The sequence below is a fragment of the Streptomyces sp. NPDC088910 genome (assembly GCF_044749865.1).
Taxonomy (GTDB): Bacteria; Actinomycetota; Actinomycetes; order Streptomycetales; family Streptomycetaceae; genus Actinacidiphila.
In genome coordinates this window covers 374,394-480,624 of record NZ_JBIVIV010000006.1, presented here as the reverse complement: position 1 = coordinate 480,624, position 106,231 = coordinate 374,394, and the positions used below count along the sequence as shown (strand labels likewise).

96 protein-coding genes, 1 tRNA gene and 7 pseudogenes (1 of these 104 running past the window's edge) are annotated in these 106,231 nt (G+C 69.7%); 56 read left to right on the top strand and 48 right to left on the bottom strand.

Annotated features, from left to right (window positions below; genetic code table 11):
* A partial coding sequence (locus tag ACIP4Z_RS17275; protein ID WP_401308890.1) for an integrase core domain-containing protein occupies positions 1–396 on the top strand: 396 nt, incomplete at its 5' end.
* On the opposite strand, the gene ACIP4Z_RS17270 is transcribed toward ACIP4Z_RS17275, so the two are convergent.
* The gene (locus tag ACIP4Z_RS17270; RefSeq protein WP_188280171.1) at positions 393–683 is read right to left on the bottom strand and encodes a YiaA/YiaB family inner membrane protein; all 291 of its coding nucleotides are present in this window, start codon (positions 681–683) and stop codon (positions 393–395) included. The two genes, ACIP4Z_RS17275 and ACIP4Z_RS17270, sit on opposite strands and share 4 nt — an antisense overlap.
* Before the next feature lie 159 nt (positions 684–842).
* Here ACIP4Z_RS17270 and ACIP4Z_RS17265 point away from each other — a divergent pair.
* Positions 843–916: transfer RNA gene (locus ACIP4Z_RS17265), tRNA-Pro, on the top strand.
* Positions 917–1,326: 410 nt separating this feature from the next.
* Here the strand turns inward: ACIP4Z_RS17265 and ACIP4Z_RS17260 are convergent.
* Positions 1,327–2,565 carry an IS701 family transposase gene (locus ACIP4Z_RS17260; protein ID WP_401308923.1) on the bottom strand — a complete coding sequence of 413 codons (1,239 nt, stop codon included), beginning with the start codon at positions 2,563–2,565 and terminating at the stop codon, positions 1,327–1,329.
* A gap of 181 nt (positions 2,566–2,746) precedes the next feature.
* Between ACIP4Z_RS17260 and ACIP4Z_RS17255 the strand changes: the two genes are divergently transcribed.
* From ACIP4Z_RS17255 to ACIP4Z_RS17240, 4 genes are all read left to right on the top strand, one after another.
* The gene (locus tag ACIP4Z_RS17255; protein WP_355342741.1) at positions 2,747–2,971 is read left to right on the top strand and encodes a hypothetical protein; all 225 of its coding nucleotides are present in this window, start codon (positions 2,747–2,749) and stop codon (positions 2,969–2,971) included.
* Positions 2,972–3,177: 206 nt separating this feature from the next.
* Entirely contained in the window at positions 3,178–3,585 is a 408-nt protein-coding gene (locus ACIP4Z_RS17250) for a hypothetical protein (protein ID WP_401308885.1), read from the top strand.
* A gap of 247 nt (positions 3,586–3,832) precedes the next feature.
* Complete coding sequence (locus ACIP4Z_RS17245) at positions 3,833–4,009, top strand: hypothetical protein (RefSeq protein ID WP_401308883.1); 177 nt, start codon at positions 3,833–3,835, stop codon at positions 4,007–4,009.
* Between the two features lie 1,374 nt (positions 4,010–5,383).
* The gene (locus tag ACIP4Z_RS17240; RefSeq protein WP_401308880.1) at positions 5,384–6,151 is read left to right on the top strand and encodes an IS5 family transposase; all 768 of its coding nucleotides are present in this window, start codon (positions 5,384–5,386) and stop codon (positions 6,149–6,151) included.
* An 806-nt stretch (positions 6,152–6,957) separates the two neighbouring features.
* Here ACIP4Z_RS17240 and ACIP4Z_RS17235 read toward each other — a convergent pair.
* Positions 6,958–7,503, bottom strand: a complete 546-nt coding sequence (locus ACIP4Z_RS17235) for an RHS repeat-associated core domain-containing protein (protein ID WP_401308877.1) — start codon at positions 7,501–7,503, stop codon at positions 6,958–6,960.
* 536 nt (positions 7,504–8,039) lie between these two features.
* Between ACIP4Z_RS17235 and ACIP4Z_RS17230 the strand changes: the two genes are divergently transcribed.
* The gene (locus ACIP4Z_RS17230; RefSeq protein ID WP_401308874.1) at positions 8,040–8,264 is read left to right on the top strand and encodes a hypothetical protein; all 225 of its coding nucleotides are present in this window, start codon (positions 8,040–8,042) and stop codon (positions 8,262–8,264) included.
* Between the two features lie 389 nt (positions 8,265–8,653).
* On the opposite strand, the gene ACIP4Z_RS17225 is transcribed toward ACIP4Z_RS17230, so the two are convergent.
* The 5 genes from ACIP4Z_RS17225 to ACIP4Z_RS17205 form a co-directional block, all read right to left on the bottom strand.
* A complete protein-coding gene (locus ACIP4Z_RS17225) occupies positions 8,654–9,643 on the bottom strand; it encodes a VOC family protein (protein WP_401308871.1) in 990 nt (329 codons plus the stop codon).
* Between the two features lie 709 nt (positions 9,644–10,352).
* Positions 10,353–11,720, bottom strand: a complete 1,368-nt coding sequence (locus ACIP4Z_RS17220) for a PLP-dependent aminotransferase family protein (protein WP_355342785.1) — start codon at positions 11,718–11,720, stop codon at positions 10,353–10,355.
* A 195-nt stretch (positions 11,721–11,915) separates the two neighbouring features.
* Entirely contained in the window at positions 11,916–13,154 is a 1,239-nt protein-coding gene (locus ACIP4Z_RS17215; protein WP_401308867.1) for an MFS transporter, read from the bottom strand.
* A 66-nt stretch (positions 13,155–13,220) separates the two neighbouring features.
* Positions 13,221–14,081: an aspartate/glutamate racemase family protein gene (locus ACIP4Z_RS17210; protein ID WP_355342780.1), complete on the bottom strand. Its 861-nt coding sequence runs from the start codon at positions 14,079–14,081 to the stop codon at positions 13,221–13,223.
* Between the two features lie 160 nt (positions 14,082–14,241).
* On the bottom strand, positions 14,242–14,412 hold the full coding sequence (locus tag ACIP4Z_RS17205) for a hypothetical protein (RefSeq protein WP_401308864.1): 171 nt from the start codon (positions 14,410–14,412) through the stop codon (positions 14,242–14,244).
* Positions 14,413–14,538: 126 nt separating this feature from the next.
* Between ACIP4Z_RS17205 and ACIP4Z_RS17200 the strand changes: the two are divergent.
* The 3 genes and pseudogenes from ACIP4Z_RS17200 to ACIP4Z_RS17190 all read left to right on the top strand — a co-directional run bounded on the left by ACIP4Z_RS17200 (position 14,539) and on the right by ACIP4Z_RS17190 (position 17,089).
* A pseudogene (locus tag ACIP4Z_RS17200) lies at positions 14,539–15,787 on the top strand (IS256 family transposase).
* A complete protein-coding gene (locus ACIP4Z_RS17195) occupies positions 15,784–16,233 on the top strand; it encodes a HEAT repeat domain-containing protein (RefSeq protein WP_391052713.1) in 450 nt (149 codons plus the stop codon). The pseudogene ACIP4Z_RS17200 and the gene ACIP4Z_RS17195 overlap by 4 nt, the downstream one beginning before the upstream one ends.
* A gap of 54 nt (positions 16,234–16,287) precedes the next feature.
* Positions 16,288–17,089 (top strand): annotated as a pseudogene (locus ACIP4Z_RS17190) (IS5 family transposase).
* A gap of 706 nt (positions 17,090–17,795) precedes the next feature.
* Here ACIP4Z_RS17190 and ACIP4Z_RS17185 read toward each other — a convergent pair.
* On the bottom strand, positions 17,796–18,383 hold the full coding sequence (locus ACIP4Z_RS17185) for a TetR family transcriptional regulator (protein WP_391051476.1): 588 nt from the start codon (positions 18,381–18,383) through the stop codon (positions 17,796–17,798).
* Positions 18,384–18,456: 73 nt separating this feature from the next.
* Between ACIP4Z_RS17185 and ACIP4Z_RS17180 the strand changes: the two genes are divergently transcribed.
* Positions 18,457–19,287: a class I SAM-dependent methyltransferase gene (locus ACIP4Z_RS17180; protein WP_401308861.1), complete on the top strand. Its 831-nt coding sequence runs from the start codon at positions 18,457–18,459 to the stop codon at positions 19,285–19,287.
* Positions 19,288–19,517: 230 nt separating this feature from the next.
* Here ACIP4Z_RS17180 and ACIP4Z_RS17175 read toward each other — a convergent pair.
* Positions 19,518–19,889, bottom strand: a pseudogene (locus ACIP4Z_RS17175) (transposase); the annotation flags it as partial.
* On the opposite strand from ACIP4Z_RS17175, the gene ACIP4Z_RS17170 reads away from it, so the two are divergent.
* Positions 19,808–22,012: an RHS repeat-associated core domain-containing protein gene (locus ACIP4Z_RS17170; protein ID WP_401308858.1), complete on the top strand. Its 2,205-nt coding sequence runs from the start codon at positions 19,808–19,810 to the stop codon at positions 22,010–22,012. The pseudogene ACIP4Z_RS17175 and the gene ACIP4Z_RS17170 sit on opposite strands and share 82 nt — an antisense overlap.
* Positions 22,013–22,052: 40 nt before the next feature.
* The gene (locus ACIP4Z_RS17165; protein WP_401308855.1) at positions 22,053–22,268 is read left to right on the top strand and encodes a hypothetical protein; all 216 of its coding nucleotides are present in this window, start codon (positions 22,053–22,055) and stop codon (positions 22,266–22,268) included.
* Positions 22,269–22,997: 729 nt separating this feature from the next.
* On the opposite strand, the gene ACIP4Z_RS17160 is transcribed toward ACIP4Z_RS17165, so the two are convergent.
* The 5 genes and pseudogenes from ACIP4Z_RS17160 to ACIP4Z_RS17140 all read right to left on the bottom strand — a co-directional run bounded on the left by ACIP4Z_RS17160 (position 22,998) and on the right by ACIP4Z_RS17140 (position 26,546).
* A complete protein-coding gene (locus ACIP4Z_RS17160; RefSeq protein ID WP_401308853.1) occupies positions 22,998–23,210 on the bottom strand; it encodes a hypothetical protein in 213 nt (70 codons plus the stop codon).
* Between the two features lie 88 nt (positions 23,211–23,298).
* Positions 23,299–24,366, bottom strand: a complete 1,068-nt coding sequence (locus ACIP4Z_RS17155; protein ID WP_401308850.1) for an RHS repeat-associated core domain-containing protein — start codon at positions 24,364–24,366, stop codon at positions 23,299–23,301.
* 158 nt (positions 24,367–24,524) lie between these two features.
* Positions 24,525–25,238 carry an RHS repeat-associated core domain-containing protein gene (locus ACIP4Z_RS17150; protein WP_401308847.1) on the bottom strand — a complete coding sequence of 238 codons (714 nt, stop codon included), beginning with the start codon at positions 25,236–25,238 and terminating at the stop codon, positions 24,525–24,527.
* Between the two features lie 248 nt (positions 25,239–25,486).
* Positions 25,487–25,600, bottom strand: a pseudogene (locus ACIP4Z_RS17145) (IS5/IS1182 family transposase); the annotation flags it as partial.
* A gap of 334 nt (positions 25,601–25,934) precedes the next feature.
* A complete protein-coding gene (locus tag ACIP4Z_RS17140) occupies positions 25,935–26,546 on the bottom strand; it encodes a hypothetical protein (RefSeq protein ID WP_401308844.1) in 612 nt (203 codons plus the stop codon).
* A gap of 607 nt (positions 26,547–27,153) precedes the next feature.
* Between ACIP4Z_RS17140 and ACIP4Z_RS17135 the strand changes: the two genes are divergently transcribed.
* Positions 27,154–27,342 carry a hypothetical protein gene (locus tag ACIP4Z_RS17135; protein ID WP_401308841.1) on the top strand — a complete coding sequence of 63 codons (189 nt, stop codon included), beginning with the start codon at positions 27,154–27,156 and terminating at the stop codon, positions 27,340–27,342.
* Between the two features lie 62 nt (positions 27,343–27,404).
* Here ACIP4Z_RS17135 and ACIP4Z_RS17130 read toward each other — a convergent pair.
* Positions 27,405–28,537: pseudogene (locus tag ACIP4Z_RS17130) on the bottom strand (IS110 family transposase); the annotation flags it as partial.
* Positions 28,538–29,014: 477 nt separating this feature from the next.
* Here ACIP4Z_RS17130 and ACIP4Z_RS17125 point away from each other — a divergent pair.
* Positions 29,015–29,542, top strand: coding sequence for a hypothetical protein (locus ACIP4Z_RS17125; RefSeq protein WP_401308838.1), 528 nt, complete (start codon positions 29,015–29,017; stop codon positions 29,540–29,542).
* A gap of 2,439 nt (positions 29,543–31,981) precedes the next feature.
* Here ACIP4Z_RS17125 and ACIP4Z_RS17120 read toward each other — a convergent pair.
* Positions 31,982–32,209, bottom strand: a complete 228-nt coding sequence (locus ACIP4Z_RS17120; protein ID WP_401308835.1) for a hypothetical protein — start codon at positions 32,207–32,209, stop codon at positions 31,982–31,984.
* A 1,500-nt stretch (positions 32,210–33,709) separates the two neighbouring features.
* On the opposite strand from ACIP4Z_RS17120, the gene ACIP4Z_RS17115 reads away from it, so the two are divergent.
* Positions 33,710–34,042 (top strand): MerR family transcriptional regulator, encoded by a 333-nt coding sequence (locus ACIP4Z_RS17115; protein WP_401308833.1) that lies wholly within the window; start codon positions 33,710–33,712, stop codon positions 34,040–34,042.
* Between the two features lie 575 nt (positions 34,043–34,617).
* On the opposite strand, the gene ACIP4Z_RS17110 is transcribed toward ACIP4Z_RS17115, so the two are convergent.
* The 5 genes from ACIP4Z_RS17110 to ACIP4Z_RS17090 form a co-directional block, all read right to left on the bottom strand.
* Positions 34,618–34,821: a cold-shock protein gene (locus ACIP4Z_RS17110; RefSeq protein ID WP_401308830.1), complete on the bottom strand. Its 204-nt coding sequence runs from the start codon at positions 34,819–34,821 to the stop codon at positions 34,618–34,620.
* Positions 34,822–35,290: 469 nt separating this feature from the next.
* Positions 35,291–35,599, bottom strand: coding sequence for an SCO5918 family protein (locus ACIP4Z_RS17105; protein ID WP_401308827.1), 309 nt, complete (start codon positions 35,597–35,599; stop codon positions 35,291–35,293).
* Positions 35,600–35,670: 71 nt separating this feature from the next.
* Entirely contained in the window at positions 35,671–37,218 is a 1,548-nt protein-coding gene (locus ACIP4Z_RS17100) for a DEAD/DEAH box helicase (protein ID WP_401308824.1), read from the bottom strand.
* A 327-nt stretch (positions 37,219–37,545) separates the two neighbouring features.
* Positions 37,546–37,749: a cold-shock protein gene (locus tag ACIP4Z_RS17095; RefSeq protein WP_311297653.1), complete on the bottom strand. Its 204-nt coding sequence runs from the start codon at positions 37,747–37,749 to the stop codon at positions 37,546–37,548.
* 381 nt (positions 37,750–38,130) lie between these two features.
* Complete coding sequence (locus tag ACIP4Z_RS17090; RefSeq protein ID WP_401308821.1) at positions 38,131–38,571, bottom strand: hypothetical protein; 441 nt, start codon at positions 38,569–38,571, stop codon at positions 38,131–38,133.
* An 852-nt stretch (positions 38,572–39,423) separates the two neighbouring features.
* Here ACIP4Z_RS17090 and ACIP4Z_RS17085 point away from each other — a divergent pair.
* From ACIP4Z_RS17085 to ACIP4Z_RS17075, 3 genes are all read left to right on the top strand, one after another.
* A complete protein-coding gene (locus ACIP4Z_RS17085) occupies positions 39,424–39,864 on the top strand; it encodes a hypothetical protein (RefSeq protein WP_401308818.1) in 441 nt (146 codons plus the stop codon).
* Positions 39,865–40,178: 314 nt separating this feature from the next.
* Positions 40,179–40,994 carry a hypothetical protein gene (locus ACIP4Z_RS17080; RefSeq protein ID WP_401308815.1) on the top strand — a complete coding sequence of 272 codons (816 nt, stop codon included), beginning with the start codon at positions 40,179–40,181 and terminating at the stop codon, positions 40,992–40,994.
* Between the two features lie 47 nt (positions 40,995–41,041).
* Positions 41,042–41,341, top strand: coding sequence for a hypothetical protein (locus tag ACIP4Z_RS17075; protein ID WP_401308813.1), 300 nt, complete (start codon positions 41,042–41,044; stop codon positions 41,339–41,341).
* Positions 41,342–41,356: 15 nt separating this feature from the next.
* Here ACIP4Z_RS17075 and ACIP4Z_RS17070 read toward each other — a convergent pair.
* Positions 41,357–42,085: pseudogene (locus ACIP4Z_RS17070) on the bottom strand (IS5 family transposase); the annotation flags it as partial.
* Between the two features lie 34 nt (positions 42,086–42,119).
* Positions 42,120–42,275: a hypothetical protein gene (locus ACIP4Z_RS17065; protein WP_401308810.1), complete on the bottom strand. Its 156-nt coding sequence runs from the start codon at positions 42,273–42,275 to the stop codon at positions 42,120–42,122.
* Positions 42,276–43,145: 870 nt separating this feature from the next.
* Between ACIP4Z_RS17065 and ACIP4Z_RS17060 the strand changes: the two genes are divergently transcribed.
* Positions 43,146–43,757, top strand: coding sequence for a hypothetical protein (locus ACIP4Z_RS17060; protein ID WP_401308807.1), 612 nt, complete (start codon positions 43,146–43,148; stop codon positions 43,755–43,757).
* A gap of 195 nt (positions 43,758–43,952) precedes the next feature.
* Here ACIP4Z_RS17060 and ACIP4Z_RS17055 read toward each other — a convergent pair whose 3' ends face one another.
* Positions 43,953–44,780, bottom strand: coding sequence for a class I SAM-dependent methyltransferase (locus ACIP4Z_RS17055; RefSeq protein ID WP_401308804.1), 828 nt, complete (start codon positions 44,778–44,780; stop codon positions 43,953–43,955).
* Between the two features lie 309 nt (positions 44,781–45,089).
* Here ACIP4Z_RS17055 and ACIP4Z_RS17050 point away from each other — a divergent pair, with 309 nt between their 5' ends.
* The 3 genes and pseudogenes from ACIP4Z_RS17050 (at position 45,090) to ACIP4Z_RS17040 (ending at position 48,186) form a co-directional block, all read left to right on the top strand.
* Positions 45,090–46,616 carry a multicopper oxidase domain-containing protein gene (locus ACIP4Z_RS17050; RefSeq protein ID WP_391046185.1) on the top strand — a complete coding sequence of 509 codons (1,527 nt, stop codon included), beginning with the start codon at positions 45,090–45,092 and terminating at the stop codon, positions 46,614–46,616.
* A gap of 186 nt (positions 46,617–46,802) precedes the next feature.
* A pseudogene (locus ACIP4Z_RS17045) lies at positions 46,803–46,970 on the top strand (MarR family transcriptional regulator); the annotation flags it as partial.
* A 232-nt stretch (positions 46,971–47,202) separates the two neighbouring features.
* Complete coding sequence (locus ACIP4Z_RS17040; RefSeq protein WP_401308801.1) at positions 47,203–48,186, top strand: phosphotransferase family protein; 984 nt, start codon at positions 47,203–47,205, stop codon at positions 48,184–48,186.
* 45 nt (positions 48,187–48,231) lie between these two features.
* Here the strand turns inward: ACIP4Z_RS17040 and ACIP4Z_RS17035 are convergent, their stop codons facing one another.
* Complete coding sequence (locus ACIP4Z_RS17035; RefSeq protein WP_401308798.1) at positions 48,232–48,762, bottom strand: hypothetical protein; 531 nt, start codon at positions 48,760–48,762, stop codon at positions 48,232–48,234.
* A gap of 349 nt (positions 48,763–49,111) precedes the next feature.
* On the opposite strand from ACIP4Z_RS17035, the gene ACIP4Z_RS17030 reads away from it, so the two are divergent.
* From ACIP4Z_RS17030 to ACIP4Z_RS17005, 6 genes are all read left to right on the top strand, one after another.
* Positions 49,112–49,966 (top strand): STAS domain-containing protein, encoded by an 855-nt coding sequence (locus tag ACIP4Z_RS17030; RefSeq protein WP_401308796.1) that lies wholly within the window; start codon positions 49,112–49,114, stop codon positions 49,964–49,966.
* Positions 49,963–50,367, top strand: a complete 405-nt coding sequence (locus ACIP4Z_RS17025) for an STAS domain-containing protein (protein ID WP_355342692.1) — start codon at positions 49,963–49,965, stop codon at positions 50,365–50,367. Before ACIP4Z_RS17030 ends, ACIP4Z_RS17025 begins: the two co-directional genes overlap by 4 nt.
* Positions 50,364–50,777 (top strand): anti-sigma regulatory factor, encoded by a 414-nt coding sequence (locus ACIP4Z_RS17020; protein WP_355342689.1) that lies wholly within the window; start codon positions 50,364–50,366, stop codon positions 50,775–50,777. The genes ACIP4Z_RS17025 and ACIP4Z_RS17020 overlap by 4 nt, the downstream gene beginning before the upstream one ends.
* On the top strand, positions 50,774–52,114 hold the full coding sequence (locus ACIP4Z_RS17015; protein ID WP_401308791.1) for a SpoIIE family protein phosphatase: 1,341 nt from the start codon (positions 50,774–50,776) through the stop codon (positions 52,112–52,114). Before ACIP4Z_RS17020 ends, ACIP4Z_RS17015 begins: the two co-directional genes overlap by 4 nt.
* Positions 52,115–52,122: 8 nt before the next feature.
* Positions 52,123–53,502, top strand: a complete 1,380-nt coding sequence (locus ACIP4Z_RS17010; protein ID WP_401308788.1) for a PP2C family protein-serine/threonine phosphatase — start codon at positions 52,123–52,125, stop codon at positions 53,500–53,502.
* A 324-nt stretch (positions 53,503–53,826) separates the two neighbouring features.
* Positions 53,827–55,788 carry a hypothetical protein gene (locus tag ACIP4Z_RS17005; RefSeq protein WP_401308785.1) on the top strand — a complete coding sequence of 654 codons (1,962 nt, stop codon included), beginning with the start codon at positions 53,827–53,829 and terminating at the stop codon, positions 55,786–55,788.
* A gap of 254 nt (positions 55,789–56,042) precedes the next feature.
* Here ACIP4Z_RS17005 and ACIP4Z_RS17000 read toward each other — a convergent pair whose 3' ends face one another.
* The 8 genes from ACIP4Z_RS17000 to ACIP4Z_RS16965 are packed head-to-tail and all read right to left on the bottom strand — an operon-like array spanning position 56,043 to position 65,403.
* A complete protein-coding gene (locus ACIP4Z_RS17000) occupies positions 56,043–57,107 on the bottom strand; it encodes a hypothetical protein (protein WP_401308783.1) in 1,065 nt (354 codons plus the stop codon).
* A complete protein-coding gene (locus ACIP4Z_RS16995) occupies positions 57,104–58,321 on the bottom strand; it encodes a ring-opening amidohydrolase (RefSeq protein ID WP_401308780.1) in 1,218 nt (405 codons plus the stop codon). The genes ACIP4Z_RS17000 and ACIP4Z_RS16995 overlap by 4 nt, the downstream gene beginning before the upstream one ends.
* Positions 58,318–59,757, bottom strand: a complete 1,440-nt coding sequence (locus ACIP4Z_RS16990) for an amidase (RefSeq protein WP_401308777.1) — start codon at positions 59,755–59,757, stop codon at positions 58,318–58,320. Before ACIP4Z_RS16990 ends, ACIP4Z_RS16995 begins: the two co-directional genes overlap by 4 nt.
* Positions 59,754–61,406: an ABC transporter substrate-binding protein gene (locus tag ACIP4Z_RS16985; RefSeq protein ID WP_401308774.1), complete on the bottom strand. Its 1,653-nt coding sequence runs from the start codon at positions 61,404–61,406 to the stop codon at positions 59,754–59,756. The genes ACIP4Z_RS16990 and ACIP4Z_RS16985 overlap by 4 nt, the downstream gene beginning before the upstream one ends.
* Positions 61,396–62,484 (bottom strand): oligopeptide/dipeptide ABC transporter ATP-binding protein, encoded by a 1,089-nt coding sequence (locus tag ACIP4Z_RS16980; RefSeq protein WP_391046167.1) that lies wholly within the window; start codon positions 62,482–62,484, stop codon positions 61,396–61,398. Before ACIP4Z_RS16980 ends, ACIP4Z_RS16985 begins: the two co-directional genes overlap by 11 nt.
* Positions 62,481–63,377, bottom strand: coding sequence for an ABC transporter ATP-binding protein (locus ACIP4Z_RS16975; protein WP_401308771.1), 897 nt, complete (start codon positions 63,375–63,377; stop codon positions 62,481–62,483). The genes ACIP4Z_RS16980 and ACIP4Z_RS16975 overlap by 4 nt, the downstream gene beginning before the upstream one ends.
* Positions 63,374–64,309 (bottom strand): ABC transporter permease, encoded by a 936-nt coding sequence (locus ACIP4Z_RS16970; RefSeq protein ID WP_355342659.1) that lies wholly within the window; start codon positions 64,307–64,309, stop codon positions 63,374–63,376. The genes ACIP4Z_RS16975 and ACIP4Z_RS16970 overlap by 4 nt, the downstream gene beginning before the upstream one ends.
* The gene (locus ACIP4Z_RS16965) at positions 64,306–65,403 is read right to left on the bottom strand and encodes an ABC transporter permease (protein WP_355342656.1); all 1,098 of its coding nucleotides are present in this window, start codon (positions 65,401–65,403) and stop codon (positions 64,306–64,308) included. The genes ACIP4Z_RS16970 and ACIP4Z_RS16965 overlap by 4 nt, the downstream gene beginning before the upstream one ends.
* Before the next feature lie 364 nt (positions 65,404–65,767).
* Between ACIP4Z_RS16965 and ACIP4Z_RS16960 the strand changes: the two genes are divergently transcribed.
* From ACIP4Z_RS16960 to ACIP4Z_RS16940, 5 genes are all read left to right on the top strand, one after another.
* A complete protein-coding gene (locus ACIP4Z_RS16960; protein ID WP_391046162.1) occupies positions 65,768–66,733 on the top strand; it encodes an IclR family transcriptional regulator C-terminal domain-containing protein in 966 nt (321 codons plus the stop codon).
* Positions 66,730–68,085: a hypothetical protein gene (locus tag ACIP4Z_RS16955; protein ID WP_401308766.1), complete on the top strand. Its 1,356-nt coding sequence runs from the start codon at positions 66,730–66,732 to the stop codon at positions 68,083–68,085. The genes ACIP4Z_RS16960 and ACIP4Z_RS16955 overlap by 4 nt, the downstream gene beginning before the upstream one ends.
* Positions 68,082–69,377 (top strand): Zn-dependent hydrolase, encoded by a 1,296-nt coding sequence (locus ACIP4Z_RS16950; protein ID WP_401308763.1) that lies wholly within the window; start codon positions 68,082–68,084, stop codon positions 69,375–69,377. The genes ACIP4Z_RS16955 and ACIP4Z_RS16950 overlap by 4 nt, the downstream gene beginning before the upstream one ends.
* A gap of 29 nt (positions 69,378–69,406) precedes the next feature.
* Entirely contained in the window at positions 69,407–70,720 is a 1,314-nt protein-coding gene (locus tag ACIP4Z_RS16945; protein WP_401308920.1) for a dihydroorotase, read from the top strand.
* 214 nt (positions 70,721–70,934) lie between these two features.
* Complete coding sequence (locus ACIP4Z_RS16940; RefSeq protein WP_401308760.1) at positions 70,935–71,306, top strand: hypothetical protein; 372 nt, start codon at positions 70,935–70,937, stop codon at positions 71,304–71,306.
* 195 nt (positions 71,307–71,501) lie between these two features.
* On the opposite strand, the gene ACIP4Z_RS16935 is transcribed toward ACIP4Z_RS16940, so the two are convergent.
* Entirely contained in the window at positions 71,502–72,581 is a 1,080-nt protein-coding gene (locus ACIP4Z_RS16935) for a glycoside hydrolase family 25 protein (protein WP_355342638.1), read from the bottom strand.
* Positions 72,582–73,086: 505 nt separating this feature from the next.
* Positions 73,087–73,827, bottom strand: a complete 741-nt coding sequence (locus tag ACIP4Z_RS16930) for a class I SAM-dependent methyltransferase (protein WP_401308757.1) — start codon at positions 73,825–73,827, stop codon at positions 73,087–73,089.
* Between the two features lie 131 nt (positions 73,828–73,958).
* On the opposite strand from ACIP4Z_RS16930, the gene ACIP4Z_RS16925 reads away from it, so the two are divergent.
* The 5 genes from ACIP4Z_RS16925 (at position 73,959) to ACIP4Z_RS16905 (ending at position 77,501) form a co-directional block, all read left to right on the top strand.
* Positions 73,959–75,089 (top strand): histidine kinase, encoded by a 1,131-nt coding sequence (locus ACIP4Z_RS16925; protein ID WP_391046149.1) that lies wholly within the window; start codon positions 73,959–73,961, stop codon positions 75,087–75,089.
* Positions 75,086–75,736 carry a response regulator gene (locus tag ACIP4Z_RS16920; RefSeq protein WP_401308753.1) on the top strand — a complete coding sequence of 217 codons (651 nt, stop codon included), beginning with the start codon at positions 75,086–75,088 and terminating at the stop codon, positions 75,734–75,736. Before ACIP4Z_RS16925 ends, ACIP4Z_RS16920 begins: the two co-directional genes overlap by 4 nt.
* Before the next feature lie 191 nt (positions 75,737–75,927).
* Positions 75,928–76,494, top strand: coding sequence for a type 1 glutamine amidotransferase domain-containing protein (locus ACIP4Z_RS16915; RefSeq protein WP_355342626.1), 567 nt, complete (start codon positions 75,928–75,930; stop codon positions 76,492–76,494).
* Between the two features lie 126 nt (positions 76,495–76,620).
* Entirely contained in the window at positions 76,621–77,178 is a 558-nt protein-coding gene (gene dps / locus ACIP4Z_RS16910; RefSeq protein ID WP_355342623.1) for a DNA starvation/stationary phase protection protein Dps, read from the top strand.
* A 44-nt stretch (positions 77,179–77,222) separates the two neighbouring features.
* On the top strand, positions 77,223–77,501 hold the full coding sequence (locus ACIP4Z_RS16905; RefSeq protein WP_355342620.1) for a DUF6479 family protein: 279 nt from the start codon (positions 77,223–77,225) through the stop codon (positions 77,499–77,501).
* 124 nt (positions 77,502–77,625) lie between these two features.
* On the opposite strand, the gene tal is transcribed toward ACIP4Z_RS16905, so the two are convergent.
* Positions 77,626–79,248: a transaldolase gene (gene tal / locus ACIP4Z_RS16900; protein WP_401308748.1), complete on the bottom strand. Its 1,623-nt coding sequence runs from the start codon at positions 79,246–79,248 to the stop codon at positions 77,626–77,628.
* 371 nt (positions 79,249–79,619) lie between these two features.
* Positions 79,620–80,294, bottom strand: coding sequence for an HSP18 transcriptional regulator (locus tag ACIP4Z_RS16895; protein WP_401308745.1), 675 nt, complete (start codon positions 80,292–80,294; stop codon positions 79,620–79,622).
* A gap of 141 nt (positions 80,295–80,435) precedes the next feature.
* Between ACIP4Z_RS16895 and ACIP4Z_RS16890 the strand changes: the two genes are divergently transcribed.
* Complete coding sequence (locus ACIP4Z_RS16890) at positions 80,436–80,867, top strand: Hsp20/alpha crystallin family protein (protein ID WP_355342611.1); 432 nt, start codon at positions 80,436–80,438, stop codon at positions 80,865–80,867.
* 173 nt (positions 80,868–81,040) lie between these two features.
* Positions 81,041–81,475, top strand: a complete 435-nt coding sequence (locus ACIP4Z_RS16885; protein WP_401308741.1) for a DUF2267 domain-containing protein — start codon at positions 81,041–81,043, stop codon at positions 81,473–81,475.
* Here ACIP4Z_RS16885 and ACIP4Z_RS16880 read toward each other — a convergent pair.
* Together ACIP4Z_RS16880 and ACIP4Z_RS16875 are read right to left on the bottom strand one after the other, a co-directional pair.
* Positions 81,430–82,674 (bottom strand): PP2C family protein-serine/threonine phosphatase, encoded by a 1,245-nt coding sequence (locus ACIP4Z_RS16880; protein WP_401308738.1) that lies wholly within the window; start codon positions 82,672–82,674, stop codon positions 81,430–81,432. The genes ACIP4Z_RS16885 and ACIP4Z_RS16880 overlap by 46 nt on opposite strands.
* A 367-nt stretch (positions 82,675–83,041) precedes the next feature.
* On the bottom strand, positions 83,042–83,374 hold the full coding sequence (locus tag ACIP4Z_RS16875) for a MerR family transcriptional regulator (protein WP_391046130.1): 333 nt from the start codon (positions 83,372–83,374) through the stop codon (positions 83,042–83,044).
* A 717-nt stretch (positions 83,375–84,091) separates the two neighbouring features.
* Here ACIP4Z_RS16875 and ACIP4Z_RS16870 point away from each other — a divergent pair.
* Both ACIP4Z_RS16870 and ACIP4Z_RS16865 read left to right on the top strand, forming a co-directional pair.
* Positions 84,092–85,105, top strand: coding sequence for a dihydroxyacetone kinase subunit DhaK (locus tag ACIP4Z_RS16870; protein ID WP_401308735.1), 1,014 nt, complete (start codon positions 84,092–84,094; stop codon positions 85,103–85,105).
* 35 nt (positions 85,106–85,140) lie between these two features.
* A complete protein-coding gene (locus ACIP4Z_RS16865) occupies positions 85,141–85,887 on the top strand; it encodes a DAK2 domain-containing protein (RefSeq protein WP_391046127.1) in 747 nt (248 codons plus the stop codon).
* A 130-nt stretch (positions 85,888–86,017) separates the two neighbouring features.
* On the opposite strand, the gene ACIP4Z_RS16860 is transcribed toward ACIP4Z_RS16865, so the two are convergent.
* Positions 86,018–86,710, bottom strand: a complete 693-nt coding sequence (locus ACIP4Z_RS16860) for an HAD family phosphatase (RefSeq protein ID WP_355342593.1) — start codon at positions 86,708–86,710, stop codon at positions 86,018–86,020.
* A gap of 161 nt (positions 86,711–86,871) precedes the next feature.
* The gene (locus ACIP4Z_RS16855; RefSeq protein WP_401308730.1) at positions 86,872–87,837 is read right to left on the bottom strand and encodes a ScbA/BarX family gamma-butyrolactone biosynthesis protein; all 966 of its coding nucleotides are present in this window, start codon (positions 87,835–87,837) and stop codon (positions 86,872–86,874) included.
* 111 nt (positions 87,838–87,948) lie between these two features.
* On the opposite strand from ACIP4Z_RS16855, the gene ACIP4Z_RS16850 reads away from it, so the two are divergent.
* Together ACIP4Z_RS16850 and ACIP4Z_RS16845 are read left to right on the top strand one after the other, a co-directional pair.
* Positions 87,949–88,608: a ScbR family autoregulator-binding transcription factor gene (locus tag ACIP4Z_RS16850; RefSeq protein WP_355342587.1), complete on the top strand. Its 660-nt coding sequence runs from the start codon at positions 87,949–87,951 to the stop codon at positions 88,606–88,608.
* 248 nt (positions 88,609–88,856) lie between these two features.
* Positions 88,857–89,171, top strand: a complete 315-nt coding sequence (locus ACIP4Z_RS16845) for a hypothetical protein (protein ID WP_401308727.1) — start codon at positions 88,857–88,859, stop codon at positions 89,169–89,171.
* A gap of 74 nt (positions 89,172–89,245) precedes the next feature.
* Here ACIP4Z_RS16845 and ACIP4Z_RS16840 read toward each other — a convergent pair whose 3' ends face one another.
* Entirely contained in the window at positions 89,246–90,502 is a 1,257-nt protein-coding gene (locus ACIP4Z_RS16840) for a chloride channel protein (RefSeq protein ID WP_401308724.1), read from the bottom strand.
* A 221-nt stretch (positions 90,503–90,723) separates the two neighbouring features.
* Positions 90,724–93,666: a BTAD domain-containing putative transcriptional regulator gene (locus tag ACIP4Z_RS16835; RefSeq protein ID WP_401308721.1), complete on the bottom strand. Its 2,943-nt coding sequence runs from the start codon at positions 93,664–93,666 to the stop codon at positions 90,724–90,726.
* Positions 93,667–93,814: 148 nt separating this feature from the next.
* Here ACIP4Z_RS16835 and ACIP4Z_RS16830 point away from each other — a divergent pair, with 148 nt between their 5' ends.
* Entirely contained in the window at positions 93,815–93,937 is a 123-nt protein-coding gene (locus tag ACIP4Z_RS16830; RefSeq protein ID WP_401308718.1) for a hypothetical protein, read from the top strand.
* A gap of 304 nt (positions 93,938–94,241) precedes the next feature.
* On the opposite strand, the gene ACIP4Z_RS16825 is transcribed toward ACIP4Z_RS16830, so the two are convergent.
* The 3 genes from ACIP4Z_RS16825 to ACIP4Z_RS16815 form a co-directional block, all read right to left on the bottom strand.
* Complete coding sequence (locus ACIP4Z_RS16825; protein ID WP_401308715.1) at positions 94,242–94,820, bottom strand: hypothetical protein; 579 nt, start codon at positions 94,818–94,820, stop codon at positions 94,242–94,244.
* A gap of 273 nt (positions 94,821–95,093) precedes the next feature.
* Positions 95,094–95,726, bottom strand: a complete 633-nt coding sequence (locus ACIP4Z_RS16820) for a response regulator transcription factor (RefSeq protein WP_188280250.1) — start codon at positions 95,724–95,726, stop codon at positions 95,094–95,096.
* 26 nt (positions 95,727–95,752) lie between these two features.
* On the bottom strand, positions 95,753–96,721 hold the full coding sequence (locus ACIP4Z_RS16815) for a histidine kinase (RefSeq protein ID WP_401308917.1): 969 nt from the start codon (positions 96,719–96,721) through the stop codon (positions 95,753–95,755).
* Between the two features lie 356 nt (positions 96,722–97,077).
* Between ACIP4Z_RS16815 and ACIP4Z_RS16810 the strand changes: the two genes are divergently transcribed.
* From ACIP4Z_RS16810 to ACIP4Z_RS16785, 6 genes are all read left to right on the top strand, one after another.
* Positions 97,078–97,350 carry a hypothetical protein gene (locus ACIP4Z_RS16810; RefSeq protein ID WP_188280217.1) on the top strand — a complete coding sequence of 91 codons (273 nt, stop codon included), beginning with the start codon at positions 97,078–97,080 and terminating at the stop codon, positions 97,348–97,350.
* Positions 97,351–97,395: 45 nt separating this feature from the next.
* Positions 97,396–97,854 (top strand): CBS domain-containing protein, encoded by a 459-nt coding sequence (locus ACIP4Z_RS16805; protein ID WP_355342569.1) that lies wholly within the window; start codon positions 97,396–97,398, stop codon positions 97,852–97,854.
* A 148-nt stretch (positions 97,855–98,002) separates the two neighbouring features.
* Positions 98,003–99,289 carry an ArsB/NhaD family transporter gene (locus tag ACIP4Z_RS16800; RefSeq protein WP_355342566.1) on the top strand — a complete coding sequence of 429 codons (1,287 nt, stop codon included), beginning with the start codon at positions 98,003–98,005 and terminating at the stop codon, positions 99,287–99,289.
* A 397-nt stretch (positions 99,290–99,686) separates the two neighbouring features.
* A complete protein-coding gene (locus ACIP4Z_RS16795) occupies positions 99,687–100,049 on the top strand; it encodes a hypothetical protein (protein WP_401308710.1) in 363 nt (120 codons plus the stop codon).
* 227 nt (positions 100,050–100,276) lie between these two features.
* On the top strand, positions 100,277–101,521 hold the full coding sequence (locus ACIP4Z_RS16790; RefSeq protein WP_355342560.1) for an NAD(P)/FAD-dependent oxidoreductase: 1,245 nt from the start codon (positions 100,277–100,279) through the stop codon (positions 101,519–101,521).
* Positions 101,522–101,703: 182 nt separating this feature from the next.
* Positions 101,704–102,057, top strand: coding sequence for a PRC-barrel domain-containing protein (locus tag ACIP4Z_RS16785; RefSeq protein ID WP_355342557.1), 354 nt, complete (start codon positions 101,704–101,706; stop codon positions 102,055–102,057).
* Here ACIP4Z_RS16785 and ACIP4Z_RS16780 read toward each other — a convergent pair.
* A complete protein-coding gene (locus tag ACIP4Z_RS16780) occupies positions 102,045–102,686 on the bottom strand; it encodes a TetR/AcrR family transcriptional regulator (protein WP_401308706.1) in 642 nt (213 codons plus the stop codon). The genes ACIP4Z_RS16785 and ACIP4Z_RS16780 overlap by 13 nt on opposite strands.
* 141 nt (positions 102,687–102,827) lie before the next feature.
* Between ACIP4Z_RS16780 and ACIP4Z_RS16775 the strand changes: the two genes are divergently transcribed.
* From ACIP4Z_RS16775 to ACIP4Z_RS16760, 4 genes are all read left to right on the top strand, one after another.
* Positions 102,828–103,979, top strand: a complete 1,152-nt coding sequence (locus tag ACIP4Z_RS16775) for an FAD-dependent oxidoreductase (protein WP_401308703.1) — start codon at positions 102,828–102,830, stop codon at positions 103,977–103,979.
* A 325-nt stretch (positions 103,980–104,304) separates the two neighbouring features.
* Positions 104,305–104,958, top strand: coding sequence for an RNA polymerase sigma factor (locus tag ACIP4Z_RS16770; protein WP_401308700.1), 654 nt, complete (start codon positions 104,305–104,307; stop codon positions 104,956–104,958).
* Positions 104,955–106,049 (top strand): CU044_5270 family protein, encoded by a 1,095-nt coding sequence (locus ACIP4Z_RS16765; RefSeq protein ID WP_401308697.1) that lies wholly within the window; start codon positions 104,955–104,957, stop codon positions 106,047–106,049. The genes ACIP4Z_RS16770 and ACIP4Z_RS16765 overlap by 4 nt, the downstream gene beginning before the upstream one ends.
* A gap of 154 nt (positions 106,050–106,203) precedes the next feature.
* On the top strand, positions 106,204–106,231 hold the 5' portion of the coding sequence (locus tag ACIP4Z_RS16760; protein WP_401308694.1) for an aldo/keto reductase. The gene runs 992 nt beyond the window's last position; only the first 28 of its 1,020 coding nucleotides appear in the window; the start codon lies at positions 106,204–106,206; the stop codon falls past the right edge of the window.

Sequence of the window (106,231 nt, the reverse complement as noted above, 5' to 3'; positions counted from 1 at the left end):
AGCGAGGCCCTGCCCGACGAACGCCAGCACACCGCGATCGCCTTCTGGACCAGAGCCCACGCGTTCTTCACCGCCCACGGCATCACCGTCGAACGCGTCCTGACCGACAACGGCTCCTGCTACAAATCCAAGCTCTTCACCCAGGCTCTGACAGCGGCCGGCATCACCCACAAGCACATCCGCCCCTACCGCCCGCAGACCAACGGCAAGGTCGAACGCTTCAACCGCACCCTGCTCGACGAATGGGCCTACCAACAGCCCTACACCACCAACGACCAGCGGACCGCAGCCCTGGCAGACTTCCTCCACACCTACAACCACCACCGCGCCCACACCGCACTCGGCGGCCAGCCACCCATCACCCGCGTCAACAACCCTCCAGGTCAATACACCTAGATGCCCTCCATCTTGAAGGGGTCGTGCTCCGCGAGCAGCTTGTCGAGCCGCGCCTGGTCCACCCGGCTCACGACCTGCCCGACCTCCTGCCGGTCGCGCACCACCTTCGCCAGCGTGAACGCCGCCGTCACCACATACAGCAGTCCCAGCCCCAGAAACGCCCGCTCCCATCCCCCCACCGGCAGATACGCCACCCCGACCACCATGGCCCCCAGCGCCACCGCGAACGAGATCGCCGCCTGCGCCGCATACGCCGCCGTCGTCTCCTGCTGAATCGGTTTCGTCATGCCCCGACCTTCCCCCCGCCCCGCCCCACCCCACATGAGTACCCCTACTCAACTCCCCCCGCCCCGGCCCCCACCCCCTCTGCGCACAAACACCCCCCGAGGTGCGGTATCGTTCTCGTGCACGGTCACCCGGGGCCACCACCCCGACCGACCAAGCACCGGGACGTGGCGCAGCTTGGTAGCGCACTTGACTGGGGGTCAAGGGGTCGCAGGTTCAAATCCTGTCGTCCCGACGGTGTTTTTGCAGGTCAAAGCCTGTTTCCACGATGTGGAGGCAGGCTTTTGGCGCGTAGATTGTCCGTTTCGAATGTGAGAGGTTGTGAGAGCCGATTGCGGATGCCCGTATCTCCGCAGGTCAGGGGGTCGGGTGTGCGCGAATCACGTGACACGTGTCATCGAGCGCCGATCGTTGTCCAGTCGCCTCGGCGTCAAGACAACGGCCGGGGCCACGCTCGTCGCCGAAAGACGCGGGACCGCGTGCAGCACCCCTGTCTGGCGCAGACCCCCAGGTCCTGCCGCACCTGCGGGGCGCTGCCGCTGCTACTCCACCGCTCGCGGGCGGTACGCAACTGCTCGTGCTCGTCGAGCCTGAGCTGGTCGTCGACAGCGACGCCAGACCTAGTACGGCAGCTGTAGATCGTGATCATGGTTGAGCTGCTGCTTGTCTCAGGTAGTGGCTGTCGCGGGCGCGAGCTTGGTGGCGTCGTCGCCAGTGGGACCAGCGGAGGCGGTGCGCTGCAGCGTGGGCGGGCCGTGCGATCAGTCTGTTGAACAGATGCGCGATCTCGTTGCTGCTCAATGGGATCAGCCCATCTGGTGCGGGCCGGTGAGTGCGTTCGTCTGCGGTGACGACGGCGAGGAAGGCGTGCGCGAGCATCGCGAGGGTGACCCAGCGGTGCCAGGACGTCCACCGGCGGACCTGGTGTTCGTCCAATTCGGTCAGTTCCTTTCCCGTCTGGAAGGTCTCCTCGACCGTCCACCTGCGCCCGGCTACCCGTACGAGTGTGGACAGTGGCACGGCGATGGGCGAATAGCAGCGGTGGAAGGCGAGTTCGCGAGTGCGCCGGTTTCGGCGGACCAGGAGTTGGTGGTGTCCGGGGCGGTGATCGGCGATGTGGACCACGGCCCAGTCGTAGAAGCGGTGGCCCTTCGCGCCGGTCCCGGCGGAGAGCTTCTGCCAGGCCCGCTTGGGCATCTTCTTGACCAGCGCGGACGCCCGCAGTCTTCCTCCCCTCGTGGCGATCTGGTGGTCGCAGGCGACCGTGAGGACGTAGCCGACCTCGCGGCGTTCCAGTGCGGTGCGAAGGGTCGGATTGCCGCCGTAGACCTCGTCACCTGCCACCCATCGCGCCGCGACGCCGGAGTCCAGGGCGCGGGCGATCATCTGTGCGGCCAGAGCGGGCTTGGTGGCGAAGCCCACAGCGGCGGGTATGCCGGCCGCCCGGCACCGCTGGCGGTCCTCGGTCCAGGAACGCGGGACATACAGCTCCCGGTCGATGGCGGCGTGTCCGGCCCGCGCGGAGTAAACGAGGTAGACCGCTACCTGCGCGTTCTCTATTCTGCCCGCGGTGCCGGTGTATTGGCGCTGGACGCCCACCGTCGCGATGCCCTTCTTCAAGTCGCCGGTCTCGTCGACGACGAGGACCGCCTCTTCGTCGCGCAGGTGGTCCACCACGTAGGTGCGGATGTCGTCGCGGACCGCATCGGCGTCCCACTTGGCACGGCCCAGTAGGTGCTGCATCCCGTGGGGGGTGGTGTCTCCGGCATGCTCCGCGATCGTCCAGCAATTCTTGCGCGGCAGATCCGACAGCAGCCCCAGCACCAGCGAGCGGGCGCGGCGGCGGGGTTCCACCCGGGCGAACCGACCTGCGACGCGGGCCATCAGGCCCTCGAACATCACCTGCCATCGTTCAACGTCTACGCTGTGACCTGCGGCCACTGCTTGATCCTTCGTTGTCTTCACAAACCACGATGATCTTCGGTGGCCGCGCTGTTGCCCAGGCAGGCAGATCACGACCCTCGGCCCTGGACTACCGGGCTCCGCCCGAGGTTGGAAAGCCCTGATGAGTCGCTACGAGTTGAACGAGCGCGAGGCCTTCGTCGCCATGTCGCGGTTCGTGTGGCAGTTCGCGAACCGCGCCGGGGACGACCTTCTCACGCTCCTGGGCGACATCGGCATCGAGGCGGACGGCGGAACGACAGACCCCGCTGCCTGGGAGGACTGGATGAGGTGCGTTCGTTCGGTCGTCGACGGCGCAGAGGACTCAGCAGGCGGGTCGGCAGGATAGAGGGCCACTCGAAGGACAAGATCACGATCTACAGCTGCCGTACTAGGTCCCAGATCATGGGAGTTCCGGGCACGGAGAACAGCATCCAAGGAGGTAAAATCAGCACCTTCTACCAGAACACTCCAGTTCGGCACGGTCAACGTTATCTCGTAAAAGTCATCAATGTGAAGTTGCCGCACGGGCTTCACTGATTATGGAGTTTAGATGTGAGCAGAGTCCTCAAAAGAATCACGATGACGCCAGAGTACAGGCAGATCATGGTCCGCGATTTCGGCACTTCAGATGCGCCCGAATGGGAGACGGGTGATGAGCCGTTAGTGTGGCTTCCCGGGAGTTTCATGATTGGCACAGTCGACGATACGGATGGGGATGTGACCGTTGAAGTCAGACTCGGTGCTGCCGATACGCCAGGTGCGAGAACAATTTTCGACGGAATTTTCTCGTGCACTTCTGGAATTGTGAGTATTATGACCCCAACGGAGTATGACAACGAAACCCTGCGGCTGCCCAGGGCTGGTGACTGGAAGATGCGTATCGCCGTCAAGGGAGCCGAGCGGCCTGACTATGTAGCGATCATCTTTGATGATAAGGAATGGTCGACTGCATTGAAATGACGCTGGCAACTTGTCACTGCTCTTTCGCGCTCCTGGTGCCAGCCTTTGACGAATCTTCACGTCGTCCGACCCAGACGTTTCTCTGCCACATGGAAGTTAGGCGGAGGAAAAAAGAAGAGGCGATGGACATGAGCACCCCTGATCGCCGCGACGACTGTCACCCCGGCCTGGGGCCAGATAGCAGTCGAGGACTTCGGGAATTCAGAAACACCCTGGAGGAGTCGACAAGGGCCGCTACGCCCGGCGCATGATCGAACTGTGGGGAGGCTTCTCAGCTCTGGCCGCCGATCTCAAGGAGGGGCCCGCCGCGAACCTGCTGTCCGAGTGGATCTCCGCCGGGAAAGAGCCCGGGCGCATCTACCAGGACCGCAAGTACCTCACGCTCGCCGACGCCCGCCCCGTAAGAAGGGTGCTAAAAACGTGACGGGCTGTCGGGAGCCGCAGCCGTACCTGGACCAGCAGTTGGGCCAGGGAGGCCCCGTCGACGGTGAAAATTCGGCCGTGGGAGTCGATGCTGATCCCGGATGTGCTGGAGCGGGCCCCCCACGAGGTGCCGTCGGTGGTGATTACGTCGTTCAGGGCCCACCGGGCAGGAAGGACGGCTTTGGGGTCCAGGATGTCCACCTGCTACCGGCAGGAGTTCGGCTGGACCCCGGCCGCCTCGCTGGGCAGCGGTATCGGCTCCTTCCTTTCCGTTTCCTTGGAAAATTAGAAATACGGAAGCGATCGTTGCGGCAATGATGAAGATCACCATCCGACACGCCATGTTTCGTTCGGATTTCACCATTTCGCACCCTGCGGATAGGGTTGGTCCAGGGTCAGAAAGTAGACGGCAGTCTAGTTGGCCGTGTGCCACAGAGTATCCCTGTGGCGCACGGCCAGTATCCCTAGCTATCCGACTATGAAGAAGGAAAGCCAATCGATTTCAGGAGAAGTCTCCTTTCTCATCCGTATGAGATAATGTCGGCGTTGTACTCGGCGGTTGCGACACCAACGCCGCAACTACCCACCAATGCTGCACCAGTCCCTACCGGGCCGTAGAGGCGGGCGTATTCAACGATGCCACTCTCTGATGCGGCGCCGATTCCTGCGAGGCAACCCTCTGCATATCCAGCGATCTCGCCCACCTTATCTACGGCATCACCGAAGGAGCTCAGCGAAAGGGATTAATCTTTATGCCCCCGCCCGCCCATGAACAAATAGAGAGCCAGGAACACCAGGATTGCGGTCCCGGCTCCGAGTACGCCGGGCCAGCCGCCTACAGCGCTCACCGCCCTCCTCGCCTGCGTCGCATGTAGTCACGCATGCCGGTCCCTTGTGCCCACATTCCGAAGCCCGCCACTGCCGCGACCGCGATGATGACGATGACCAGTACCACACCGTGCATCGCATACTCCTTGCTGTGAGTGGCGCCGGGGCAATCTCGCCCCGGCGCCGACCATTATTTACAGGAAGCTCTTAGCCACGTCGACCACGTCTTTGACGTTTCCTAGGAAATCGATTGCTCCTGCAGCGCCGCTTCCTTGCTCCCCGCCATATTCCTCAAGGATGTCGAGGCCGACGTTGGTGGCGCATCCGCCGGCGAAAGCACCTACTGCTCTATATCCTGTTTCGGACGCTCCGGTGTACAGGCCGACTACAGCGCTCTGCGCACCGCCCTTGAGGCATGACAGTCCGTACTCGGACAGTGAGCCTTTTCCAACCTGCCGGTGGGCGCGTGCAGTTGGGGTGACAACGTGGCGAAGCCCCTGGTAGATGGGTTTTCGACCAAGAAATCCGTCTCCACCAGAGGCTTCGTGTGCTTGTCTACCCGTCGGGCGTCGACGTGTCCAGTTCTGCCCTGCGCTTCCTGTCCGCCAAGCTCCGTCAGCGCCGCCGGGAACGCGGCACCCGCTGGCGGCGCCTGAGTGCCGGCCGCCAGGCCCTGCTCACTCTCGTCCATCTCCGCAACGGCCATCCGTATGCCCAGCTCGCGGCCGGGTTCGAAATCGGGACCACGACGGCATACCGCTACGTCACCGAGGCCGTGGACCTCCTGGCCGCCCTCGCACCCACCCTGGCCGATGCCGTGCGCGCCGCGTCGACGAAGGCGTTCGTCCTCCTGGACGGCACGCTCCTGCCCATCGACCGCATCGCCGCGGACCGGCCCTTCTACTCCGGGAAGCACAACAAACACGGCATGAACGTGCAGGTCCTCACCGATCCGTCCGGCCGACTGCTGTGGGCCTCACCGGCCCTGCCCGGCGCCGTCCACGACATCCGAGCAGCCCGCGAACACGGCATCATCGACGCCCTCGCCCAGGCCGACATCCCCTGCTGGGCCGACAAGGGCTACCGCGGCGCCGGCGGAACCGTCCGCATCCCGTACCGGGGACGATGGGAGACCCTCTCTGCCGGTCAGCAGGCGGTGAACCGGTCCCACGCGAAAATCCGCGCCCTCGTCGAGCAGGCCATGGCGACCCTCAAGAACTGGCGACTCCTGCGCAAACTCCGGTGCTCCACCACCCGGATCACCAGCCTCATCCAAGCCGTCCTCACCCTGCATCTGACCAGCTCAAACCCATGATGGAAAAGGCTCACTGACAGCGGCGAGTCCCAGGGCGGCGGCTGAAGAGTCGGCCGCCGGGCGAGGTCGGCATATTGGCCTTCTCGCCACCTCTGATGAAAACAGAAGGGTTCGATCTGCTATTTTCTTTAATATGAGGGAAGCGGGAAATGAAATTTCCCGCTTCCCTCATAGATCAATGCTCCCGGTCATTTCTTGTTGCGTTGTCCTCGGCTGACCCAGATCAGCGATGCCAGGATTGCAACAAGGAGGACGATTGCGATAGTGACGCGGAGTGGCTTGCTGAGCTCGTCCTGGGCCCAGGGGACGAACAGGAACATAGCCACTATGGCCACAGCCACAGATGCGAACCACGCAACGACTCTGGTCCTGTAGGTGCTCACTGCTCCTCCTGGTGGCTGACTGACTACGAGCTGCGCAGCGCGTTTTTCGCGCATTTGACGGTGGTTCCGGCCCCTCCCGATACGGCTTGGTTCTCCTAGCGCTTTCGAGTGAGTAGAACGATAAGAAAATAGAAGAAAGCCACTAGGGCAACTACGAGCACGGTTATTCCCAGAACGGCCCCGCTGAAAGCCAAATAATACGCCTGGGGTTCGGTCCCCTGCCCGGAGCTGATTGCCGTGCTATCGGTCACCACTTTTTGCCCCTCCGTTTCCTGTATTTTTGCATACCTCCGGTTCGCATGAAAAGTTGGAATGCTATGAGGGCGGCGACAACCACCACGATGACGAGCCAGACGAAGATATTCACCGGGTTCCTTTCGGTTCAGGGGCCGGGCAAGGGTACCCGGCCCCAGGCGTACCAGGTCAGAACAGGCTTGCCCCTAGTTTGAAGGCGTCCTTTGCGTCGTTGAGGAAGCTCACGGCTTCGGAGGCGTCGCCGGAACCGCTGGGCCCGTAGTCGCCCACGATGTCCAGCCCTGTATCGATGGCGCAGCCGGTCGCGGCCTCAGTGGCGAGGCCGATTCCCGTGGTGGCGGTTCCTGTGAGTCCTGCGACGAGCGCTCCTTGAGCTCCACCCTTGAAGCAGGACGTCGCGTATTTCGACCAGGGCACCTCGCCGGTCGGATCGACGTTGTTGATGGGGTCGTCCCCGGCGTAGGCGTAGCGGTTTCCCTGGACCGGGTCGGCGAGGAAGGAGTGTGCATCCTGGCTGGTGAAGCGGCCGGTGGTGGGGTTGTACCAGCGCTGGCCGTATTTGATCCAGCCGGTGGTGCGGTCGTAGGTCCCGCCGACGAAGCGGTAGGGGTTCTGGGCCGCTGCGGAGCCGGTGGCGGTGGTGGTCTGATAGGCGCCGTAGGGGTCGTACTGATAGACGGTGGAAGTGACCGTGGACTGGTTGATGAATTCCACGGGGGATCCGAAGCCGTCGATGACGTAGTACGCCTCGGTGCCGGTGGTGGTGCGCAGGACCAGGGGCTGGCCGGTGGTGGGGTCGTGAGTTTTTCGAGCACAAGACTGCTGGGCTCATCCGCGGAAGGAGCCCCGCCTTCAGATGGCGGCATCGGATCCGGCTGCGCAGGGGTGGGCGGTTGTCTCTCCGGGACAGGCACTTCGCCAGCTCGGACGCGGCGGCGCACGTCGCTTGCTGTCGTAGGAGAAATGCCGGCAATCCGTGCCAGCTCACGTACCGGGGCGTCGGGCTTTTCCTTGAGTACCTGAGCGGCGCGCAGCCGTCCTTGAGTGCTGTTCACGGGGCGCATCCGGCCGTCGCGCCCGACGCGTGCGTTCAGCGGCTGTCCAGGGGCAGGTAAGCGCCGGCGGATCGCGGCAACCGACTTCGCGCCGAGCCCGGAGGCCGCCGCGACAGCACGGTCCGACATCTGGGGGTGGGAGGCGATGATCCGAGCTGCGGCCGCCCGCCGGTCCGCGAGTGAGAGGGGGAGGCCGTGCGCGACGTTGTTCTCGACCGCACGCAGGAAGGCGTCTTCTGGTGCCCCGTCGAAGAACTCCACCTCGATGACGTCAAGGCCCTTCGCAACGGCCGCCAGGAGACGGTGCATGCCGTCAATCACTTGCATGCCCACCCGATGCACCACGATAGGAGGGAAAGGTTCCTCCACTTCCACCAGCCTGTTGAGGTGCTCCTGGTCGATCCCCCGCAAGCGTGGTGACTCCCCGGGCAGAACTGACGTGACCGGTACGAAAGCTGTCGGTGCTCTGCCAGTCGGCAATGTGGATTTGCTGGCCGGTCTTCTTCGCGCTGCTGGTCCGAACTGTGGTGCTGGAACGTCTGTCTCAACATCAGGTTGAGACATCCTTCCCCCTCGGGGTCATTTTTCACAAATAGGACATGTTTTGCTGCTCACGACAGGAACACAACAAGTGTCAGTCGGCTCCGACGGCATTGCACCGAGCGGTCCGGCTGTCCCGGCGGCCCACGTGCGTTCTCGGCGGTTGTATCCGGCTTACTGTGAATACGTCTAGGGCATACGTCAGTCGATGTGTGCAGCATTCATGGTCGTGCCATCGTTGCCATCTGTCTAGAGCTGCTAACAGCCAGTCATGCGGCGATGGTTGCCAGCCGGGCTAAGACCGGCCCGGAATCCCGCACAGGCCGGTCCGGACTGGCTGAGAAGGACCGTTGCACAGGCTTGGATGCGGGGACCCGCACGGGAGGGAAGGGGGCCGCGGCAGGCCAGAACTCATTCCCCGTTACAAGGGTGATGACGGAAAAACTGAGCCCAACGTGGCTGGCCTTGCACCGGAAGCGTGTGCGCCTGGCGCATCTCAGCGTGAAGTCCCTGTCCACTGCCCAGCCTCGCCACGTTGCCCGGCATGGCCGAAATTCTGGCGGCCCCTGCCTGCTGTCTTCCTGGATTCCCGGAGATGTTCCTCCGGAGAGGAAATATATCCCCGTCACGCCGGAACTGGATCCCGCTGCCGATGAACGGCGGTCTGTGACAGTGAACTCGATCTGGTCCGCTCCGCTGGTGTAAAAGCGGAGCCTTCGGTAACCATTGATAGGCGAGTCAATTTTTGTCATGGTGAAGGCTTTCTCGCACAGGGCGGAGTAAATATCGAACTCATCCCCGCCGAGATCCAGTTCTATACCGCCTATGTGGGCCTGGGCCGCCTGCTCCACGGTGTGGGGATGCGGTATCCAGTTGCGCTGACCCAGGGAGAGGGCTGCCTCAGGGCCTTCCAGCGTGAGTGTGTGATGTATCCCGCCCGTCCGCACGATGACCTGACCACGTGAACCCGATTCGACCATGGCACCGCAAGCGGCAGCTGCGCTGGCAGTTTCGTGTACGTCTTCACACTGCAGGGCGATGCCCGCCACCACCGGACCGGGCTGACGCGCCGGTTGAGTTGCCGCCCAGCCTGAAGTCACGATCACATGGGCCTGGCCGCGTCTGAGAAGAACGGAGCTCCCGTCGACCTCAACCACGTCAGCGACCCGTGTGAACCCGAGGCGGGACATCAAAAAGGCGATATTGGTAGAAGCCCTTTGTGTGTGCAGCTCTATGTGCGATATGCCAAGAATTGTCATTTCGGGGATGCCTCATAAAAATTCGTCTAGTGTTCGATTCGGTTCTCTTCGATGTGCGATTCCAGAAGAGACTGGAAGAACAGCATGACCGGTGCCCGATCCACGATCAACCATGGCTGGTGCCTGACAGCGGTTTGTTCAACTGCGTATCGCGGCAGTTGAACAAACATCGGCAGATCATGTCGGTCCCCGCGCCCGTGCGGCCGACCGCCACCGCGCTAGATCTGGTTAGCGGCCCAGCAACTCGCTCCCGGCGTAGCCGCCGGCCCGCAAGAATCACGAACTGCCCCACTCGTACTCGTCGGCCGCGGCACGCTGACCAGACAGCGGTCAGTGGAAGCAGCCGATCCAGGATCCCAGGCACTTCGAAGGCGACCTCACCACCGGCTACGCCGAGCCTTGTGCTTCTGCGACGGCTGCCGGCCGGACATGTCCGCAACGCGTACGACCGCCCCACCTGCCCCCAAGGCGCGGCTCCTGTCGGTCTGCAGCACGGAAACCCTTGCCTCACTTCGTCACCGAACCCAGTTACCGCTCCGCAGGACCCGGACCGGCGGTCACCAGCGGGCTCACCGCGACAACCGTCTGATCACGTGCCGCGATAGTCGCTGGGAACCTATCCGCTTCATTACGCCGAGCGCGGCCACGCCTACCTGCGCACCTCACCCCAGCAGCCGGGTCAGCGGACTGCTGGGGACCATTCATGCCTTCAGGCAATCCATTGCGGTCGGCGGCGCGGCGGCGGGTTGGTACCGCCCTCTGCGACTGCTGCACCAAGGCGTTCGGCCGCATCGTTCAATACAGCAGGGGACAGGGTGTAGGGAATACGCAGACGGGTTTCGCAAACACCAGGGTCGATGGAGAAACAGGAGCCGCTCTCGATGCGGATGCCGCGGTCGCGGGCTTGTCCGGCGATGGTGCTGGCAATCGGATGACCGAGGTCTACCCATAGGGACAGGCCGCCTGGGGGAAGATGCCAGGACCACTCGGGCAGGTGCGTGGCGAGTGCGGCGTTCAGGGCGTCTCGTTGGAGGCGGAGTTGCTCCAAGCGGGGCGGCAGCAGTGTTCTTGCCTGTTTGAGTAGATGCAGGGCCATGAGCTGGTCGAGGACAGAACCGCCGAGATCATTGGCGATCCTTTCCGAGGCGAGTTCGTCGACCAGGTCGGAGGGGGCACGCAGCCAGCCGATGCGCAGCCCGCCCCAATAGGTCTTGCTCATCGACCCGAGAGTGATGACGCGTGAAGCATCGCGAGGGGGAGCGTGCGACGCGAACGGTACGGGCGGCGGAACATCGAGGGCGACTTCGGCCAGGGTTTCGTCGATGACGAGCCAGGTGCCGGTGTGCTGCGCAACGTGCAGGAGATGGGCGCGTGTCGCGTCGGGCATCAACAGGCCCGTGGGGTTGTGGAAATCGGGGATCAGGTAAGCCAGATGGGGGACGCTTTGTCGCAGCGTGGCGTCCAGGACACCGGTATCCCAACCATGGTCGCCGACCGGCACCGACACCGGGCGCAACCGGTGCCGGCGCAGGGCCTCAAGTGCGTTGGGGTAGGAAGGAGTTTCGATGAGAACGCGGTCGCCTGGACCGCAGAGGAGCGAGAGGACAAGGGTGAGTGCATGCTGAGCGCCGCTGGTGACAAGGATCTGCTCGGGGGTGGTGGCAAGACCTCGCACGGTGTAGTGCGCGGCGATGGCTTCGCGGAGTTCGAGCAGGCCGTGCGGGTGATAGCCCGGGGTGCGGGCGTGGGCGGCCAGATCCGGTGTCACCGCGATCAGAGCCTGGGCGATGACATCGTCCGATAGACCTGGCGCGGCGCGAGCGAGATCGATCGTGGCACCGTCGATTGCGACGGTGCGGGCGATATTTGCCAGCGTCCGGCCGCTGGGCAGGGCTGTCCACGTACCCGAGCCGCGCTGACTGTGCGCGAACCCGGCCTCCCGCAGGCGGTTGTAGGCAGCTGTGACAGTGGTGCGGCTTATACCGAGGACAACCGCGAGACCGCGTTCTGACGGCAGTCGGACCCGCAGGGCGATCTGTCCGTCCAGGATGAGCCGGCCGATGGCATCGGCCAGCATCCGATAGGAGAGTTCGCGCTCAGAGGACTGCGGGAGCAGGGCAGAAAGTTGCTTGCTCCCCAGGCTCCGTTTGGTACCTGCGGTGGACGGCGGGCGGTTTCGGTCAGTCAACTTCCCTCCAGAGGGCCCTGGATGGCAACGGCAGGCGCACAGGCGTACGGGTTCCTCGGCGATGTGTGAGACCGCTGAAGCCGATCAGGCGGGTCTGCGGGTTCGGCTCTTCCAGCCGATCGCGCCCAGGGCAGTAAGAGCGAGCAGGGACAGGGCGGTCCAGTCGGGAGTGAAACTCCCGGTTGTGTCTCTCACCAACCCAAGGGCCGGCGCCACCAGGATCACGGCAATCTGGTTGACCGCCATCGCCCACCCCAGCGCGAAGCCGGACTTGCCCGGGGGTGCGCAGTCCGCCACGTAGGCCACCCAAGGCCCGTACCAGCCGAACCCGAAGAACCCGAGCCAGGCCATCAGGCAACCGATCACGAGCCCGGAATGCAACGGCACCCATGCCAGGGCCACCAGACCAGCGATCGTGCAACTCATACACGTCAGGACGGGTACGGACCGGCTGGAGGAGCGATCGCTCCAGGCTGCCAGCGTGATCCGCCCGACGACACCGAAGCTGAGGGCCACTAACAGATAGGAAGCAGCACCGCCTGCGGTCACCGATGCCGTTGCATGCAGGTAAAGCTCCGTCAGCAGCAGCAGCCCGTACTGCACCGACGTCATGGCCACTCCGGACAGCATGATGGTGACCATCTCCGGTGTGCGGGCCACGTCCAGACGCGCCGCGACCTGCTCACGAACCGAGCGACCGTCCCTTGAGGGCGTCGAGGAAACAGCGGGTGAGCGGTAGAACCCCATGAAGACTGCACCGCCGACCAGTGCCAGCGCTCCTGAGCCCACCAGCGGGGCCCGCCAGCCGTAAGAGTTCGCCAGCCATGGGAGAGTCGCCGCCGCCAGCGCACCGCCCAAAGGCAAGCCGGCCTGACGGATGCCCATCGCGAACCCGCGCTGCGAGGGAGCGAACCACGACGCCACCGACTTGCTCCCCCCGGGTTGAGCAGTGCTGTAACCCGCTCCCACTATCAGCAAGAACACCAGCAGCCACCCATACCCGGGCGCCAAGCCCGCAGCCAAAAGTCCAAGGGCCACGATGACACTGCCTCCGCCCACTACCCACCGTTCGGGATAGCGGTCCAGCAGCTCGCCTGCCACCAGCAGTCCCGCCAGTGGAATCAGCTGTGCGGAAGTCACCAGCAGCCCGATCTGCGTCGTGTTCAGATGCAGATCACGCTGCAGGACGACGGTGATCGATCCGATGCCCTGGACGAAGAAGCAAGCACAAGCCTGGGTGAACGTAGCAATCGCGAGAACCACCCAGCGATAGCTGTCAGAACGTACGCCCTCGTGTTCGCTCACCTGCTCTGCAAGCTTCACACCAACTCCAGCAGGATCAACTGACCAGTTGTGGAAAAGGGGCTCCGGCGCAGCAGCTACGGCTCGTCAGGCCACGCCTGTGTCCACAGCGGGGAATGACTGCAAAACGCGGCCCTCCAGGTATGCGCCTGCAGCCTGGGGAAGAGACTCCGTCCGGCCACTGCGCAAGACCGTCAGACTCCCGGTCGTTGGCACACCTGGGTCCGGCTGAAGTCCCAACAGAACAAGGGCCTGGTTAGCCAACTGGGCCGCCGAACCATGGAGAACGGGCGCGCTTCTGCCTGCGGCCTGCAAAGCTGCGTGGATCTGGGGAGCGACCAGTTCGTAGTGCGTGCATGCGAGCGCAACCGCCTGAACATCGACCGGAGTACGTTCCACAGCGGTGGCGATGGCATCTGCCAAGGCTGCGCTGTCTGCGCGTTCGATCGCATCTGACAGACCATGGCATGCGACCTGCGTCACCGATAAGCCTGCCGCGAACTGTTCTATGAGGTCTCGCAGTTGCGGGCTGCCGATCCCCGTTGCGGTGCCCCACACCGCCAGCGGACCACCCGCTGCGGCTGCGGCCTCGACTGGGGGCAACGTCCCCACCACGCGCGTTCTCGGCTCGAGGTATTCCTTGATAGCAGGCAGAGCATGCAGAGTCGCCGTGTTGCAGGCAACGATCAACAAGTCCGGTTCATAGGCAAAGGCCGACTCAGCCACCATCAGCGCCCGCCCTCGCAGATCCTCCGGGGAGCGCACCCCCCAGGGCATGCCATCCGGATCGGTAGCCAGCACCAGATCGGCATCAGGACGCAATCGTCGAACCGCTGCGGCTGTGGCCAACATGCCCAACCCCACATCCATGATGGCGACACGAGGCTGCCTGTTACCGGACCCGTGCGGATGCCCGCCGAACTGGTGGCTCAGGGAACTCCCTGTCATGCCTGCACTCTCCCGCGTAGCTTCTTCGACATCACCAGCGGCAGTCTGCGGCGCGGGCTGGTACGAAGGACAGATCCAATTGGCCCGAAGTGGCTTTGAGCTCGATCAGCCGGGTCAGGACCGGGGTCGGCGACGGGTGTTGTGGAGGGCACTGGCTCCGTTAGAGCGCCTTGAACTCCGCCTCCCAGGCGGGCTCGTAGACTCCGTCGCGGTCGTCGGTGACCAGCAGGATTCCGGAGGGGCCGCCGCCGGGGCCGGGAAGGATCCCGTGCTGGGCGTACCCCTGGCGCTTGGCGTCCCAGCGGGCGGCGTAGTGCGGATTGTTGAACATGCCGGAGCAATGCTCAGGACTTGTGGATCAGCTCCTGGGGGCACGTGAAGGGCGTACCTTCCAGGGTGATGATCGAGAAGTCACCGAGTAGACCCGCGTTGCAGCGCAGGTCGGGAAGGTACGCCCTTGCTCAGCGTAGTGAATGCCGATGGTTCCACCGAGACCGGCTCCCTGATCGACGAGATCGTCCGCGAGGGTGCCCGGCGGATGTTGGCCGCCGCGCTGGAGGCGGAAGTCAACCAGTACATAGCCGAGTTGACTGCCGAGACCGACGAGCGCGGGCACCGTCTGGTGGTCCGCAACGGCCACCACCGGCCCCGCACCGTGGTGACCGCTGCCGGCCCGGTTGAGGTCAGGGCCCCGCGGGTCAATGACCGACGCGTCGACGATGCCACGGGCGAGCGCAAGCGGTTCTCCTCGAAGATCCTCGCGCCGTGGTGCCGCAAGTCCCCGAAGATCTCCGAGGTGCTGCCGCTGCTACCTGCACGGACTGTCCTCCGGGGACTTCGTCCCCGCCCTGGAGCAGTTTCTCGGCGGCGCCGCAGGCCTGTCGCCGGCCACCATCACCCGGCTGACCAGGCAGTGGAGCGACGACCACGCTGTCTTCCAGACCCGGGACCTGTCCGACCGGGACTTCGTCTACGTGTGGGCCGACGGCGTGCACCCGAAGGTCCGGCTCGGGCAGGCGCACTCGTGTGTCCTGGTCCTGCTCGGCGTCCGGTTGGACGGCACCAAGGAGCTCATCGCCCTGGCCGAGGGCCTGCGGGAGTCCACTGAGTCGTGGGCCGACCTGCTGCGGGACTGCCGCCGACGCGGCATGCGCGACCCCGAGCTGGTGATCGGCGACGGCGCGATGGGCCTTTGGCGGGCGCTCGCCGAGGTGTTCCCAGCCGCCAGGCCGAAGAGGTGCTGGGTTCACAAATCCCGCAACGTCACCAACTGCCTGCCCAAATCCGCGCAACCCGGCGCGGTGAAGGCGATGCAGGAGATCTACAACGCGGAGGACCGCGGCCACGCCGAGAAGGCGATCGAGGCGTTCACGAAGACCTACGGCGCGAAGTTCCCCAAGGCCGTCGCGAAGATCACCGAAGACCGGGACGAACTCCTCGCGTTCTACGAATTCCCGGCCGAACACTGGATCCACTTGCGGACCACGAACCCCATCGAGTCGACATTCTCCACCGTCAAGCTCCGAACCAAGGTCACACGCGGTGCCGGCAGCCCGGCGGCCGCGCTCGCGATGGTGTTCAAGCTCGTCGAGTCCGCCCAGGCGCGATGGCGCGCGATCACCGGCGCCCACCTCGTGCCCCTGGTCCGCGCCGGCGCACGCTTCGAGAACGGCGTCCTGGTCGAGCGGTCCGAGGTGGCGGCATGAACGACATGTTCGCGGCACTCGAAGGGCTGACCGACCACGATCCGAGCCGCCGGGATGTCGCCGCTGGCGGTCTCGGGGACCTCCTGCGCGGCACCGCACTCGACACGGACACCGCCCGCCTGGTCGTCGCCCGCCTGGTCAGCCTGGCCGTCAACGAACCGGTGGCCAGGGTCCGCGAGTCCGCTCTGAACTCGATCAGCGAGGCGTTCAACCATCACCACCTGCCCCTGGACCTCGTCGAACCGCTGGCGGCCGCTCTGTCGACGATGGAACCTGAACCCCTCGCCCACACGATCTACATCCTGGGAGCCACCCACAACCCGCGGGCCCGGCCGCTGATCGAGCCGTTCCTCGACCACCCCGACCCGGAGCTGCGCGAAGAAGCCCGGCTCGCGACCGACGAGATCACCGCATCCGAGTCGGAGAGCCCCACCCACAAGTCTTGACTATTGCTCCGGACACCTCGGTGGCTCCGGCACCGATGGAGGGGGCTGTACTCGATGGCCTTCGTTGAGAGGCTGGTGCCAGAGGGACTATGGGATTTGTTCCGGGCTGTGAGACCGCAGGTCCCCACGCGGCCGCAAGGCGGCGGTCGTCGACGGGTCGACGATCGCGCGGTGCTCGCCGCGATCATCTTTGTCGCCACGTCAGGGTGCACCTGGCGGCAGCTGCCGCCTGTCTTCGGTGCCTCATGGCAGACGGTCCACCGGCGGTTCTCCGAGTGGACCGCGGCGCGGGTGTGGGCGAAGCTCCACCGCCTGGTGCTGGACGAGCTCGGCGCCCGCGGGGAGCTGGACTGGTCGAGGTGCGCGATCGACTCCGTGAACATGCGAGCCCTCAAAGGGGGGAGCTGACAGGCCCGAATCCTGTTGATCGCGGCAAGAAAGGCTCGAAGATCCACTTGATCACAGAACGGACAGGTCTGCCCCTCTCCATCGGCATCTCCGCTGCCAACACCCACGACAGCCAGGGTCTCGAACCCCTCGTCCGAGGCATAGCGCCCATCCGCTCCCGCCGTGGACCGCGTCGCCGCCGTCCGGCCAAATTGCACGGAGACAAGGGCTACGACTACGACACCTGCGGAAATGGCTCCGTTCTCGGAACATCACGCCGCGCATCGCGCGCAGGGGCATCGAATCTTCCCAGCGTCTCGGCCGTTACCGCTGGACCGTGGAGCGGACGGTGGCCTGGCTGTCCGGGTGCCGTCGTCTTCACCGCCGCTACGAACGCAAGGCCGAGCACTTCCTCGCCTTCGCCGGCATCGCCGCGACCCTCATCTGCTACCGGAGGTTGACCAACTGAGACGATCTCTAAAAGGCCGTTGTCTTTCCCCATCGGATCGCTGACTTTCCGCTGGTCAGGCGTGGCGTCGTGAGTTCCGTGGCCGACAGGACAAGACATGTCGTCTCGGTCGTGGAGGTTCGGTGATGTCGTCGGCAGTGGGTTCGCCGGAGGATCGTGAGGGGGACGTGGGTCCGGCAGCGGGTTGAGGCGCTCTCACCGTCGTTGAGGGGTGGGGCGGTGCCGGGGACGGTGATGCCGGCCAGGGAGTGAAGGCATGGGGGTGGCGGCGCTGACGCCGGACCATCAGCGCGTCGTCGGGGTTCTGGCCGCCCTCGATGAGGCAGATCGAGTGCGGCAGGACAGGGAACCAACGAGGCACCTGCGCTGATGAGTTGAGACGTCGAACACCTCCCTCAACGGCACGGGTGCCTCGCGCGTCGCACCCTCGCCGCCATCACCCCATCGGCGGCCACTCTGAAAACGCTCACTGAAGTGCCGCTTTTCTCCGGCACGGCAGGCTCTCCGATGGGGCGGGATTCTCTGCATCTCTGCGTGAAGAGGGACTCGGGCGGAAAGGTGCGGGCGCTCACACCGGGGCGTGCGGGGGGAAGAGAGCGCCCCCTTATTCCGCTCTTTGCTTCTGACTGCGCCTCATGCTGCTCCCGGTACGATTCATCTGGGAGCTGTCTGCCGCTGGCGGCGACGTGCGGTCTGTGCGCTCAGGTCACGATGGGAGTGGTCGCAAGGCGCTGGCGATGACGGTGGTCACCATCTTGTGGACGGCGGCGGTCTGCGGTGGGGCGCTTGTCCGGTCGGCGAATAGCAGGTGCCCGGCCCCGACGAGGGTGGGGGCGAGTGTGTCGATGTCGGCGTCACCGGCCAGACGCCCCGACTCCCGCTCGGCGGTGAGGTATGCGGCGATCATGGCGGTGCCCTGCATGGCGAGTGGGATGCCGGTCAGACCGGCCTCGCGCAGCCGGGCGCGGAGGCCGTCACGGAAAGTGATGAGCGCGACGATCGCCACCGTGACCGGCCCGAACAGATCCTGCAGCGCGTCGGCGAGGTTGTCCACCACGCTCCCGGTGCCGGCGGCCGCGCGCAGAGTCGTGGTCCGGTCCTCGATGTCGCGGACGCGGTCGAGGACCAGTTCTGCCAGGAAAGCGTCGAAATCGGTGAAGTGCCGGTGCAGCACACCCTTGGCGCAGTTCGCCTCCTCCGTGACCGCCCGGCTGGTCAACGCGTAAGGCCCGTCCCGAAGCAGGACACGCTCGGCGGCTTCGAACAGCTGACCGCGCACGTTGTGGATGTGCACCCCTGACGGCATTGTCTCCCTCTCCGTGCCGCTCTGTCTTAACAAGTGGGCATGCGCCCACTAGTGTGGGCGCATGCCCACTTTATCGCAGGGACAGTCGGCCGAGTCCGGCCCCGAGCCCCACCGCCACCGGCAGACAGCCGAGTCGTTCGGAGTGGACGCCGAACGCTACGACCGCGCCCGACCGCCGTATCCCCAGGCCCTGGTGGACAGGATCGTCGCGGCAAGCCCCGGCCGGCACGTCCTCGACGTCGGAGCCGGGACCGGCATCGAGGCCCGGCAGTTCCAGGCGGCCGGCTGCACGGTGCTCGGTGTCGAGCCCGACGCGCGGATGGCCGCCTTCGCACGACGCAGCCGTATCGAGGTCGAGGTCGCCAGGTTCGAGGACTGGCAGCCGGCCGGGCGGCAGTTCGACGCGGTCATCGCCGGCACCGCCTGGCACTGGGTGGGCCCCGTCGCCGGCGCGGCCAAGGCGGCCCAGGTGCTTAAGCCCGGCGGCCGACTCGCCCCCTTCCACCACGTCCCCCAGCTCCCGGCCGAGGTGATCGACGCCCTCGCAGAAGCACTCCAACGTGTCGCCCCCGATTCCCCGTTCAACCCCGGCCTGCTCAAGGGCTCGGCCGTGGACGCCTACCAGCCGCTGTTCGCGAAAATCGCCGACGGGATCCGGCAGACTGGCAGCTTCAGCGAGCCCGAACAGTGGCGCTTCGCCTGGGAGCGCACCTACTCCCGAGAGGAGTGGCTCGACCAGCTCCCCACCTTCGGCGGCCTCACCCAACTCCCCGCAGACAAAATGGCGGAGGTCCTGGACAGCGCCGGGACCGCGATCGACAAGCTCGGCGGCCACGCCACCATGCCCTACACATCCATCGTGATCACCTCAACCCGCTCCCAAACGGCGTGACCGCCGCAACACCGGGCGCGAGTACACCGATGAGCACAGCAACGTTCCCGGGGGAAGCGGGAAGAAGACTCGCAAGAGGGGAAGTTTCTCCGGCCCCTTGCCCCGGGCCGTGGCCATCATCAGCGGCAGCGCCCCTATCGCGCGCATCGAGGCGGAACGCCGACACTCAGGGAGTAAGGGCTGTCCCGCAATTGATCTTGTGCGCTCCTGGTTGCCGGTCGGCCGTCCGATCAGCGGGCCTGACCAAGATTGTGCAGGTGGGCGATACCCAAGATCGCGTAGTGGACACCGTCACCCTTGAGTCGGCAGTCGCGAAGGATCTTCCAGGTCTTCATGCGCGCGAAGACGTGCTCTACACGAGCCCTGCCCTGTTTGTGGGAGCGGTTGTGCTCATGCTTCCATCCGCACAGTTCGCCGCCCGCGGGCCGACGATGCGGGACCGCCAGGCCAGTGCCCTGGTAGCCGCCGTCGGCGATGGTCGTGGTCCTGCCGACGGCTGCCTTCGCACCCGATTCTGCCCATGCCTTGCAGTCGTTGCGGTTGCCCGGCACTGGTCGTCCGACCGCAACGACCAGCCGTGTGTCAGCGTCGACGACCACTTGTCGGGTCCGGCAGCGGAGCATCGACCTCGTCGAACGAGTACGACGCCAACGGCGGCGAGTCGCTGACCAAGACGACTTCCCCCACGGGTTCGTCGCAGTCCGCGCTCTACGGCAACACCGCTGCCGGGACGAAGTACCTGCCCTCGGCGTCCACCGACGCGCAGTCGAACAGCAGCTCCTACCACTACTCCGGTGCCGGGCAGCGCGACCATACCACTGACGCCAACGCCGCGGTCGCCAAGGTGACCTACAACAGCGACGGCACCGTCGCCACCTCCACCGACCCGGGCAACAGCACCAGCGCCACCTACGGCTACGACTCCGCCACCCACCAGGCCACCTCCGTCACCCCGGTGACCGGCGGATCCCTCGGCGCCCAGAGCTATACGTACGACAGCTACGGCAGGCTCGCCACGGCCAAGGACGGCCGGAACATCACCACCACCTACGGCTACGACGACGCCGACCGGATCACGTCACTGACGTACTCCGACACCACGCACGCCGTCGGGTACACCTACGACAGCTTCGGCCGCGTCCAGACCCGCACCGACGCCACCGGCACCACCACCTACACCTACGACGACCTCGGCCGCCTCGCCACCCGCACCGCCACCTCCGGCGGCGGCACCCTCACCTACGGATACGACAAGTCAGGGAACCTGACTACTGTCGCCGACGCCCGCGGCACCGCCACCTACAGCTACGACGACGCGAACCTCCTCACCCAGCTCGTCACCGCAGCGCCGGCCTCCACCAAGATCCGCTTCGCCTACGACGACCACGGCCGCCGCACCGACACCTGGTACGGCACCGACGCCAACCACACCATCTACAAGGCTCACGTCCACCAGGGCTTCGACGCCTCCGGCCGCCCCTCCCGAGTCTGGGCCGACCAGGGCCCCGCCACCTCACCCACCCGCCAGTTCGACGTCACCTACTGCCGCGCCGCAGGCGGCACCCCCGGCACCACCTGCTCCACCGCCACCACCGACGACCGCAGCCTCCTGCAGTGGTCTAAGGACAACCTGACGGGGAAAACGACGACCTACGGATACGACCCGGGCAACCGGCTGACGTCAGTGGCGACTTCGGGAGGTGGGACCACGTACAGCTACGGCTATGACCCGCGCGGCAACCGCACGACCGCCACCGGCGCCACGACCCTGACCCACAACGCCGCCAACCAGATCACCACCAGCGGCTACACCTACGACGCCGCCGGGAACCTCACGAAAACCCCGTCGCTGTCCTCAGTCACCTACAACGGCGCCGGCCAGATGACCGCGGCCACCACCTCCACCGGGACCGGCACCTACACCTACGCCGGCACCAGCCAGACCGAACTGACCCACCAGACCACCGACGACGGCCAAAACGTCGACTACGTCTACGGCCGCCCCGACGGCAACGGCCAGCCCGTCATCGAACAGGTCACACTCGACGCCGGCACCGCCTACATCGACCACGACCCCACCACCGGCCAGCCCCTGGTCCTGCGCACCACCACCGGCACCGAGGCGTACTACATCATCGACGGCTTCGGCAGCCCCGTGGAATTCATCAACCAGTCCACGGTCACTTCCACCGTCTACCAGTACGACCCCTACGGCGCCTACCAGACCACCACCGCCACCGGCTCCGCCGCAGCCCAGAACCCCTACCGCTACGTCGGCGGCACCTACGACCGCACCACCGGCTGGATCAAATACGGCCAACGCTGGTACAACCCCACCACCGGCCGCTTCACCAGCCAGGACGCACTTTCGTTCCTCGCCGACCCAGCCCAGGGAAACCGCTACGCCTACGCCGGGGACGACCCCATCAACAACACCGATCCCACCGGAAAGAATGTTCTGGGCGATCTCGTCGATGGTCTGGACAAGATCAAGACCGTGTACGACATCGGTACAAACATCCGCAGTGGCAACTACGTGGGTGCCGTCGCCTCACTGGCCGGAGAAGCTGCGGGTGCCATGACAGGTGCGACCTGCGCATCGAACGCAGTGGGATTCGGAGTAACAACCGGCGTGGGCGGACTTGTGGTGGGAACTGGCTGTCTCGTTGCCGAAGGATTTGCCTCCTACGCTGGCGAGGATTTTGTCAATAGGGAATTCGGCTAAACGACAAGAGGTTGAATTCATATAGAGAGGAGATTTGGCGATGATCGGATTCGTCATATTTGCGACCGCATTTGGGCTAATCTTCATCGCCTTGGCTCTTTTCGCTACAAATGGACCTGCCAAGGCGGCCACTCGGCATAGTGGCGAGGTGGCAGGAAAAACTCTCAAGTTTGTCAACCGCACCCTTTTCGTGTGGGTCGGTGTTCTCAGTCTCGCCGCCGCTATCTACGCCTTGGTCGCGGGAAAGTGTTTGTAGAAGAGCAGTGAAATCCAGCTAGGGTGACGTTTCCTTGCAAGGGAACGTCACCCTAAGGGTTGTCCCGCTATTTGTGCGTCCGGCCCATCGTGTGGTGGCGCGGACACTGACCGGGCGGCCGACTGGCCAGATCGGGCTCTAGGAATCCCGTTGGGCCCGCCCGCGGACGATGCGTATCCTCTCAGACCATGTGCTACCAGGCGTTCAACGGCGCCTTCCGGCACTACGTATGCATCGCGTGCCGGTTCTCCTTCAAAGGCAGCACATGGCCGATCCGGAAGCGCATCTGTCCTGGCTGTCGTGAACAGCTCGTCTTCGCCGGCTACGACTTTGCTGCGCCCCGGCGACGCGACACGAAGGCATGGTCAGTTGTTGCGACTGTGCTCGCGGAGGGGCTGACCTACGATCACCGCCCCGGCTGCGGCTGCTCACGGCTCCCCTCCGCCTGCCGATAACCCGCGGGGTCCCCGGCACATGCCTCGTCCAGGCCGCAGGTGAGGTCCCGATGCTCGAACGTCCTCGACATCTTGGACAGCCGCCGCACCTGTGAGTGCAGCGGCCCGGCCACCAGCAGGTGACGCTGTCAGATCGCGAGCGGCCGGTGCCCGCCCAACAGCGCGTTCAGCACCGCCGGGCCCAGAACGTGACCGGTGACAGGTTTACGATCACCGAGGCCGTGTGCCCGGTGAGTACCGCCTCTCACAGCCCAATTCTTAACGGATGCAATGGTCAGCGAGGCTGTTCCTTGAATTTTTTCCGAAAAAACGGAATCGCAACAAGTGCAAGACATAGAAGAAATGCAAGCAAAATCCATCCGCCCGAGTTGCCCATGCAGATCAGTACTACCGACAGGATGACACCGAAGAATGCGGCGATACCAGCAAAGCGAAGGTAGCTTTTGATTCCCGCGTGCTGTTCTGCCGTCCACCCGACTTCTGGCATTTTTAACTCCTATGGACTGGGGGCGGCGTGGAGATAGCCATCTCCACGCCACCTGCCTTTATTTCTTTGTGACGCAATAAAGGATCTGTCAGGACACGGCGTTGCCTGCGGAATAGCTGGCGGCGCCTGCTGCCGCGTAGCACTCTAGTGATGCCGATAGTGATATACCCGCCGTCTCAGGAGCCGCAGCTATCGCCAGGGACTCACACAGGCCGCCGACTGCGGCTCCGGTGACCACGCCAGCGAGGTCACCCCACACTGCGGCAGTATCGCCTGTGGCAGCGTGGTAGCCGGCCACGAGGATGTCACCGACCGGCCCGGTCCATTCGGCTGCAGTGTCCAGCCAGTTCGTTCCGTTGGGGTCGGTGTGGTTGGTGGGGTCGTTGCCGAAGGCGGTGTAGGGGTTGGTTTCCTGGCCGGAGGGGTCGGTTTGGGTGAAGCGGCCGAGGGTGGGGTCGTAGTAGCGTGCGCCCATTTTGTACAGGCCGGTGGGGTCGAGGTAGGTGCCCTGGAATCGGTAGGGCTGGGGGACAGTTTCGGTGGTGGTGGGGCCCTGCTCGGGGCTTCCGGTGGGGTCGTAGTGGTAGTTGTCGACCCGGTTTCCGGCGTTGTCGGCGAGGGCGACGACGGAGCCTTCCGCGTCGGTGAGGTAGTAGTACGAACTTCCCCCGGTCCTCATGGAGTTGAGTGTGCCCTGGGGGTCGCGGGTGAATCCGCGGTCGTTGCCTGCGGTGGTGGAGGCGGCCAGGCCTTCGGGTCCGTTGTGGAAGGTTGTTGTGCCCAGGCGGGTGCGTTCGCCGTTGTCGGTGCCGGAGTACGCGGCGGTGTACGTCGTCCCGCCGGTAGTGAGGGAGGTGAGCTGGTTGAAGTCCGACCAGGTCTCGCCGGTGCGGGCGCCGGCGGATGAGCCGGCGGCGGTTTCGTCACCGTCGGCGTTGTAGGCCCAGCCGGTGGTGGAGCCGTTCTTTGCAGTGACCTGGCTGGCGTCGTTGTAGCTGTAGGTGGTGGTGCCCGGGCAGGACCTGAAGCCGCGGGAGGTGAGGTTTCCGGCCGCGTCGAAGCAGAAGTGATCGCCGCCCAGTGAGTCCCAGTGCACTTCACGGGCGTCGGTGAGGCGATTCTGGGAGTCGTCGGTGTATGTGGCGGTCGCGGCCATGCTGTTGCCGTCGGCGATGTTGTCGGTGCGGGTGTGGATGAGCGTGCCGTCGGCGCCGGAGGGTCCGGAGGCACAGGCGGTAGGCAGGGCGGATCGGCAGGTACGTGTCGATCCGCCAGCGCCGCCGTTCCGGCCGGTGACCGCGTCAGTGAGGTCGCCTATGACGGTGAAGGGGAGTTCGGCTCCTTCTTTGAGGCCGCTGCCGATGGGTTTGATGCGGCTGGTGATGGGGTCCAGGCAGTTCTGGCCGGAGGGGGCGATGCCGTAGGTGGGGCATTGCCGGCGTAGGTGTAGTCGGAGGTGTAGGGCTGGGCGGCGCGCTGTTGGACGGGGTCGCGTGAGGTGAAGCGGCCGGTGGTGGGGTCGTAGTTGCGGGCGCGGAGGTCAAGTCTGGCGGCGGGAGTGGTGGGATCGGTGTACTGGTCGGTATAGGTGAAGGGGATGGCGGCCGGGTTCGTGGCGGTGTTCGTCTGGGTGGTCTGGCCGTAGGCGGTGTAGGTGTGCTGCAGTCCTGTGCCGGTTTTGGAGGCGGTGGTGCGGTTGCCGACGCCGTCGTAGGTGTAGGTGGTGCCGGCGGTGTTGGGGCAACTGGCGGCCTGGGTGGATGCGGTGCAGTCGGTCAGGAGCCGGCCGGCCTGGTCGTAGGTGTAGTACTGGTGGCTGTCGGGTTTGGCGAGCCGGTTGACGTCGACGCGGGTGGGCTGTCCTGCGTCGTCGAGGGTGCGCTGCCAGTTGGCCAGGGTGGTGGTGTCCTTGGTCGAGCCGATGGCGGTCAGGCGAGGGAATGCGACGAGCGCCCGATCGACGCCTGCTTCGACGCCGCGGACATCCCACCCGACGACGAGTTGGACGCTGGGCGGTCGCCGAGGCACGCAGGGAGGTTGAGCGGTTGCGGAATGTTGGGAACTCACCGGCACCCAACCCAGCAACACCGACCTCGACACCGACTGACCTGGCGGGTACGTGATGCTCCTGAGCCCTGAGCCGCCTTCAAGGATCCCGTAAGTGCGACCGGCTGGCGTGTCCGTCGGGCTCGGCAGCCACTCCAATCCAACGTCGCGACGAGTGCGGGTCCGTGCGACTCCCCTGCGGTCATCCAGCGCAACCGGTGTGTGATTCACCTGGTCATGAAGGTGATGGCGGTCCAGGTGATCAGCAATTCGGAATGCTTGATGAGCCGTTCGTGGTCTCTCGCGTGCCGACGGGCGTGCATGATCCAGAGTAGCGACCTTTCACTGCGTCTTCCGGCGGCCCGGTGGCAGGGATGATCCAGGCAGCTTCGCCGAGAGGGAATCGCACACCCGGCTACCGGCGGCTTCCACAATCGACTCCCTGGTGACCCGATGTGTCCTTCGGTCTCCGAGGTGACCGAACCGGCCGGAGAGGCAAGAGCACTATGCCGCTCGACGAGGGGCGGTTCACGAAGAACGCCGACCTCGGAAGCAGACGGTCCCGTGCCCCACTCCTCGAGGCGGAGTGGAACAACTGCTGGCAGCTGGCCCAACAGGCCGGTCCGGCCCGGCCGGCCTGATGCAGGGGCTGCGGCGCTGCGAGGTCTGCTGGGGCGCTCATGCCCGGCTAGAGAGAGGAGTTCGAAGCTCCACGCGGAGTCGGATCGAGGTGTCGATGGGCAGTCCCGTGGTGGAGTAGCGAAGCTCCTTCGAGTAGTTCGCAATGAGGTCGAGATCCCGCAGCTGCCGCTGCAACTCGGAAGCCAGCGCTTCGTCCGTATCAGGGACGAGTTCGCCTTCTTCCTGTTCGGCGAGGTACTCCAGGTGTTGGTCAATGGCGTCCACCGCCCGGCGGCTGGTCCAGTTGGCGAAGTCGTAGCAGCCGAACAGATAGGCGTGCGCGGCATCCAACGTCGCAGTTGCGGCCGCCTCGTCCGCGTCATCGGGGCCGTCCTGCCCGTCGTTGTGGCAGTACTCACTGAGCATGTACTCGGCGACACCGCGCTTCACCGCCGAGAATGCCGTCGTGTCACCGAGGACGCCGTCCCATACCGAGTTCAACAGGGGGCGAAGGCCCACGGTGAACGGCGCCTGCTCGTCATCGGGCAGGGCCTCGTGCCAGCTCATGAGCCGTTCCGCAACGCCAGCAGTGAACACGCCACGTTCGCCGGTCGACGCCGCCTTCAGCCGCTCCTCCACCAGTACCGAAAGCTCCTGCCACCTGTCCATAGGAGCCGTCCCCGAGTCGTGAAACCAGCGTGCTCACGCTGGCAACCGCGATCATCGCATTCACCACGGACAACGCATCAGGCGCGGATCCCTGGCACGAGCTGCGGGATACAGCTGACACAGCTTCCCCGTCCACGGACCAGATCAGCTGAGACTAGGGCCAGATCGCTTGAGACGGGACAGTTCGGTGAAATTGCTCAACCTTCGCTGCGAGTGCCCTGCGCGATGGAACTTAGCGTGTGTCACCGATTCCTCATGCCGTATGTCAAGCCCCGCTGGCCCTCGCGAGCGCCGTCGCCTAACCCCCAGAGGCATGGAGTGACGGCCTCTATCATGATCGGGACGAGTCGTTGGGGAGGAGGGATCCGAACGTGGCATACCAACTCACGTTCTTCTGTCGATCAGGCGAGGAGAGCGGGCAGGCAGCGATCAGCCGCCTCCTGGACGAATCCTGCCTGTTGGTGATCTTCTCTTGACACAACGGTCTGCTCCCTATGGGGACGAGGTTGCGGTGTGCTCGCTGGCGACCAGGGGACTCGCCGGACATCCCGCGGCTGACTCGCTAGCACTTGAGGTCCACGTATGAGCGGAGTGGATCGCGGAGTCGGTGATCGCTGCACCACCGGAAAACGAACAGGGCATCTGGGGCTGCGGCATGCTCGCAACGATCACTCTCACCGGGGACACTCCTGACTGGCCGCTCGTCAACCGCATCTGGGTGGCATTGATCCGCCTCTGGAACGCCATCCCTTGGGATGAGATGTCCGGATTCGAGATAGCAGAGGGCATGCCGTAGATCGAAGCCGTGCGGGCGCGTCCAAGAAGTATGTGGGGTTGGTGACTTACCGCGACCCGGGCTCAGTGCGTCGCAGCCAACTCCGGCGTCCCAGCCCGGATTGGCTGATAGCAGCGTTGGTCGCGCAGGAGAGCCCAGATGACGTTGACCCGTCGCCGGGCGAGGGCGAGGACGGCCTGGGTGTGGCGCTTGCCCTCGGCGCGCTTGCGGTCGTGGAAGCGCCGGGATTCCTCGCAGCGGCGGATGCTGATCAACGCGGAGGTGTGGAAGACCCGTTGGAGCTTGCGGTTGTCGCGTTGCGGGCGATGGAGGTTGCCGCTGATCTTGCCGGAGTCGCGGGGCGCGGGCGCGACTCCGCCGAAGCAGCGAGGCGGTCCGGGCTGGCAAAGGCGGCCATGTCGCCGCCCGTGGCGGCCAGGAACTCGGCTCCGAGGATGGGGCCCAGGCCCGTCAGGCTGGCGAGGATCTCGGCACCGCGGTGATCACGGAACCGGGCCGCGATGAGCTTGTCCATCTCGGCGACCTGCAGGTTGAGGGCTATGACCTGGGCGGTCAGGGTATGGACCATCCGGGCTGCGGTCTTCTCGCCCGGGACGCTGGTGCGCTTGCCTGAGGCGGCCTCCAGCGCCGCCTCCACGATCTGGCCGGCACCACGAACGCCGCGATTCCGCAACCAGCTCGCCAGCGGTTTCGTGCCCAGGGGACGCAGGGCGGCCGGGGTCTGATAGCCGGTCAGAAGCATCAACGGCCCGGCGTCAATGAGGTCCAGGACCTGGTCCAGCGCGGGAAAGATGCCGGTCAGGTGGATGTGGAGGCGGTTGACGGTGCGGGTGCGGTCGCCGACCAGGTCCGAGTGGTGGGCTGTGAGGAGCTTGAGGTCGGTAGCGGTCTCGTCACCGGTCCGCAGGACCTGCAGGTCCCGGCGGATGCGGGTCCGGTCTGCGACCACCGCCGCGTCCTTGGCATCAGTCTTGTCCTCGCCGCGGTAGCCCTCGGAGGCACGGTTGATGGCCCGTCCGGAGATGCAGAAGGCGCGCTGGCCGTGGTTGAGGAGCACCGCGATCACGAGGGCAGCCCCGCCGTCGGCGAGGTCGATGCCCCGCGTCACCTCGTCGCCCAAGTCCAGGACGTCGGCGGGGAGATGGAGCAGCTCCGGCTCATCCTTGGCGACCCGTCGAGACAGCAGCCGGCGGCCACGCGGTTCCTCCGTGCGTCGGGCTGTGCGGACGTACCACGGACGACCTCGCTGTCGATTCCCTACGGAGCGACCGTGCGCATCTCCTAATTGGCAGCCGAGCCGTCGTGGGGTGTCGTGTGGCCCATCGATGGCGGCCACAAGCGGCAGGAGTTTGAAGCCACACCCGACACCCCTGGGCGGGCCAACCGTACGAAGGGCTGGCCCGGACCCGTGCCACAACGTAGGGAAGTTCGATCGGCGACGTCCGGGCAACAGGTCTCGGATGCGGGTGACGTGTACGTACATGTTCCGTATGTAGAAGCGGACTGGGTCACCGCCGAAGATCTCCAGTGTCCGGCCGTCGAACGAGTGGAACCTGGTGCCGACCGTGATGATCACCTCGGGGTGACTGCTCGTAGACGATGGTCGCGCCGGACAGGCTGCACATGCGATAGGCCGACGGCCGATGTCAGTGGGGTGGGTTCTACTGGGGTCATGAGCGAGAACACGGGTGAGAGTGCCTTCGGTGAGGACGAGGACGCCGCGTTCTTCGACCGGCTCCGCCGGTGGCAGGCGCGTTACGGCGACGGCGCCATGGTCGGGCCCATGCCCCGGTGGTGGCCCTGGCCGCTGGAAGAGGTCACCTTCGACGACGGCGACCCGGACAGCGGGCTGATCGTCATCGGCCTCGAACCGGTGCTGGCACCGCGGCACAGTGCCGCCGAGGCCGGGCGGCCGTACGCGAAGCTGGCACGCCAGCCCGCGGGCGAGCCGCCCTACCGCTTCGGCTGGGCCGGCCTGGCCTGGGGGCTTCCGCCGCTCACTGAGGAGGAGGCCGCAGAGCTGGAAGCGGAGCCGCTGGACCCGGTGGTCGCGTACAGCTGGCACGAAGCCGACTGGCAGTGGCACCTGTTCACGAACGGAGGGCAGCGGCGGCTGACCGCCGCCGAAGTGACCCGTATACGCGAGAACCTGGACCACGATCACCGGTTCCCGCCGGGCTTCTCCTCTTTCCGGCTCTGACGCTTCCAGCGATGCAGCTGTCGCCGCTGAGCGCCACCGCGACCGGCACGTGTGTGTCAGCCCGGTGCCCGACTCCTGACTGGTCCGGCATCGACATTGACCCGCGTCTGCCGCCGCCGTTCACCCCGCACGGCCGCCGCCCGGCCTGGTACACCACTCCGACCGTCGCCCACGCGCACGAACTGATCGGCCAGTTCGCGGTGCCAGGAGCACAGCACAGCGTCGGCAGCCGCCGCAGACCTCGTTTTTCTGCCCGCTGGGCGTGCACGGCCAGCTCCGTCGGTGATCCGGCACCTCGTGCGGGTTGTCCCAGCGCAGGGGCTTGCCATCACCCGGCGCTGACACGGCTGGCTTCACAAGACGGCACAGCGGAGCTGCGCGCCCGGTGTCGCAAGAATCCCCCGAACCGCCCTTCACCGTCGGGCGCACGGCGGTGGGGCTGCGGGGGGCGACGGGGGAGGGCAGCTCGGGCGGGGCGGTGACATCGTGTCGGCCGGGACCCTGTCCGCTGGCACGGGGACACGCCATGGGCCGCTGACCTCCCAGGCCTTTCCTGTGTCGACGTCGATTTCATACCTGTGCGGCACCGCAGCATCAGAGGGTGGGGAATCATATGACTGATAGCGGAATGAGCCATTCCTTCTGGGTGCAGCCGAGGGAACACTCAGCTTCGGATGGCCGGGACGCTCTCTTCCCGCTTCGTCTCCTGCGCCTGCCGCCCGCTGCGGGTTCCGATTCTCCATGGAGCCGTGGGGGTGGGCGCTCGTGCATCCGACCAGTGCAAATAGAGCGGCACTCAAGATCACCCCGAAACGGGTTAATCGCGGAGAATCAGCTACTGTCTGAAATGCGCTCGCGTTAAACATATGGCCTACCGATGCGTCTTTTTGTACGCGACCGGGGAAGCGTCTTCTGGGCGCCTCGCACGCCGCCGTACGCCGACTGCCTGCGCTGGAACGCCACGTGGTCGGCGTTGCTGACACCAGCGACGCCGGACGCTACGTCGGTGACGGAGGGTCAGTCGCCTTTCTGAGTCCCCCGGGGCGGCGACCGTGACGGCATCGTCGCGGTCGAGGGAGTTTGAATGGTCGATCATGAATGCGGGCATATCAGCAACGGGTGACGACACCCTGGGCGCCCTGGCTGACGCAAGCTGGGGCAACGAGAGTTTTCCTTCCTGATTCGTGTACTCCTCCAGGGAGGACCGCATCTCCGCGTCGACTCGGTCATTCCTTTGGGCCGGGGCGGAAATTCTGTCAGATGAGGGCCGTTTCCGGTTGCCCAGGTTTCCGCAGTTGGGGCGGTTCGGGGCAAGGGGCCTGCGCGCGGGCAGAGTGCGTGCGAGCTGTGGCCGCCGGTACCCGTCGAGGAGTGCGTCCCGCCGGGATCCGGCGTATGCAGGCCGGGTACGGCGGACGGTTACCCGCAGGTGCCCGGCGCATCCGCCCCCGCTCGTAGACGGTGACGTTGAGATGTGCTGGCAGGGTAGTCACGGTGACCTGGACTGCCTGTCCCGTATTCGTGTAGGCGGTGGAGATGATCTCGATCGTGAGGAGCGAGTCGTCGCCGCTCAGGCCCCCGACGGGTGGCCTCCACCGGCTGCGTCAGCCGTGGACGGAGTTCGTCGACGACACTCGACACGGTGTGGCCGGGGCCGGCGAGCGTCTCGGTCAGATTCTCCGGCATACGGTCGTCCTGCATCCAGGCGCTGCCCCGGACAAGCCGCAGCGGTGCCGTCGTGTCCACCGTGCGGATCGCGGTGTCGTTGACGAAATAGGTCCATCGGCGGACAGCGGCCTGCTCTCCTTCCTGCATGCCCAGGCGGCGGCACACGTGGTCGGGAGCAGGTCCGATTTCCGGTTCCTGGCCGCGGACTTCGAATCCCTCGGCGGGCGTCAGGCCGCCGACCCGCGCGGGCACCGAAGCCGAGAGGACCGGGAAAACGGCCTGGGGGCGTACGGGACTGCTTCCCAGCCGAACGGCCACGCGCCGGCTCCCCTCCTGCTGCGGACGACGCTCAGGGTTTTGAGCCGTTCCACTGCCGCTGCGCGCGCGACGCCGTGCCGCGGTCGCCGCCCCGGCTGGCACCCCGCCTCACCTGTCTTGACAGGCGAGGGGTCGTGTTGAGGCACCTGTTCGGTCGACGCCGCACACCCAGCCGGACCATGCGGGGAGGAACCCGTTCGACGACACCGAGTTCCTCCGTGAGCACCCGCATGGTGTGGGCGACATCTCGTGTGAGTGCGTGCGTCGGCACCGCAGGGTTGGAAGAGGGGCGGGCCACATAGTCGGCGAGGTCATCGCTCGCAGGGACTAAACGTACAATCTTGGGCCAGTACAAGGGCGTCACCTTCAGCCAACCGTCATCACGTATCCGGAAGAAGGGTGTAGTAGAGGCCGTGTGCCCGGATCGCCTCGCTCATGACACGACGATATGGGTTACCTCCAATTGGTGGATGGCTTCTTCTCCCGCTTGTGGCCCTCGTCCTCGGCTCGTGCCGCCACGTACTCGGTCCAGTCGCGTCTGACGTAGGCGACCCAGCGGATCGCGATGTGGCGGTGCGTGCCGGTCAGGTCGGCGAGGATGGGGCTGGGGAGATTGGTGGCGAGGGCGGAGTTGGGGGCCGCGCGGCACGAGATTCTGTGCCGATTCAGCTTCTGTGTCATGGAGTGCGTCGAAATCGGCTTCCGCGGGACCAGACCCGCGAACAGCAGTGGTGGACCTGGAGTGGTCTGAGCGAACAGGGCTCGGGGGACGGACCATGGTTCGTCGGCCAGCTGCTGCAGCAGCCCGACCAGTCGTGGCGCCACCATCCTTACGCGCCCAGGACCATTTTGCGGTTGCCCGCAAGTGCCGTCAGACCCTGAGCCTGGTCACCGGCTTCGAACAGGCACTCGGCCGCAGCGCGGGCTCGGGCGACCGTCTCGTCCGTTACGGCAGGGGACCGACCGGGGACCACACGCGGTGCGCGGTAGTGAGCGATGGACGCATAACTAGGCGTAATGCGCGGGGGATTGGTCCCGAATGGCGGGGAAATTCCCTTGGCCTTCGCGACTGGGGGTCAAGGGGGCGCAGGTTCAAATCCTGTCGTCCCGACGGTGCACGAAGGGCCCGCTGGACTGGCATATAGCCAGGTCAGCGGGCCCTTCGGCTTGTCGGCAGCGGTTTCCGTGTGATGAGGCGTTGGAGGCAGTGCTGGGTGGTCTGCGGGAGCCGTGGACGGCGATCAACCGCAGGACGTGCAGGGGGGCTCCGGCGTCCGCCGTCCAGGTCGGGCGGGTGCGTCTCAGGTCGTGTCGGCGCGGGTGTTCGTAGCCGAGGGTCTGGACGACGTCGTCCCGGTGGGTGGCGTCGGGCAGGACGGCGGTGGTGATCCGTCCCCCGTGGGTGCCGGCGAAGAAGCGGGCGTCGGAGTTGGTGGCAGGTTACCTCGGCCCCCGGTGCCTGAAAATCTGTGATGGCCGGAGTAGACATTTGGTGGTGGCGTGGGTACGGTTTCTCTTGTACCCAGAGAGACAGAGGGCCCGGCAGAGACGAACTGCCGGGAGGCAGTACGCACATGACGCAGGTCGGTACGGTGGTGGAGCTCCAAAGCCAGGGATGTTGCCAGACGGGCGATGGGACTGACGACCGGACCGGGTGGCCCGCAGTGATCAGGGGCCGCCGCGAGAAGGACCGCAGCGGTAGCAGCGGTAAGTGCAGTGTGCGGTAACCAGCAGCGAAGTCAGTGAGCAGTACCTCGGTGAAGGCGTCGGCTGCGGGCGCGCGCACCGGGAGGTTCGGCAGTGGGGTTCCAAGCCAGAGAAGACGCAGGACGGGCGACGGGGCTGGCTGTCGAAGAATAGTGCTGGTAGAGGCCATCAGCAGTACAAGAAGTGTGCAGTTCACGTTTGGCAAGCAGTTGATCCAGAGGGAAGAACGGAGGAGTTGAGCGCCATCGGGATCGCCCGGGCGGAGTGTTGAGTCCGGGTACCGCAGGACATCGATAGTGAGGTGGTCTCCGGTCAAGCAACCGCGATCCCCGCACCTGCCGCTCACCCTTTGGTGGCGGTGCGGACACAGTAGGCCGACGCAATAGCAGGTCGGCAGATGGTGTAGCAGTTCCTTCGGGGCCCCGGTGCCGGTATGGCACCGGGGCCCCTCCACGCGTTCCGCAAAGAGGTGCGATGACAGCAGGCGACACGAACGGGCGTCTCGATGACGACGACTACCCCGCGTACACCATGGGCCGAGCAGCCGAGATACTCGGCACCACCCAAGGCTTCCTCCGCGCGATCGGCGAAGCCCGCCTGATCACTCCGCTGCGCTCCGCGGGCGGCCACCGGCGCTACTCCCGCTACCAACTGCGCATCGCCGCACGCGCCCGCGAACTCGTCGACCAGGGCACCCCGGTGGAGGCGGCCTGCCGCATCGTGATCCTCGAAGACCAACTCGAGGAAGCGCAGCGCATCAACGAACAACTACGCCGGTCCCAACCCGGCGACCGGGCCGACGCCTGACCGGTGTCCCTGACACGAGGGAGCCTCTGCGGCTCGCGGAGGTGCTCCTCATATGTGTACATGATCACCGAAGACGTTCAGCCGCCGGCTCCTGAGCGTGATCCCCGGCCTGGCGCCGACACGCCACCCGACGTCGTCCCGGACACCGCTGGTGCACCTTCCGCCAGCGGGCCCGGCCACCGGTCCTCTGCCGCGGATGGCGTGGTGGGCGTCGTGGTGGAGCGGGTGGTCGCCGGGCCGAAGCCGGGGATGCGTGGCTCGCTGCACGCGGGTGGTCGAATCCGCTTTTGTGGTGTCCCGGCGACGGCCAATCCCTGGGCCTGCCAGGAGAGATGGTGATCGACCACGGGACCCGCTGTGCTCGGGTGCTTGACCAAGCGTACGGAAAAAGATCGGCACTACTCACGAGAGCCGCAGGTCTTTTCCGGTACGGGTGTCCGGCTCGACGAGCCGTGTGTCGGGGCGGGCCGCGACCGTCGGATCGCGGAGGGATCCGGACCGGGAAGACCGCCGTGTCCACGCTACGGAGGCACCGGACAGCGAGCCGACTGGGACGGGCTGGGAGCGGCTCGGCGTCAGTCGCAGGTGATGTTCTCCGCGTACAGACCCCTTGGGTTCTGCCCGATGTCGAAGTGGACCTTCTGGCCTTCGGTCAGCCCAGGAAGAGCGTCGTTGACGAGATTGGAGTAGTGCGCGAAGACGTCTTCACCGTCGCCCGACTGCTCGATGAATCCGTATCCTTTAGCTGAATTGAACCATTTCACAGTACCTGTGGCCATTCTGTAACTCCTGCTCGCTCGGCGTGCGGCAACAGATTCGCGAACTCCGCATCTATGTGGAATTTTCTTGTCCGTGCACCGGTGAAAGGGAAGAAGCAGTCGTCAATCACGCGGCTGGCGCGGCCCCACGGGCTGGTGGACGCGGGCTCTGCGGCGAGGCCGCCCGCAGCCCTTTTCCTCGGGCGTCGCCCGAGAGGCCCCTGGCGTCTGCCCCGCCGGCGGCTGGTGGAGCAGACGGCTGAGCGTCCGCCCGCGACATGCGAGGGTCGGCGACCGCGGGCTGAGAGTCCGCCCGCGACATGCGAGGGTCGGCGACCGCTCGAATCGGAAGCCTGGCACGGCCGTTGGCCGGGTTGGCGCGGGCCGAGGAGGGACCTCCGCGCTTGGGGCGAGGCGGGATCGGGCGCCTGCTGCTCGGAGCCAGGAGCCCGCCCGCCGGTGTGCCGCGAGTGCTGGTTCTCCCCGTGGGTCAGGCTGTCACGGGGATGCCGAGCAGTGACTGGGCTGTCCGGAGTGGACTGGAGGCGGTGGCGGGGACGTGGGGGGCGATGTTGCGGCAGGTGTAACCGAGGCTGAGGAGGGCGCGGGTCATCTCGGCGGCGCTGAAGTCGCGGCGGTCCTGGCGGGTGATCACCTCTCCCACTTGCTTCACGGGGTAGTGGCGTCGGCCGATGATCACGTACTCGCCCGTGACGACCTCGGGTTTGATGCCCTTCATGGACGCTTGCACGCCGCTCTTGGTGAGGTCGAAGGGGAAGTGGGCGATGATGCAGCGCATGGGACCTCGCGGAGATGAGGGGGGATGGGGACAGGAGCCGGTTCGCCCTGGTGAGTGCGGTTCGGCGGCGTTCAGGCCGCCGGGCTGAGCGCGGTACGGCGGCCCTGGGTCTCCGTCGAGGCCGTGGTCGGACGGGCGGAGCGCCGGGCCGCGGCGGGGCGGCTGCGCCGGCCGCGCGCGGAGGCGGCGGACGTGCTGCGCCTGGTGCGGTCGGCGACTGGCTCGGTGATGGTGACAGGCACGCCGGAAGGCGTGCGGGCTCCGGTGATGCGGTTCAACTCGGCTTCCCCGGACCGGATCTGGGTGGTCTGCGGGGTGATGCCTGCGGTGGTCATCAGACGGGTCATCTCGCGGCGCTGGTGGGGCAGGACCAGGGTGACGACCCGGCCGGACTCACCGGCGCGGGCGGTGCGTCCACCGCGGTGCAGATAGTCCTTGTGGTCGGCGGGCGGGTCGACGTTGACCACCAGGTCGAGGTCGTCGACGTGGATGCCGCGGGCGGCCACGTTGGTGGCGACCAGCACCGTGACGTGCCCGGTCTTGAACTGCGCGAGGGTACGGGTACGCTGCGGCTGCGACTTCCCACCGTGCAGCGCCGCCGCCCGTACACCGCTCTTGAGCAGGTGCTCGGTGAGCTTGTCGACGGCGTGCTTGGTGTCGAGGAACATCAGCACCCGGCCGTCGCGCGCCGCGATCTCGGTCGTCGTGGCGTGCTTGTCCGTGTTCTGCACGTGCAGAACGTGATGCTCCATGGTGGTGACCGCGCCGGCGGACGGGTCGACGGAGTGGACCACCGGGTCGTTGAGGTAGCGGCGCACCAGCAGGTCGATGTTGCGGTCCAGGGTGGCGGAGAACAGCATCCGCTGGCCGTCGGGGCGCACCTGGTCGAGCAGCGCGGTGACCTGCGGCATGAAGCCCATGTCGGCCATCTGGTCCGCTTCGTCCAGGACGGTGACGCCGACCTGGCCCAGTTGGCACGCGCCGCGGTCGATGAGGTCCTTGAGCCGTCCGGGCGTCGCCACGACGACTTCCGCGCCGCCGCGCAGCGCGCTGATCTGCCGGCCGATGGACATGCCGCCGACGACCGTGGTCATCCGCAGCCGCAGGGCGCGGGCGTACGGGGTGAGGGCGTCGGTGACCTGCTGGGCCAGTTCGCGGGTCGGAACCAGCACCAGGGCCAGCGGTTGCCGGGACTCGGCGCGCTGCCCCGCGATACGGGCCAGCAGGGCCAGGCCGAAGGCGAGGGTCTTGCCGGAGCCGGTGCGCCCGCGGCCCAACACGTCACGTCCCGCGAGGGAGTTGGGCAGTGTCGCGGCCTGGATCGGGAAAGGCACGGCCATTCCCTGCGTGGCCAGCGACGTCAGCAGAGCGGCGGGCAGGTCGAGCTCGGCGAAGGTTTCCACCGGCGGCAGGGCCGGAGTGACGGAGACCGGCAGGGCGAACTCGCCCAGCGGGGCCGAGGGCCGCCGACCGCCGTAGCCGCCGGAGCGGGAAGGGCCGCCGGAACGGCTCGGGGCCTGGCCGCCGCGGTATCCACCACGGCCGGAGGCGGAGCCGGAGCCGGAGCCCGGGGAGCGGGTGCGGGAGTAGCGGTCGGTGGAGCGAACAGTGCGGTTCACGGAGAACCTTCCTCGATGCGGTGCGTCGAGGGATCCCCGGCGGCAGACGAGCCGCACAGGGAGCACAGGAACGAACCGATGAAAGTGAATGTACGAAGCGGGCCATCTGGAGCTCTCGACGAGCTGTCCGGTCGTTCCCGCGGGCACCAGCGGTACTCACACGTTGATGGCGGACCGGGGCTGGACTTCCCCGCTGCGGTAGAGGTGCTCCTCCGGGCGGCCGGGAGGGCGCGCGGGCCGCCATGGCGGCCGGGGGCGGGGGGAAACCAAGTAGGCCGGGGCCCGCACCCCAAGGTGCGGGCCCCGGCCTACTGCTACGCGTGAGCGTCAGGCGGGAACGATGTTCTCGGCCTGCGGGCCCTTCTGGCCCTGCGTGACGTCGAACGAAACCTTCTGGCCCTCCTGCAGCTCGCGGAAGCCGGAAGCGGAGATGTTCGAGTAGTGAGCGAACACGTCAGCGCCGCCACCGTCCTGCTCGATGAAGCCGAAACCCTTTTCCGCGTTGAACCACTTCACGGTGCCAGTAGCCATGTCATATCTCCTTCGGGGCAGTGCCCGGAGCCCGCACTGTGCGGCCTCCGCGTCGCCGCGAGGTTGCCCCATCCGGAATGCACCGGAAATACAAAAGTGCTTCCACCGCTTACAGCAGTGAAGGCACTTGAAGTCTTTGGGAACCACAACTGCAACTGGGGAAACCATAGCATGCCACCAGCGGTAATGCTGGATCTCCGATTACTGGCCGCTAAAGGCACGAAATGCTGCGGTCGGTCTGCTGGTATTTCTGTGCCGGCGGTGTCAGATATTCCACCTGGGCTTTGACAGGGTCGGCGGACAGGATGCCGGGGGAGGCGGTCACCGACCGGCCATCGCGCGCAGGCGGGCGACGCGTGCGGGGGCTGGCGAACTGCCCGGTCAGCGGCGGACGGTGGCCAGGATGACGAGGAACTGGCCGCCGCCCGGCTCGATTTCGGCGGTCACCGGCAGCCCGGGAACCAGTCGGGAGAACCGGTCCACCAGCCAATCCGCGGCCTCCTGGGCGTCCCGCCGGGTCGGACAACGGCCCACCATCTCGCGGCCCCCCTTGCGCTCCAGTCTTCCGGCAACGGTAATCAGCGGCGCGGGTTCGACCACGTACAGGCGGTCCGGCCAAGCGATGACCACCTCGACCGCGCCCTTGCGGGTGTTGCAGCCGCGGTGCGCCAGCCGCTCGGCAACCTTGGCCTTCCGGTCGGCGGTCCGGCTGTCCACACTGGGCCCCCGCGGGTCGTTCACCGACATCTCGGGGTCGACCGGTTCGTCGCACACCCAGCACCGCCAGCCGTCGCGCTCGGCCACATCATCAAGGAGGCTCACCCGGGTAAGCTACCGCGCATAGCCGGTACCCCGCGCACCTGGGCCGCGGCGGGCGAGGGCCCAGCCGCCAGCCGGGCAAGGCGACTCTCCGTAGCCAGGAGACCGACGAAAACCCACCTGTAATCTCGCATCAGCCGCGATGTCAGGCGGCCAATAAACGACCGCGTTCATACCCGGTCACACGGAGAATGTGAACGCAACAGGCATTGAGCCGTACGCGCGTATCGCCAGTTCATCCCGGTCGGTCTGGAATTCCCGGGCGCTGCCGGAGGCGTCATGACGGTCGACGCGCACCCTTCGTTTCCTCCGCCTGCCATCCCTCCTCCACCACGTCCCCGAGCCGCCATCCCGAGACCGCCCCCGACCACCCGTCAGCCGGACCATCCGCAGGCCACGCCCCGGGCCCCTGCTCCGCTGGGGGACAGGGCAGGTGCATCGCCTGACTCGCCGCAGGTTCGGGCGCTCGAACCGTTACCACATCCGAGCCGGTACCACCTCGCGGCATCCGGGGGCGTGGGATCTTCCGTTGCTGATCTTCCGGTCACGCTCGCTCTGCGCGAAGAGGCCACCCCCCCCCGGGAACTGGAAGCTTTCCCAGCCGCCTTCAGTCTGCGAGTTCTGTGGCGGGGGCTGGATTCGTAGTCACCTGTTTGACCGGTCCGGCAGGCGGGGGCACGCGGGGAGCCGCCTACTGGGGATGGGTGCGTGGTGCCGGGCCCGCTTTACGAGTCGGCTTCCGGGACCCGCGGAGATCTGTTCGCACGAAGGGATGTTCCTGTGCCAAGTCAACTCACGCGTGGCAAGCGGCTTGCACTGTGCGCTGCCGCAGGAGCGGTTGTGGCGGCGGGGGGTGTGGTTGCTCTGGGCTACGGTACGGCCGCAGCGGTTCCGCAGGCAGCGGCGCGGCACACCGCATCGCCGAACCCCTGCACAGCCCAGGACCATCTGCTCACCATCGCCGTTACCACGGATGCCAAGAACGTCGCTGTCGGCGACCGCCTGTGGGACAGCCATGCCCGCTTCGTCAGGAGCACTCATCAGTCCTTCCTGGTCGCCTACGGCCTTGCGAAGGGTCCGGAGCGGGCCGACCCGCTGGACCCGGCCTCGGCGCTGACGGGTCGGACGGTGTACGTCCTCAACGAGTGCTACCGGACCAGCGCCGACATCAGCAGGCACTGGAAGATCACCTCTACGCGGTGGCCCGAGTTCCAGGCTGTCCTCGACTGGATGCACACCCCGGGCACGCAGGTGGTGACCCTGCACGACGGGCAGGTCAGAAACTCCCTCTGGTAGCCCGCTGCCCGGCGCCAGTCGGGCGGGAACTCCCTCTGGTAGTCCGCGGCCCGGCGCCAGTCGGGCGGGCAGGGCTGGTCGGCGCGGTGCCTGACTCTAGCTGTCGGCAGTCGACGGCCGGTTCGTCCACGTCAGCGATGCTGGGGTCTTCGGGCGGCGCCCGCTCCGGCGTCTCGCGGCCTTCGGCCGTGGCGGCGCGCAGCCCTGGGGGGCGGTATTCCTGAGGCTGCGGGTTCTCGGCGACGGGGCCTCCGGGCAGGGTGAATGGGCCGTTTCCGTTGGTCGTGTCCCACGAAGATCAGGACGGCGGTCCAGTGGACCGGCGGTCGCCAGTTCTCGTATCGGGCGCATGCCAGTGGGGCGACCGGACCGGCGTCCACCACGTCCTCAGCCGCGCCGAGGAGCTCGCCGAACGGCACGATGTTCCCGACACCATGACGCCGTGCGTCTCGCTGTCCCCCTACGGCCTGACCCGTACCCGCGCCAGCGCCGCGACCGCCCACCTGGCCCTCGGCGACAGCTCGCAAGCCCTTTTCCGCGCCGGGCAATTCGCCGAGGTTCCGGCAGACCCGTGGAGCCGCGCACTCGTCAGCCTCGACGCCGCCACTGCCTACCTGGCCGTACGGGACGTAGAACGCGCGATGGAACTGTGGGCCGCCGCCATCCGGCAGCCCGCCGGACCGCCGATCCCGTCCGTCGTCACACGCGCCCACGAACTCGCAGCCCGCGCCACCGCCCGCTGGGCAGAACTGCCCTCGGTCCAGGACGACACCGAGATCCTCAGAGCCTGGTCCGCGACCCCTGCTGTCGCCGGCTTCGCAACACCTGCCACCATGATCGCAAAGCCGGTCGAGGGAGGGACATCAGCACGTGTGGACCGGCCCGGACAAGCGGCCGTTTCCCGCCGACCCGCCGACCCGCCGCCCGACCTCGACAGTACGGCATCGGTGGCCGCACACGACTGGGCCGCGTTCACCGATGTGGAGGTCATGACCAACCACTGGGACGGGCCGGGCCGGACCGAAGCGACACGCGCCTACTACTGGCTCGTGCACTTCACCGATGCCCCGGACCTAGGAGCTGTCCGGCCGATCATTGATGGCGTGCGTGCGGCGGCTGCTGCTGCATGAGATCGAAGTCGATTGCTGGGCGCCTGTTGCTGCGCGACCATCGTCGGATGAGTATGGATGAAGGTCGAAAGCTGACGCGGGTCGTGCAGACGTGTTCTGGCTGCCCATCGCAGTGGGATGCCTGGACGGCGGACGGCCACTACCTGTATCTCCGATACCGGCATGGCGAGGGCAGCGTCGAGTGGCACCCCGGCCCTGACTTTGATGACAGTCCGGAGTCTTGGAACGAGGGTCGCTCGGGGCTCCTGACCGAATGGGACGACGGCACCGGCAGCGGCGTCATCAGCCTTGAGGACTTCATGACGGCAGCCGGCCTGGCACTTGCGCCGGGTGCCTTGGTGGGTTGATGTCATGACACGCGCTCAGGTGCGGAGCCAGATGACAAGGGCGGCTGGCGTGACGGTGCCGAGGAAGACGCAGCTGCGCTTGTCCTAACGGGTCGAGACAGCGCGGAAGTTCTTCAGCTTGTTGATGGCCCTCTCGACAGTGTTGCGCCTCTTGTACCGCTCCTTGTCGAAGCCGGGTGGCCGTCCGCCTCGCGCGCCTGCGCAGGCGGGCAGCCTGGCAGTCGGTCTTCTCCGGGATCGTGTGCCGGATGCCGCGCCGCCGCACGTACTGACGGCAAGGACCGCTACTGTAGGCCTTGTCGACTGCGGCGCTGTCGGGCTTCTTACGGTGCCGGCCCGACCCGAGCCGCGGAACCCGGATCTTCTCCAGCACTGGAATGAACTGGGTGCAGTCGGCCCGCTGCCCCGGCGCGACGATCAGGGACAACGGACGGCAGAAGCCGTCCGCGCTCAAGTGGATTTTGCTGGTGAAGCCGCCGCACGAGCGCCCCAAGCTCTCGCCTCCCGCACCACCTCCGCCGGGCGGCCGACGAGGCTCTGCCACGGAGTTTCGTCCTGGTGTTCCAGGGCACCCGTCCCCCTTTGAGTCGGCAAGACCCGGCGGCGGGTCGGTGCGGGCGCCGGCCGCGTGCTGGTGCGCACGCACGATGGTGGAGTCCACCGAGACGGCCCAGTCGATCTCGCCCACCGCGTCAGCTGCGGCTGGACCTGCCGCATCAGGCGTTCCCAGGTACCGTCGGCAGATCAGGCGACGGTCACATGATCGGCCGGACAGCTCTTAGCAGACCAGGCAGAGCGCTGCCGGACCGTCCTCACCGGTCTGGGCTTCGACGCCATCGACCGCACCGGCCTTTACCTTGCTCTCGGCCGCATCGGACTGGCCCACGACGTCACCGAACACCAACTCGCCCGTCTCGTTGACCTGGCCGGACACAACCTGCCGTCGGCGGCTACCGTGCACGCCATCCCCATGACAGGCTCCCGCGGCGCCGTCCGATACAGCCTTGCACCCTGGACCCCCGTCCGTCGGCTCCACTCCCACCTCGACACAGCGACTCGCGCCGCGGGGCTGCCCGGCCTACACCCCACCCCGACGCTGCGCCCCCACATCGGCATCGCCTACTCCAACCGAGTACAGCCCGCCGCATGAAGGTTGGTATCCAGTCGGATACGCCGAGTCCCGTGATCACGTCCTGGACGCGGTCGATGTGGAGGAGACGGTGGCCCTCAACGCGGTCACTGCGTCGCGGCCGACGGCACCGAAGTGTGGCGTTCGCAGTTCGAGCCGGAGGCGGCCCAGCAGCACGGACACCGGCCCGGCTGCATGGAGTTCCACGCGGGCACGGCGGGCACGGACAGTGCCTGCTACGTCCAGCCCCTTGGCGCTGGACCGAGTCTCGCGACCGCCCTGAACAACGCATTGCGTTCGGGGCGTTGGAACACGGCGGCGACGTTCGACTGTCAGATGCCGTCAGGTGAGGCAGACCGGAGAAGGGACGTCTTGTGAGGTGCGGGCCCAGGTTGCCAGGGAGTAAGCGGGGTCCACAGGCGGTGCGCGGTAGTGAGCGATGGAGGACTTCGCGATTTGGTGATCAAGGAGTCGCAGGTTCACATCCTGTCGTCCCGACGGTGCACGAAGGGCCCGCCGACCAGGTCAGCGCAACTTCACCCTGGACCAAGATCGTCTCAACCGGCGGTGAGCCCGCGCGGCCCGGGGCTGCCGGTGAACTACCAGCGCAATAAGGTGAGTTGAGCCTCCGCGCAGTACCCTGTGGTGCTTTGCGGCGACCACAGGGAGATCACGATGCACTACCGGAATCCCCGTTTCGAGCACTGGCCGGTCTACGAGGACATCACCGACACCTACTACCGGCACGGCCGCTTCTCCTACGGCGAGGACCGGGACGGCCACCTGCGGGTGGGGCGCGTCGTGGCCTTCTACCGGTACCTGCATCCCATCAACACCTCTGCCGTAGAGCCGGTCGTGCGCTTCGTCGGCACCGGCGGGGTGGAGGGCGAGCCCGAGTACGTCTCGCTGGGCGAGGTGACCGAGCGCTGGTGGATCGGCCGGACCGCCGAGGACGTCGAACAGGCGTGGCGGGCGGCATCCACGACCGGGGAGTGGCCGCAGCCGCAGACCGGCGGGCCGGGACAGCACCCCGCGGCACCCTTCTACGTCGATCCGGCGCACTACCTGCTGTACTACGCGGCCCGTGACGACGACCGGTCCTACCTCGGCCGGGTCGTCGGGTGGGATCCGCCGCTGGATCGCAATGAGCTTCCCACGCCGATCGTGCGTCTCTACCAGCCGGACGGCAGCCTGGACGAGGAGGGTCAGTACGAGGGGCTGAACCTGCCGGTCGGCGGTTACGTCGCCGGGACGCTGGATGCAGCCCGGGACTACCTCGACAAGTAGCGGTAGCGGCTGCCACATGCCCTGCCGCGCGAGGGGAGGCGCGGCGGGGCGCTGTCGAGCCGCTGTTCGCGGGAAACGCCTGGGCCCGCCGCCATTCGGTGGAGCGCGCCCAGTCGTGGCGATGCGGAATCTCCACGCCCACGGCCGAGTCCACGGCCGAGTCCACGGCCGATCCGCGCGCACGGCGCGGGTGGCTCACTCGGCGCGCTGGCCGACCCGGAGGACGCTCAGATAGCGGCGTGCTGCTCGGTCGCCCATCCGCGTGCGGACGCGCTCGGCTACCGCGTCGAGCAGGGGCTCACGGATGTCGCGGTCGAGCCTCCGGTACAGCGACAACGAGCGGAGGTGATCGGCAAAGCCGTCTCCGTCGAACCATTGCACGGTCGGGTACCAGCGCACGATCGGTGGGCCGAACAGTCCTCCGGGATCGTCGACCAGGCCCCAGCCCTGGTCGGTGGCGCGCACGTCGTCCTCCAGGGGAGGATGACGCCAGTCGGGGTCCCCGGGGCAGAGCTGCTCGTGGAGATCGGCGGTCTCGGCGTAGAGCTCCTGCTCTCCCGGCCGGCGGACGACGACGTGGCCGAGCACCGCCATCCAGCCTCCGGGACGGAGCACGTCGTGCGCCCGTTGCCAGCCGATCGACGGGTCGACCCAGTGCCACGACGACGCGGCCACGAGAGCGTCGAAGCGTCGGCCGCGGTCGTCCCACTCCTCGAACGTCGACGTCTCGACGTCGACGTTGCCGAAGGACGCGATCCGTTGGCGAGCGAGCGCGGCCATCTCCGCGCCCGGCTCGACTGCGGTCACTGAACAGCCGAGTGCTGCCAGCGAGCGCGTCGCCTGACCGGTGCCGCAGCCCACTTCCAGCACCGACGACCTGTCGTCCGTGCCGGTGACGGCGACAAAGTCCGCGAACAGTTCGTCGGGGTAGCCCGGCCGGACCCGGTCGTAGAGCTCCGGCACCTCGTTGAACACCCGGCCGAGGTCGCGCGGATTCGGGCGCATCTCCGGAGTATCGGTCACGAGCGCACAAGCTATGAGGTTCGTCCACGGGGACGCCACTGGTTTAACGGCGGCTCCTCGACAGCAGCCGGGTCGGTCCGCTCTGTCTGCCCTGGGCGATGGCCGCGTAGCGGCTCGCGGCGGTGGGGGACAGGTGGAAGGCCGGGGGCGAGGTGGAAGGCCCGGGCGAGGTGCGGCGGGCCGGCGCCGACGGCCAGCGCTTCCCGGAGTGACGCGGTGCATCAAGGGTCAGGTGTGTCGTGCTTGTGGGCATTTACGCATTTCGCGATGCTTGACGTGACATTGGTCGGCATCGCGTGGAGGCGTTTCATGGGTTCATCACGTGGTGTCAGCCGACGTGCGCTGCTGGCGTCGGCCCCGGCGCTGGCGACGGGGGCGCTGCTCGCGCCCCGGGCCGCAGCCGCGCCCGCGCCGTTCCCGCAGCCGCCGGTCATCCGCTCCAAGGGCGGCGTCCTGTCGACCTCTCTGCGGGTCGCGTTCACCCGCGGCGTGCTGCCCGGCGTCGGCAACGTCAACCTCCGGCTCTACAACGGGCATGTGAACGGGCCCACACTTCGGCTGCGCCCGGGCGACGTGCTCGACCTGGAGCACGTCAACGACCTGCCGCCCAACCCCGACCAGACCTCCCACGCCGACCACAACGTCCCGCACAAGTTTAACTCGATCAATGTTCACACTCATGGCCTGCACGTCTCGCCGACGGGGAACGCGGACAACGTCTTCCGCGAGTTCACCCCCTACGACCCGCGCAACGGCCTGAACACGCGCAGCTACCGCAGCCGGATCGAGATTCCCGCGGATCACGAGGGCGGCACGTTCTGGTACCACCCCCACGTACACGGAGCAGCCGCCGTCCAGTTGTCCAGCGGGCTGATGGGCGCCCTGATCGTCGAGGGGGCCATCGACCAGGTCCCGCAGGTGGCCGCCGCGAGCGACCTGGTGATGTGCGTCGGCGAACTGAAGCTCGCCCGGGGCCAGGTACCCGACCTGCACGCCGAGGACGATCTCAGCTCGGTTCCCTCGACCTTCGTCGTGAACGGGAACTACCGGCCGCAGGTGCGGCTGCGCGTGGGCGAGGTACAGCGCTGGCGCCTGGTCAACGCCTCCGCGTTCACCGTCCTGCCGATCGAGGTGGAGGGGCACACCCTGCACCAGATCGCCATGGACGGCATCGCCTTCACCCGGCCCGTGGAGCGCGAGCGCGTCACCCTGGCCATGGGCAACCGCGCGGACGTCATGATCCGCGCACAGCGCCCGGGCAACTACCGGATCATGGCCGGGGACACCCTGCTGGCCACCATGACCGTGCAGTCGGGACCCGGCGTACGGATGGACCTGCCCACCGAGCTGCCCGGCCCCGCGCCGTTCATCGACCCGGCCGAGGTGACCCGGCGCCGGGCCCTGACCTTCCACAGCGACATGGACGCCTTCCCCGGACAGGCGTTCACCCACGCCTTCCGCATCACCGGTGACGGCGCGACCCCCGCCACCCGCGACGCGGCTGACCCGTCGGATCCGACCTACGGGCGATTCGACCCCTCCTACGTCAACCACACGCTGCGGCTCGGCGACACCGAGGAATGGACGCTCACCAACGACTCCGCCAGCCACGCCAATCACCCCTTCCACCTGCACACCAACCACTTCCTGGTCACCGCCGTCGACGGCCGCGCACTCGACACACCCGTCTGGCAGGACACCGTCGCCATCAACAAGTCCGGCTCGGTGACCCTCCGCGTCCGCTTCAAGGACTTTCCCGGCCGGGCCCTGGTGCACTGCCATCACCTCCAGCACGAAGACCGCGGCATGATGCAACTCATCGAATACGTCTCCTGACCAGGGCGGGGACCAAGTCTGTTGCTCGACGCCCGGCCGGCCCTCCTCGGTCGTCCCGGCCCCGGAGACCGGTCGCCGAGCCGCTCTTCGCCGCAGGCCAGCGGACCGAGGGCGATCCGGAGACCCTGACCGTGCTGGACGCCGCCTACGACGCCCGTCGATGCCCGCCACCAGGTGGTCGGGGCAGCGGGCAGCGCCCTGCGGCTCGCGGATGCCGGGGACGCTGCCAGGGCGAGGTTGCGCGAGCTGGTGACCGAGCTGCGCGGTGCGGTCCACGAGGGCATCAGCGACGAAGGGTACGTAGCCGCGCTCAAGGTGCTGCGCAAGATGGTCGCCAACGTCCAGCGCAGCAAAGCCTCCGGGCCGGCTTCTTCCTCTCGGCCTGCCTGCGAACCGGTCGGGGGAGACCATGTGCGTAGGGTGCGGAAGCCGGTTGACGGCGGCGCTGGCCAGCGTCTTGGGCATGGTCGAATCGACGTCTGAGGGGTACAGGTTCGAGGCGGCGCACGCCGAGCGGGCGAACGGGACCGTAGTGGGCACGGTGGGCATGGGATGCGTCCGTCGGTGAGGTCGGTAGCCTGCCTTCATGGTTTCGGGCGAGGGGGCCGGGCACATCGGTGCCGATCTTGAGGGTCAGGGCTGGGGTGCGACGCGTGCCTGGGTGGAGAAGGGGCTTTCAGCGGCCGAGCGCATCGAGGACGTCGTACGGTTGCGTGGCGGCTGGACGTCGGAGATGCGCCGCCTGGGCATCTGCGGGCCGGGCGGTCGACGCTCACTAGTCCTGCGGTCCTTTGCGAAGCCCTTCTTCGTCCGGCACGCGGAGGGCCTGCTGACCCGCGAGGCAGCCGTCCTGCGCCTGCTCGGCGACACGGACGTGCCCGCAGCCACGCTTGTGGCGGTGGACGCAACGGCGCGCTACTGCGACCATCCCTCCTTGCTGATGTCCCTGCTGCCCGGGACCGTGCGCCTGGGCGATGAAGGGGCCGATCGGCGTGCCGAACTGCTTGCCCGTCAATTGCTGCGCATCCACCGGCTGCCGGTGACCGCGGAGGCCCGGCCGCGCACCTATCAGGCGTGGACCTCTCCCGAGCGGGTGAGCCCGCCCGAAGACACCGAGCGGCCTGAGCTGTGGCAACGGGCCGTGGACGTGATCCGCCGCGAGCCCCCGGACTACCGGGCCTGTTTCCTGCACCGGGACTTCCATCCCGGCAATGTCCTCTTCATGGGTGACGGCGACGGTCTGCGGATCAGCGGCGTCGTCGACTGGGTGGAGACCTCGTGGGGGCCGGCCGACCTGGACGTGGCCCAATGCTCGACGGCCCTGGCCCTGCTGCACGGCGTTCCCGAGGGCATGCTCTTCGCCGACCGCTACCTCGACGCGGGAGGAACGCTGGCCGAGGACCGCGCCGCGCATCTCTACTGGCGTCTGCTGGACGCGTTGGCCTTCGCTCCGGACGCCGAGAAGGTCGCCATCCCCTGGCGCGAGGTGGGCCGTGCTGATCTGACCCCCACCCTGCTGACCAGGCGGCTGGAGGGATACCTCCAGGCCCTTTTCGACCGGTACGCATGAATCCGGACCGGTGGCCCGGCCGCCAGCGGTCCTGGGCGGACGCGATCAGCGGCGGTCTCCCGCTGCGGCAAGCGGCTCAGCCACGCGGGAGCGGTGGGCGTTGACCGTCTCGTCAACTGCCTGACCGAGGTTGGCCCAGGAGATACCGGTCCCCGACCTGCGGTGCAGGCGGCGGCGGTGTTGCCGTAGAGCGCGCACTGCGAGGCACCGCTCGGCGAGGTCGTAGGTGGTGTGCGGCACCGAGGCGACCGGCTGGGCCTGGTCGGTGTTGCGCGCGGCCAGCAGGGTCCGCGTCGCGGAGGGGTAGGACAGCCGGGCCACCGAGTCGCCGGGCGCACCGGCGGCTGGGCTGGTGATCGACGTCGGCTTGTGCGCGGTGTAGCCGAAGGACGTCGTGCGGTTGAGGGTGTTGTTCACCGAGGCCAGGTCCCCGGAGCCGTTGACGGCGTAGGTCACGGTGCGGACCGTACCGTCGGATGCCGTCTGCTTCAGGGTCGTCGTAGCGCCATTGAGCAGATCCCGCGCCCCGTCGGCGGCATACGTCTCCGCGAAGAACTTCGCCGTGACCTTCCTCATGACATGACCCGCGTTATCCGGGGAATGGCCGTGCGCGGCCGGAGAAGCGAGGCCGCCCGGCCAGGGGGAGGTGCAATGCGCAGGAGAGGCCGAGGCGCGGGAGGGTCGGCGACGCCGCCTCGTGCTCGGGGGGCGGGGCGTTTTGGCTTCGGCGCCGTCGACCAGAAGGGTTTGACCCGGTTGGTGGGCTTGGCGTCTCTCGTGATCGTCGGTGGTACGGAGGGCGGAAGGGGCGTCGCTTCGCGGGGGAGCGGAGCGGCGGCGCCTCGGGGGATCACCCGGCTGCCTCTCACCCGTATGGCTTAGAGTTCCGCGAGGATCGCTTGATCCCGTTGAGAGAGGATTCCCTGTGGCTGGCAAAGACATCGCTAAGCGCTTGATCGGTCTGCTGTCCGTCCAGGGTGAGGATCTGGCCGCCGAGTGGGCCGACAAGGTGACCGGTTCGCTCGGCGGACGAGTGAGCCGTTCCGAGGTCGAGCGGGAGCTCCGGGAGATCTACGCCGCGCTGCTTTCCGCGCTCGGCAGCGGGAGCGTGGACGGGCACGACGAGGCGTTCGGCGAGGTACGTGCGCTGCTGACCGAACTGTCGCGGAACCGGGCCATGCAGGGTTTCGCTCCCACCGAGACCGCCGTGAGCGTGTTCGCGCTCAGGGAGGTCCTGGCGCCGGCGCTGGAGGGCGAGGACAGCGACCCGCAGGCGTACCTGCAGTTCGCCGCGCTGCTGGACACGCTCGGGCTGTTCACCATCGAGGTCTACACCCGTACCCGCGAAGGGCTGATCGCGGCGCAGGCGGAGCAGTTGCTGGAGCTGTCCACCCCCGTCGTGAAGCTGTGGGACGGCGTGGTCGGCGTCCCGCTGGTCGGAACCCTGGACTCGGCGCGCACCATGGTGGTCATGGAGAAGATGCTCCAGGCACTGATCGACACCGGGTCGGAGCAGGCGATCATCGACATCACCGGTGTGCCCGCCGTGGACACCGAGGTCGCCCAGCATCTGCTGAAGACCGTCGTGGCGGCCCGGCTCATGGGCGCCGAGTGCACGATCTCCGGCATCCGCCCGCAGATCGCCCAGACCATCGTGGCGCTGGGCATCGACTTCGGTGACATCGTCACCAAGGCCACGCTGGCGGACGCCCTGCGGCACGCGCTGCGCCGTTCCGGAGTCACGGTCTCCCGTACGGCGCCGCAGGCCGGTGGCCGATGAGCGAGCAGGTACCCGTCCTGCGGATCGGGCAGGTACTTCTGGTCTCGATCCAGACCGACCTCGACGACCAGGCCGTGATGCGACTCCAGGACGACCTCGCCGCCGCGGTGGTGGACACCGGCGCGCACGGGGCGATCATCGACATCACCGCCGTGGAGATCGTCGACTCGTTCGTCGGCCGCATGCTGGCCACCATCGCCAACCTCGCCCGGCTGCTGGACGCCCAGACCGTCGTGGTGGGCATGCGCCCCGCCGTCGCGATCACCCTGGTCGAACTCGGCCTCTCGCTCGGCAACGTACGGACCGCGCTCACCTTGGACAAGGGCCTGCGCATGCTCGAACACGACCGCGTCGGGCACGGCTTCGAAAGCACCGTGCCGGACGCCGCGGCTGACGCATGAACGGCGCCTCCCGTACCCCGGAGGTACTGGAGATCACCGCCACCACCCAGGTCGTACAGGCCCGCCAGTTGGTGCGCGCGCTGGCACAGGAATGCCGGTTCTCCCTGGTGGAGCAGACCAAGCTGATCACCGCGGCCAGTGAACTGGCCCGCAACACCCTCATCCACGGCGGCGGGGGCACCATGACCGCACTGTTGGTGGAGCAGCACGGACGGCGCGGCGTGCGGCTCGTCTTCACCGACGACGGACCGGGCATCGCGGACATCGACCTGGCGATGACCGACGGCTGGACCTCGGACAGCGGAATGGGCCTGGGACTGCCCGGTTCCAAGCGGCTGGTCGACGACTTCGTACTGGAGACGACGCCCGGCGAAGGCACCACCGTCACCATCACCAAGTGGGTCCGATGACGACCCCCGGTTCCCCCGGGCTGGCCGACTGCGAGGACGTGGCCTGGTTCCGCGACCGGCTCGACGCCGCGCGTGGCGCGGCGGCGGCGCTCGGCCGCCGGATCGGCCTGGGCGATCAGCGCACCGCCGAGTTGGTCCTGGCCGTCTCGGAACTGGCGGCCAACATCACCAAGCACGCCGTCGACGGCTCCCTGCTGCTGCGGGTGCTGCGCAGCCACGCCGAGTCCGCGGGGAACGTGGTGGCAGGTGTGGAGGTGATCGCTGTCGACAGCGGTCCCGGCATGGCCGACGTCTCCGCCGCCCTGCGGGACGGGATGTCGACCGCGGGCACGCTGGGCATCGGCCTGGGCGCCGTACAGCGTCTCGCCGACACCTTCGACATCCACTCCCAACCGGGCGTCGGCACCGTCCAGTTGGCCCGCTTCTGGCCGCGCTCCGCGGCGCCCGCCACGGCCGGGGAACCCGCCGTCGGAGGCATCACCCGCCCGATCAGCGGCGAACAGTCCTGCGGCGACGCGTGGGCCGCGCGTATGGACGCTCGGACAACGGCGCCGCGTGGCCAAGCGCCGACAGCCCCTGACCCGGCCGCTGGCGCACCGCCCAGTTGGTCGGACCTGACCAGCCCCCGTCCCACCGCGGTCAGCGCCGCGGACGCCGGCCTCCGGGCCGGTCCGTGGCCGGGTTCGGGCGGCCGTCCGGCGTCGGCACACCGAAGCGACCGTCCGGCGTCGGCACACGGAGGCGGCCGTCCTGCGCCCCTGCACGGGGGCGGCCGTCCCGCGTCGGCACACGGGGGCGGACGTCCCGCGCCCGTGCGGGGCGCCGTGCCAGGGCCCGGCGAGGGCCTGCTCGTCATGTCCTGCGACGGACTGGGCCACGGCCCGCTGGCCGCGCTGGCCGCACAGGCGGCCGTCCAGGCGTTCCGCACCGGATCCGGTCATACGCCCGAGCAGGTGATGGAAGAAGTGCACCGCGCGCTACGCGGCACCCGCGGCGCCGCCGTGGCCGTCGCCCGTCTCGAGCCCGACGGGCGGGTGCTGTTCTGCGGCGTCGGAAACATCACCGCGGTCCTGCTCACCCGGACCACCCGCACCACGTTGCTGTCCCACCCCGGCATCGTCGGCCACCAGACGCACCAACTGCGCACACATGAATACCGCATGCCCGCACAGGGGGCGCTGGTGATGCACTCCGACGGGCTCAGCGAACGCTGGAAAGGCGCCGATCTGGCCGGGATGCTGCACCATCCGCCCGCGGTGATCGCCACGGGGCTGCTGCGCCTGGCCGCGACCCGCCGTGACGACGCCAGCGCAGTGATCGCCAAAGCGGCCCAGTGAGCCCGCCCGTGTCCGACCGCCTCAGCCCGACCCCGCTGCTGGTCACCCCCATCAGGACCGAGCGGGACGTGTTCGCGCTGCGCCGCCACGCCAAGACCATCACCGAGGCGGTCGGCCTGGACAGCCGCGACCAGGTACGTCTGGCCACCGCGGTGAGCGAACTGGGCCGGGACCTGCTCCGCCCCGCGGTGAGCGAACCGGGCCGGGACCTGCTCCGCCCGGCGCCGATGACCGCGGTCTTCAGCATGCGGCAGGAACCGCCCGTTCTCCTCACCGTGTTGCAGTGGGGCGACGACCGCGCCCCCAGCCGCGAGTCGCTGACGGCCGTCACCCGGCTGCTGCCCCAAACGCGTTACGAGACCGCCCCCGCCGCTCCCGCGCGGCCCCCGTCGGGCCCCGGCCGCGTCGAGATCGCCTGCCCGATCCCCGAACTCGCCGCCCGCGACCTGCGGATTGAGCAGGTCCGCTCGCTCCTCGCGTCCGCGAGCCCGGCCAGCGCGATCGACGACCTCCAGGCCCAGACCCGCGACCTGATCGCCTCACTCCAGGAAGCGCACGCCCAGCGCGACGAACTCGAACGGCTCAACGACGAACTGACCGAGACCAACGCCGGCGTCATGGCCATGTACGCGGAACTCTCCGTCGAGCACAAAGACGTCGTCGAGCGCTACAGCCAGGAACACGAGCTCGCCCTGGCTCTGCAGAGTACGTTCCTGCCCGCCACCCTCCCACAGGTCCCCGGCGCCGAACTCGCCGTGCGCTACCTGCCCTCCGCCACCACGGCCGAGATCGGCGGTGACTTCTACGAAGCCGTCGACACCTCCCGAGGGCTCCTCCTGGCGGTCGGTGACGTGGTCGGCCATTCCCTGCAAGCCGCCATGGTCATGGGCGAACTCCGCCACGCACTGCGCGCCTACGCCGCCCAGGACCACCCCCCGCACGTACTGCTGGAGCAGCTCGACCGCCTCCTGGGTCTTCATCGGCCCGGATGGACCGCCACCGTCTGCATCGCGCTGGTCGAGCCCGGCAACGCCTGCCTGCGTATCGCCAACGCGGGCCATCTCCCGCCGCTGCTCCTCCACCCCGACGGCACCTATCGCTACCTGACCGAACACGGCCCGCTGCTGGGCCTGGGCCTGCCCCATCCCCCCGCCACCGCGCATCCCGTCGAACCCGGCAGCCGACTCCTCATGATCACCGACGGGCTCATCGAGACCCGCGACAGCATCCTGGACAAACGCCTCGAACTCCTCGCCGCCACCGCCGCGGCCGGCCCCCAAGAACCCGACGCCCTGTGCTCGGAACTCCTCGACACCTTCGGCGCCGAGCCCGACGACGACATCATCGTCTTCACCACCCGCCTCACCCCGCCCGCAGCGGAGGGGTGAGTGTCGCCGTCGGCCGTGGTCCTGCCCGGGGCCGGGCCGGGCCGTGCCGCCGGGTGAGACCCGCCGAACCTCCGGCGATCGACGGTGTCGACGGCCCGTGCCGCCGACTTCGGCGATGACGTGGGGGGCCGTACAGGGTTGCCAGCACCCGGCATCGTGGTCCGTTGCTCCGTCCTGTCATCATGACCACGGCGCGGGAGTGGGGGCGTCGTGGTCCGCATGAGGGCATCCGCGCCATGTGCCTTCCACCGGTCCTGTGCCGCCTCGCTCCGATGTGCGCGAGCATGCCGGGCGCAAGAGCGCTCGCCTGAGACAGGAGCCGTAATGGCACTGAAGATACGCACACCGAAGACTGCCGCCGTGGCGCTCGCCGTCACCGTGGCCGCGGTCTCGTTGGGCACCGCCCTTCCCTCGGCCGCCGCCGGGTACACCGCGTCGGCGGGACCGTGGAGCGCGGCCGTCGCCCTGACCGGAGCGGACGGCCAGCAGACTCTCATCGATGTCCAGGTGGCCGGTGACGGCGCCGCGTTCGCGCTGTGGCGGGACAAGGCCGCCGGGGCCACCGGTTGGGACTTCCGGACCGCCGTACGGCCTGCCGGAACCACGACATGGAGTGCGCCGCACACCCTGGCGACCGGGAGTGCCGAGAATTCCGCGGCCGTCCTTGCCGTGAGCGCCGACGGACGGGCCGTGGTGTCCTGGCTGGACGGCAGTGGCGCGGACGGTTCGCTGGTCGCCCTGGCCGCGGGCTGGAACCCGGCAACGGCGGCCTGGTCCGCCCCGGCCACCCTCGCAGCCTGGGACGGCCTGGACATGTCCACGCCCCGCCTGGCCGCGGCGGCCGACGGCACCTTCACCGCCGTATGGGACCAGGGCGACGGGTACCGTAACTACGATGTGAGAACCGCCGCCCTCGCCCCCGGCGACCAGGCGTGGTCCGCACCCCGGACGCTGGCTTCCACCACGACCGGATCCCTCTGGAGCATCGACCTCGCGGTGGCCCCCGGCGGCGCCGCCACCGCGGTCTGGGATGAACTCAACCGTTTCACCGGCGAGCACACGGTCTCCACCGCCACCCGCACCTCGGCCCGGTCCAGTTGGAGCGGTGCCTCCGTGCTGCCCGGCACCGACGCCACGTCAAGTGACGTACAGGTGGCGATGGACGCCAAGAACGCCTCCACCGTGCTGTGGCGCAACGGCGCCAACGACCTCAAATCCGCCACCCGCACCGCTCCTTCGGGTAGTTGGAGCGCAGCTCAGACCGCCGTTTCCGCCATCAACTACAGCGACGGAAGCGAACCGTTGGCCGCGCCCAACGGTGACGTCACCTACGTGTGGACGGGCTGGAGCCCCACCGCCGGTGTCCCCATTGTGCAGACCGTGACCCGTACCGCGAGCACCGGGACCTGGTCGGCGCCGAAGACGCTGTCCACCGGCTACGTGAACTGGCGGGTGGACGCCTCCATCGGCGCTGACGGAACCGTGCAGGTCGTGTGGCCGCAGGTGCCGAGCATCGACAACGGCAACGACCACTACCTCGAGTGGGCGGTGCGCGCCGACGGCACCTGGAGCCAGGCCACCGCTTTGAACAGCACACCTGTCGTCGACGTCCCCAACACCGACGCCCTCGCGGGCGAGGTGGCTGCCGGACCGGACGGCCGGGCCACGGTGCTGTGGCGCAAGGCCGAGTACGTCGGCAGCGGCGGCTACACCTCCCAGGTGTGGTCCGAGGCGCAGACCCTGTTGATGGTCAAGCCACAGATCACCACCAACGCCGCGGTGAGCGGAACGGCCCGAACCGGCTCCACCCTCACCTGCTCCGCCGCCTGGAACGGCACCAACGCCAAGGCCGCCTTGGCCTGGCTGCGCGACGGCGCGGTCATCTCCGGTGCCACCGCCAGGACCCACGTCCTCACCTCTGCCGACTACGCCCACAAGGTGTCCTGCCGGGTCACGGTCAGCAACGGCGCGGGGTCCGTCGCTTCCACCTCGCCCGCGCGGAAGGTCGAGGTCGGCCCCGCGCTGAAGACCACCACCGCGCCGTCGATCTCCGGCTCCGTCAAGGTCGGTCACAAGCTGACGGCTGCCCGCGGCACCTGGTCGCCGTCCGCCACTTCCTACACGTACCAGTGGAAGCGCAACGGCAAGACCATCAAGGGTGCGACCAAGTCCGCCTACGCCCCGGTGAAGGCCGACCGCGGCCGGAAGATCACGGTCACGATCACGGCCCACCGCAACGGCTGGACCAACGGCGCGGCCACCACAAAGCCCGTCACCGTGCGCTGACCCGACGCGGGCCGGTACCACCGGCCCGCGTCCGCCGGTCCGGAGCCCGGTCGACTCAGAGGCGGTGGGCCAGCCCCGAGTCGGCATGTCCAGGTGGGCGAACGCCGCGCGCGTCAGCGCCGGAGGCCGGGCGACGCCACGGCGGCGACCGGGGCCGAAGGGTCGGTCTCCGCGCCCGGTCGCCTGCCTCGCTGACCCGCGGGGACGGTGTTCCGTGAGGTGCGCCGCCCGCTGACGGGATCAGCGGGGGCGGTTCAGCCGATGCCGAGGCGGCGCATTGTCAGGCAGGCCAGGGCCACGTCGCAGGCGGCGACGCCCTGGACGATGCCGAGGACCCGCTCGTCGGGGTGCGTGCGGCCGGGGAGGGAGCCGGCGGCGACGGCGGGGAGGGAGCCGGTGAGCCGGGCGTCAAGGGTCCGCGGGGGCAGGCCCGCCGCGAGCCAGGAGGCGATCGAGCCGATCTCCCGGGCGTAGCCGAGATCGTCGACGAAGAAGCGGTCGGCCGTCCCGGTCCCGTGCCCGGTGGCCTCCGGTGCGAGCACGGCTCCCGCGACGCCTCCGCACCCGGCTGCCTCGGCGGCATCGGGGGCGGGGGTCCGGGTGCCGTACGGCGTCGGCCCTGTCACGATCTCGGCCGCGATCTCCGCGCCGCCGCCGAGGCCGAGCAGCGTGACGCCGGGCCCGAAGTGCCGCGGGTGGACGACGGGTTGGCGGGCCGAGGTGAGGGCGACGACGATGTCCGAGCCCGGTGCGGCGGCGTCCAGGCCGTCGTACGGGGTGAGGGTGGCGCCCGGTGCGACGGGCTGCCGGGCGACGAAGTCGGCGGCGGAGCCGGCCGTGCGCGCCACCACCCGGATCTCCTCCAGCGCGAACGCCTCGGCGAACGCGGCCGGGACGAAGGCGGCGATCTGTCCGGCGCCGACCAGCGTCAGCACCTTGCTGTCGGGCCGGGCCAGCAGCCGCGCGGCGACGGCGGCGGAGGCCGCCGTCCGCAGCCGGTGCAGCCAGGTCTCCTCGACGGCGACCAACGGGCGGCCGGACTCGGTCTCCAGCACCAGGCACCAACTGTTGCGCCCGCCGGTGTGGGTCGGGGTGACCCGCACCCCGGCGACCCCGTACCGGTCGAGCAGCGCGCCCTTGAGGCCGAAGCCCCGCGTGCCGCCGCTCACGCCGAGCCGGGTGATGGTGGGGGCGGACAGGGAGAGCCGGTCGGCGCCGAAGTCGGCGTAGGTGGCCTCGACCACCTCCAGCGCGTCGGCGACGGTGATCACCGACCGTACGTCGGCGTCACCGACCATGGGCAGGGTCGGCAGGCTCATACGGCGCCACCCGCCGGGGAGGCCGCGACGGAAGCCGGTACGCCGCGCGGCGGCACGTCGGTGGCCGGCGCGCCGGAGACGGGCGGTCCGACGATCGCGACGCACAGGCCGCCCCCGTCCGGTGCCTGGTGGACGGAGTTGGCGGAGATGAACATCCGCCCGGTGCCGAGCACCGCTCCCGCCACCCCGCTCATGATCGCCCGGACGTGCTTGTCCGGGTCCAACTGGCTGGTCAGCACGGTGGTCCGGGCGCCACGCAGAGTGCCGTCCCGCCGGTTGCCCGCCTTGATCAGCAGGGCCGCGACCTGTCCCGGCTCCCGTACCGTCCCGTCGGCGGTCAACTCCGTGCCCGCCGCGGCCAGGACGCGGCGGATGCCGGGCGCGTCCAGGACGTCGGCGAGCAGTCCGGAGACGATCCGGAGGTCGCCGCCCGCGCCGGGGCGGTTGCCGAACACCAGGACCTCGACACACGCGGCCTCCGAGCTGGAGAAGACCATGGTGCGGCGCGAGTGCAGGGTCAGGTCACGGCCGAAGGCGGCCGGGACGACGTCGGCCCGCTCCACCTCGCCGAGCGCGAGCGCCGCGCCGAGGGCGCCGACCGCCTTGGCCTCGGCGGAGGTGACCCGCATGGGCTCGTCGTGTGCGGTCAGCGGCGTCTTGACGACGGCCAGTGCGACGTCGGCGGGGTCGAGACCCGCGTCCGCGACGGCCTCCGCGACGGCCTGCTCGGCCAGCGCGACGTGTTCGGCCGAGCCGATCTCGGAACCGCGGATCCGGCGGCTGCGCCCTATGCCCACGCAGAGCGTGCCCGCTGGGCCGGGCGCCCCGCGAGGAGCCGGGGCCGCCTCCCCGCCGGTGGACTCCGCGTCGTCCGTCACGGCAACGGCCTCTGTGGCACCCGAGCCGTCCGCGCCGTCCGCGTCGTCCAGCTCGACGACGAGATAGCCGAACGGCGTCATCGCCCCCTCGGCGCCCGTGGAGTGCAGGAACACCGAGCGTTCCAGCAGGTCCCCGCCGCCGTGCGCGAGCACGGCCTCCCGGGCCCGCCAGGACGCGAGTTCGCGTGAGAAGTCGTTGGTCTCGGCGCTGCCCTCGGTCTTCACCAGCAGAGCGAGCCGCCGTATCCGTGCCGGGTCGTGGGCGCTGAGCACCGCCACCAGCCCGTCGGTGTCACCGGGCCCCGCGGTGTCGAAGGAGTCGATCCTGACTGTCATGCTCGGGCGCCTTTCGGAAGGGGGGCGGCGACAGCCGGCCAGCGGTCGGCCCAGCCGTACGCGGCCTCGTAGTCGGATGCGAGGTCCAGCAGCGCCCGGTCCGCGCCGTACGGGCCGACGAGCTGGAAACCGATCGGCAGGCCGGCCGGGGACGGTGGTCCCGGCAGGCTGAGAGCGGGCACACCGGTGGCGTTGGCGATGCCGGTGAACACCCGCTGGTAGGGCGGGGCGAGCTGGTCGGCGGCCCAGGGCATCGCCCCGGCGACCGGGGTGAGCAGCAGGTCGGTGCCGGTGAAGAAGTCGGCGAGCTGCGCGAACAGGTCACGGAAGGCGTCGAGCGCGTCCACGTAGTCCGCGGCGCTCAACGAGCGGCCGTGCTCGACCATCGGCGGGTAGATGTCGCCGACCGCCGCGCGCCAGTCCGGGTGACGGCGCATCAGCCAGGCCAGGCCGGTGGTGCCGATGGTCCGCCAGTGGGTGTCGAACCGGCCGAAGTCGAAGGGCACTTCGCCGGACTCCACCCGGTGGCCGAGCGCGCTGAGCCGGTCGGCCGCGGCCGTCAGCGACGCGGTGATCTCCGGTTCGACCGGATAGTCGCCGAACCGCCCCACCATCCTGATCCGCAGCGGCCGGCCGCGGAAGGCGGGGCCGTCCGGCACACCGAGCGAACGGCGGTCCCGCGCGTCGGGCCCGGCCACCGCCCCGAGCAGCGCGGACAGGTCCGCCACCGTACGGGCGGCTGGTGCGATCACCTCCAGGTCGTGCAGCACGGTCGGCAGGCCGTCGAGCCGGGCGACCCGGCCCAGCGTCGGCTTGAGCGCGACCAGCCCGCAGTACCCGGCCGGCCAGCGGATCGAGCCGCCGCCGTCGGTGCCCAGCGCCACCGGCCCGACGCCCGCGGCCACCGCCGCCGCGCCGCCGCCGGTGGACGCGCCGGTGGTGAGCGCGGGATTCCACGGGTTGCGGGTGGTGCCGTGCAGCAGGGTGCTGACATTGCCGAGACCGAGGGTGAACTCCGAGACATTGCTCTTGCCGAGGATCACCCAGCCGCCGGCCCGCAGCCGTCCGACGCACAGTTCGTCGCGCTCCGGGGTGCGGTCGGCGTAGAGCCGGCTGCCCCAGGCGCAGGGCATCGCGGCCACCGGGATGTTGTCCTTGACCGTGAGCGGCACGCCGTCGTACGCGCTCAACGGGGTTCCCGCGCGCCACCGTTCACCGCTGGCGGCGGCGGACCGCCGGGCGGCGTCGAAGGCGCGGTGGGCGAAGACGTTCAGACGCCGGTCGACCTGCTCGGCGTGCTCGACCACCGCTTCCAGCACTTCGGCGGGCGTGGCCGAGCCTTCGGCGTAGGAGGCGGCGAGTTGCCGCGCCGAGCGGCGCCACAACGGCTCGGAGCCGGACTCCCCGGTCGACGGCCCGGCCTGCCCGGCCGTCACTTCTTGGGCTCCAGCGTCCAGTAGAGGGTGACGGGCTCCGGGGTGAAGGTCAGGCCGGACACCCCTGAGGCGCTGACCAGGGTGCGGCCGGTGACCACCAGCGGCAGGAACGCGGCGTCCTGCGCGGCGAGTTGCTGGATCTTCTCGTACGCCTGGTCACGCGCCGGGCTCGGCGCCGCCATGGCGAACTCGCCCTGGAGCCGGTCGATCTCCGGGATGCTGGTGCGGGAGAAGTTCACGACTCCGCCGGTCACGGTCCACAGCTTCACCGGGGTCTTGGCGTCCTCCACGTACGTCGACAGCGTGGTGAGCACCATGCCGTCGTCGGCGCTGCCGCCGGTCTTGGCGGTGGCGCGGCCGATGATCGAGGTGATCAGCGCGGCCGAGGTCTGCGGTTGCAGGGTGACGTCGACGCCGATCGGCTTGAGCGCGCTCTTGATGAGCTGGGCGGCGGTCGCGAAGTCGGTGTTCTCGCTGGGGTAGCGGAGCTTGGTGGAGACCGACGGGTTCCCGGCCTGCGCCATCAGGCTCTTGGCCTTCGCGGCGTCGCCGTAGTCCTTCCAGGCGGCGCTGTAGCCGGGGGCGCCGGCGGAGACGTAGGAGTCGGCACGCTCGGCCTGGCCGTAGTAGACGTTCTTCACCAGCGCGTCGTACGGGAGTGCCTCGGCGACGGCGCGCCGCACCAGCGGGTCCTTGAACGGGCCCGCGTCGGAGGCGAGTTGGAGGTAGAGGTAGCTGGAGGTGTTGGCGTGCTGGACGTTGAACCCGGCCGACTTCAGCGAGGTCGCGTCCCGGGGGCTCAGGCCGTACTGGGCGATGTTGACGCTGCCGCCGCGCAACAGGCCCGCCACATTGCCGTCGTTGACGACGCGCAGTGTCACGGCGGAGAACTTCGGCGCGTTCAGGGCCGCGCCGGGCACCGCCGCGAGATTCAGCGACTGGCCGGTCTGCCGGCTCTTGACGTAGTACGGGCCGCTGCCCGCCACGTGGCTCTTCAGCCACTCGGCGGCGATCGGGTCGGACGGGCCGGCGTTCTTGAGGGCGGCGGCGGAGTCGATGACGCCGTACCAACAGGTGCGCAGCGTGGCGATGTTGACCTCGCTGGCCTTGATCGGTTTGCCCGCGCTGTCCTGGTAGCGAATGGCGACGTGGGTGGCGTCGGGGGCGGTGATCTGGGCGGCGTCGAAGACACCGCTGTTGTTCAGCTCGACGGCGCCGTTGAGCTTCAGCGCCCGCTGGAGCGACCAGACGGCGTCCTTGGCGGTGACCGGGTTGCCGCTGGGGTAGAACTTCAGGCCGTCGCGGAGGGTGAAGGTGACGGTGTCCCCTGCGATGGTCCAGGAGGAGGCGAGGGCGGGTGCGGCGGCGAGGCCGTTGGAGGCGGAGTGGCCGCCCTGGGCCGTGGTCTTGTAGCCCACCAGGTTCTGGTAGACGTTCATCGCCAGCTCTTTGTCCTGGTCGGTGTTGACGTTGCCCGGGTCCATGGTGGAGATGTCGCTCGGCCAGGCGGCGATCAGCGCCGCGGGCGGTTTGGCGGCGCTCTGTCCGGTGGTGCCTGCCGAGGACGAACAGGCCGTCAGGACGGCGGCGACCGCGACCGCGGCCGTACCGGCCAACAGCCGGGCGCGCTGCGGAGATCTACTGGTCATCTGAGTCTTGCCTCTCTCTTCGCGCGGCCGAGAGGTCGGCGCTGACCTGTCGGTGGGTGATGGGGCAGGCGGCGTCGTGCGTGCCGCCGAAGGACAGTTGCGGGGGCCTACCGGCCGTGCAGGACTCCTCCGCCAGCGGGCAGCGGGGGGCCAGCGCGCAGCCGGCGGACAGGTCGAAGGGGCCGGGGTTCTCGCCGCTGAGCCGGATGGCGCGGGTGTGGCCGCCGTACGCGGCGACCGGGGCGGCGTCCAGCAGCGCGCGGGTGTAGGGGTGAGCGGGACGGCGCAGCACCTCCTCGGTGGTGCCGGACTCCACGACCCGGCCCACGTACATCACCTGCACGCGGTGCGCGATCCGGCGTACGGCCTGGAGGTCGTGCGAGATCAGCAGGTAGGCGATGCCGGTCTCGCGCTGGAGGCGGGCCAGCAGGTCCAGCACGACGCCCCGGGTGGAGGCGTCGAGCGAGGCGGTGGGCTCGTCGAGGATGACGGCCCTGGGCTGGACGGCCAGCGCGCGGGCGATGCCGATCCGCTGCCGCTGACCGCCGGAGAGCGCGGCCGGCCGCCGGTCCAGGAGGTCCTCCGACAGCTCAACTGAGGCCAGCAGCTCACGGATTCGGGCCTCACGCCGAGGCGCGGGCATCCGCAGGTGCAGCCGTAGCGGCTCGTCCAGGATCGAGCGGATCTTCTGCCGGGGGTCGAGGGAGGAGCGGGGGTCCTGGAAGACCATCTGCACGTCCCGGTACACCTCGCGCCGGTCGCGGAAGGACGACAGCGGGCGCCCGGCGACGGTCACCCGGCCCGCGGCCGGTTCGACCAACCGCAGGATCGACCGGGCGAGCGTGGACTTGCCCGAGCCGCTCTCCCCGACGACGGCCAGCGTCTCGCCCGGCCGCAGCACCAGGTCCACGCCGTCCACGGCGCGCAGGGTGTGCCGCAGGCCCCGGCTGCGGACGGTGAACTCGGTCCGGAGGCCGTCCACTTGGAGGACCGGTTCGGACCCGGCCGGGGCGGACGCGCCGACGGCGGCCGAGTCGGCGGCGGAGGCGGAAGAAGCGGGTACGGCGGACGAGGTCATGACGGCCTCCCGGAGTCGTCGTCAACGCGGTTGGCGGCCAGCAGGAGTTGGGAGTAGTCGGCCTGCGGAGCCCGGAAGAAGTCCTCGGCGGCGGCCTGTTCGATCACCGTGCCGCCCCGCATCACCACCACCCGGTCGCAGGTCTCGCCGACGACGCCCAGGTCGTGGGTGACCAGGCACACGGTGAGCCCGTCCTGCCGGGCCAGCTCCACGACAAGTTCCATCACATCGGCCTGGGTGGTGACGTCCAGCCCGGTGGTCGGCTCGTCCAGCAGCATCATCCGGGGGCGGCACAGCAGTGCCATCGCGATCATCGCCCGCTGCGCCATGCCGCCGGAGAACTGGTGCGGGTACTGCGCCATCCGCCGCACGGGGTCGGGGATCCGGACGCGTGCCAGCGTCTCGGCCACCAGTGCGCGGCCCGCGCGTTTGCCGAGGCCGTGGTGGAGCCGGGCCACGTCGGTGAGCTGGCGGCCGACGGTGAGCACCGGGTTGAGCGAGGAGCGGGCGTCCTGGAAGACCATCGCGATCTGGCCGCCGCGCAGTTCGCGGTAACCGGCCTCGTCCAGGCCCAGCAGTTCCTTCCCGTCGAAGCGGATGGAGCCCTCGACGGACAGCCGGGGCGGGCACAGTCCCATCACGGTGAGCGCGGTCAGCGACTTCCCGCTGCCGGTCTCGCCGACGATCGCGGTGATCTGCCCGCGCGGCAGCTCGAAGCTCACATCGCGCAGCACCTGGACGGCGCGCGCCCGGTCGCCGTGCCCGGAGCGGAAGGCGCCGGACAGGCCGGCCACCGTGAGCAGCGGGACGCCGGGGTCGGCGCCGGACGCGTTCCCGGCTCCGTCGGCCAGGGGCGCAGGCGGCTGTACGGCCGCGCCGGAGGTGGCGCTCATCGGTCGTCCTCCCGTTCCAGCAGGCCGTCGCCGAGCAGGTAGAAGGCGGCGGCGAGCAGCAGAATGCAGACGCCGGGGAACAGCGAGATCCAGTACGCGTCCGGGGAGTCCTTGCCGCCCGCGATCATCGAGCCCCACTCCGGGCTGCCGGGTTCGATCCCGACGCCGACGAAGCCGAGACTGGAGACCACGATCGCCACCCAGGCGGCGTTGACCGCCGCGTAGGACACCAGCGGGGTCAGGCCGTTGGGCACCAGGTGCCGGGCCAGGACACGCCGTCCGCTGTTGCCCGCCAGCACGGCGGCCTCGGCGAACTCCCACGACTTGCGGCCCTTGACCTCCGCGCGCAGCAGCCGCAGATAGCCGGGCAGTCCGACGAAGGCGACCACGACGATCACATTGGCCAGGCCCGAGCCGAGCGTGGTGACCAGCAGCAACGCCAGCAGCAGCGCGGGGAAGGACTGGAGGATCTCGGTGACCCGCATGATCACCGCGTCCGCCCAGCCGCCCCAGTACCCGGCGACCGCGCCGAGCAGGCTGCCGATCACGAAGGCGATGGCGACCGCCACCAGGGTCAGCCACAGGTCGGTCCACGTGGCGGCGAGCGTCTTGGAGAAGACGTCGGACCCCGCCTGGTCGGTGCCGAACCAGTGCTTCCCGCCCGGGGACTGGTACGGCAGCCCCACGCCGGGCTGCTCGGGGTCGTACGGCGTCCAGATCCTGCCGACCGCGGCGGCCACCAGCAGCACGGCCATCAGGCCGAGGCCCAGGCGTACGGTCAGCGAGTCGGCGCCGCCGGCGCCGGGCAGCAGGCGGGTCAGCCGACGGCCGGACGGGCGCCGGTCCTGGTCCGGGCCGCCGGGCCCCGCGGGCGGGCCCGCTGAGGGGGCGGCGGTCAGGTCGGCGGAGGGCACGGGGGCCGGGGCGGTCATGAGCGGATCCTCGGGTCGGCCAGCGAGTAGGCGAGATCGACCAGTGCGTACAGGGCGACGTATACGACGGCCGCGTAGAGCACGAAGCCCTGGAGCGCGGGGAAGTCGGACTGCTGGACGGCGGTCAGCGCGTACTGGCCGATGCCCGGCCAGCCGAAGACCCCCTCGACCAGCACCGCGCCGGTGAAGGCGAAGGCGACGCCGCCGGCGATCATGGTGATCACCGGGAGCAGCGCGTTGCGGAGCGCGTAGCTGCGGTAGATACGGGACCGGCTGAAACCGTAGGCGTGCGCGGTCCTGACGTATTCGCTGCGCAGCGCCTCGACCATGCCGGACCTGGCCACCCTGGTGATGGGGGCGAAGATGCCGCAGACCAGGACGACGCAGGGCAGCACCAGTTGGAGCAGGGCCTGCCGGACGGTGTCCCACTGCCCGGCCAGCAGCCCGTCGATGACGTAGCTGCCGGTGACGCCGGGCGGCGGCGCCAGGCCCGCGGGCAGTCGGCCGATGGGTCCCGGCAGGATGCCGAACCGGACGAAGAACAGCGACAACAGCACCAGGCCGAGCCAGAACTGCGGCATCGCGAGCGCCGCCACGGTGACCACCCGGATCGCGTGGTCGGCGGCCTTGCCCCGGCGGACCGCGCTGATCACGCCGAGCGCGGTGCCGAGCAGGACGCCGATGATCAGGGCGGGTACGGCCAACTCCAGCGTGGCGGGGAGCCTGCTGGTCAGGTCGGCGCTGACGGCGCGGCCGGTGCCGAAGGACGTACCGAGGTCGCCGTGCAGCAGATCGCGCAGGTAGATGAGGTACTGGCGAGGGATGCTGTGGTCCAGGCCGAGGGAGGACCGCACCTGGGCCCGGACCTCCTCGCTCGCCCCGGGCGGTACCAGCAGGCCCGTCGGGTCCGGCGCCACGACGCGGGCCACGACGAACGTGAAGGTGACCACGCCCCAGACGACCAGCACCGCGCCGCCCAGTTTGCGGGCGACCAGCAGCAGGGCGCCTCGTGGCAGCAGGCCACGGGACGGGGACCGGTTCGGCGGCCTGGCGGCGGCCGGAGGTACGGCCACCTCGATGTCGGAGACGGTCATCAACCCCCCTTCCCTTATTTCCGTGAGACGGAAACGAATATTCCGCACTGCGGATTCGACAGTATTGGAAGGCCCCGGTCCGGCTGTCAAGGGTTTCGTGCCCGATGACCTTGCGAATCGGTATTCCCGCTGCGCAGTCTGAGGAAGTGTCATTGACAGGGGGCCGGTGAGGCTCCGATACTCCAGTGGTGCGGAGCCGATATGTTGATTCCGTGTTACGGAATGACTCTCGCCGACACCTCAGCGGTAACGGCGGGGAAATCCAAGGGATCCAGCGGCGACCAGCGGGACGGACGCGACCTGCGCGACGATGCGATCCAGGCGATCTGCGGGATCAACGGGATCAACGGGATGGGGACACCTCATGAAGAAGACCGGCGCCCAGCGACCACGGTCTGACAAGTCCGCTGCGGAGACGGCGGGTTCGGACAAGCCGGGTCCGGAGCGGTCGGGCGCAGACAAGCCGATGCACGTGGTGGTGCGGGCCCTGTCGGTGCTCACCCACCTGTCCGCGTACCGCCAGGGCCTCACCCTCCAGCAGCTCCACCAGCAACTGGAGATCCCCGTCGGCAGCATGCACCGGGTGATGAGCACCCTGGAGCACACCGGCTTCGTCAGCCGGTCGCCCACCACCAAGCGGTACGTGCTCGGCCCCAACGCGCTCGAACTCGGCCATGTCGAGGACTACGAGCCTTTCGTGATCCAGCCGCCCTCGGCGCTGGTGGAGGCCGAACGGCGGTGCGGGGAGAGCGTGGTGCTCACCCAGTTGATCGACGGCCGGGTGGTGGCGGTGTCCATCGCGGGCACCAAGCGCCCGCTGCGGCTGTTCGTCAGGCTCGGCCAGGAGGTGCCGCTGCACGCCGCCGCCTCGGCCCGCGCGATCCTCGCCTACCAGGACCCGGCCTTCGTCGAGACGCTGCTGTCGTCCTACCCCCGCGCGTCCTTCACCTCCGGCACCGTCCGGGAGATCAACCGGCTCATCGACCACCTCGCCGTGGTCCGCCAGCGGGGCTTCGACGTGTGCGACAACGAACTCGACGAGGGCGTCTGGGCGGTCTCCGCGCCGGTCCGCAGCGGTCCGTCCGGACGGGTCAGCTCGGCCGTCACCGTCTGCGCGGCCTGGTCGCGGGTCGCCGATCCGGCCGACCGTGCGGTCAAGGCACGGATCGTGCTGGACGCGGCGCAGGCGCTGTCGCGCGAGCAGGGGTACGAGCGGCCCTTCGCGCCGGACCCGACCCAGGAGCAGCTCGTCGCACTGATGCAGGCCGACAGCACGTCGCCGGACGTCTTCGTCCCGCGGCCCTCCTTCGCGGGAGGGGACCGGCCATGACGGCGGAAGCGGGAGCCGGGGCGGGGGTCGGGGCGGTCTCCACGGCGCCGGTGGTCGCGGCGGCCGGGGCGGTCTCCACGGCCACGCCGGTCGCGGCGGCCGGGGCGGCCGGGGCGGAGGCGGTCGCATCGCGCGGCGTGGCGGAAAGCCGGTCGCGGGTCGGCGCCCGGGTGCTTCCCGGTCTCGACCGGGCGCCGGGAGTGCTGGCGGACGAGCTGGCCGGGGATCTGGCCGCGGCCGGGTACGCCGCAGGTGACGCCGCCGCCGGTGACGCTGTCGGCGACCGGGGGAGTGGCTCGGGCTGGCTGGACCGGCCCGCGCTGCTGCGCCGGCTCGCCGCCGCCCTGGCCGTCGAAGTCCCCGCCACCGCCGACCGGTTGGTGGCGGCGGGGCCCGGCGCCCAGGCTCTGGGCGCGGCTGTGTCGCTGGAGACGGGACTGCCGTTCGCGGCCCTCGTCGCGGGCGCCCCGCCGTTCGGCGTGATCCACCCGGGCGAGACGGTCGTCGTGATCGCCGTCGACGCCGCCTCGGCCGCCGGAGCGCTGCCGCTGCTGCGCGAGGCCGGAGCCCTGCCGCACAGCGCGGCCGTGGTGGTCGCGCCGTCCGGGGAACCGCCCGCCGGCCTCGGCCTCCACACCGCCCTCGTACGGCGGACGGCGACCGGTTACGCACCCGTCGGGCCTCTCGGCCCGCTCGAAGGGGTCACCCCCGCGGACCCCGCAGGCCCCGCAGCCCTCGCCGGACCCGCCGGACCCGCCGGCCCCGCACCGAAACCCACCGCCCGGCAGGAGAACCGTACGACCCGACAGGAGAGCGCCATGCCCACCAGCCCCCTTCCGCATCCCCCCGCCCCGCCGGCCCCGGCCGCCAAGTCCCCCGCGGAGCCCGCGGATTCGACGACGGGCACCGGTGCCGCTCTGCTCGCCGACGACCCCGCCACCGTGGAACGGGCGGGCGCGGCGCTGGCCGAACTGGCCGCCCGCTACCGCCCCGAGGCCGTCGTGAGCTGGAACGCGACCGCCGACGTACTGCTCGCCCACGTGGTCGCCCACACTCTCGGGCTGCCGCGCCGGGTCGTGGTCGAGGACCTCGGACGGCTGATCGTGGAGGACGTGCTGCCCGGCGAACGCACGGTCGTGGTCGCCCGGGGCGGCGTCGACAGCGGCGGCCCCGGAGCCGAACTCGCGCCGCTGGTAAGGGCGGTGACCGGTCACGGCGGCCGGGTCGTCGCCGTCTGCTCGCTCGCCCCGCTCCTCGGGGCGGCCCCCGACGGCGTGGACGTGGTCAGCCCCGGGAACGGCGGAGCCGACCGTGACAACGGCCGCACCGGCCGCGACAGGGACGAAGCGTGAGCACCGGGACGGCCCAGCCGGCGACCGCCGACCTGCTCGACGGGGTCGACCTCGGGCGGATCGACGCTCATCTGGCGGGCTTCGCCGCGCTCACCGAACCGGGGCCCGGCTGCACGCGCCTGGCGTACAGCCCGCTGGAACGCCAGGCGCACGCGGTGTTCGCCGCCCACATGACGGCCCTCGGGCTGACGGTCACCACCGACCACGCGGGCAACACCGTGGCGGAACTGCCGCCCACCGGGCCGAACACGGGCTCCGGCGACGCACGCGCGCTGGGCACCGGCTCGCATCTGGACACCGTGCCGCAGGGCGGCGGCTTCGACGGCATCGTGGGCGTCGTCGCAGCAATGGAGGTCGCCGAGATCGTGGTCCGGCAGGAGGCCGCGCACCGTCGACCGTGGCGGTTCGTGGCGTTCGCGGCCGAGGAGGGCGCGCGGTTCGGGCAGGCGTGCAACGGCAGCCGGATGGCCGCCGGGCTGACCGGCGCGGCGGATCTCGCGGGGCTCACCGACCGCGACGGCGTGACGGTGGCCGACGCGATGGCCGCTGTCGGGCTGCGGCCGGACCTGGTGGACGCGTCGCGCTGGCGGCCCGAGGAGTGGTTCGCCTTCGTCGAACTCCACATCGAGCAGGGCGAGGTGCTGCGGTCGCAGGGGGTCGACCTCGGCGTGGTCGACGTGATCTCCGGCAGCACCCGGCTGCGGGTGCGGGCCGAGGGACGCGCCACCCACTCCGGCGGCACCCCGATGCACCTGCGGCGTGACGCCCTGGTGGCCGCCGCCGAGTGCGTGGTGCTGGGCGACCGGCTCGCCCGCGACCCCCGGCACCACGGCGTACGGGTCACCGTCGGCCGGCTCCGCGTCGAGCCCGGCTCGATCACCACGGTCCCGGGGTCGGTCGAGTTCTTCGTCGACGTACGCGACGTGGACTCCGTCCGCCAGCGCGACACCGCCCGTACCCTGGCCGCCGAGTTCGCCGCGCTGGCCCGAGACCACGGGGTCGCGCTCACCACGGAGGTCATCGCCGATACCTCACCGGTCATCCTGCCGGGCTGGGTCGCCGACCACATCCGCCATGCCTGCGCCTCCCTGGGCCTTCCGTACCGCGTGCTGCCCAGCGGCGCCAGCCACGACGCGCAGCAGATCGCCCATGTCATCCCGACCGGCCTGCTCTTCGTCCCCAGCGACGACGGACTCAGCCACGTCCCCGCCGAGTTCACCCCTACGTCCCAGATCGCCTCGGGCGTCCGTACCCTCCTCGCCGCCCTCCACCGGCTCGACGGCACCTCGTGAACACGACGCCGGGGCACGGGACATGGCGGGTGGAGCGGGTCGGCGTCGCCGGGCGGACGGGGGCCTTCGACCTCACTGTCGAGGACGGGGTGATCCGGTCCGTGGACGCGGTGGCCGGGGAGCCGACAGGCGGGACGGTGCTGCCCGGGCTGGTCGATCTGCACACGCATCTGCGGGAGCCGGGCGGAGAGGAGGCGGAGACGCTGGCGTCCGGGGCCGCCGCGGCGGCGGCCGGAGGGTTCACCGACGTCTTCGCGATGGCGAACACCTCACCGGTCACGGACACCGTCGCGCGGGTACGGGAGGTACGGCGGCGGGCCCGGGGGCTCGGCGTACGCGTCCACCCGGTGGCGGCGGCGACGGCCGGTCTGGCCGGAGAGGCGATCGTGGACGTGGCGGCGTTGGCGGCGGCCGGGGTGACGGTCTTCTCCGACGACGGCAAGTGCGTGAACGACGACAATCTGGTCCTGGAACTGCTGACGGCGATGGCCCGGTACGGCACCGCGTTCGCCCAGCACGCGCAGAGCGCCGCCATCGTCCGCGACGGAGTCGTCAACGCGCCGGTCGCCGCCGGTCTCGGCGTGCCCGGCTGGCCGGGTGCGGGGGAGGAGGCGGTGATCGGCCGGGACCTGGCGCTCGCCGCCGCCACCGGTGGACGGCTGCACATCTGTCATGTCTCCACGGCGGGTTCCGTCGCGCTGGTACGGGCCGCCAAACGCGAGGGCCTGTCCGTGACCGCCGAGGTGACGCCCCATCACCTGATGCTCACCGACACCCAAGCCGCCGAGCGGGGACCGGCGTTGAAGGTCAACCCGCCGCTGCGGTCGGCCACCGACGTGGCCGCGGTGCGCGCGGCGCTGCGCGACGGCACGATCGACGTCGTCGCCACCGACCACGCTCCGCACCCGGCTCGAACGAAGACCTGTTCCTGGCTGAGCGCCGCCTTCGGCCTGACCTCGTTGGAGACGGCGCTGCCGGTGGTGGCCGAGGTGTTCGCGGACCCGGCCACCGGGGCGGTGGACTGGACCGCGGTGGCGCGTGTGATGTCCACGGCCCCGGCCGCGATCGGCCGGATCGCCGACCTCGCAGGCCGCCCGGTCGCGGTCGGCGAACCGGCGACCTTCTGTGTCGTCCGGCCGCAGGCATGGCGGGCCGAGCCCGCCACCTGGCTGAGCCGGTCGGCCAACTCCCCTTTCCACGGCCGGGACTTCGCACACAGAGTCACCCTGACCGTCCTGGAAGGCCGCCCCACCCACGGCAGCCTCACCCCCCACCCCGCCACGCCCATGAGCCCGCCGCGACGCAGCAGCCCGCTCGCGGAGCCTCCTTCGTCTCCGCGGTGAGCCGGATTTCGCCACTCCAGCGACATCAGCGCCTGGAGGACTCGGCCCACTGGCAGCGGCGTTGCCTCGGCGGGGACGGCGTTGTGCGGATGCCGTATTACGGTGCCCGTAGGTTCCACGAAGGGGCCCGTGTCGTGAGCGACCGCCGCGGTGAGACGTTCTTGCGACGGGCGGATGGAAGCGACGTAGCAGGCGTAGCGGAGATGGGGAGCGGATGACTCTGAAGGCGGGCCAGCGGGTGGTGCTGGCAGCGGACACCAGACTGACCGATTCGGCGGAGGTGTCGGGGGTCGTGATCGGGTTCCTGTCTTTGGCCGCGGGCACAGGCGGGGCCGTCGAGCGGGTGGTCGCCCACCGGGACGAGACTGACGAGGTGCGCGAGTACGAGCGGCTCAAGTCGCTGCTCGACGCCTTCGGAGGCGAGATGCCGACGGAGAGCAGGAGACAGCTCGAAGAGAAGGTCGGCTCTCTGGAACCCGCGTGGACCGCCTTCCAGGAACAGCCGCCTCGCGTGAGCGTGCGGGTCCGCTTCGACAACGGGTTCATCCTCGACGGGGCCCACGAGGCTCTCTTCGTCCCCGCCTGATGCGTCACCCGATCCGGGTCATGCGCAGACCGTGCACGGGCGGGACTCGGAGGGCGGGTTCCGCGACCGGCTCTGGCGTTCTTCGCTGACGCGCGGTCGGACATCACCGTTCCCCGGCTGACGTACCGGCCGCCCCAGTGGCGCTGGCCGGTACGTCGGTTTTGAGGGGTCCCGGGGGAGCTCCCGCGCGAGGGGTCAGTCCCAGGCGTTCTGGTTGAGGAAACGGGCGACGCCGCGCCAGGAGTTGGGGCCCATCACGCCGTCGATCGGGCCGGTGTAGCCCCACTGCGCGGCGAGCCGCTGCCAGGCGGCGTACGTGTTGACGCCGGGCACGCCGTCGACGGGACCGGCGTAGCCGAAGTGCGCCTTCAGGTACCGCTGGAGGGCCGCGTAGGTGTTGACGCCGGGCACGCCGTCGACCGGGCCGGTGTAACCCGAGGTGAGGGACAGCCACTTCTGCGCCCGGCTCCAGAACACCGGTCCCGGTACGCCGTCCTGCTCCGTCGTGGTCTTCGGCAGACCTCCGCCTCCGCCGCCCCCTCCTCCGCCCCCGCTGCCCGGAGCGACCAGATCGAACGCCGAGCCGCGAGCGAGATTGTGGTCCACGTTCCGGATGCCGCCGATGGAGCCCACGGAGGTGTACTGGTGGACCGCCCAGTCCGGGTACGCGCCGCCCAGCTCCGGTTCGCCTTGCCGCGTACCGTTGTTGGAGCCGTACGCGGCCACCCACAGCTTGGCCCCGGTGGCGATCGTCTGGCCCCAACTGCCGCCGCGCAGATTCGCGGCGCCGATGTAGAACCAGGGCACGCACGTACCGACCCTGGCCTGTACCTGCCGGAACCAGGCGGCGACCTGGCCGTCGTTCCACAACCCGGTGGAGTCGTCCAGCACTTCGTCGTCCAGGGCCAGTACGTCGCCCTGCCGGTAGTCGTGCAGGTGGTCGACGAAGTAGTTCGCCGCGTCCGTCGGCGCCTGGAAGTCGCCGGACAGCCAGTAGTGGCCGACCCGCAGTCCGGCCGCTCGCGCGCTGTCCACTTGGGCCGTGTAGTACGGGCTGACGTACGGTCCCTCGCTGAGCTGGCTGCCGCCGGTCTTGGCGATGGCGAACTGTTGGCCCTGGTTGCGGGCGAGCGCGAGGTCGATGCCGCCTTGGGTGGTCGCGACGTCGATTCCGTACGAATCGGCCGCGGCGGACGCGCTTCGTGCGCCCAGACCCAGACCTGCCGGGGCGAGCGTGCCTACGGCGAGGGCGCGTATCAGCGTTCTCCTGCGCATGTTTCCTCCGTGACGGTGGGGACGAGAGGGGCTGTCGAACTTTCGTTCCCTACCCACGATTGGGTCCGCGCAGTTCCTCGCGCCCCTGCGAAGACGGGGCTCGGGCAGAGTTCTGGATTTCCGAACTAGCGCGGGAGCGAGGCGAGTTGGCGATTCCTACGGTCACGGTGGAGGGCGAGGGCGGGGCGGAGCGGGCCGTGGAGCCCTCGAGTCCACGAAGGGCCGCAGGACGCGGTCGCAGTTCGCCAGCGCGGTCGGCAGGTCGTGCTGGAGGAGCAGGCGGACGCGGGGGCGCCGGACGTTGTCCCCGTCGTCACTCACGAGGAGGCGTTCGAGGCGGGCCTCGCACTCACCCTCGGGCGCCTCGATCAACCGGCGGGAGACCCCTTGTACGTTCGAGGGCCCTTTGCGGGGCCGGCTCCGGTCGCTTCCGCGGGCGGAACGGGCGTTGGCGGTCGCGGGATATGACGCGACGATCCGGCGACGCGCCAACTGGGCTCTCCGGTCAGGGAGTTGGCCGAGACGTCGTGGCCGGGACGGGCGACGCCGCCGCCGGGGCGGACACGTCGGCCGGTCGGCGCAGCCGCCAGACCCTCGCCGGGGGCAGGTTGCCCCACACGGTCCGGCAGCCGGTGGCGTACTGGTCCTGGTATCCCGCGAGGACCTCTTCGACGGCGCGGTGGCGGCCGGCTTCGCGGCGGCTGGCGGTCAGGGCGCGGGCGTAGCGGGTGCCGCGGTAGGCGAAGTACGTGAGCGTGCCGCCGGGCCGGAGCAGTTCGATGTACCGGTCCATGATCGTCGTGACGTGCGCCGGGGTGAAGTTGGTGAACGGCAGCCCTGAGACGATCACGTCGTAGCGCCGGTCGGTGTCGAGCTGTTCGACGAAGGCGTGATGGACGCGAATCCGTTCGCTCCCGTCCGCCGGAAGCGGACGGGAGCTGACGAGGCGTCGCAGTTGGGAGGCGAAGCGGGAGTTGGCCTCGACGATGTCCAGGCTGCTGCCCGGGGAGAGGCGGGGGAGGAGCGTGCGGGTGACGGAGCCGGTGCCCGCGCCCGCCTCCAGGACGTTCAGGGGCCGCGCTCCGTATTCGCCCGCGGGATCAGTGAGCAGACGGGCCAGAGCCTTGCTGCTGGGAGCGATGGCGCCGGTGGTGCGCAGATCGCGGGCCGCTTCGAGCAGGAACATCCAGCTCTCCGCTTTGCGCCGCGCGGGGGCACGGTGGTGTGAGGTGGTCCAGTCGTCCATGTCCGAGACGCTAGAGACGCCTTCAGCCGCGCATATCCTCCCTTGTGCGGCCGTCCTCCCCTACCAAAGGTGGAGGTCGGCGTAGCCGAACGTCGGACGACAGGCATCCGGGCGCGTGCCACGCTCTGCGGGTGAACGGGGAACAGGGGCAGGGATGGGCGGTCTACGGCCGCTACGGCTTGGTGGCGTTGCTGGCTCTGGCGGCTTTCCGGAACGAGGCGTTGAGCGCTGAAGGCCGGTACGCGCCTGCCGGCGGTGCGGCGGCCGTGGTGTGCGGGCTGGCGCTGCTGCGCCGGGCGCCCTGGTGGCTCGCTCCGGTGGTGACCACGGCGGCGGCGGGGGTGTGGGGATGGCCGCTGCTGCCGCTGCTCCTGCTCGCCCTGTTCGACCTCGCCGCGCACCGGCACGTCGTGGCGGCTGTGACCTGTTCGGCTGTGGCGCTCTCGGTGAGCGCCGTGCTCCACCCGGCGGTCTCCCTGTGGCGCCCGCAGCAGTACGGCTCCACGGTGCTGGCGGTGGTGGGAGGGCTGTGGATGGGCAGTCGGCGACGCCTGGTGAAGGCGCTGAACACGCAGGTGGAGCATCTGCGGACCGAGCGGGAACTGCGCGAGCAGGCCGTACGCATGGCCGAGCGGTCCGCCATCGCCGCCGAGATGCACGACGTGCTCGCCCACCAGCTCAGCCTGATCGCCCTGCACACCGGCGTGCTCGCTGCCAGGAAGGACGTCCTGCCCGCCGCACTCGTCCACCGCCTCACCCTGTTGCGCACCGCCTCCACCCATGCCCTGACCGACCTGCGTGACGTGCTGGGCGCCTTGCGTACCACCGACGTCCCCCACGGTGCCGAACGGCCGGCGCCGGTCCTGCGTGATGTCGAGGAGATGATCGGGCAGGCGCGGACGGCCGGGCAGCACATCGACACCGTCATCGAGGGCAGGCCGGAACAGGCCCCGTCGGCCCACAGGCTGGCGGTCTTCCGCCTGGTCCAGGAAGCCCTGACCAACGCCCGCAAACACGCTGCCGACGCCCCCGTCCGTGTCCGTATCGACTACGGGCCGCCCGCCACCGTCGTCGAGGTCACCAACACTCCTGGCGGGCGCGGCGAGGCGACGGCGCCCTCGGGGTTCGGCCTTGTCGGGCTGCGCGAGAGGGTCGAAGCACTCGGCGGACACCTGAATGCCGGGCCCGGCGGCAGCGGGTCCTGGCGGCTGGCCGCCCGGATACCGCACCGCGCCGCCGCGCCGAACGGTCCCCGCGCATGATCCGCGTCATGGTCGTCGACGACGACGCACTCGTCCGCCTCGGACTGACCGACCTCCTCGACGGCGACGAGGCCATCGAGGTCGTCGCCCAGGCCGCTGACGGGCTCCACGCCATCGAGCAGGCCACCGCCTACCGCATCGACATCGCCCTGGTCGACATCCGGATGCCCCGCATGGACGGCATCGTCGCCACCAAGCGGTTGCGCGCCTTGCCCCACCCGCCCAAGGTCATCTCGCTGACCACCTTCGATCTCGACGAGTACGTCTACAACGCGCTGGCCGCGGGTGCCGACGGCTTCCTGCTCAAGGACACCGACCCCGCCGAGATCCTGCGCGCCGTCCACCTCGTCGCCGCCGGCTCCGCCTTGCTCCATCCCGCCGCCGCCCGCCGTCTCATCGACTGCTACCACCGCACCAACCGTCCTCGGGCCGCCCAGGCCCGGACGCGGATCGACCCTCTGACCCCGCGGGAGAAGGACGTGCTGGCCCTGCTCGCCGAGGGGGACACCAACGCCGACATCGCGAACGCGCTCGGCATGCGGGAGAGCACCGTCAAGTCCCACGTCAGCCGCATCCTGACCACCTTGCGCGTGACCAACCGGGTGCAGGCCGCACTCCTGGCCCGCGACGCCGGCCTCGCGCCGTGAGCCTCCCTCGGCCCTCGGCCGCGTGCCCGCGAGGGGAGTCCCGGAGGACGTCCGACCACCCGGATCGCCGCAATATCGCGCCATTCGGGCAAATCGGTGAGCATTTCGAGGCATTAAAGCTGGTGAAGGGGTAGCCGCACATCGAGCCCGGGGGGCCACCAGCACAAGAAGCGCGTAAGGAAGGAACCGCCATGGCGGTCAGCAATCTGAAGGACCGGAGCGTTCTGGCGATCGTGACGAACTACGGCGTCGAGCAGGACGAACTCGTCGTCCCCGTGGAACACCTGCGGGCGGCGGGCGCAAGAGTCGACGTGGCGGCCGTGTCCGACGAGCCGATCCGGACGCTCGTCGGCGACAAGGACCCCGGCAAAACCGTGCAGCCGACGCTGACCCTGGAAAAGGCGGACGTCACGGCGTACGACCTGCTGCTCGTACCCGGCGGCACGCTGAACGCCGACAGCCTCCGGCAGGACGAAACGGCCGTGCGGGCCGTACGGGCCTTCGCGTCGGCCAAGCGCCCCGTCGCGGCGATCTGCCACGGCCCGTGGCTCGCGGTCGAGGCCGATCTCGTCCGCGGAAAGACGCTCACCTCCTACGCGTCCCTGCGCACCGACATCCGCAACGCCGGCGGCGCGTGGGTGGACAAGCCCGTGGTGAGCGACACCGCCGACGGCTGGACGCTGATCACCTCACGCACGCCCGACGACTTGGACGACTTCCTCCGCGAGGTCGAGGCCGCCCTCGTCCCGGCGCCCTGAGCCCGTCAAGCCCTGGCGCAACCCGCCCCGCCGCCGCGCGGGGACCACTCACCATGCCCGGCTCGTGCCTGACACGTGCCCGAGCCGAAATTCACGACCTTCTCTACCGACGAAAGCGAGACAGCCATGCCCACGCGCAAGCTTCCGAAGTACACCGTCCCCGGCCTGACCACCAAGCAGGGCGGCGAGCTCATCGGGATTCTCCAGATGCGGCTGCACGCCCTCAACGACCTCCATCTGACGCTGAAGCACGTGCACTGGAACGTCGTCGGGCCGCACTTCATCGCCGTCCACGAGATGCTCGACCCGCAGGTCGAGCAGGTCCGCGCGATGGCCGATGACGTCGCCGAGCGCATCGCCGCGCTCGGTGGTGTCGCCCTGGGCACCCCGGGCGCCCTGGTCAGTGAGCGGACCTGGAACGACTACAGCATCGGCCGCCAGGACGCCATCGCCCACCTCGGCGCCCTCAACCTGGTCTACAACGGCGTCGTCGAGGACGTCCGCAAGGCGATCGAGGTGGCCGGCGAGATCGACCCGGCCACCGAGGACCTGCTGATCGGACAGCTCCGCGACCTGGAGCAGTTCCAGTGGTTCGTCCGGGCGCACCTGGAGACCACCGGCGGCACCCTCGTCACCGACGGCGCCGCCACCGAGAAGGGCGCGGCCGGCAAGGCCAAGGGCTGACCGCTCGTCACCGCCGGACAGCCCCAGAGCAGGAGACAACCCTCATGACATCCACCCACTACCTGGCAAGCTCCGGGGTTTCCGGCAGCCTGCTCATCCTCCTGGCCGCGATCGTGGTGGCCGCGGTCCTCCTGGGCGGCTTCTGGTACGGCAGCCGCCGTATGCGCTCCCGCCGGACCGCCGCCCCGGCCGTACGTCCCGATCCCGCCGCGCCGAACGGGCAGCCGGATCCCGCCGCCTCGGCCGACGCACAGCGCGGCCGGACGTGGCAGACCATCGATGACGACCCCGAGCAAGGCGCCCCTCACCGTCAGACGCGGTGACGAGCGGCCTTCCCGGCTCGTACCCGCGCCCGCCGTCCCGGACGTCGGGACGTAGAACGCCGAACCCCGCATCCGCCTCACGGCAGGTGCGGGGTTCGGCGTTGTCGGCGATGACGGCCGGGAACTACGGGAGGACGCGGGCGGCCGCGGCCAGACGCAACTCCTCGAGTACGGCGCTCTGGTGCTCGGCGCGCTCCAGCAAGGTGTCCAGGTGCTCGGGGTACAGCCGGGGCTCGGTCTCGGCCAGAGTGCGCAGGGTGCGCCAGCAGGCCGCCTTGCCCGCAACACCCAGGCACATGGATTCCAGCTCCAGCAGGTCGCTGAGCGGGGATCGCGTGAAGAGGTGTCCGTTGGGCTTGAGGCGGCCGACCTTCTCCGCCACCCATCCGATGGCGACCTTCGAGCGGTCGGGGGACACGTCCAGATCGGTCATGATCTGGATCAGCGAGTCACGGTCCTGTTCGATCTGGCGGGCCAGCTCCGCCAGTTCCGGGCCGCCGTCGCGGTCCTTCTGGGCCTGCGCCGCCCGGCGGAAGAGCTCCAGTCCGCCGGTCGCGCCGGACAGGTGGTCGTTGAGATAGATCGCCAGCAGACCGGCTCCGCCGGAGGCGGACGCGGCGGCGCCGCTGGCGCCGCGCATCTCGTTGTCCACGGAGGCGCCCAGTTCGGTCCAGCTGTCCTCGAACTTGGTCAGCCCTTCGCGCTCCAGGGTGTCGGTGACATCCGCGAAGTCCACGCCGACCCGCGCCAGCGCCTCGAAGTGGGCGGTCGCCGCGGTGTACTCCTCGCCGGTCGGCGGGTGGGCCGGAAGGGCGCCGTGGTCGGCGAACGCTTCAAGGGTCGTGCCGGGCATGGTGTTGACGGTGCCCGCGATGACGAGTTCGCCGACGTACATCGTGTCGGGGTAGTCCGGGTTCTTGACCCCGGTGGACGCCCACAGGGGGCGCTGCGGGCGGGCTCCGGCGGCGGCGAGCGCCTGCCAGCGCGGCGCGGCGGTCATCTCCTCGTAGGCCCGGTACGCCAGCCGGGCGTTGGCGACGGCGGCGGCGCCCCTGAGGTCGCGGGCCTCGGGGGTGCCGAGCGCGTCGAGCCGGGCGTCCACCTCGGTGTCCACGCGCGAGACGAAGAACGAGGCGACCGAGTCGATGGCCGCCAGATCGAGACCCGCCTCACGGGCCTGTTCGAGGCCGCTCTGGTAGGCGTCCATCACCGCGCGGTAGCGGTCGAGGGAGAAGATCAGCGTGACGTTGACGCTGATGCCCCGGGCGACGGCGGCGGTGATCGCGGCGAGGCCCTCGCGGGTGGCCGGGATCTTCACCAGGAGATTCGGCCGGTCCACGGCCTCCCACAGCTTGCGTGCCTGCTCGATCGTGGCGTCGGTGTCCCGCGCCAGCCGGGGGTCCACCTCGATCGAGACCCGCCCGTCGGTACCACCGGTGCGCTCGTGCACCGGGGCGAAGAGGTCGCAGCCGGTCCGGACGTCATCGGTGGTCAGGGCGAAGACGGCCTCGTCCACGCTCGCGCCCTCGGCGCCCAGGCGCCGCAGTTGCTCGCTGTAGCGGTCCCCCTTGGACAGCGCGGAAGCGAAGATCGTGGGGTTCGTCGTGACCCCCACCACGTGCCGGTCCGCGATCAGCCGCTTCAGCTCACCACCGGCGAGCAGTTCGCGGGACAGGTCGTCCAGCCAGACCGAGACTCCGGCCGCGGAGAGTTCGGCGAGCGGATCGGATGCGACGGGAACAGACATTGCGGGACCTCCATAGGGGCGCTGCGCCGAACGACGCGCGGTGTACGCGGTGCGCGTACCGGCCCGACGCCCGGGGACGCGGGGTTCGTACATGTACGAGGGGCAGGCAGAGCGCCGTGCGCCGGGCGTACGGAGCGCCCAGCGGATCAGCGCGTGCCGTGCCGGGGAACGGACGGCTGGAGCCCGACGGATTCCTCGGCCTACGGCATGACTGGGCACCTCAGAAGAGACCGGCCCCCGTTATGCGGCTGCCCAGCCAGCGAATTCAAAACCTCGAACGCCGCCGGGTCCGCGCGCTGCCCGGTCGGAGCACGTCCGGCGGCCGGCCGGGCCGGAACGCGGCGGGCGAGACCACCTGACCGGAGGTGTGACTACGGGGTGTGCGGCGGTCGCCCCGGGGGGTTGCGGAGCTGGTGGGTGTGTTCGGTGACGGTGTGGACGCGGTCGGCGAGGTCGGGGTGGCCCGCTTGGAGGTGGGCGTGAGTGGCGGTGAGCGGGGTGATGAGCGCGGCGGCGTCGTCGGCGGCCAGGGCGGTGTCGAGGTGGCCGAGGGCGGTGTCGGCGGCGGTCGGCAGGTCGGTGAGCTGAGTGATCTGGCCGGCGAGTCTGCGCAGGTCGGCGGCGTTGGTGCGGGCCCAGGCGTCGACGGTTCTGTCGGCGGCGCGGCGGTTGCGGGTGGCGTTGACCCTTTCCTCGCCGGTGGAGCCGGCCGGGCCGGGGCGCAGGCGCAGGTAGCGGCGCTCGGCGGCCTGGCGGCTGGAGACGCCGAGGGGCGCGGCGAGGTCGGCCCAGCTGGCACCGGCCGCCCGCGCGGTCTCGATCAGGCCGGTTTCCCAGCCGGCGAGTTGTTCGCGGATCTCGCGCAGGAGCAGGAGCGAGGCGAGTACGTGCCGGGGGTCGGCCGCAGGGGCCGACGGCTGGTCGGGTGCCGGGCCGCGGGCGTCGCGGACGGCCGCGTCGATGGTTTCCAGTGCCGCCGCGGCGGCGGGGAAGGTGGCCGCGGCGGGCGGTGGCGACGGTGTCGGGGCGGGCTGGTCGGCTGTCATGGCGCCTCCTCCGGGCTGTCACCCAGGGGTGTCACCCTCAGGGTGACATCAATGTTTGTCATCGGATGGATGACATGCTACAACAGAGGGCAGGTGAACGACACCGGCGCCAAGCGCCCGACTTCCTGGAGGTGTTCCGCGATGCTGATGCGTACCGACCCTTTCCGTGAACTGGACCGACTCACCGAGCAGCTCCTGCGCCCCGGCACCTGGTCGAGGCCCGCCGCGATGCCGATGGACGCCTACCGCGACGGCGAGCAGTACGTGGTGTCCTTCGACATCCCCGGGGTCTCGCCGGACGCGATCGACATCGACGTCGAGCGCAACATGCTGACGGTGAAGGCCGAGCGCAGGCCCGCCCCGCACGACGAGGGCGTGCAGATGGATCTGTCCGAGCGGCCGCTGGGGGTCTTCTCCCGCCAGATCGTGCTGGCCGACTCCCTGGACACCGAGCAGATCCAGGCCGACTACGAGGCCGGGGTGCTGACGCTGCGCATCCCGATCGCCGAGCGGGCCAAGCCCCGCAAGATCTCCGTCGGCGCGGGCGACAACCGCCGGCAGATCGCCGGCTGAGCCACCGCCGCCCGCGGTACCGCCCCCGCCGCCTGCGGTACCGCGCGGCGAAGGACGCGAACCCGTCGGCACCCTCCTTCGCCGCCGACCGACATCTCCTCCACCCCACCCGGCGGCCGGCCCCGCTCACCGGGCCCGGCCGCCGCCCGAAACGGAAGGCCACCGCCGCAGCCATGCCCGCCCAGTCCGAACAGCGCCGGACCGCGTCGGCGCTCACCTACGACCAGATGCTGGAAACCGTCCGTTACGACGGCGCCTACCCCACCCGCGAACGCGCAGAGCAGGCCGTCCACGCCGTGCTCGCGGCCCTGGGAAGCCAGCTCGGCGACGACCCGCGCACGGCGCTCGCCGCCCATCTGCCCCGTCAGGCCGCTGACGTCCTCACCGCCCAGGCGCCCACCGCGCAGCCCCGCACCGGCTGGAGCTTCGTCCAGGACATCGCGGCCCGCACCGGCGTCACCCCCGCCGTCGCCCGCTGGGACACCGGCGCCGTCCTGAGCACCGTCGCCGCCCTCCTGCCCGGCGACCTGCTCACCCGCACCATCAACGAACTCCCCGCCGGCTACGCCCTGCTGTTCGGCCGCGCCGAACTCGCCCGAGCCGCCTGACCCCCCGTCGCGCCGTCCGGGCCGTGCCATTCGCAGAACAGGACGGTGGCGTCGTCCTCGAGGCGTCCGTGGTGGTACTCCATGACGGTGCGCATCAGGCGGCGCAGCGTCTCGTCGACGGGAAGGTTGTCCGCGTGGTGGCGGGTGATGAAGTCGGTGAAACGCTCCACACCGAATTCCCGGCCGTCGCTGTCGCGGGCCTCGGTGATGCCGTCGGTGAACAGCAGCAGCCGGTCTCCGGGCTCCAACTGCTCGGTGCGCTGCTCGACCGGCAGGTTGAATCCGCTGCCCATCGGCCCGGCCGGAGGGCAGTACAGGGTGCTGGACCACCGGCCCCCGCGGATCAGTACCGGCAGCAGGTGGCCGCGGTTGACCCAGCTGAACTTGCCGGTGTCCAGTTCCAGGTCCGCCAGGACGCCGGTGGCGTACCGGGTGTGTCCGAACTGCCCGACCAGAGTGTCTTCGATGGCTCTGCTGGCGTCGGGAATGGTGGCGCCGGAGCGGCGGTGGCTGCGGCAGGTGGACATCGCCAAAGCGGCGGTCAGTCCGGCGGACGTGTCGTGGCCCATGGCGTCGAAGATCGCCAGGTGCAGGATGTCGTCCGCCAGCGCGTACTCGAAGGCGTCCCCGGCCACCTCGTAGGCCGGTTCCATGAAGGCGCTGACCGTGGCCCGCTGGTCGGAGAAGGTCCGTGGCGGCATCAGCGCCCATTGCAGTTCGGCGGGCACGCCCATCGGCCGGGTGCGGGTCAGCCGGGCGTGGGAGTCGCTGTTGGCCCGCTTGGAGACCAGCAGCAGTCCGGCCATCGACGCCAGCGCCAGCGCCACCTCACCGTCGGGCGTGCCCGTGTCGTCGGGGCCGGGCTCGACGTGCAGGACGCCCAGACGTTCCGTGCCGTCCCGCACCGGCATCCAGCACGCCCCGCCGGACGCCGGGGCGGTGACCTGTGTGATCTGGTAGGCGCGACCGGGCAAGGTGCCCTCGATCCGGTGCTCCTCGCCGCCTTCGCCGGCGTTCAGGCCGGTCCCGGTCACCTCGCGCAGTACCTCCTCCTGGAGATCCGCCACGAAGAGCCGGGCCCCGCCCGCGCCGGCCTGCTTGGCCGCGGTGTCCAGCAGGCGCGGCAACCGCTCGAACGGCGCCGTATGGCTGGCCTCCAGCAACCCGGCCAGTGCCCGCGCCAGACCGTGCGCGGTCATGCCCACCGCTTCGGACCGGAACGCACCCTGCCGGCATCAGTCTCTTCCGCCATGACTCAATCCCCTCACAGCGCGGGACCACGAGGTCGCGCACATCGACCAGCACATGCCACCGGGGACCACAGGGCACACGCCCGAGGGAACGACACCAGCGCGACCACTCCACCCGGCCACTCCGTGGCGGCCGGGACGACGGTCCCCACAACCCTCCCACCCAGGCCCGTTCCCAACAAGCGGCTCTCGCCGGGAGCGGCGAGGACACGGCTCGGGCCTTCGCCGGGAGCACGCGGAACGCCGGGCGATGGCACGTCGGAGTCGTCCTGGGAGCGAGTCGTTCAGGTAGGGAATCGCTGAGGTCGGCAGTCGTTCAGCCGGTGGCCCGGTCGCGGGGCTTGGAGGAACTCAGCTCCTCGTTGATGCGCTGGGCCTCCGCGAGCTGGTCCTCGAGGATGACGATGCGGCACGCCGCCTCGACGGGGGTGCCCTGGTCGACGAGCTCGCGGGCGCGTGCGGCGATGCGCAGTTGGTAGCGGGAGTAGCGGCGGTGTCCGCCCGCGGAACGCAGCGGGGTGATCAGGCGGGCTTCGCCGATCGCGCGGAGGAAGCCTTGGGTGGTACCGAGTATCTCGGCTGCTCGGCCCATGGTGTACGCGGGGTAGTCGTCGTCGTCGAGTCGGCCGAACGAGTCGTCTGCTGTCATCTCGCCTCTCTGTGGAACGCGCTTGAGGGGCCTTGGTGCCGAACGGCACCAAGGCCCCGAAGGAACTGCTACACCATCTACCGGCTTACGTACTGCGCCGGCTCTCTGTGTCCGCATCGCCACCGGGAGGGGTTTGGCGGCTGATGCGGGGATCGCGGTTGCTTGACCGGAGACCACCTCACTATCGATGTCCTGCGGTACCCGGGCCCGAAAATCCGCCCGGGCGATCCTGATGGCGCTCGGCTCCTCCGTTCTTCCCTCGGGATCAACTCTCTGAATCATCTCTTGGCACTGCGGTACTGCTCGTGGCGGCCCCTGATCACCTCGGGCCACCCGGTCCGGCGGCCAGTCCCATCGCCCGTCTGGCAACAACCCCGGCTCTGGAACTCCACCACCGCACCGTCCTGCGTCCTGCACTTCGCGTACTGCTGCCCGGCAGTTCGTGTCTGCCGGGCCTTGCTGATCTCGGCTACGAGAGAAACCATAACCACGTCACCGCCGAATGTCTACTCCGGCCGACATAGATTCTGCGTGTCCCGAGAGGGAGATAACCTCCGACGGCCACGCGGCACGCCTTATACCCGACCGCCCGCTCGTACGTCCGGTACTTCTGCGACAGCCACTCGTACGTGGGCGGAAAGTTGCCGTTTCGGGTGATACCGAACAGCATGATTACGCAGGAGACCGACCGCGTTCTCCGGAAAGGTCTGGTGCACCATGGGCCTTTACTTCGCGAACGAGATCGACGACCTCGTCGTGGACTCCCTGGCCGGTTTCGAACGGGCGCACGCCGACAGCGTCGCCTGGGACGAGGCGAACGGCTTCGTACGGGCGCTGACCCCGTCGCCCGCGCGGCGCGTGGGCCTGGTGTCCGGTGGCGGCTCGGGGCACGAACCGCTGCACATCGGCTATGTGGGCGCGGGCATGCTGGACGCCGCCTGTCCCGGCCGCGTCTTCGCCTCGCCGCACAACCGCCAGATCTTCGCCGCCTCGCTCGCCGTGGCGCGGGAGAACGGTGTGCTGCACCTGGTGAAGAACTACACCGGCGACAAGATCAACTTCGGTATCGCCGCCGAACGGCTCGCTCGTGAGGGCGTCGACTGCGCGCGGGTCCTGATCGACGACGACGCCGCCTCGGACTCCGCGGAGGTCGTGAACGGCCGCCGGGGCACCGGCGCGACGGTGCTGGTCGAGAAGATCCTCGGCGCGGCGGCGGACACCGGGATGGGCCTGAAGGACCTGGCCGCCCTGGGCGTGGACGTGGTGGGCCGCTGCCGCAGCATGGCCGTGGCCTCCGCCGCCCACACCGCTCCCGCCACCGGCCTGCCCGCCTTCGACCTGCCGGCCGGCGGTCTCGAGTACGGCGTCGGCATCCATGGTGAACGGGCCCGTCGCACGCTGCGCGAACGCCCGTTGCGCGACCTGGCCGCGGACATGGTCGGCACGCTGGCCGACCCCCTGGGCCTGGTCTCCGGCACGTCGGTGATCGTGCTGGTCAACGGCCTCGGCGGCATCACCAGGATGGAGCTGTACGCCGTCCTGCACGAGGTCACCAAGGTGCTCGACGGGCGCGGCGCGGCCGTCGAGCGCACCCTGGTCGGCGACTTCGTCACGGCCCTGGACATGCGCGGCTTCTCGCTGACGTTGCTGGTGGCCGACGCGGACACCCTCGCCTACTACGACGCGCCCGCCCACACCCCCGCCTGGCCCGCGACCGCACCGGTCGTATAGGAACCCCGCGACTCACGAGTTCCCCGGAGGCAGTCATGGCCGCACCGTCCCGCACCGCGTTCACCGATGCCTGGATACGCCGCTTCGCCGCCTCCGCGGAGGCCACCGAGCCCGAACTGACCGCACTGGACCAGCAGGTCGGCGACGGTGACTTCGGCGCGAACCTCGTCGCGGGCCTCCGGGCGACGCTGCGACGTCTCGACGACCCGATCGGCCCGAAGGCGTGGAAGGCCGCCTCGAACGGCGCACCGGAGCGGGTCAGGCCCCCCGAGGCGAGCTGCGCCGGCCCGCTGGACGCCGCCGCAGCCGCTTTCCTCGATGAGGTCGGCGGCACCAGCGGGCCCCTGTTCGGCCTGCTGTTCCATGAGATGGCGGCGGCGCTCGCGGTGAGCGAGGGGGGACCCGACGCCGGAGCGCTGGCCGCCGGTGTCGGCAACGGCCTCGCGGCCATTCAGCGGGTCGGAGAGGCGACCGTTGGCGACAAGACCCTGGTCGACGCGCTCGCCCCGGCCTCCGACGCGCTGACGGCGCAGCCGCCGGGGACCGACCCGGCCACGGCCGTGGCCCACGCGGCGCGGGCCGCGTGGGAAGGCGTCGGCAACACCGCCCGGCTGACGGCCCGGCGCGGCCGCGCGAGCTACCTCGGCGACCGGGCGGCCGGCGTCCCGGATCCTGGCGCGGTGGGGATCGCGCTGCTGTTCTCCTCCGCGCGCGGAACCGTCTCCCGGCTGGGCCCGCTGCTCGCGGCGGCGGGGGACGTACCGGAGGAACAGAGTGCCTGACCGGCCACGCGGCTGACGGACGACCGGCGGACCCGGCGGGTGACCCGCGGGCGGACGGGGCAGCGGGGGAGTGGGCCGGTCCGTCCGGAGGACACGGGGCGGGAGACCCGCCGGTCCGCGGCGGGTTGGATCAGACCGGCAGCCGCTGGGCCATCCGGCGCGTCGCCCACTCGAAGATGCCCGGCTCGTCGAGCGTCGCGACCCACAGGTCGACCCGCGCCGCGATGTCCTCGCCCGGCCAGGGGCCGACGCCGACGACGCGCAGGCCGCCGCGTACGGCCGCCTCCACCCCGCAGGCGGAGTCCTCGACCGCCAGTGTGTCGCCCGGCGCGGCGCCGCAGAGCCGGGCCGCGGTCAGGTAGACGTCCGGGTGGGGCTTGGGCCGGTTGTCCTCGTCGGCGACCACGATGTGGTCGAAGTGGTCCCGGAGTCCGGCGTGGTCGAGGCAGGTCTCCACGACGTCCAGGGGGCAGTTGCTGGCGACCGCGAGCGGGGCGAACTTGGCGGCCGTCTCCACCAGCTCCCGCGCGCCGCGCATGGTCTGCGGTTCGCGGGCCACCAGCGCGCGGAAGTGGTGCAGCAGGCCGGAGGTGAGCTGGACGCCGAGCTCGGGGCGGCCTGCTTCGTCGGCCATGAGCTGACCGCACTCGGTGAAGTGCAGGCCCTTCGCCCGTTCGGCGAAGCCCTCGGCGGGGGCGACCCCGACATCGTTCATGGCCAGTTCGCGGGCCTGCTGCCAATGGCGTTCGGTGTCCATGAGTGTGCCGTCGCAGTCGAAGACGATGGCCGCGGGTGTCCACGAAAGAATGGGATGAGAGTTCATCGGGGATTTCCTTTTCAGGAATGCCTGAATGTGCCGGCGATGCGACGTCGCATTCCTCGCGGCGGGGTCGGCATACCGGTGAAAGCAGACGGGCGCGGGCCCTCGGCGGACGCGGCCCCGTAAAAGGGCCGTCTGGGAGACCGCCAAGAACATATCGATCGTTACGTTATGGACGTCAACCCAACGTAGTCAAGTGAGTCCTCTGCGTAATCACCCGAGTCGCCGTATCCGAGTACGCCGAAAGCGGCGCGCTCGGCGCCGTTGTGGATGCGGAAGACGCAGGTCCGGTGGTGCGGGACGCACTCCACGCTGGCCCGCGGCGTGAACTCGGCGAACCGCGCCGCCACCAGACGGCCGCACGTCGGATGGAGTAGTACGCCGCCGCTGACCTCGGCGGCTGCCTGCCGCGCCGCCTCCAGGAGCACCATGCCGGGGACGTGGTCGGTCGGGTGGTCGAAGAAGAACGGGTGGCAGGGGTCGGCCGGGTCGATCTCGACCGTGCCGCCGCGGTGGGTGATCAGCACATCTCTGAGGTGGGCGACGGCCAGCGCGGCGGGCGCGGGGCGCCCGTCGGCCGTCGGCGGCGGCTGGCGTGCCGTGAGGCGTTCGGCGCGCAGCGCCGCGTATCCGTGAGCGCTCAGGAAACGGGCACCCCCGTTGGCCTGCGCGAACGCCCGGCCGTCGGCGAGGTAGGTGACGTCGAGCCGCAGGCCGGTGGTGACGCCGTCCGCCCCCTGGCGGCGCCCGCCGACCGCGATCCGGCACGTCACCTCGGTGCAGCCGTGGCCCGCCCGCGGCGCGCGTCCGGGCCGCAGGTCGAATGACAGGTCGGTGATGAGCAGGTGGCTGGTGGGCGGGACCCCGTACCAGCGCAGGGGTATGTAGATGCCGAGTTGCCGCAGGGTCTCCACCAGGACCAGCGGGCTGTGCCGGTCGGTCCCGTCGAGGGGGAAGGTCGTATGCGATCGGGGCCAGGCGGCGGCGGCCTCGAACGCGTCGTCCGCCGTCGGCCGTACGTCGGTCAGGAGAACCTCGGCGACGGACGCGCGGTGCACTGTCTCGCGGGGGACCGTCCGGGACCAGGTCAGCGGACGGGCACGACCGCCGACCCCTGTCGGAGAATTCATACCATAAGGAGAACTCACGCCCTGGGGATTTGCACGCGCATTGCTTCGTGGATGTTACGCGGAGGTAGTAGATTGCCTGCTGTTGGTGACGGCGCGGCAGGCGGAGTGAACGTGCAGGAGCGGGCGGAGACGACACGGCGGTTTCTGCTGGAGGCCGCGGCGCGTCTGTTCGACGAACGTGGTTATGCGGGGACGAGTATCAGCGACATCAGCGCGCTGTCCGGCCGCACCAGCGGAGCGATCTACTTTCATTTCGCCAACAAGGAGAAACTCGCGCTGGCCGTCGTCGAGGCGCACTTCGCGACCTGGCCGGAACTGGTCGACCGCGCCCGGACGGCCGACGCGCCCGCGCTGGAGAAACTCGTCGCGCTCAGCTTCACCGTGGCGCGCGCCTTCCGCGACGATGTCGTCGTGCGCGCCGGGTCCCGGCTGTGGATGGAGCGCAAGGCGATCGACGCGAGGCTGCCGACCCCGTTCAGTCCCTGGATCGAGACGGTGACCGCGTTGCTGGAGGAGGCCGGCCGCCGTGGGGAACTGGCCGACGGCGTCGCCCCGGCGGTCGCGGCCCCCGGTGTCGTCTACGCCTTCTTCGGCCTCCACACCGTCTCCGACGCGCTGGACGGCCGCGACCAGATCGAGGAGCGGCTGCACGACCTGTGGGTGCTGCTGCTGGGGGCGCTCCAGCGGGTGCCGGAGGCGGCGGGGCTGCTGGGGCGAGTCAGGAACGGGAAGGCCGAGCCGGTGGGGGAGCGGGTCGCCTCGCCCGCGTAGCGGCGGTGGAGCCGGCGGATTCCGCTGAGCCGGGCCATGGTTCTCCGCACGGTCCCGCGTGATGCGGGGCCGGGTCCGCGCGTGCGGTGATGCGTCCGTTGGCCACGGGCCGCCGCGCGGCGACGTCCCGACCGTGATCTGATGGAAAGGCGCTCTCGCCGCCGAGCGCGACCCGCGGGCGAAGAGGTCCGCCGACGGATCGGGCGTCTCGCCCCCCGATCGCTTTCCAGCGCCTGAACGAGGCCGCTATGAACCAGCTCCACCACTTCCACATCGAACACGCCGGGCACTCGATCAGCGTGGACGTCAGCGGCGGACACCACCGAGAGGTCGAACTCCTCGTCGACGGGCGGGAGGTGGGCCACCGGGAGGACGGGAACGCCGACCGGCTCACGCTCTCCGGGGAACTGCCGGAGGACCCGCCCCGGCCCTTCGCCGTCCGCGTGGAGGGGCGACCGCACCACCGATCCCAGCCTCCGACCTGCACGCTCGTGCTCGCCGGAGACGAATTCCCCGTCCCCGACCGGACCCCTGTGCGGCGTCCTGACCACCGCGTCCGCTGAGCAGGAGCAGGAGCAGAATTAAGGCCGGAGCCGGAGCCGGAGGGGGAGCAGGACCGGGGCCGGGGTCACGCGGGTCATCCGGAAAGAACGGGCCCCTGTGGCAGCAGTTCGGCGGCCATGAAGGAGATCACGGAGGCGAGGACGATGACCGGCACGGAGCCGGAGTGGCCGAGCATGATCGCGACCAGTACGACGCTGCTGACCGGCAGCCGCAGCGCCGATGTGGCCGCCGCCGCCATCCCGGCCGCCATCGCGGGTACCAGGCCGAGCCCCGGCAGCGGGGCGAGCAGCGCGCCCGCGGCTCCGCCCAGGAAAAGCGCCGGGAAGACCGGGCCGCCGCGCAGGCTCCCCAGGCACAGGACGTAGGCGGCCCCCTTGAAGACGAGCACCGCCACCAGCGCCCCCACCGACCAGGCATGCGGGTCCTTGGCCAACTGCGACAGCGTCGCCTGGCCCGAAAGCGCCGCCTCGGACGGCGAGCGGCCGGTGCTGACCGCGAAGAGCGCGACGCACCCGCCGGCCGCCAGCGCGCAGAGTGTCGTGTGCGGCAGCAGTCGGCCGGACACGAAGACCGCCACGTACCGTCCGCCCACCACGAGTACGTGGACGGCCGCTCCGATGACCAGCCCCATCAGCAGCGACCAGACGACGTCACCGGTGTCCAGCACGGGAGGGGCGGGCAGACCGACCGCCAGGCTCCCGGTCTTGAAGCCGGTCCACTGGCCGAACCCGCTGAAGATCACCGATCCGATGCCGCTGGCCAGCAGGGCCGGCAGCATCACGGCGAAGAGCTGCGGCCCGCCCACGCCCGCCACCTCCATCAGCAAAATGCCCGCCACCAGGGGGTTGCCGAAGATCGCGGAGATCGCCGCCGCGGAACCGGCGGCACCGAGCAGGGCGGTGCTCTGCGGTGAGGCCGGCGCGCGCGCCAGGTCACGGAAGACCAGGGCCAGCCCACCGCCGAGCGCGATCAGCGGGGCCTCGGGTCCCAGCACCGCGCCCAGCGGCAGGCTGAACAGCGCCGCGATGATCACACCGGGAATCGCTGCCCTCGTTGGCCCACCTGAGTGCAACCCGGCCGCCGGTACGTGTCCGCCGCGGCCGGGCAACCGGCCCGCCACCAGCGGGACGACCAGTCCCGCCAGCGCGAACGCCGGAAAGGGCCACCACCAGGGTGCGTGCGGCCACCCCAGATCCTTGGGCCAGTCCGTCCAGACCAACTGCTCCAACTCGTGCAGCGCCGCGAGGAACCAGAAGGCCAGCGCGGACACCGGAATGCCGATCAGGGCGCAGAAGAGCAGCGCTCGCCGGTAGGCGGGGTCGCGCAACATCGTCCGCAGCCGCTCGGCCTCGGGCGGCTGGGTTCCGGGGGAGGCCCCCGCGGTGGCGGCCTTCGACTCGGCGATAGGTCATCTCCATCGGTCGGCGCGCAGGCGGAACTGCACCCGGGGCAGCGCGAGACTACCCACCCCGACCCCGCCGCCCCCGGTGGCCCACGCCCCGTGATCTGGAATTCCCCTGGGTGGCGGTACGGACGGACCGCGCGGCGTCGTCATGGTGACGACGGGGGCGCCGGGGCCTTCGTCCGGTGCGCGTCACCGATGGTCTGCCACAGCCGCAGTGCGCGTTCGTGGTGGCGGTGTGCCAGGTCGTGGGCTCCGGCGGCGGCGTCCAGGTCGCCGAGCAGTTGCCAGCACGCGGCTTCGTCGTGGCGGTCGCCGTGTCGTTGGAAGATTCCGGCCGCGCGTTCCAGCGCCGGGCCTGCCCGGTCCCGGTCGTGCCGGCCGGCGTGCACGCGGCCGACTTCCAGCAGTGTGTACGCGGCGCACCGCTCGTCGGCCAGTTCCTCGAAGGCGGCCAGCGCCTGCCCCAGGCAGCGCAGCGCCTCGTCCGGATCGCCGCGCCGGTCGTGCAGCCGGCTGAACCGCCGCAGCACGACCGCCACCCGATGCCCGTCGTCGAGCGCCCTTGCCTGGCGCAACGCCTCGCCGAACCAGGACTCCGCCTCGTCGAGTTCGTCCTGCATGAGCCGCATCACGCCCATCGAACAGGACAGTTGGGCTTCGAGGTGGCGGTCGCCCTCACCGACCGCGATGGACAGGGCCCGCTCGATACGGGCGGCGGCTTCGTCGTAACGGCCCTGCACCCGGCTGATCGTGCTCAGCATGGCCATCGCCAACGCCTGGCCGCGCTTGTCCTCGCCGTTCTGGCACAGGGCGGCGGAGGACTCCAGGGCGCGGGTCGCCCCGTCGAACTCGTCGCGGTAGATGTTCAGTTGGCCAAGGCCGCGCAGCAGCACCGACGCACCGCGCGTATTGCCCGCGGCCTCGGCCGCTCCCAACGCGAGCAGGTGCCCGTGCTCCCAGTCCTGGTACAGGCACCGGTGGTCGTAGTAGGTCGCGGGACCTGCCGCCAACTCCCAGGCCAATTCGTCCAGTCCCCAGTCCACGGCCAGCCGCACCGCGCCGAGCAGGGTGACGCGTTCGGCGTCGAACCAGGCGACCGGGTCGGCCATCAGCCGGTCCACGACCGCGTCCGGCAGCGAACGGCGCGGCGCGGAACCGGGTTCGGCGACCAGCAGCCCTGCGGGCAGCCGATCGGTGGCGCGCCCGGCCAGATCGAGCCAGGAGGCCAGTACGCGGACCATCGCGTCCCGCCTGTCCGCCTCCGGCAGCTGTGCGGCGAGCTCCACGGCACAGGTCCTGATCAGGTCGTGCAGCCGGTAGCGCGGCTGGCCGATGGCGTCGGTGGTGGTGAGACGGACCAGGCTGGCGTCGACGAGGGTGTCCAGCACGTCGTCGGCGTCGCGGCGGTCCAGCAGCGGGCCGACCACCCAGCCGGGCAGGGTGGACGCGCCGAGCAGCCCCAGCAGGCTCAGCGCGCGTACCGCGTCGGGCGGGAGCAGCCGCACGCTCAGTTCGACGTTGGCTCGCACGCTGAGGTCCCCGATCCTCAGCTCGGCCAGTCGGCGGGACTCGTCCTCGATCCGTTCCCGCAGCACCCGCAGCGACCAGGCCGGGCGGCCGGTGAGCTTGGCGCCGGCGATCCGGATCGCCAGCGGCAGGTTGTCGCAGCAGGCGAGGATCGCGTCGGCCTCCGCCGGTTCCCGCTCGACCCGCCGCCGCCCGACGATGCCGGTGAACAACTCCCGCGCCTCCGCCAGGCTCAGCACGTCCAGGTCGATGTGCCGGGCGCCGGGAAGCTGCGTCAGCAGCATGCGACTGGTGATGAGCACCGCGCAGCCGTCGGCGCCCGGCAGCAGGGGCAGCACCTGACTGGCGTGACCGGCGTCGTCCAGTACCACCAGCATCCGGCGGTCCGCCAGTAACGACCGGTAGAGCGCGGCCCGTTCGGGCAGGCCGGTCGGGATCGCGCTGCCGCCGACCCCGAAGGCGCGCAGCGCCTCGGCCAGCATCAGCGCCGGGTCCCGTGGGGCGTCCGACGTTCCGGCGAGGTCGAGGTAGAGCTGGCCGTCGGGAAAGGAGGCGCTGGCCAGCCGCGCGGCGTGCGTCACCAGGGAGGATTTGCCGACACCGGGACCGCCCACGACGACGGCCACCGGGGCCCGGTCGGGCGCCGACACGTCCAACTGCCGTGCGACCTGCGCCAGCGCGTCGGCTCGGCCCACGAAGTCATGCACGCCTAAGGGCAGTTGGCGTACCGGCAGCGCCATGGTCGGTTCGGCGGCGGCGCCGGGCCCGTCCGGTCCGGTGGCCGCGGGGCCGCTCGCCGGGGCGGGGGCCGGGGCGGGCGCCGCCAGGGACGGATCGGCGGCCAGAATGCGCTGGTGCAGGGCTTGGAGCGGCGGGGTGGGATCGACGCCGAGTTCGTCCGCGAGCGTCCGGCGCAGCCGCTCGTACACCTGTAACGCCTCGCCCTGCCGCCTGCACCGGTACAGGGCGACCATCACGTGCTCGGCGACCTGCTCGTCGAAGGGGAACTCCCCTAGCAGGGCGGTCAGTTCCTCGATGACCTCACGATGGCGCCCCAGGCCGACCTCGATGCTCAGGCACAGCTTGTGCGTGGCCGCGCGCTTCTCGTTCAGCCGTGCCGCGTCCAGCTCCAGGACCCGGCTCGCCATGCCGACCAGGGCGTCACCGCGCCAGCAGGCCAGCGCGCGCCGCAGCGCGACGGCGGTCTCCAACGGTGAGGTGTGCCGCTCGGCGAGCTGCCGCTGGTGGTCGAATTCCAGCAGGTCCAACTGCTCCCGTTCCAGGTGGATCTGGTAGCCGCCGCGCCGGGTGCTGATCAGGGAACGCGCCGCCCCGCACGCGGCGAGGTTGCGGCGCAGCCCGGACATGGCGTCCTGGACCTGGCGGACCGCGGTGGCGGGGACCTTCCCGTCCCACATCACGGCAACGAGCTGTTCCATGGTGACGACGTTGTTCGCGCCGACCAGAAGCGCGGCAAGCATCTTCGCCTGCCGCGCTCCGTCGAGTCGGACTTCGCACCCCGCGACCTGGGCGTGCAACGGCCCCAGCACGCCGAATCTCATGCCCCCGGCACTCCACGATCAGTGCCGGACCCCCGTCTGACCCGGCATCAGAACCGATCTTAGCGCCGCCCCGTGGCCCGCAGGGGTGCAGGTTCAGCCATACGCCGCGAGGAAGCACGCGGACGTCAGAACGTCATAGTTCCTGTCATTGACGTCCTTTATCGTGGCGGCCAATGCGGGCACACAGGCGACGAAGGCGTTCTCCGCGTTGACGAAGGCGGCGACAGCGGTCGTGTTGCAGATGATGATCCGCGTCGTGGTGGCCGCGTAACCCCCACTGCGTGAGCGTGCTGATGCAGGAGTTCGGGTTGGCGTCGGGCTTCACCTGCGCCGCGGGCGCGCCGGCAGGGGCCGTGGCGGCGGAGGCGGCAGGCGCCATCGCCAGACCACAGCCCGCGAGAGCGACCGCGGACAGCGCGGCGGCGGCGAGGCGGCGGCCGGAGAGAGGCTTTCTCATCTGTTACCCCGTTTCGTGGGAAAAGGTGCTGATGGTACGGACGGTGTCCGTCAACAGACGGACGACGACCTTGGACAGGGGACTTCCTTCGACGGTGGGCTTTCGTCGACAGGGGGACTCAGGTGGCCACGTCGAAGACGAGCCACGCCTGGTATCCCGAGTCCTGGGACGTTCCATTGCACGGATAGCCGCGCAGGCCGTACTGGAGGGAGAGATCGGCGCACATGTTGGCGTGGTCTTCCTGGTACCGCCCGTTCTGGAGCACGACCTGGGTGATGCCGTGAGCCTGGCGGGTGACGAGCCGCCACTCCTGCCATCCCCCGGTGTAGCTGGTGTTGTAGCAGGGGAAACCGCGCAATCCGTATTCCTGGGAGTAGTCGAGGCAGTTGCCGCTGCCCACGTTCTCGAGGTTCGCCCAGCCGTTGGCGTTGATGACGACCTGCCACCGGTACGACGTGTCGTAGAGATCGCACGGAGCGTTGCGGACCCAGTCGACCGGATGCCTGTGATAGGTGGTCAACTCGCGGGAGTCCTGCATGCAGGTGTTGCCCGCGTCCGGCGACAACGATTCGAGCCGGTAGATGTGGCCGGTCTGCCACGACCAGGCGGGCGCGGCGTCGGCGGATCCCGTGGTGGCCAGGATCAGTCCCGCGGCCATCGCCACCGCGGCGGCGATACGAGGCAGGGGTTTTCTCATGTGGGCTCCTATCAGCCGGGTGACGGGACTCCCCGCCCACCGGCGCGGCGGGCTCACAAGCTAAGGAAACGGGTCCTTCCGACGTCCTTGACTCGTCCTAGCGCGAGGTCGTGGGGGCCATCGGGAAGCGCCGCCGATGTCCGGGAAGCGCCGCTGATGTCGCCGCGTGCGGCGCGCCGGACCCGGACCCGGTGCCGGACCCCTGGCCGGCGCCGGACCCCTGCCCGATGTCGGACCCCTGCCCGGTGTCGGACCCAGCCGCGGCCCCGGGCCTCAGGGTTCGACGAGGCCGGCCCGGATCGCGTACCGGGTGAGGTCGATCCGGTCGCGCATGCCGAGCTTCTGGAGGATGTTCGCCCGGTGCCGGTCGACGGTCTTCACGCTGATCACCAGCGTCTCGGCGATCTCCTTCGCCGAATTACCCTCGGCGATCAGCTTGGTGACCTCCTCCTCCCGCGGCGTGAGGATGCTCTCCGGCAGCTTCTCGCCCTGCCTGGCCCGATGCAGGTAGTCCCGGATCAGCGCGGTGATCGCGCCGGGATAGAGGAACGGCTCGCCGCGCATCGCCGACCTGACCGCCTCCAGCAGGTCCCGGTCGGCGACCGACTTGAGCACGTATCCGGACGCGCCGGCCCGGAGCGCCTCGAAGAAGTACTGCTCGTTGTCGTGCATCGAGAGCATCAGGATGCGTACGCCGGGGGCTCGCCGGGAGATCTCACGGGCCGCTTGCAGGCCGGTCATCCGCGGCATCGCGATGTCCAGAATCGCCAGGTCGATCTCGGACCCGCGGATCATCTCCACCGCTTCCGCCCCGTCGGCGGCCTCGGCGACCACCGTCATGTCGGGCTCGGCGTCGAGAATCAGTCGCAGGCCCCGCCGGACCAGTGCGTGGTCGTCCGCCAGCATGATCCGGGTCTTGGTCGTGGACACGCTTACCCCCGCTTCCTCTCCGCCGCCGACGGAATCGGGCCGTCGGCGGGAACGGTCAGCCGGACCTCGGTGCCGGTGCCGGGCACGGCGGTGATGGACAGCCGCGCGTCGATCAGCAGCGCCCGTTCCCGCATTCCCCGGATGCCGGCGCCCTCCCGGCTCACCTCGCCGAGGCCGTCGTCGGCGACCCGCAGCACGACCGTGTCCGCCTCGGGCCGCAGCGACAGCTCGACCCGGCCGGCCCCGGCGTGCCGGGCCACGTTGGTCAGGCTCTCCTGGGCGATCCGGTAGATCACCAGTTCCTTCTCCGTGCTCAGCGCGGGCAGGTCCGGCTTCGCCCGCCGGACCACCGGCACCCCGCTGACCTGGGAGAACTCCGTCGCCAGCGCGTTCATCGCGCTGAGCAGCCCGAGATCCTCCAGCACGTCCGGGCGGAGCCTGCGGGCCACCCGTCCCACCTCGTCGAGGCTGGACCGCACCGTCTCCTGCACGGCGTGCAGGTCGTCGCGCAGGTCGTCCGGGGCCCGGTCCACGGCCCGCTTGAGACCGAGCAAGACCACCGTGAGACTCTGCCCGATCTCGTCGTGCAGTTCCCGCGCGATCCGCTGCCGCTCCGCCTCCTGGGCGGCGAGCGCGTCGGCGCTGCTGGCGCTGCGTTCGGCCCCCAGCCGGTCCAGCATCGCGTTGAAGGTCGCGATCAGGTCCGCCAGGTCACCGTTGCCGGAGTCCGCCAGCCGGTCCCCGCCGCGCAGCAGGTCCACCCGGCGCATCAGCGCGGTCAGCGCTTCGAGCGGGGCCAGGCTGGCCCGCAACAGCAGGGCGTTCACCGTCAGGATGAGCGCCAGTCCGACGATCAGCACCGGGATCTCGGCCAGCCGTACCCGTGAGGAGACGGTGGCCGGTGAGAGCGCGAGCACGAGCGTACCGATCGTGAAGACCAGGCCGTTCAGCACGACCAGGCGGCGGAACAACGCCTGGGCAGGTGCCCTGCGGCCGGGCTCGTCCCGTCGCCCGTCCTTGCCTCGGCGGTCGGCCTCTTCTCGGTGCCCGTCCGTCCCTCGGCGGTCGGGCTCTTCTCGGTGCCCGGGCTCCTCTCGGCGGCCGGGCTCGGGGATGGCTGCCCGGTCAGCGGAATTGGTCACCGTGCCAGCCTCGCTCGGGAGCGGCCCGTTTGTCCATCGGGTCGCTCACCCATCCACAACCCCTTTCACCTGCATGTTCCGCGCGGGCAGAGATGGGTGTCGGACCCCATGGCCGGGTCGGCCGAATTCCCGAAACGTAGAGGGGGACCAGCCTCCCTTGCTCGAATGACCCGAAGGAGCCCTCAGTGGAGATCACCCGCACCAGTGTTTTCGGCGTCGGCGTCGTCAACCACTTCTCGACCCGTGAAGGGCAGCGCTTCGGCGTACTTGTGCATCAGTCCGGACGCCGATCGCTGCTCTGCTACGGCGCGGGCGATCCGGACGTACCGGTCAACCAGATCGAACTGGACCTCGACGAGGCCGACCAGGTCGCCGAGGTGCTGCACAGCGTCTCGGTCGCCGACCGGCTGGCGAGCCTGGAACGCCGGCTCGCCGAGCTCCAGGGCGGGTTCGCGTGATCAGGACGTATCCGAAGGTTGGTCCAGGCCAGGGGAGTTGGTGGAATGCAGGCACAGCAGATCGCCGTGACCGTACCGACGGTGACCGTTCGGGACTCCGTGGCCCACGCGGTCCGGTTGATGGCGCTACGCCGGTTGCCCGGCATGATCGTGGTGGACGACCGGGGCCGACCGCGTACGGTGCTGCCGGGCACGCAGGTGCTGCGGATGGCGGTGCCCGACAGCTACCGGGCGGACCGGGCGTTGGCCCGGGCCATCGACGAGGCGCACGCGGATCACTACTGGGACGAACTCGGCGACCTGACCGTGGGCGACTGCCTGCACCAGGGGCTGGCCCGGGTGGTCACGGTCGGCCTGGACGGGACGCTGCTGGAAGTGGCCGCCCTGATGGCCGGGCAGCGCAGCCCGCTGGTGGCGGTGGTCGACCACGCCGGTGTGCTGGTCGGGGCGATCACGCTGGAGCGGGTGATCGCCGAATTCGCGGTGGCCCACCCGGACGTCTGATCGCGCCCGGACGTCTCATGGGGCCGGGACGGCTGATCGCGCCCGGACGTCTGCTCCCGCCGGGACGGCTGAGTCCGGCTGGACGTCTCATGGCGCCGGGACGGCTGATCCCGTCGTGCGGCGGCGCGAGCCGGTCGGGGGGTGACCGGTGAGCGCCGTCGTCGCGCTGGCCATCTTCTCGGTGGCGTTCTTCTTCATCGCCACCGAGAAGGTCGACAAGGTCAAAGTCGTACTGGTCGCGGCCGCCGTGATGCTGGTGTTCGGCCTCGCGCCCGGAGCCGAGGTGTGGTTCTCCCAGCACGCCGGGGTCGACTGGGAGGTCATCCTCCTGCTGCTCGGGATGATGATCATCGTCGGGGTGCTGAAGCAGACCGGCCTCTTCGACTACCTCGCCATCTGGTCCGCGAAGCGGTCGGGCGGCCGGCCGTACCGGCTGATGGTCATGCTGATGCTGATCACCGCTGTCGCGTCGCCGTTCCTGGACAACGTCACCACGATCATGCTGGTCGCCCCGGTGACGGTGGTGGTCTGCAACCGGCTGCACATTCCCGCGCAGCCGTACCTGATCGCGGAGATCCTGGCCTCCAACATCGGCGGCGCCGCGACCCTGATCGGCGATCCGCCGAACATCATCATCGGCAGCCGCGCCGGGCTGACCTTCACGGACTTCCTGGTGCACATGGCGCCGATCGTCGTCGTGATCTTCGCGGTCTTCGTGCTCTTCACCCGGGTGCTGTTCCGCAAGTCGTTCCGGTACAACCCGGAGCACGTCAACGCTGTCCTGGCGTTGCAGGAGCGGCGGGCGATCACGGACGTACGGCTGCTGGTGCGCTGCCTGGCCGTACTCGCGCTGGTGGTGGTCGCCTTCTCGCTGCACTCTGTGCTGCACCTCGACCCGTCGGTGGTGGCGCTGGTCGGCGCCGGGCTGATGCTGCTGGTCTCCCGGATGGACGTCACCGAGGTGCTCAACGAGGTCGAGTGGCCCACCCTGGTCTTCTTCATGGGCCTGTTCGTGATGGTCGCCGGTCTGGGGCACACCGGGGTGATCAGCACGTTCGGCGATTGGGTGGTCGGCCAGGTGGACGGCAACTTCTTCGGCGCCGCGACCGCCCTGCTGTTCGGTTCGGCGATCCTGGGGGCCTTCTTCGACAACATCCCGTACGTCGCCTCCATGGCCCCGGTGGTCGAAGGGCTGGTGGCCGAGGCGCCCGACGAGCGCACCGGTCAGGCGATCTGGTGGGCCTTCGCCCTCGGCGCGGACTTCGGCGGCAACGGCACGGCGGTGGCGGCCAGCGCCAACGTGGTGGCGATCGGCATCGCCGCCCGCAGCGGCCACCGCATCTCGTTCTGGCAGTTCACCCGTTACGGCATCATCGTGACGACCATGAGCTGCGTGATCGCCTGGCTCTACATCTGGCTCCGCTACTTCCTCTGAGCGGGCCGAGGCTTCTCCGAGCAGGCCGTATTCCCTCTGGGCGAGCCCGCCGACCGGGCAGGACATCCCGTCCTGCCCGGTCGGCGCGCTGCCGCGCGGCCGACCGGCCGCGGCCTCACCTCGCCGCGGCCTCACCTCGCCGCGGCCTCACCTCGCCCCGGCGTCTCGCGCCCCGGTGTCCCCGGCAGCCCCTCCCGCCATCCTCCGACGCCCCTGACGCATCACTGAACTCACTTCTTTTCAGGCTGAGTTACGGAAATTTCTTTCACTTGCCCGGCTTATTGCGCGACTGTGTCGCCGAACCTACGATCGGTGGCGCGCGGTGACCCCGCCCCGTCCCACGGATGCTGCTTCCGGCTCGTTCCGCTCCCCCCGCCCACCGAAGGGACAACGACCTGTGAGAAAGCTCCGTCTGACCGCCGCCGCGTGTACCGCGGCCCTGGCCGCCCTGCTGGTACCGGGCGCCGCCACCGCGTCCGCGAGCACCACGGACTGGCCCAGCGGCTGCCAGTACTACACCGACTTCGACTTCATCTACGGCCAGCTCTCGATCTACAACAGCAAGGTCTGCAACGGCGTCAGCCAGCCCGCCTACGCCGTGATCGAGAAGGTCAGCACTACGGGCACGATCACCGCGGTGGCGTACGGCGTCGGCATCGTCCGCTACACCTGCCAGGGCACCGCCGTGAACACCTTCCGCTTCGACGGTGACCTCAGCCACCAGGTGACCCTGACCCCGGGGGCGCTTCCCTGCGGCTGACCACCGCGCACCCGTCCGCCGCCTCCCCCTCCGGCCGACGGTGAAGACGGGTCCTGTCACGGCGGTGGCAGGACCCGTCCACCGGCGGGCGCCCGCGCGGAGCCGGTGATCCCATGGGCTCACAGGCCGTGGCAGACGTGCGGGGCCGCCGACGGCCTGCCATGATCCGCAGGAAGAGGCAGCGCGTCGCCGAATCCGCGTTGGCCGTCGCGCGGCGGGAGGCTCGAATGACACGCGGAGCGAGTGAGGGCGCCGTCGACGTGGTGGTCGTCGGCGCGGGTGTGGCGGGGCTGGCCTGCGCGCAGGACCTGGTGGCCGCGGGGCTGCGCGTGCGAGTGCTGGAAGCGTCGGACGCGGCGGGCGGCAGGATGCGTACCGACGTACGCGACGGGTTCCGCTTCGACCGCGGCTTCCAGGTGGTCAACACCTCCTACCCGCAGTTGCGCCGTCGCCTGCGGCTGAGCGAGCTGCGCCTGCGGCCGTTCACGCCCGGCCTTCTGGTGCACACCCCCCAGGGGAAGCTCCGCCTGGGCGACCCGACACGCCACCCGCGGATGGCGGCCGACCTGCGGCCCGGGCGGTTGGCCACGCTGCGTGATCTCGCCGGACTCGCCATGATGAGCGGCCGCGACCTGCTGGCACCGCCCCGCGTCCTCAAACGCCAGACGGACCGCACGACCCGCACCGCGCTCGCGCAGGCGGGCATCGGCGACGAACTGGTCGAAACCCTGTTCCGCCCGTTCCTGTCGGGAGTCTTCCTGGAGGACGAGCTGGAGACCTCCAGCCGGTTCTTCCACCTGGTGTGGCGCTCCATGCTGCGCGGCACCCTGTGCCTGCCCGCTCGGGGAGTCGCCGCGGTGCCCGAGCTGATGGCGGCCGCGCTGCCGGACGGCACCGTCGCCTTCGACGTCCCCGTGGAACGGCTCACCGACGACGGGGTGCTGACGGCCCGCGGTGACGAACTGGCCGCGCCCGCGGTGGTCGTCGCCGCCGGCCCGGCCGCCGCGGCCTCACTCGTACCCGGCCTGCGCGTACCGGCAACGCGATCGGTCACCACGTACTACCACGCGGCTCCTGAACGACCGCGGGCCGAACCGACGCTCATCGTGGACACCGCACGGCGCGTGCTCAACACCGTCGTGCTCAGCGAGGTCAGTCCCACCTACGCGCCGCCCGGCCGGGCCCTGGTCTCCACCTCCGTGCTCGGAGTCGACGAGACCGAGGGCGGCGAGGCGGAGGTGCGCCGGGTACTGGCCGAGCTCTACGAGACCGACACCACGACGTGGGAGCCGGTGGCCGCCTACCGCGTCGCCGAAGCGCTGCCCGCCATGCCGCCGCCGTGGCCGCTCAGCCGTACCACGCGGGTCTCGCCCGGCCGCTACGTCTGCGGCGATCACCGGGCCACCGGCTCGGTCCAGGGGGCGATGGCCTCCGGCGCCCGCGCGGCTCGCGAGCTGCTCGCCGATCGCTGAGACCGTTCGATCGCTGAGGTCGGTCGGGCGTTGAGGTCGTTCGGGCGGGCGAGTCGGGGCCTGAGGTGTGGGCGCGGGGCGGGCGGGCACGCGACCGTCTGAGTACGCGTCACCGGCGAGCAGATGCCGCGACGGCATTCTCGTCACTCGGGGCGCGACGTTTCCGATGGAGGAGCCGCGACATGAGGGACAACATCTGGGGCTATCAGCACACCACCGGCCATACGGCGGGGACCGACCTGATCGGTTACCAGGTCGAGGCGACGGACGGTCACATCGGCAAGGTCGACAAGCACTCCGACGACTTCGACTCGGCGTATCTGGTCGTCGATACCGGCGTGTGGATCTTCGGCAAGCACGTACTGCTCCCCGCGGGCACCGTACGGTCGATCGACACGGCGGACCAGAAGATCTTCGTCGATCTCACGAAGGACCAGATCAAGAGCTCCCCGGAGTTCGTCGTGGACGAGCACACCGGTGATACCCACTACCGCGAGCTGGTGGCTCGGTACTACGAGAACCACTACAACATCTGACCCGCCGTCGGGGCGGCGGGGCCGGGCGGGGTGACCGCGGCCGTCCATCCCCGGTCGAGCAGGAGCATCGCCTGGTCGATCGCGGCGACGGGATCGGGACGGGAACCGGCGAAGGCGAGGGTTTCCAGGGTGAAGCGGGCGTAGGCGGCGCAGAGCAGGTCGTCGTGGGGGCGGCCGGTCTGCTCGGCGAGGGCGACGGCCAGGGCGTTCTCGTGGCGCAGGGCCATCGCGCGGGAGTACTCGCGCAGGGCCGGGGTCTGCCGGACGAGCTCCTGGAGGTCGGCGAAGCGCGGGTCACGCGTGTGGGGTGAGGTGGCGAAGCCCGTGAAGTGCGCGCGCAGGGCCTCGGGGATCGTCCGGTCCGCGGGGCGGTCGGTCACCGCGGCGACGAGGCGGGCCTCGTTCCCGGCGTCCTCGTCGAAGACCAGGGCCTCCTTGCCGCCGGGAAAGTAGTTGAACACCGTCGACACCGACACATCGGCGGACTCGGCGATCTCGCGGACGCTCACCTGGTCGTATCCGCGCTCCAGGAACAGCCGCAGCGCGGCGTCGGCGATCGCCTGCCGGGTGGCGGCCTTCTTGCGTTCGCGCCTTCCGGCGGGGGCGGCCCGGTCGGTGGTGTCGTCCATGCGCCGACCGTACCCCGAAAGTTGCCATCGCACCATTATTGGAGTCGTTGTATGTTTGGAGGCGTTCGAATAATGTGACGGCGCCGGACATGCCTGCGGCATCGGGCCGCGGCCCTCCGGCGTCGGCGAGAGGAACCACCCATGAACCCCACGAACCCCGTAGCACCGGCCCAGGCCAGGATCAGCGTCATCGGCGCGGGACCCGGCGGCCTGACCTGCGCCCGCATCCTCCAGCGGCGCGGCCTCGCGGTCACCGTCTACGACCGCGAGGCCGGTCCCGACGTCCGCGACCAGGGCGGCTCCCTGGACCTGCACGCCGACAACGGCCAGATCGCCCTGCGCGAGGCCGGTCTGCTGGAGGAGTTCTTCGCGCTGTCCCGGCCCGAGGGCCAGGAGATGCGGCTGCTGGACCCGGACGGCACGATCACCGTCCGGCACGTCCCGGAAGCCGACGAGCTGTTCAAGCCGGAGATCGACCGCGGGGTGCTGCGCGACCTGCTCCTGCGGTCGGTCGAACCGGGAACGATCCGCTGGGGAAAGGGACTTGAGTCCGTCGGCGGTCCCGCCGAGGGACCGCGGCTGCTGCGCTTCACCGACGGCACCACCGTGGAGACCGACCTGGTCATCGGCGCCGACGGCGCCTCGTCACGCGTACGCCCGGCCGTCTCGGCCGCCGTCCCCGCATACACGGGGGTGAGCTTCCTGGAGGCCTGGTTCGACGCCGTCGACAACAGCCACCCCGAGATCGCCGAACTGGTCGGCCAGGGCATGGCCCACGCGGGCGACGGCGAACGCGCGCTGGTGGCCCAGCGCAACGGCGGCGACCACATCCGCGTCTACATCGTCCAGCAGGTCCCGGCCGACTGGATCAGCCGCGGCGGCCTGGCCGCCGACGACACCGACGCCGTCCGCGCCCTGCTCCAGGAGCGGTTCGCCCACTGGTCGGCGCCCATGCGCCGGCTCATCACCGACAACGACGGCCCCTACGTCCAGCGGCCGATCTTCGCCCTGCCGGTCCCGCACACCTGGGAGCCGCACCCCACCGTGACACTCCTGGGCGACGCCGCCCACCTCATGCCCCCGCTGGGCGTCGGCGTCAACCTCGCCATGCTCGACGCCGGCGAACTCGCCGTCGCCCTGGCCACCGAGGCCACCGTCGCCGACGCCGTCCGCGCCTACGAGAGCACCATGCTCCCCCGCTCCACCGAGACCGCCGAACTCCTCGACGGCGCCGTCGCGGACCTCCTCACCCCCGACCTCCCCGACTTCGCCGACGCCCCCGCAAGGCCCTGATCCCACAGGGACCTCTTACGGCCCTGAGCCGCGAGGGCGGATTCCGTCATACGAACCCCGGCGCTCCGTCGGTGGCGGGACGGAGCGCCGCGGGCCCCGGTCAGCAGCTCGTGAAGGCGACGCGGGCGTTGTCGTAGGAGCAGACGTCGAGAACGAGGCCGGGCACCCCCCTTGCGGGCCCGGCAGACCCGTACTTCACCAGATAAGGAGCGCACCGTCAGCCCTTTGTGCAAACCGGACGCACCGTTACTCTCGGGCGCGGGAAGCGGGCGGGCGGGCGGCTGTGACGGCGGACACAGGAACTCGGCCGGTGCTGCGGAGAGTAATGAGTGTGACGCAAACAGAACCAGCGGAGCCGTTGCGTGGGCGGATCCGTGCCGGAGACCGTTCCGCGTTCGCCGAGCTGTACGAACAGAGCGCGCGGGCGGTCTACAACCATGCGCTGCGGCTGACCGGGAGTTGGCCGGAGGCCGAGGACGTGATGTCCGAGACCTTCCTGGCCGCCTGGCGCGGGCGGGAGACCGTGGAGCCGGAGGGCGGGTCCCTCACGCCATGGCTCCTGGGCATCGCCACGCACAAGGCGCACAACGCCAACCGCGGACGGTGGCGCAGGCTCGCCTCCCTCGCGCGCAGCCCGGAGCCCCGCGCGGTCGAGGACTTCGCGGAAGAGGCGATCGGCCGGATCGACGACGCGCGACGGCTGGCCGCCGTCCACGAGACGCTGCGCCGACTGCGCCGCCAGGACAGGGAGGTGATCGCCCTGTGCGTGGCGGCCGGGCTGGACTACCGGCAAGCCGCCGAGGCACTGGGCATCCCGGTCGGCACCGTGCGCTCGCGGCTCTCGCGCGCCCGCAAGCGACTGGCCGACCTGAGCGCCGTACCGGCACGCGACACGGCGGGGGAACCGGACCGCGTTCCCGGAGAGAAAGACGGCGAGGCCGTGTTCGCGGCGCTCTTCTTGCAGGAGGAAACCCGATGAAGGCTGACAACGCGCCCGCCACCGTCCCGGCCGAGGCGGAAGAACTGCTGGCCGCCTCGGCCGCCTGGGACCACCTTTCGCCGAGCCGCCATCGGCACCTCAAGGACGTTCTGATGCGGCGGATCGACCAGGACCTCGCCCGCGGGACCCGTACGACGGCGACGACGACGGCGACGACGACGACGCCGATGGTGGCGACGGCGGCGGCCCCACAGCGCCGCCGCCGGCAACCGCGTCCGATGATGGTGCTTCCCGTGGCGGCCGCACTGACCGCCGTGCTCGTCGTCACCGCGTCCGGCGGCGGACACGCCCCTGGGCACTTCCCCGCAGCCCCTCCGGCGCACTACAACAGCGCGTCCGCCACGCTCAGCCGCATCGCCGCCGTCGCCATGACGGCCAACGTGACGCCGGTGAAGGACGACCAGTTCGTGTATGTCGAGACGCTGACCCGGGGGAACAAGGGCGCGTTCGGCGGCCAGGTCCGGCTCGGCGCGCTGCACAAGCAGGAGTACTGGACCGTCCAGCGCCCCGGCCCCATGACGGAGGAGGGCTGGATCCGTGAATCGGGGAAGGACGCGGTGATGCCGGGGCTGGGGCCCATGGTGGCCACCTCGCCCGTGTACGCGGGGCTTGACCACCCCACCTACAAGTGGCTGGCCACGCTGCCCACGGACCCCGAGGCGCTGCGCGCGCTGCTCTACGCCGAGACCGAGCCGTGGGGCACCTCCTCGCTGGACGAGACCGTCTTCTCGAACATCGGCGGGATGCTGAGCACGGCGATCATGCCCCCGGCCACCGCGTCCGCGCTGTACCAGGTCGTGGAGAAGATCCCCGGCGTCCGCGTGGTGCCCGACGCCGTCGACGCGGCGGGCCGGCACGGCTTCGGCATCACTCGCCACGACCCCGGAGCCGCCACCCGCGACACGTGGATCTTCGACAAGGCCACGCTCACGTATCTGGGCTCGCGGTCCTACATGATCGGTCACCAGGGCGACGGCACCGCCGTCGAGACGTTGTACGGCGTGAATGCCGTCATGCGGCGCGGCGTGGTCGACCGCCCTGGTGAGGTCCCCGCGAGCGTCGAGGGCTGACGACGGGCGGGCCGGCCGCCGCAGCCGGACGGTGGCCGGACGAGTTGCCGGATCAGTCGCTGTACGAAGTGCCGGACGAGGTGCCGGACGAAATGCCGTACGAAGTGCCGGACGTATTGCCGGATGAGACCGGCACGACAGTGGAGAGCGCACCATGAAACGCAGAGTCCTCGGCGGTACGG

What these genes read in the sequence shown, in the direction of transcription:
- ACIP4Z_RS17180 (WP_401308861.1), top strand. Translation starts at nt 18,457, where the DNA reads ATGCCCACTTTATCGCAGGGACAGTCGGCCGAGTCCGGCCCCGAGCCC.
- ACIP4Z_RS17005 (WP_401308785.1), top strand. Translation starts at nt 53,827, where the DNA reads ATGGCACTGAAGATACGCACACCGAAGACTGCCGCCGTGGCGCTCGCC.
- ACIP4Z_RS16905 (WP_355342620.1), top strand. Translation starts at nt 77,223, where the DNA reads ATGACATCCACCCACTACCTGGCAAGCTCCGGGGTTTCCGGCAGCCTG.
- ACIP4Z_RS16960 (WP_391046162.1), top strand. Translation starts at nt 65,768, where the DNA reads ATGAAGAAGACCGGCGCCCAGCGACCACGGTCTGACAAGTCCGCTGCG.
- ACIP4Z_RS16865 (WP_391046127.1), top strand. Translation starts at nt 85,141, where the DNA reads ATGGCCGCACCGTCCCGCACCGCGTTCACCGATGCCTGGATACGCCGC.
- ACIP4Z_RS16895 (WP_401308745.1), bottom strand. Translation starts at nt 80,294, where the DNA reads ATGACAGCCGACCAGCCCGCCCCGACACCGTCGCCACCGCCCGCCGCG.
- dps (WP_355342623.1), top strand. Translation starts at nt 76,621, where the DNA reads ATGCCCACGCGCAAGCTTCCGAAGTACACCGTCCCCGGCCTGACCACC.
- ACIP4Z_RS16955 (WP_401308766.1), top strand. Translation starts at nt 66,730, where the DNA reads ATGACGGCGGAAGCGGGAGCCGGGGCGGGGGTCGGGGCGGTCTCCACG.
- ACIP4Z_RS16820 (WP_188280250.1), bottom strand. Translation starts at nt 95,726, where the DNA reads ATGCTGGCGGACGACCACGCACTGGTCCGGCGGGGCCTGCGACTGATT.
- ACIP4Z_RS16870 (WP_401308735.1), top strand. Translation starts at nt 84,092, where the DNA reads ATGGGCCTTTACTTCGCGAACGAGATCGACGACCTCGTCGTGGACTCC.
- ACIP4Z_RS16885 (WP_401308741.1), top strand. Translation starts at nt 81,041, where the DNA reads ATGCCCGCCCAGTCCGAACAGCGCCGGACCGCGTCGGCGCTCACCTAC.
- ACIP4Z_RS17120 (WP_401308835.1), bottom strand. Translation starts at nt 32,209, where the DNA reads ATGACACAGAAGCTGAATCGGCACAGAATCTCGTGCCGCGCGGCCCCC.
- ACIP4Z_RS16770 (WP_401308700.1), top strand. Translation starts at nt 104,305, where the DNA reads ATGAGTGTGACGCAAACAGAACCAGCGGAGCCGTTGCGTGGGCGGATC.
- ACIP4Z_RS17105 (WP_401308827.1), bottom strand. Translation starts at nt 35,599, where the DNA reads ATGCGCTGCATCATCGCCCACTTCCCCTTCGACCTCACCAAGAGCGGC.
- ACIP4Z_RS17270 (WP_188280171.1), bottom strand. Translation starts at nt 683, where the DNA reads ATGACGAAACCGATTCAGCAGGAGACGACGGCGGCGTATGCGGCGCAG.
- ACIP4Z_RS16985 (WP_401308774.1), bottom strand. Translation starts at nt 61,406, where the DNA reads ATGACCAGTAGATCTCCGCAGCGCGCCCGGCTGTTGGCCGGTACGGCC.
- ACIP4Z_RS16805 (WP_355342569.1), top strand. Translation starts at nt 97,396, where the DNA reads ATGCAGGCACAGCAGATCGCCGTGACCGTACCGACGGTGACCGTTCGG.
- ACIP4Z_RS16845 (WP_401308727.1), top strand. Translation starts at nt 88,857, where the DNA reads ATGAACCAGCTCCACCACTTCCACATCGAACACGCCGGGCACTCGATC.
- ACIP4Z_RS16930 (WP_401308757.1), bottom strand. Translation starts at nt 73,827, where the DNA reads ATGGACGACTGGACCACCTCACACCACCGTGCCCCCGCGCGGCGCAAA.
- ACIP4Z_RS17255 (WP_355342741.1), top strand. Translation starts at nt 2,747, where the DNA reads ATGAGTCGCTACGAGTTGAACGAGCGCGAGGCCTTCGTCGCCATGTCG.
- ACIP4Z_RS16970 (WP_355342659.1), bottom strand. Translation starts at nt 64,309, where the DNA reads ATGACCGCCCCGGCCCCCGTGCCCTCCGCCGACCTGACCGCCGCCCCC.
- ACIP4Z_RS16940 (WP_401308760.1), top strand. Translation starts at nt 70,935, where the DNA reads ATGACTCTGAAGGCGGGCCAGCGGGTGGTGCTGGCAGCGGACACCAGA.
- ACIP4Z_RS17195 (WP_391052713.1), top strand. Translation starts at nt 15,784, where the DNA reads ATGAACGACATGTTCGCGGCACTCGAAGGGCTGACCGACCACGATCCG.
- ACIP4Z_RS16965 (WP_355342656.1), bottom strand. Translation starts at nt 65,403, where the DNA reads ATGACCGTCTCCGACATCGAGGTGGCCGTACCTCCGGCCGCCGCCAGG.
- ACIP4Z_RS16790 (WP_355342560.1), top strand. Translation starts at nt 100,277, where the DNA reads ATGACACGCGGAGCGAGTGAGGGCGCCGTCGACGTGGTGGTCGTCGGC.
- ACIP4Z_RS17205 (WP_401308864.1), bottom strand. Translation starts at nt 14,412, where the DNA reads ATGTTCAACAATCCGCACTACGCCGCCCGCTGGGACGCCAAGCGCCAG.
- ACIP4Z_RS17000 (WP_401308783.1), bottom strand. Translation starts at nt 57,107, where the DNA reads ATGAGCCTGCCGACCCTGCCCATGGTCGGTGACGCCGACGTACGGTCG.
- ACIP4Z_RS16780 (WP_401308706.1), bottom strand. Translation starts at nt 102,686, where the DNA reads ATGGACGACACCACCGACCGGGCCGCCCCCGCCGGAAGGCGCGAACGC.
- ACIP4Z_RS17115 (WP_401308833.1), top strand. Translation starts at nt 33,710, where the DNA reads ATGACAGCAGGCGACACGAACGGGCGTCTCGATGACGACGACTACCCC.
- ACIP4Z_RS16920 (WP_401308753.1), top strand. Translation starts at nt 75,086, where the DNA reads ATGATCCGCGTCATGGTCGTCGACGACGACGCACTCGTCCGCCTCGGA.
- ACIP4Z_RS16935 (WP_355342638.1), bottom strand. Translation starts at nt 72,581, where the DNA reads ATGCGCAGGAGAACGCTGATACGCGCCCTCGCCGTAGGCACGCTCGCC.
- ACIP4Z_RS16860 (WP_355342593.1), bottom strand. Translation starts at nt 86,710, where the DNA reads ATGAACTCTCATCCCATTCTTTCGTGGACACCCGCGGCCATCGTCTTC.
- tal (WP_401308748.1), bottom strand. Translation starts at nt 79,248, where the DNA reads ATGTCTGTTCCCGTCGCATCCGATCCGCTCGCCGAACTCTCCGCGGCC.
- ACIP4Z_RS17210 (WP_355342780.1), bottom strand. Translation starts at nt 14,081, where the DNA reads ATGACAGGGAGTTCCCTGAGCCACCAGTTCGGCGGGCATCCGCACGGG.
- ACIP4Z_RS16765 (WP_401308697.1), top strand. Translation starts at nt 104,955, where the DNA reads ATGAAGGCTGACAACGCGCCCGCCACCGTCCCGGCCGAGGCGGAAGAA.
- ACIP4Z_RS17095 (WP_311297653.1), bottom strand. Translation starts at nt 37,749, where the DNA reads ATGGCTACTGGCACCGTGAAGTGGTTCAACGCGGAAAAGGGTTTCGGC.
- ACIP4Z_RS17060 (WP_401308807.1), top strand. Translation starts at nt 43,146, where the DNA reads ATGCACTACCGGAATCCCCGTTTCGAGCACTGGCCGGTCTACGAGGAC.
- ACIP4Z_RS16875 (WP_391046130.1), bottom strand. Translation starts at nt 83,374, where the DNA reads ATGACAGCAGACGACTCGTTCGGCCGACTCGACGACGACGACTACCCC.
- ACIP4Z_RS17220 (WP_355342785.1), bottom strand. Translation starts at nt 11,720, where the DNA reads ATGCTGGCCGATGCCATCGGCCGGCTCATCCTGGACGGACAGATCGCC.
- ACIP4Z_RS17050 (WP_391046185.1), top strand. Translation starts at nt 45,090, where the DNA reads ATGGGTTCATCACGTGGTGTCAGCCGACGTGCGCTGCTGGCGTCGGCC.
- ACIP4Z_RS17075 (WP_401308813.1), top strand. Translation starts at nt 41,042, where the DNA reads ATGAGTATGGATGAAGGTCGAAAGCTGACGCGGGTCGTGCAGACGTGT.
- ACIP4Z_RS16890 (WP_355342611.1), top strand. Translation starts at nt 80,436, where the DNA reads ATGCTGATGCGTACCGACCCTTTCCGTGAACTGGACCGACTCACCGAG.
- ACIP4Z_RS16835 (WP_401308721.1), bottom strand. Translation starts at nt 93,666, where the DNA reads ATGAGATTCGGCGTGCTGGGGCCGTTGCACGCCCAGGTCGCGGGGTGC.
- ACIP4Z_RS17040 (WP_401308801.1), top strand. Translation starts at nt 47,203, where the DNA reads ATGGTTTCGGGCGAGGGGGCCGGGCACATCGGTGCCGATCTTGAGGGT.
- ACIP4Z_RS16785 (WP_355342557.1), top strand. Translation starts at nt 101,704, where the DNA reads ATGAGGGACAACATCTGGGGCTATCAGCACACCACCGGCCATACGGCG.
- ACIP4Z_RS16980 (WP_391046167.1), bottom strand. Translation starts at nt 62,484, where the DNA reads ATGACCTCGTCCGCCGTACCCGCTTCTTCCGCCTCCGCCGCCGACTCG.
- ACIP4Z_RS17245 (WP_401308883.1), top strand. Translation starts at nt 3,833, where the DNA reads ATGATCGAACTGTGGGGAGGCTTCTCAGCTCTGGCCGCCGATCTCAAG.
- ACIP4Z_RS17160 (WP_401308853.1), bottom strand. Translation starts at nt 23,210, where the DNA reads ATGCCAGAAGTCGGGTGGACGGCAGAACAGCACGCGGGAATCAAAAGC.
- ACIP4Z_RS16915 (WP_355342626.1), top strand. Translation starts at nt 75,928, where the DNA reads ATGGCGGTCAGCAATCTGAAGGACCGGAGCGTTCTGGCGATCGTGACG.
- ACIP4Z_RS17260 (WP_401308923.1), bottom strand. Translation starts at nt 2,565, where the DNA reads ATGGCCCGCGTCGCAGGTCGGTTCGCCCGGGTGGAACCCCGCCGCCGC.
- ACIP4Z_RS17025 (WP_355342692.1), top strand. Translation starts at nt 49,963, where the DNA reads ATGAGCGAGCAGGTACCCGTCCTGCGGATCGGGCAGGTACTTCTGGTC.
- ACIP4Z_RS17015 (WP_401308791.1), top strand. Translation starts at nt 50,774, where the DNA reads ATGACGACCCCCGGTTCCCCCGGGCTGGCCGACTGCGAGGACGTGGCC.
- ACIP4Z_RS16855 (WP_401308730.1), bottom strand. Translation starts at nt 87,837, where the DNA reads ATGAATTCTCCGACAGGGGTCGGCGGTCGTGCCCGTCCGCTGACCTGG.
- ACIP4Z_RS17125 (WP_401308838.1), top strand. Translation starts at nt 29,015, where the DNA reads ATGAGCGAGAACACGGGTGAGAGTGCCTTCGGTGAGGACGAGGACGCC.
- ACIP4Z_RS17155 (WP_401308850.1), bottom strand. Translation starts at nt 24,366, where the DNA reads ATGGCCGCGACCGCCACATACACCGACGACTCCCAGAATCGCCTCACC.
- ACIP4Z_RS17170 (WP_401308858.1), top strand. Translation starts at nt 19,808, where the DNA reads ATGCCTTGCAGTCGTTGCGGTTGCCCGGCACTGGTCGTCCGACCGCAA.
- ACIP4Z_RS17140 (WP_401308844.1), bottom strand. Translation starts at nt 26,546, where the DNA reads ATGGACAGGTGGCAGGAGCTTTCGGTACTGGTGGAGGAGCGGCTGAAG.
- ACIP4Z_RS16880 (WP_401308738.1), bottom strand. Translation starts at nt 82,674, where the DNA reads ATGACCGCGCACGGTCTGGCGCGGGCACTGGCCGGGTTGCTGGAGGCC.
- ACIP4Z_RS16975 (WP_401308771.1), bottom strand. Translation starts at nt 63,377, where the DNA reads ATGAGCGCCACCTCCGGCGCGGCCGTACAGCCGCCTGCGCCCCTGGCC.
- ACIP4Z_RS17110 (WP_401308830.1), bottom strand. Translation starts at nt 34,821, where the DNA reads ATGGCCACAGGTACTGTGAAATGGTTCAATTCAGCTAAAGGATACGGA.
- ACIP4Z_RS16825 (WP_401308715.1), bottom strand. Translation starts at nt 94,820, where the DNA reads ATGAGAAAACCCCTGCCTCGTATCGCCGCCGCGGTGGCGATGGCCGCG.
- ACIP4Z_RS17225 (WP_401308871.1), bottom strand. Translation starts at nt 9,643, where the DNA reads ATGACAATTCTTGGCATATCGCACATAGAGCTGCACACACAAAGGGCT.
- ACIP4Z_RS16775 (WP_401308703.1), top strand. Translation starts at nt 102,828, where the DNA reads ATGAACCCCACGAACCCCGTAGCACCGGCCCAGGCCAGGATCAGCGTC.
- ACIP4Z_RS16995 (WP_401308780.1), bottom strand. Translation starts at nt 58,321, where the DNA reads ATGACAGTCAGGATCGACTCCTTCGACACCGCGGGGCCCGGTGACACC.
- ACIP4Z_RS17020 (WP_355342689.1), top strand. Translation starts at nt 50,364, where the DNA reads ATGAACGGCGCCTCCCGTACCCCGGAGGTACTGGAGATCACCGCCACC.
- ACIP4Z_RS16840 (WP_401308724.1), bottom strand. Translation starts at nt 90,502, where the DNA reads ATGTTGCGCGACCCCGCCTACCGGCGAGCGCTGCTCTTCTGCGCCCTG.
- ACIP4Z_RS17165 (WP_401308855.1), top strand. Translation starts at nt 22,053, where the DNA reads ATGATCGGATTCGTCATATTTGCGACCGCATTTGGGCTAATCTTCATC.
- ACIP4Z_RS17035 (WP_401308798.1), bottom strand. Translation starts at nt 48,762, where the DNA reads ATGAGGAAGGTCACGGCGAAGTTCTTCGCGGAGACGTATGCCGCCGAC.